At 40.0% G+C, this 115,343-nt stretch carries 99 protein-coding genes and 2 tRNA genes (2 of these 101 running past the window's edge); 54 read left to right on the top strand and 47 right to left on the bottom strand.

Going from position 1 to position 115,343, the window contains the following annotated elements; all coding sequences use genetic code 11:
* On the top strand, positions 1-584 hold the 3' portion of the coding sequence (locus tag GM920_RS18495) for a M48 family metallopeptidase (RefSeq protein WP_182960216.1). The gene continues 244 nt to the left of window position 1, outside the view; only the last 584 of its 828 coding nucleotides appear in the window; its start codon lies off the left edge, out of view; it ends in the stop codon at positions 582-584.
* Positions 585-655: 71 nt separating this feature from the next.
* On the opposite strand, the gene GM920_RS18490 is transcribed toward GM920_RS18495, so the two are convergent.
* From GM920_RS18490 to GM920_RS18475, 4 genes are all read right to left on the bottom strand, one after another.
* On the bottom strand, positions 656-1,909 hold the full coding sequence (locus tag GM920_RS18490; protein ID WP_182960215.1) for an anthranilate synthase component I family protein: 1,254 nt from the start codon (positions 1,907-1,909) through the stop codon (positions 656-658).
* Between the two features lie 78 nt (positions 1,910-1,987).
* Complete coding sequence (locus GM920_RS18485; protein ID WP_182960213.1) at positions 1,988-3,265, bottom strand: adenylosuccinate synthase; 1,278 nt, start codon at positions 3,263-3,265, stop codon at positions 1,988-1,990.
* Between the two features lie 32 nt (positions 3,266-3,297).
* Positions 3,298-3,789 carry a Fur family transcriptional regulator gene (locus GM920_RS18480; RefSeq protein ID WP_182960211.1) on the bottom strand — a complete coding sequence of 164 codons (492 nt, stop codon included), beginning with the start codon at positions 3,787-3,789 and terminating at the stop codon, positions 3,298-3,300.
* Between the two features lie 63 nt (positions 3,790-3,852).
* Positions 3,853-6,063 carry a RelA/SpoT family protein gene (locus GM920_RS18475; RefSeq protein ID WP_182960210.1) on the bottom strand — a complete coding sequence of 737 codons (2,211 nt, stop codon included), beginning with the start codon at positions 6,061-6,063 and terminating at the stop codon, positions 3,853-3,855.
* A gap of 344 nt (positions 6,064-6,407) precedes the next feature.
* On the opposite strand from GM920_RS18475, the gene GM920_RS18470 reads away from it, so the two are divergent.
* The 4 genes from GM920_RS18470 to GM920_RS18455 all read left to right on the top strand — a co-directional run bounded on the left by GM920_RS18470 (position 6,408) and on the right by GM920_RS18455 (position 9,817).
* A complete protein-coding gene (locus GM920_RS18470) occupies positions 6,408-7,025 on the top strand; it encodes a DUF4294 domain-containing protein (RefSeq protein WP_182960208.1) in 618 nt (205 codons plus the stop codon).
* A gap of 3 nt (positions 7,026-7,028) precedes the next feature.
* Entirely contained in the window at positions 7,029-7,526 is a 498-nt protein-coding gene (locus GM920_RS18465) for a glutathione peroxidase (protein ID WP_182960207.1), read from the top strand.
* Between the two features lie 22 nt (positions 7,527-7,548).
* Complete coding sequence (bshB1, locus tag GM920_RS18460; protein ID WP_182960205.1) at positions 7,549-8,265, top strand: bacillithiol biosynthesis deacetylase BshB1; 717 nt, start codon at positions 7,549-7,551, stop codon at positions 8,263-8,265.
* Positions 8,266-8,455: 190 nt separating this feature from the next.
* A complete protein-coding gene (locus tag GM920_RS18455) occupies positions 8,456-9,817 on the top strand; it encodes an acyl-CoA dehydrogenase family protein (RefSeq protein ID WP_182960203.1) in 1,362 nt (453 codons plus the stop codon).
* A gap of 22 nt (positions 9,818-9,839) precedes the next feature.
* Here GM920_RS18455 and GM920_RS18450 read toward each other — a convergent pair whose 3' ends face one another.
* The 7 genes from GM920_RS18450 to GM920_RS18420 form a co-directional block, all read right to left on the bottom strand.
* Positions 9,840-10,244, bottom strand: coding sequence for a hypothetical protein (locus GM920_RS18450; RefSeq protein ID WP_182960201.1), 405 nt, complete (start codon positions 10,242-10,244; stop codon positions 9,840-9,842).
* A complete protein-coding gene (lat, locus tag GM920_RS18445) occupies positions 10,244-11,575 on the bottom strand; it encodes an L-lysine 6-transaminase (RefSeq protein ID WP_182960199.1) in 1,332 nt (443 codons plus the stop codon). The genes GM920_RS18450 and lat overlap by 1 nt, the downstream gene beginning before the upstream one ends.
* 287 nt (positions 11,576-11,862) lie before the next feature.
* On the bottom strand, positions 11,863-12,153 hold the full coding sequence (locus GM920_RS18440; RefSeq protein ID WP_182960198.1) for a hypothetical protein: 291 nt from the start codon (positions 12,151-12,153) through the stop codon (positions 11,863-11,865).
* A 581-nt stretch (positions 12,154-12,734) separates the two neighbouring features.
* On the bottom strand, positions 12,735-13,349 hold the full coding sequence (locus GM920_RS18435) for a YdeI/OmpD-associated family protein (RefSeq protein ID WP_182960196.1): 615 nt from the start codon (positions 13,347-13,349) through the stop codon (positions 12,735-12,737).
* Between the two features lie 22 nt (positions 13,350-13,371).
* The gene (locus GM920_RS18430; protein ID WP_182960194.1) at positions 13,372-13,944 is read right to left on the bottom strand and encodes a DUF4256 domain-containing protein; all 573 of its coding nucleotides are present in this window, start codon (positions 13,942-13,944) and stop codon (positions 13,372-13,374) included.
* Positions 13,945-13,949: 5 nt separating this feature from the next.
* Complete coding sequence (locus tag GM920_RS18425; protein ID WP_182960192.1) at positions 13,950-14,417, bottom strand: SRPBCC family protein; 468 nt, start codon at positions 14,415-14,417, stop codon at positions 13,950-13,952.
* 1 nt (position 14,418) lies between these two features.
* Entirely contained in the window at positions 14,419-14,739 is a 321-nt protein-coding gene (locus GM920_RS18420) for an ArsR/SmtB family transcription factor (protein WP_182960190.1), read from the bottom strand.
* A 283-nt stretch (positions 14,740-15,022) separates the two neighbouring features.
* On the opposite strand from GM920_RS18420, the gene GM920_RS18415 reads away from it, so the two are divergent.
* The 5 genes from GM920_RS18415 (at position 15,023) to GM920_RS18395 (ending at position 20,107) form a co-directional block, all read left to right on the top strand.
* A complete protein-coding gene (locus GM920_RS18415; RefSeq protein WP_182960188.1) occupies positions 15,023-15,274 on the top strand; it encodes a hypothetical protein in 252 nt (83 codons plus the stop codon).
* Positions 15,275-15,293: 19 nt separating this feature from the next.
* On the top strand, positions 15,294-18,008 hold the full coding sequence (gene ligD, locus GM920_RS18410) for a DNA ligase D (RefSeq protein WP_182960187.1): 2,715 nt from the start codon (positions 15,294-15,296) through the stop codon (positions 18,006-18,008).
* Between the two features lie 23 nt (positions 18,009-18,031).
* Positions 18,032-18,289 carry a hypothetical protein gene (locus GM920_RS18405; protein ID WP_182960185.1) on the top strand — a complete coding sequence of 86 codons (258 nt, stop codon included), beginning with the start codon at positions 18,032-18,034 and terminating at the stop codon, positions 18,287-18,289.
* 21 nt (positions 18,290-18,310) lie between these two features.
* Complete coding sequence (gene ku, locus GM920_RS18400) at positions 18,311-19,072, top strand: non-homologous end joining protein Ku (protein ID WP_182960183.1); 762 nt, start codon at positions 18,311-18,313, stop codon at positions 19,070-19,072.
* Positions 19,073-19,420: 348 nt separating this feature from the next.
* Complete coding sequence (locus GM920_RS18395) at positions 19,421-20,107, top strand: DUF6266 family protein (RefSeq protein ID WP_182960181.1); 687 nt, start codon at positions 19,421-19,423, stop codon at positions 20,105-20,107.
* Here GM920_RS18395 and GM920_RS18390 read toward each other — a convergent pair.
* Positions 20,104-20,976 carry a 1-aminocyclopropane-1-carboxylate deaminase/D-cysteine desulfhydrase gene (locus GM920_RS18390; protein WP_182960179.1) on the bottom strand — a complete coding sequence of 291 codons (873 nt, stop codon included), beginning with the start codon at positions 20,974-20,976 and terminating at the stop codon, positions 20,104-20,106. The genes GM920_RS18395 and GM920_RS18390 overlap by 4 nt on opposite strands.
* A gap of 345 nt (positions 20,977-21,321) precedes the next feature.
* Here GM920_RS18390 and GM920_RS18385 point away from each other — a divergent pair, with 345 nt between their 5' ends.
* Together GM920_RS18385 and GM920_RS18380 are read left to right on the top strand one after the other, a co-directional pair.
* Entirely contained in the window at positions 21,322-22,353 is a 1,032-nt protein-coding gene (locus GM920_RS18385; RefSeq protein WP_182960177.1) for an RluA family pseudouridine synthase, read from the top strand.
* A complete protein-coding gene (locus tag GM920_RS18380; protein WP_182960176.1) occupies positions 22,354-23,193 on the top strand; it encodes an aminotransferase class IV in 840 nt (279 codons plus the stop codon). It begins immediately after the preceding gene.
* A gap of 19 nt (positions 23,194-23,212) precedes the next feature.
* On the opposite strand, the gene fmt is transcribed toward GM920_RS18380, so the two are convergent.
* Positions 23,213-24,121 carry a methionyl-tRNA formyltransferase gene (gene fmt, locus GM920_RS18375; protein ID WP_182960174.1) on the bottom strand — a complete coding sequence of 303 codons (909 nt, stop codon included), beginning with the start codon at positions 24,119-24,121 and terminating at the stop codon, positions 23,213-23,215.
* 93 nt (positions 24,122-24,214) lie between these two features.
* Positions 24,215-25,504: an exo-beta-N-acetylmuramidase NamZ family protein gene (locus GM920_RS18370; protein WP_182960173.1), complete on the bottom strand. Its 1,290-nt coding sequence runs from the start codon at positions 25,502-25,504 to the stop codon at positions 24,215-24,217.
* Between the two features lie 545 nt (positions 25,505-26,049).
* Between GM920_RS18370 and GM920_RS18365 the strand changes: the two genes are divergently transcribed.
* The 3 genes from GM920_RS18365 to GM920_RS18355 all read left to right on the top strand — a co-directional run bounded on the left by GM920_RS18365 (position 26,050) and on the right by GM920_RS18355 (position 30,857).
* Complete coding sequence (locus GM920_RS18365) at positions 26,050-27,270, top strand: ABC transporter permease (RefSeq protein ID WP_182960171.1); 1,221 nt, start codon at positions 26,050-26,052, stop codon at positions 27,268-27,270.
* Between the two features lie 109 nt (positions 27,271-27,379).
* Positions 27,380-29,116: an ABC transporter ATP-binding protein gene (locus tag GM920_RS18360; protein ID WP_182960169.1), complete on the top strand. Its 1,737-nt coding sequence runs from the start codon at positions 27,380-27,382 to the stop codon at positions 29,114-29,116.
* Positions 29,100-30,857, top strand: a complete 1,758-nt coding sequence (locus GM920_RS18355) for an ABC transporter ATP-binding protein (RefSeq protein ID WP_182960167.1) — start codon at positions 29,100-29,102, stop codon at positions 30,855-30,857. Before GM920_RS18360 ends, GM920_RS18355 begins: the two co-directional genes overlap by 17 nt.
* A gap of 70 nt (positions 30,858-30,927) precedes the next feature.
* On the opposite strand, the gene GM920_RS18350 is transcribed toward GM920_RS18355, so the two are convergent.
* Positions 30,928-31,395 (bottom strand): DUF2059 domain-containing protein, encoded by a 468-nt coding sequence (locus GM920_RS18350; protein ID WP_182960166.1) that lies wholly within the window; start codon positions 31,393-31,395, stop codon positions 30,928-30,930.
* A 121-nt stretch (positions 31,396-31,516) separates the two neighbouring features.
* Between GM920_RS18350 and GM920_RS18345 the strand changes: the two genes are divergently transcribed.
* Complete coding sequence (locus GM920_RS18345; RefSeq protein WP_317171566.1) at positions 31,517-32,815, top strand: DEAD/DEAH box helicase; 1,299 nt, start codon at positions 31,517-31,519, stop codon at positions 32,813-32,815.
* Positions 32,816-32,905: 90 nt separating this feature from the next.
* Here the strand turns inward: GM920_RS18345 and mazG are convergent, their stop codons facing one another.
* The 7 genes from mazG to GM920_RS18310 form a co-directional block, all read right to left on the bottom strand.
* Complete coding sequence (gene mazG, locus GM920_RS18340; protein WP_182960164.1) at positions 32,906-33,712, bottom strand: nucleoside triphosphate pyrophosphohydrolase; 807 nt, start codon at positions 33,710-33,712, stop codon at positions 32,906-32,908.
* 11 nt (positions 33,713-33,723) lie between these two features.
* Positions 33,724-34,020, bottom strand: coding sequence for a hypothetical protein (locus GM920_RS18335; RefSeq protein WP_182960162.1), 297 nt, complete (start codon positions 34,018-34,020; stop codon positions 33,724-33,726).
* A gap of 24 nt (positions 34,021-34,044) precedes the next feature.
* A complete protein-coding gene (locus GM920_RS18330) occupies positions 34,045-35,160 on the bottom strand; it encodes an AI-2E family transporter (RefSeq protein ID WP_182960160.1) in 1,116 nt (371 codons plus the stop codon).
* Positions 35,161-35,283: 123 nt separating this feature from the next.
* On the bottom strand, positions 35,284-36,234 hold the full coding sequence (locus tag GM920_RS18325; RefSeq protein WP_182960158.1) for an aldo/keto reductase: 951 nt from the start codon (positions 36,232-36,234) through the stop codon (positions 35,284-35,286).
* Positions 36,235-36,360: 126 nt separating this feature from the next.
* Complete coding sequence (gene mnmD, locus GM920_RS18320) at positions 36,361-37,023, bottom strand: tRNA (5-methylaminomethyl-2-thiouridine)(34)-methyltransferase MnmD (protein WP_182960156.1); 663 nt, start codon at positions 37,021-37,023, stop codon at positions 36,361-36,363.
* A gap of 102 nt (positions 37,024-37,125) precedes the next feature.
* Positions 37,126-39,159 (bottom strand): M13 family metallopeptidase, encoded by a 2,034-nt coding sequence (locus GM920_RS18315; RefSeq protein WP_182960154.1) that lies wholly within the window; start codon positions 39,157-39,159, stop codon positions 37,126-37,128.
* Positions 39,160-39,435: 276 nt separating this feature from the next.
* Entirely contained in the window at positions 39,436-40,329 is an 894-nt protein-coding gene (locus GM920_RS18310; RefSeq protein WP_202986145.1) for a DMT family transporter, read from the bottom strand.
* 207 nt (positions 40,330-40,536) lie between these two features.
* On the opposite strand from GM920_RS18310, the gene GM920_RS18305 reads away from it, so the two are divergent.
* The 9 genes from GM920_RS18305 (at position 40,537) to GM920_RS18265 (ending at position 56,788) form a co-directional block, all read left to right on the top strand.
* Positions 40,537-41,079 (top strand): RNA polymerase sigma factor, encoded by a 543-nt coding sequence (locus tag GM920_RS18305; protein ID WP_182960152.1) that lies wholly within the window; start codon positions 40,537-40,539, stop codon positions 41,077-41,079.
* Between the two features lie 198 nt (positions 41,080-41,277).
* The gene (locus GM920_RS18300) at positions 41,278-41,433 is read left to right on the top strand and encodes a hypothetical protein (RefSeq protein ID WP_182960150.1); all 156 of its coding nucleotides are present in this window, start codon (positions 41,278-41,280) and stop codon (positions 41,431-41,433) included.
* Between the two features lie 43 nt (positions 41,434-41,476).
* Positions 41,477-42,382 carry a glycoside hydrolase gene (locus GM920_RS24010; RefSeq protein WP_235964577.1) on the top strand — a complete coding sequence of 302 codons (906 nt, stop codon included), beginning with the start codon at positions 41,477-41,479 and terminating at the stop codon, positions 42,380-42,382.
* A 163-nt stretch (positions 42,383-42,545) separates the two neighbouring features.
* A complete protein-coding gene (locus tag GM920_RS18290; protein WP_182960148.1) occupies positions 42,546-43,463 on the top strand; it encodes a FecR family protein in 918 nt (305 codons plus the stop codon).
* A gap of 137 nt (positions 43,464-43,600) precedes the next feature.
* Positions 43,601-47,059: a TonB-dependent receptor gene (locus GM920_RS18285; RefSeq protein ID WP_202986144.1), complete on the top strand. Its 3,459-nt coding sequence runs from the start codon at positions 43,601-43,603 to the stop codon at positions 47,057-47,059.
* Between the two features lie 13 nt (positions 47,060-47,072).
* On the top strand, positions 47,073-48,875 hold the full coding sequence (locus tag GM920_RS18280) for a RagB/SusD family nutrient uptake outer membrane protein (RefSeq protein WP_182960146.1): 1,803 nt from the start codon (positions 47,073-47,075) through the stop codon (positions 48,873-48,875).
* A 131-nt stretch (positions 48,876-49,006) separates the two neighbouring features.
* Positions 49,007-51,457: an outer membrane protein assembly factor BamB family protein gene (locus tag GM920_RS18275; protein ID WP_182960144.1), complete on the top strand. Its 2,451-nt coding sequence runs from the start codon at positions 49,007-49,009 to the stop codon at positions 51,455-51,457.
* A 76-nt stretch (positions 51,458-51,533) separates the two neighbouring features.
* Complete coding sequence (locus tag GM920_RS18270; RefSeq protein ID WP_182960142.1) at positions 51,534-53,687, top strand: S9 family peptidase; 2,154 nt, start codon at positions 51,534-51,536, stop codon at positions 53,685-53,687.
* A gap of 431 nt (positions 53,688-54,118) precedes the next feature.
* Positions 54,119-56,788 (top strand): valine--tRNA ligase, encoded by a 2,670-nt coding sequence (locus tag GM920_RS18265; protein WP_182960140.1) that lies wholly within the window; start codon positions 54,119-54,121, stop codon positions 56,786-56,788.
* A gap of 146 nt (positions 56,789-56,934) precedes the next feature.
* On the opposite strand, the gene GM920_RS18260 is transcribed toward GM920_RS18265, so the two are convergent.
* Both GM920_RS18260 and GM920_RS18255 read right to left on the bottom strand, forming a co-directional pair.
* Entirely contained in the window at positions 56,935-57,156 is a 222-nt protein-coding gene (locus GM920_RS18260; protein WP_182960132.1) for a DUF6965 family protein, read from the bottom strand.
* Positions 57,157-57,248: 92 nt separating this feature from the next.
* A complete protein-coding gene (locus tag GM920_RS18255; RefSeq protein WP_182960131.1) occupies positions 57,249-57,710 on the bottom strand; it encodes a type I restriction enzyme HsdR N-terminal domain-containing protein in 462 nt (153 codons plus the stop codon).
* A gap of 56 nt (positions 57,711-57,766) precedes the next feature.
* On the opposite strand from GM920_RS18255, the gene holA reads away from it, so the two are divergent.
* Positions 57,767-58,792 carry a DNA polymerase III subunit delta gene (gene holA, locus GM920_RS18250; RefSeq protein ID WP_182960129.1) on the top strand — a complete coding sequence of 342 codons (1,026 nt, stop codon included), beginning with the start codon at positions 57,767-57,769 and terminating at the stop codon, positions 58,790-58,792.
* A 144-nt stretch (positions 58,793-58,936) separates the two neighbouring features.
* Here the strand turns inward: holA and GM920_RS18245 are convergent, their stop codons facing one another.
* Both GM920_RS18245 and GM920_RS18240 read right to left on the bottom strand, forming a co-directional pair.
* The gene (locus tag GM920_RS18245) at positions 58,937-59,266 is read right to left on the bottom strand and encodes a DMT family transporter (protein ID WP_182960127.1); all 330 of its coding nucleotides are present in this window, start codon (positions 59,264-59,266) and stop codon (positions 58,937-58,939) included.
* A gap of 123 nt (positions 59,267-59,389) precedes the next feature.
* A complete protein-coding gene (locus GM920_RS18240) occupies positions 59,390-59,956 on the bottom strand; it encodes a Crp/Fnr family transcriptional regulator (RefSeq protein WP_182960125.1) in 567 nt (188 codons plus the stop codon).
* A 194-nt stretch (positions 59,957-60,150) separates the two neighbouring features.
* Between GM920_RS18240 and GM920_RS18235 the strand changes: the two genes are divergently transcribed.
* Positions 60,151-60,663, top strand: a complete 513-nt coding sequence (locus GM920_RS18235; protein WP_182960123.1) for a hypothetical protein — start codon at positions 60,151-60,153, stop codon at positions 60,661-60,663.
* A gap of 48 nt (positions 60,664-60,711) precedes the next feature.
* Here the strand turns inward: GM920_RS18235 and GM920_RS18230 are convergent, their stop codons facing one another.
* Positions 60,712-61,032 (bottom strand): hypothetical protein, encoded by a 321-nt coding sequence (locus tag GM920_RS18230; protein WP_182960121.1) that lies wholly within the window; start codon positions 61,030-61,032, stop codon positions 60,712-60,714.
* Positions 61,033-61,200: 168 nt separating this feature from the next.
* On the opposite strand from GM920_RS18230, the gene GM920_RS18225 reads away from it, so the two are divergent.
* Positions 61,201-61,608 (top strand): EVE domain-containing protein, encoded by a 408-nt coding sequence (locus tag GM920_RS18225; protein WP_182960119.1) that lies wholly within the window; start codon positions 61,201-61,203, stop codon positions 61,606-61,608.
* On the opposite strand, the gene GM920_RS18220 is transcribed toward GM920_RS18225, so the two are convergent.
* Together GM920_RS18220 and GM920_RS18215 are read right to left on the bottom strand one after the other, a co-directional pair.
* Positions 61,605-62,801: a cation:proton antiporter domain-containing protein gene (locus GM920_RS18220; protein ID WP_182960117.1), complete on the bottom strand. Its 1,197-nt coding sequence runs from the start codon at positions 62,799-62,801 to the stop codon at positions 61,605-61,607. The two genes, GM920_RS18225 and GM920_RS18220, sit on opposite strands and share 4 nt — an antisense overlap.
* A gap of 42 nt (positions 62,802-62,843) precedes the next feature.
* The gene (locus GM920_RS18215; RefSeq protein ID WP_182960115.1) at positions 62,844-63,365 is read right to left on the bottom strand and encodes an acyl-CoA thioesterase; all 522 of its coding nucleotides are present in this window, start codon (positions 63,363-63,365) and stop codon (positions 62,844-62,846) included.
* A gap of 170 nt (positions 63,366-63,535) precedes the next feature.
* Here GM920_RS18215 and GM920_RS18210 point away from each other — a divergent pair, with 170 nt between their 5' ends.
* Complete coding sequence (locus tag GM920_RS18210; RefSeq protein WP_182960113.1) at positions 63,536-65,020, top strand: alpha-amylase; 1,485 nt, start codon at positions 63,536-63,538, stop codon at positions 65,018-65,020.
* On the opposite strand, the gene GM920_RS18205 is transcribed toward GM920_RS18210, so the two are convergent.
* Positions 65,010-66,278 carry a type IX secretion system plug protein gene (locus tag GM920_RS18205; RefSeq protein ID WP_182960112.1) on the bottom strand — a complete coding sequence of 423 codons (1,269 nt, stop codon included), beginning with the start codon at positions 66,276-66,278 and terminating at the stop codon, positions 65,010-65,012. The genes GM920_RS18210 and GM920_RS18205 overlap by 11 nt on opposite strands.
* Positions 66,278-68,194, bottom strand: coding sequence for an ABC-F family ATP-binding cassette domain-containing protein (locus GM920_RS18200; RefSeq protein ID WP_182960110.1), 1,917 nt, complete (start codon positions 68,192-68,194; stop codon positions 66,278-66,280). The genes GM920_RS18205 and GM920_RS18200 overlap by 1 nt, the downstream gene beginning before the upstream one ends.
* Positions 68,195-68,488: 294 nt before the next feature.
* On the opposite strand from GM920_RS18200, the gene GM920_RS18195 reads away from it, so the two are divergent.
* Positions 68,489-69,517 (top strand): quinone-dependent dihydroorotate dehydrogenase, encoded by a 1,029-nt coding sequence (locus GM920_RS18195; RefSeq protein ID WP_182960108.1) that lies wholly within the window; start codon positions 68,489-68,491, stop codon positions 69,515-69,517.
* A 354-nt stretch (positions 69,518-69,871) separates the two neighbouring features.
* On the opposite strand, the gene GM920_RS18190 is transcribed toward GM920_RS18195, so the two are convergent.
* The 3 genes from GM920_RS18190 to GM920_RS18180 form a co-directional block, all read right to left on the bottom strand.
* On the bottom strand, positions 69,872-70,045 hold the full coding sequence (locus GM920_RS18190) for a spore protein (RefSeq protein ID WP_182960106.1): 174 nt from the start codon (positions 70,043-70,045) through the stop codon (positions 69,872-69,874).
* A gap of 37 nt (positions 70,046-70,082) precedes the next feature.
* Positions 70,083-70,153, bottom strand: a tRNA-Cys gene (locus GM920_RS18185).
* Positions 70,154-70,203: 50 nt separating this feature from the next.
* Positions 70,204-70,953: a TrmH family RNA methyltransferase gene (locus GM920_RS18180; RefSeq protein WP_182960104.1), complete on the bottom strand. Its 750-nt coding sequence runs from the start codon at positions 70,951-70,953 to the stop codon at positions 70,204-70,206.
* Here GM920_RS18180 and tamL point away from each other — a divergent pair.
* Positions 70,944-73,352 (top strand): translocation and assembly module lipoprotein TamL, encoded by a 2,409-nt coding sequence (gene tamL / locus GM920_RS18175; protein WP_182960102.1) that lies wholly within the window; start codon positions 70,944-70,946, stop codon positions 73,350-73,352. The two genes, GM920_RS18180 and tamL, sit on opposite strands and share 10 nt — an antisense overlap.
* A 3-nt stretch (positions 73,353-73,355) precedes the next feature.
* Here tamL and GM920_RS18170 read toward each other — a convergent pair whose 3' ends face one another.
* Together GM920_RS18170 and GM920_RS18165 are read right to left on the bottom strand one after the other, a co-directional pair.
* Entirely contained in the window at positions 73,356-73,886 is a 531-nt protein-coding gene (locus GM920_RS18170) for a hypothetical protein (RefSeq protein WP_182960100.1), read from the bottom strand.
* A gap of 78 nt (positions 73,887-73,964) precedes the next feature.
* The gene (locus GM920_RS18165) at positions 73,965-74,441 is read right to left on the bottom strand and encodes a TspO/MBR family protein (protein WP_182960099.1); all 477 of its coding nucleotides are present in this window, start codon (positions 74,439-74,441) and stop codon (positions 73,965-73,967) included.
* Positions 74,442-74,667: 226 nt separating this feature from the next.
* On the opposite strand from GM920_RS18165, the gene GM920_RS18160 reads away from it, so the two are divergent.
* From GM920_RS18160 to GM920_RS18145, 4 genes are all read left to right on the top strand, one after another.
* Positions 74,668-75,348: an HAD-IA family hydrolase gene (locus tag GM920_RS18160; protein WP_182960097.1), complete on the top strand. Its 681-nt coding sequence runs from the start codon at positions 74,668-74,670 to the stop codon at positions 75,346-75,348.
* A 70-nt stretch (positions 75,349-75,418) separates the two neighbouring features.
* Positions 75,419-76,693 (top strand): DUF5690 family protein, encoded by a 1,275-nt coding sequence (locus GM920_RS18155; protein ID WP_235964576.1) that lies wholly within the window; start codon positions 75,419-75,421, stop codon positions 76,691-76,693.
* A gap of 27 nt (positions 76,694-76,720) precedes the next feature.
* Entirely contained in the window at positions 76,721-77,884 is a 1,164-nt protein-coding gene (locus GM920_RS18150; RefSeq protein ID WP_182960093.1) for a TIGR03364 family FAD-dependent oxidoreductase, read from the top strand.
* Positions 77,885-77,961: 77 nt separating this feature from the next.
* Positions 77,962-79,026: an META domain-containing protein gene (locus GM920_RS18145; protein WP_182960092.1), complete on the top strand. Its 1,065-nt coding sequence runs from the start codon at positions 77,962-77,964 to the stop codon at positions 79,024-79,026.
* 91 nt (positions 79,027-79,117) lie between these two features.
* On the opposite strand, the gene GM920_RS18140 is transcribed toward GM920_RS18145, so the two are convergent.
* Entirely contained in the window at positions 79,118-80,098 is a 981-nt protein-coding gene (locus GM920_RS18140; RefSeq protein WP_182960090.1) for a GlxA family transcriptional regulator, read from the bottom strand.
* Positions 80,099-80,259: 161 nt separating this feature from the next.
* Between GM920_RS18140 and GM920_RS18135 the strand changes: the two genes are divergently transcribed.
* Positions 80,260-80,673 (top strand): VOC family protein, encoded by a 414-nt coding sequence (locus tag GM920_RS18135; protein ID WP_182960088.1) that lies wholly within the window; start codon positions 80,260-80,262, stop codon positions 80,671-80,673.
* Positions 80,674-80,703: 30 nt separating this feature from the next.
* Here the strand turns inward: GM920_RS18135 and GM920_RS18130 are convergent, their stop codons facing one another.
* Positions 80,704-83,082: an ABC transporter permease gene (locus GM920_RS18130; protein WP_235964575.1), complete on the bottom strand. Its 2,379-nt coding sequence runs from the start codon at positions 83,080-83,082 to the stop codon at positions 80,704-80,706.
* Positions 83,083-83,853: 771 nt separating this feature from the next.
* Positions 83,854-83,925 (bottom strand) — tRNA-Arg (locus GM920_RS18125).
* A gap of 401 nt (positions 83,926-84,326) precedes the next feature.
* Here GM920_RS18125 and mgtE point away from each other — a divergent pair.
* The gene (gene mgtE / locus GM920_RS18120) at positions 84,327-85,700 is read left to right on the top strand and encodes a magnesium transporter (protein ID WP_182960086.1); all 1,374 of its coding nucleotides are present in this window, start codon (positions 84,327-84,329) and stop codon (positions 85,698-85,700) included.
* 121 nt (positions 85,701-85,821) lie between these two features.
* Here the strand turns inward: mgtE and ychF are convergent, their stop codons facing one another.
* Entirely contained in the window at positions 85,822-86,916 is a 1,095-nt protein-coding gene (gene ychF / locus GM920_RS18115) for a redox-regulated ATPase YchF (RefSeq protein ID WP_182960084.1), read from the bottom strand.
* Between the two features lie 100 nt (positions 86,917-87,016).
* Here ychF and GM920_RS18110 point away from each other — a divergent pair, with 100 nt between their 5' ends.
* Positions 87,017-87,487, top strand: a complete 471-nt coding sequence (locus GM920_RS18110; protein WP_182960082.1) for a DUF5362 family protein — start codon at positions 87,017-87,019, stop codon at positions 87,485-87,487.
* Between the two features lie 87 nt (positions 87,488-87,574).
* On the opposite strand, the gene GM920_RS18105 is transcribed toward GM920_RS18110, so the two are convergent.
* Together GM920_RS18105 and GM920_RS18100 are read right to left on the bottom strand one after the other, a co-directional pair.
* On the bottom strand, positions 87,575-88,264 hold the full coding sequence (locus GM920_RS18105) for a YgaP-like transmembrane domain (protein WP_182960080.1): 690 nt from the start codon (positions 88,262-88,264) through the stop codon (positions 87,575-87,577).
* Positions 88,261-88,512 (bottom strand): hypothetical protein, encoded by a 252-nt coding sequence (locus tag GM920_RS18100; protein WP_182960078.1) that lies wholly within the window; start codon positions 88,510-88,512, stop codon positions 88,261-88,263. Before GM920_RS18100 ends, GM920_RS18105 begins: the two co-directional genes overlap by 4 nt.
* 169 nt (positions 88,513-88,681) lie before the next feature.
* Between GM920_RS18100 and GM920_RS18095 the strand changes: the two genes are divergently transcribed.
* On the top strand, positions 88,682-90,109 hold the full coding sequence (locus tag GM920_RS18095) for an alpha-L-fucosidase (protein WP_182960076.1): 1,428 nt from the start codon (positions 88,682-88,684) through the stop codon (positions 90,107-90,109).
* Between the two features lie 32 nt (positions 90,110-90,141).
* Here GM920_RS18095 and GM920_RS18090 read toward each other — a convergent pair whose 3' ends face one another.
* The 5 genes from GM920_RS18090 to GM920_RS18070 form a co-directional block, all read right to left on the bottom strand.
* The gene (locus GM920_RS18090) at positions 90,142-93,258 is read right to left on the bottom strand and encodes an efflux RND transporter permease subunit (RefSeq protein WP_182960074.1); all 3,117 of its coding nucleotides are present in this window, start codon (positions 93,256-93,258) and stop codon (positions 90,142-90,144) included.
* A 29-nt stretch (positions 93,259-93,287) separates the two neighbouring features.
* The gene (locus GM920_RS18085; RefSeq protein ID WP_182960072.1) at positions 93,288-94,382 is read right to left on the bottom strand and encodes an efflux RND transporter periplasmic adaptor subunit; all 1,095 of its coding nucleotides are present in this window, start codon (positions 94,380-94,382) and stop codon (positions 93,288-93,290) included.
* Positions 94,383-94,411: 29 nt separating this feature from the next.
* Positions 94,412-95,680: a TolC family protein gene (locus GM920_RS18080; protein ID WP_182960070.1), complete on the bottom strand. Its 1,269-nt coding sequence runs from the start codon at positions 95,678-95,680 to the stop codon at positions 94,412-94,414.
* Between the two features lie 99 nt (positions 95,681-95,779).
* A complete protein-coding gene (locus GM920_RS18075; protein ID WP_182960068.1) occupies positions 95,780-97,138 on the bottom strand; it encodes a HAMP domain-containing sensor histidine kinase in 1,359 nt (452 codons plus the stop codon).
* A 10-nt stretch (positions 97,139-97,148) separates the two neighbouring features.
* Positions 97,149-97,832, bottom strand: coding sequence for a response regulator transcription factor (locus tag GM920_RS18070; RefSeq protein WP_182960067.1), 684 nt, complete (start codon positions 97,830-97,832; stop codon positions 97,149-97,151).
* Between the two features lie 221 nt (positions 97,833-98,053).
* On the opposite strand from GM920_RS18070, the gene GM920_RS18065 reads away from it, so the two are divergent.
* The 15 genes from GM920_RS18065 to GM920_RS17995 all read left to right on the top strand — a co-directional run.
* Positions 98,054-98,500: a KTSC domain-containing protein gene (locus GM920_RS18065; protein ID WP_182960065.1), complete on the top strand. Its 447-nt coding sequence runs from the start codon at positions 98,054-98,056 to the stop codon at positions 98,498-98,500.
* A 251-nt stretch (positions 98,501-98,751) separates the two neighbouring features.
* On the top strand, positions 98,752-99,708 hold the full coding sequence (locus tag GM920_RS18060) for a SphA family protein (protein WP_182960063.1): 957 nt from the start codon (positions 98,752-98,754) through the stop codon (positions 99,706-99,708).
* Positions 99,709-100,381: 673 nt separating this feature from the next.
* Entirely contained in the window at positions 100,382-100,858 is a 477-nt protein-coding gene (locus GM920_RS18055; protein ID WP_182960061.1) for a GNAT family N-acetyltransferase, read from the top strand.
* 6 nt (positions 100,859-100,864) lie between these two features.
* The gene (locus tag GM920_RS18050; RefSeq protein ID WP_182960059.1) at positions 100,865-101,332 is read left to right on the top strand and encodes a VOC family protein; all 468 of its coding nucleotides are present in this window, start codon (positions 100,865-100,867) and stop codon (positions 101,330-101,332) included.
* Positions 101,333-101,389: 57 nt separating this feature from the next.
* Positions 101,390-103,195 (top strand): alpha-L-fucosidase, encoded by a 1,806-nt coding sequence (locus GM920_RS18045; RefSeq protein ID WP_182960057.1) that lies wholly within the window; start codon positions 101,390-101,392, stop codon positions 103,193-103,195.
* Between the two features lie 312 nt (positions 103,196-103,507).
* Positions 103,508-104,665: a DNA polymerase IV gene (gene dinB, locus GM920_RS18040; protein WP_182960055.1), complete on the top strand. Its 1,158-nt coding sequence runs from the start codon at positions 103,508-103,510 to the stop codon at positions 104,663-104,665.
* Between the two features lie 3 nt (positions 104,666-104,668).
* Entirely contained in the window at positions 104,669-107,611 is a 2,943-nt protein-coding gene (gene dnaE / locus GM920_RS18035; RefSeq protein ID WP_182960053.1) for a DNA polymerase III subunit alpha, read from the top strand.
* A 38-nt stretch (positions 107,612-107,649) separates the two neighbouring features.
* A complete protein-coding gene (gene nudK, locus GM920_RS18030) occupies positions 107,650-108,228 on the top strand; it encodes a GDP-mannose pyrophosphatase NudK (RefSeq protein WP_182960051.1) in 579 nt (192 codons plus the stop codon).
* Positions 108,229-108,285: 57 nt separating this feature from the next.
* Entirely contained in the window at positions 108,286-109,725 is a 1,440-nt protein-coding gene (locus GM920_RS18025) for an alpha-L-fucosidase (RefSeq protein ID WP_182960049.1), read from the top strand.
* Positions 109,726-109,825: 100 nt separating this feature from the next.
* Complete coding sequence (locus tag GM920_RS18020; protein ID WP_182960047.1) at positions 109,826-110,602, top strand: DNA-formamidopyrimidine glycosylase family protein; 777 nt, start codon at positions 109,826-109,828, stop codon at positions 110,600-110,602.
* Positions 110,599-111,210, top strand: a complete 612-nt coding sequence (locus GM920_RS18015; protein ID WP_182960045.1) for an alpha-ketoglutarate-dependent dioxygenase AlkB family protein — start codon at positions 110,599-110,601, stop codon at positions 111,208-111,210. Before GM920_RS18020 ends, GM920_RS18015 begins: the two co-directional genes overlap by 4 nt.
* 105 nt (positions 111,211-111,315) lie before the next feature.
* The gene (locus GM920_RS18010) at positions 111,316-111,921 is read left to right on the top strand and encodes a TetR/AcrR family transcriptional regulator (RefSeq protein WP_182960043.1); all 606 of its coding nucleotides are present in this window, start codon (positions 111,316-111,318) and stop codon (positions 111,919-111,921) included.
* A 57-nt stretch (positions 111,922-111,978) separates the two neighbouring features.
* Positions 111,979-112,410: a DoxX family protein gene (locus GM920_RS18005; protein WP_182960041.1), complete on the top strand. Its 432-nt coding sequence runs from the start codon at positions 111,979-111,981 to the stop codon at positions 112,408-112,410.
* Positions 112,411-112,497: 87 nt separating this feature from the next.
* Positions 112,498-113,091: a hypothetical protein gene (locus GM920_RS18000; protein WP_182960039.1), complete on the top strand. Its 594-nt coding sequence runs from the start codon at positions 112,498-112,500 to the stop codon at positions 113,089-113,091.
* A gap of 95 nt (positions 113,092-113,186) precedes the next feature.
* On the top strand, positions 113,187-115,343 hold the 5' portion of the coding sequence (locus GM920_RS17995) for a PIG-L family deacetylase (protein WP_182960037.1). It continues 282 nt past the right edge of the window; only the first 2,157 of its 2,439 coding nucleotides appear in the window; it begins with the start codon at positions 113,187-113,189; the stop codon falls past the right edge of the window.

The following is a 115,343-nucleotide window of genomic DNA, read 5'->3' as shown; positions in this document are numbered from 1 at the left end:
ATGCCAATGGTTATGCCGAACAGATTCAAGGCTTTAACTGGGAATTTAACCTGATTGATAGTAAAGAAGTGAATGCCTGGTGTATGCCAGGAGGTAAAGTAGCTGTTTATAGCGGTATCTTGCCTATTGCTAAGGATGATGCAGGATTGGCCACCATTATGGGGCATGAAATTGCACATGCGATCGCACAACACTCTTCTGAAAGAGCTTCTCAGGCTGCTTTAGCGGAAATGGGAGGTAGTCTTTTAGGCGCAGCAACCTCTGGTAAATCTCAGATGGCGCAATCGATTCTTAATCAGGCTTATGGTATTGGTGCACAAGGTTTTGTTTTGTTGCCGAACTCTAGAAAGCAAGAGCTGGAAGCAGATAAATTAGGATTGATCTTTATGTCGATGGCCGGATATGATCCTTCCAGTGCGATTTCCTTCTGGCAACGCATGTCTGCAGCGAGTGCAGGTGCTCAAAAACCTTCTGAGTTTTTAAGTACTCACCCTTCTGATGCAACGCGTATCGCGCAAATTCAAAGACTCTTACCGGAAGCACAAAGATATTATAACTCTGCTACAGGAAAACCGATCAGGTAATTCTAAATTGAAAATATAATTGTCAGGCTGTTACCTTCCAGGTAATGGCCTTTTTTGTAAGCAAAAAATTATTAAAGGGATAAGGTTTGGATAATGGCGGATGCCTTTAACATACATTCTTCATATTCATCATTTGCGTTCGCCGCGTAAGTGATGGCGCCACCAACCTGGAAAGACAAGTGTTTATTGCTTTCCTGATAAAGGATGCTGCGGATGATCACATTGAAATCGAACTCCCCCTCCGGACTGATATAGCCGAAAGAGCCAGAATAAGCTCCTCTTTTACTTAATTCATACTTTTCTATCAGTTCCATTGCCCGGATCTTTGGCGCACCTGTCATAGAGCCCATCGGAAAGGTGTTCTTGATGGCGGCGATAAAATGTAAGTCCGGGTCGAGCTCACAGCTGATGGTAGAAATCATCTGATGTACCTGTGGAAAGCTATAAATGCCGAAAAGTTCCTCCACTTTTACACTTCCTTTCAAGGCGCTTTTTGTGAGGTCATTGCGAACCAGGTCCACAATCATTACATTCTCCGCTTGTTCTTTTATATTTTCACTGAGTGCCTGTTTGATCTGTTCATCGGCCAGAGCCTCTTTACTGCGTTTGGCAGTCCCTTTAATCGGCTGAGAGATCAACTTGTTGCTTCGTTTGCAAAGAAACCTTTCCGGACTGGCAGAAAGGATGTATTGATCGTTAATTTTGAAATATCCTGCAAATGGGGTAGGGGACAGCAAATTGAGCTGTTCAAATACATGTAAGGGGTCAATCTCTGCGTTTTCAGCAAAGAACTCCTGGCAATAAGTAACTTCGTAAATATCGCCCCTGCTGATGTGCTGATGCAGCTGTTTGATCTTTTCTAAATAGCTGTTTTTATCCATGGAAGCCTGGATATTCAAAGGAGCACAGGTTTTTGCCACTGGAACATCAAAATTCGCTATTTCTTCGAGGATTTCTGGATCTCCGAGGATGACTTGTGCCTGACCATCTTTCCAGGCGATCAAATATTGAGGGACAAAGAAAAATAAGGCAGGGAATTGATGGAAGTCCGCATGATTGGATTGCAGCTGCTCATGTTCGTTCTTCAGGTCATAGCTGAATAAACCGAACATCCAGGTTTTATGCGTTTCATAGAAAGCTTGCAAAGCCTCAAAAGCACCACCAATTTCCTTAGAAAGCACCTGTGTGGCACCTGCAGCAATGACAAAATCAAATTTCCCGTAAGGGTCTGTATAATTGTTGGAGTCTAAACAGCAGCAGATGTCAAAAGTATTGGCCCAGTGCAAGGCTTTACTTTTAAATAACGATAATTCCAGATGGCTCATTTCGTTGCAAAGGTAACGGAAAACAGCCTATAAAAAAAGGCGGCCAATGGCCGCCTTCCCTATAATAGAAAATAATTTCTAGATCAATTCTAACGTTTGAACTCTATCTGGTCCAACAGAAAGATATTTTACTGGTACTTCCAATTCTTTCTCCAGGAAAGTAATGTAAGCTGCAAGGTTTGCAGGAATTTCTTCTACTTTATTAATTTTGGTTACATCAGTTTTCCAACCTGCGATCGCTTTTAAAACTGGCGTAGGTTTTACAGAAATGATGTCGTATGGCATATAATCAATAGTTTCACCATTGTGCTCATAATGAGTACAAGCGTAAATGGTATCAAAACCATCCAATACGTCTGCTTTCATCATGATCAATTCAGTAACGCCATTTAGCATGATTGCATATTTTAATGCAGGGATATCAATCCATCCGCAACGACGGGCACGGCCTGTTGTTGCACCGAATTCATGACCCACCTGACGAAGGTTTTCACCAACTTCGTCATCCAGTTCTGTTGGGAATGGACCACCACCAACACGTGTACAGTAAGCTTTGAAGATACCGTATACATTGCCGATTTTGTTAGGTGCAATACCTAAACCAGTACAAGCACCAGCAGTAGTTGTGTTAGAAGAAGTTACAAATGGATAAGAACCGAAGTCGATGTCCAATAATGTACCTTGTGCACCTTCTGCCAATACTTTCTTTCCTGCTTTAAGGAAGCCATTTACATAATGCTCACTATCTACATGAGGAATGCTTTTGATAAACTCAATTGCTTCAAAGAATGCAGCTTCTTTTTCAGTTAGATCGTATTCGAATTCATAATGAGAAAGAATCTCTTTATGTTTCTCTACCAATTTGTTGTAACGTTCCTTGAAATCAGGAAGGGTAGTATCACCTACTCTTAATCCATTACGACCGGTTTTGTCCATATAAGTTGGACCAATACCTTTTAGTGTAGAACCGATTTTGTCCTTACCCATTCTTTGCTCATTTGCAGCATCCAATAATTGGTGCGTTGGCAAAATCAAATGCGCTTTACGGGCAATAACCAATTTCCCTGTTGCAATCGGATCATGTCCGGCAGCTCTAAGGTTGTCTAACTCTCTTTTTAGAATGATCGGGTCAATAACCACACCATTACCAATAAGATTCATTGTTTTTTCGTTGAAAATACCTGATGGAATGGTATTTAAAACGAACTTTTTGCCATCAAACTCTAAAGTATGTCCGGCATTCGGACCGCCTTGAAAACGAGCTATCAAATCATATTGAGGACTTAATACATCAACAATTTTTCCCTTGCCTTCATCGCCCCATTGCAGGCCCAGAAGCACGTCTACTTGCGTCATTATTTAAATTTGAATATTATAAATTGGATATGTTAACTTGCATGTTTTATTTCGCTATTCTGATTGTTCATCGCATTTTTTGCAGTGCAATCGAAACAAACGCCATAAAGATTCAGTGAGTGGTGTTTAATTTCAAACTTCAGCAGTTCACCAACCATACTTTGGATTTGATGAATGCGCGGATCGCAAAATTCTACTACTTTCCCGCAGTCAATACAAATGATATGGTCATGCTGATGGTAGCCGTAAGATTTCTCAAACTGCGCCATGTTTTTACCAAACTGATGTTTAGTCACCAAGTCACAGGAAACCAATAACTCTAAAGTGTTGTATACAGTAGCTCTGCTAACACGATATTTTTGGTTTTTCATGTGGATATAGAGGGTCTCTACATCGAAATGGTCATCTCTGGAATATATTTCTTCTAAGATGGCAAAACGTTCCGGTGTTTTTCTCAGACTCTTATTTTCGAGGTAAGCTTCGAATATTTTTCTTACTAACTCGCTGTTGTGGTTTGTAGACATAGTTTTTAAACTCCTTTCAAAGGTACCAATTTTTATATAAACCTGTATGTTTTATTCGTTTTTTTAGGCATCGAAACGGGTAACAGCTGTTACACCTTTTACTTCCAATAGATTTTTAATCAGGTTGTCTAAGTGTTCTTTATCATTTACATAGACCATAATTGAGCCATCAAAGATGCCATTATCTGTGTCGACAGTAATAGAACGCATGTTTACCTTGAAATCTCCGGAAATTACCTTGGTGATATTATTGATCAAACCTACGTCATCGATTCCAATAATATGTAATCCGGTTAAGAATGTGAGTTCCTGCTGACGGTTCCATTTGGCTTTGATGATTCGGTACCCATAATTGGCCATCAGCTGTGCAGCATTCGGGCAATTGGTCCGGTGGATTTTGATCCCCTCATTCACGGTTACAAAACCAAAAACGTCATCACCAGGAATCGGATTACAACAAGCAGCAAGCGTGTAGTCGATCTTTTGCAGGTCTTCACCAATTAAAAGAATATCAGACTCCGGTCCCTTTACTTTGTTGAGTAATGCTTCAATCTTTTGATTGTCGCTTTTCTCAGAAGAACCTCTGTTTTCAATCTCTTTTTCACTGGCCAGGTAATCTTTCAGGTCTTTCAACTCAATTTTCCCTTTGGCAACAGCAATGAAAAGCTCCTGTGTAGAAGGAAGTTTAAAGAAGTAAGTCAGCTTGTTCAGGTTGTCCGTATTGTAGGTGATTTTTAACGATTTCAACTTACGCTCCAAAGTTTCCTTACCCTGATCAGCAATTTTCCTTTTTTCCTCTTTTAGCGAAGACTTGATTTTAGATTTAGCCTTTGCCGTCACCACAATGTTCAGCCAATCTTCTTTTGGCGTCTGTTTGCTCGAGGTGATGATCTCTACCTGGTCTCCATTCTGTAATTTATAAGACAAAGGAACCAGTTTGTGGTTCACTTTTGCCCCAATACATTTGGCACCAACATCGGTATGGATTTCGAAGGCAAAGTCTAATGCAGTGGCACCTAATGGCAATTGAAGCAAAGCTCCTTTTGGCGTGAAAATGAAAATCTCATCCGAGAAGAGGTTCATTTTGAAATCATCCAGGAAGTCTAAAGCATTCGCTTCCGGGTTGTTCAACATTTCCCTTACCTTCATGATCCATTGGTCAAGCCCATTGTCATTGCTGGATTCTTTATACTTCCAGTGTGCTGCAAATCCTTTTTCCGCAATCTCATTCATCCGTTGTGTACGGATCTGAACTTCCACCCATTGGCCTTTAGGGCCCATTACGGTGGTATGCAGGGATTCATAACCGTTTCCTTTAGGGGAAGAAACCCAGTCGCGCAGACGGTCTGGATTTGGACGGTATAAATCGGTTACAATCGAATAAGCTTTCCAGCAATCTGCTTTTTCATTTTCCGGCGCACTGTCCAGAATGATCCTGATGGCGAAAAGGTCGTACACTTCCTCAAAAGGAATGTTTTTACTTTTCATCTTGTTCCAGATGGAATGGATGGATTTCGGGCGACCATAAATATCGGCCGTCAATCCTTGTTCCGCCAGAATTTCATTGATCGGCTCCACAAATCTTTTGATAAATAAAGTCCTTTCGGCCTTTTTCTCATTCAATTGGGTAGCTATGTATTTATAAGTGTCTGGCTCCAGATATTTCATGGAAAGATCTTCCAGCTCAGATTTTATGGCATATAATCCCAGACGGTGAGCCAGGGGGGCGTAAAGGTAAATGGTTTCTGAGGCGATTTTCAACTGCTTATGTCTGGGCATAAAGTCCATCGTACGCATGTTGTGTAAACGATCGGCCAATTTGATCAGAATTACCCGAACGTCATCCGCCAGTGTCAACAACATCTTGCGGAAATTCTCCGCCTGTAAAGAGCTGTTGTAATCAAAAACACCAGATATTTTGGTCAGACCATCAATGATTTTGGCGGTTTTTTTGCCAAATTCACGTTCAATATCTTCCAGTGTGATGTCTGTATCTTCTACTACATCATGCAATAATGCGCATACAATCGAAGTGGTTCCTAATCCGATCTCTTCTGCTGCAATCTGCGCAACAGCAATAGGGTGGTAAATATAAGGCTCACCAGATTTCCTACGCATGTTTTTATGACTTTCTAAGGCCATATCAAATGCTTTTCTGATTTCTTTTTTATCCCCCCTTTGAAGTGTTGGCTTACAGGCACGCAAAAGCGCACGGTATCGCTTCAATATCTCTTGCTTCTCTGCTTCTAAATCAATCACTAGTGTGTTCTTCATCAATCTCTCGTTTGTTTTTCGGTAATGTTATCGGTTATGGATCGCGCTTCTCATGGCAAATGAACCTAAAATTTTACTAAAATGCTAGTTTATTACCCCTATACTTTCGTTAATATAAGCTTTTTGTAAAGATCCTATTGACATACACAATAATTCATCCAATTTTAAGTTTCTCTTAGCGTTATTTCTTTTTCGTTCTTAACCGGTCATTTTTGTGGAATGATCCTTGGCATTTCATTTGCATAATTTACGTCAGGATGATAAGCTTTATTCTTGAAAACTTTATCTTAGATTGTAATCAAAGTAATATATTAAATTAGCCTTTACTGAAGAGGTATAAATTTATGAAATTTTATAGGTTGTTTTTTCTGTCAATTGTCATGATTACAGCTGGTTCTGCGAAAGCGCAGACGAGCGGTGGAGGCGTGATATATCCGGTATTGGGAAAAAATGACACCATCCGTGTAGCGGGTACAAATGATAACGGGGTCATGATTCCATGGATTTCACTTCAGGAAGTCGTGATTTCTGCGACGCGCCTGTTTAAGAGTCCTGAAGATCGTGCAGCCTATAACCGATTGCGTTATAATGTGATGAAGGTAATGCCTTATGCGCTTTTTGCAAAACGCAGATATGAGCAACTGGAAAAAGACCTGGCATTGGCAACCGATAAAAAATCACAAAAAATTCTCGTTAAACAGTGTGATCAAGAGATTAAAGACATGTTTAATCGCGAGATTAAAGAGTTGACAATTTCACAGGGACAGATTTTAACAAAGCTGATCGACCGTGAAGTAGGACGTACCACTTATGAAATTGTAAAAGAAACCAAAGGAGGTGTCACCGCCTTTTTATATCAATCAGTAGCCAGAGTAGTTGGCCATAACCTAAAAAGTAAATACAACCCATCGGAAGAACGGGACATTGAAGCCATCATTCTTTCTTCCGGGTTTTACCAATAAAATATGTCGGATCAACCAAAAAGTATACACCAGTTTAAGGTAAAATTGATCAATGGAACAGAAAAGAACCTTTCCGATTATAAAGATAAAAACTTATTAATTGTCAACATTGCTTCGGCTTGTGGTTTTGCACCTCAGCTCAAGGAATTACAGGAGTTAAGGGAAGAGCTGAAAGCGCAGGATTTTGAGGTGCTGGCCTTTCCTTCCAATGATTTCGGCAGACAAGAGCCTTTAGAAGGTGCCGGAATTCAGGAGTTCTGTGAGCTAAATTATGGGGTAGAATTTCCTGTTTTTGAGAAGACGATGGTCAGGGGGGAACATGCCCATCCACTGTTTAAATTTCTTGGGGATAAAAAACTCAATGGACAGGTGTCCTCTACGCCAAGATGGAACTTCCACAAATATTTAATCAATAAACAGGGAGAAGTGGTCGACTATTTCTATCCTTTTACCAAACCATTATCCAACAAAATAAAGAAGAAGATCCAGCGACTGGGATAATAGGCGCAACAATTTTAAACGTATGAAATTAGATATATTAGTCCTTGCCGTTCACCCGGACGATGCAGAATTAGGCTGTTCGGGAACAATTGCAAAACACATTGCCCTCGGTAAAAAAGTAGGAATTATTGATTTTACCCGAGGAGAGCTGGGCACCCGTGGCTCCGCAGAAATCAGAGATGAGGAAGCTGCAGATTCCGCTAAAATATTAGGAATCCATGCCCGCGAGAATCTTCGTTTCAGAGACGGTTTCTTTACCAATGATGAAGAACATCGCCTGGCTATCATCAAAATGATCCGTAAATATCAACCGGAAATTATTTTAACGAATGCCTTGCATGATAGACACCCTGATCATGGGCGTGCAGGAGATTTGAGTAATGACGCCTGCTTCTTATCTGGCCTACCTAAAATTCATACTGAAATCGATGGGGTAGCACAGGAAGCATGGAGACCAAGGTTGATCCTGCAGTATATTCAGGATCGATACATTGAACCTGATATCATTATTGACATTACCCCTTTCATTCAGACGAAAATAGACTCGATCAAAGCATTTAAAACACAGTTTTTTAATCCTGATCATGAGGAACAGGAAACTTATATCTCCTCACCGGAGTTCTTCGATAGCGTAATTGGTCGGGCTCGCGAGTTCGGTAAATCTATTGGAGCCACTTATGGGGAAGGCTTTACTTCCCGTAAATTGCTGGGCGTAAATGACCTTTTCAATTTAAGCTAATATTTTCAGGCAAGAGGTCTTTCCTTTCAATGTCAAAGGTCCTTTCCTTTTTATGGAAGGGACTTTTTTGCTTTCCGGTATCCAGTGATTTCCGCTTCAAAATGTCGTTTTCATCCGCTTCTAAAAGTTGGATCTTCCTCCATAACTAACAAAATCAACTTTTTGCTGTTTTTAAAAGAAAACGCAAAATATGTCGAATATATTTTCTTCCCTTAAAAATGCCTATACACTATTCAAAAGTGTAGACTTCCAAAAGCTGGAGTCCCTTTCTAAAAAGGTAGACCTGACTAAAATTGTAGATTCGGTATCCAATCTTGATGAAACGCAATTGCAAGGGCTCATGAAAATGATTGGAACACCACATAAACATCGGGAGCTTCCAGCTATTGAAGGTGATTTTTACCACCTTGGTGAGGAGGCGTTAAAAGAAGAAGACCGGGCTTTACAGCTTAAAGTCCGCGATTTCCTGGAAAGAGAAGTGAAGCCGGTAGTCAATAAATATTGGCTGAAAGCAGAGTTTCCTTTTGAGCTGATTCCAGGTATTGCAGCGCTCAATATCTGCGGCCTGACCTACAAGGGCTACGGCTGTCCCAATAAATCAAATTTAATGGAAGGGATACTGGCGATGGAAATGGCCAGAGTAGATACTTCTATGTCCACCTTTTTTGGGGTGCAAAGTGGCTTGGCCATGGGCTCTATCTATTTGCTCGGTTCTGAAGCACAGAAAGAAGAATGGTTGCCGGGAATGCAGCAGATGAAAACTATTGGCGCTTTCGGCTTAACGGAGCCGGAAGTTGGTTCTGGGGTTGCTGGAGGTTTAACCACTACCGCAAAACGTCAGGGTAACAAATGGATTTTAAATGGGCAGAAGAAATGGATCGGCAATGCGACTTTTTCTGATGTCACCATTATCTGGGCCAGAGACCTGGACGACCAGGAAGTAAAAGGCTTTTTGGTTAGGAAAGGGACGAAAGGTTTTGCGGTAGAGAAGATGATGGATAAAATGGCGCTTAGAATTGTGCAAAACGGATTGATCACCTTGACCAATTGTGAGGTAGCGGAAGAAGATCGCCTTCAAAATGCGAATTCCTTTAAAGACACAGCCAAGGTGCTGAAGATGACCAGGGCAGGAGTGGCCTGGCAGGCGGTAGGCTGTGCCAGGGGAGCTTATGAAAGTGCCTTACATTATACCCGCACCAGGAAACAGTTCGGTAAACCGATTGCTTCTTTTCAATTGATTCAGAACCACTTGGTGGAAATGCTGTCTAATCTGACGGCCATGCAGACACTTTGTTTCCGCTTGTCGCAGCTTCAGGATCAAAACCTGTTAACCGACGAGCATGCTTCTTTAGCGAAAGTGTTTTGTTCGATGCGAACCAGAGATGTGGTGAGCAGGGCAAGGGAAGTGATGGGCGGAAATGGGATTTTATTAGAGTATGATGTGGCGCGTTTCGTTGCAGATGCGGAAGCAATTTATTCTTATGAAGGGACCAAAGAGATCAACACTTTAATTGTAGGCAGAGCCATCACTGGTTTTTCTGCCTTTGTATAATAGGATAGGAAAGCCCTTTTTTCTATTTAAAAGGGTATTTGGTTAAGCTTGTATTGCCCATCGCAGTTTTTTCGTAAAGGGCAATACAAGCACCATTATAAGTAGGGTCAAAGTTTACTTTTCCCGGGCTCAGTTGATTTGGGACAGTTGAGCCTTTCATGAAGAAGTAAACCTTGGTATTTCCCCCTTTATGGTGGGGTTTGAAATTACCATAAGTCTCCATTTCAGACCATAACGTGTCTTTTACCGTCACCGTAAATACGTATTGTATCGGGCCGGTATTGTTTTCGTTCCGGTAATGTGCCACCTCGGTAAACTCTCCCTTCAGATCGTCAATCCCCGGTTGGGTAAAGGTGCCCTTCATCATCCATCCTACTAACACTAAAATCACTACACTCAGAAAAATATTAAACTTTTTATTACGCATTATAAAGTTGGTAAAATTTTATGCATCACCTCCATTCCTTCATCGATATGCTTTTTTTCTATGCAGAGTGATGGTCTGAAACGGATGGTTTGGTTTCCACAACCTAAAAACATCACATTGTTTTCCATTCCTTTTTGGATGAAAGCATTGCGCATCTCTTTGCTTGGGAAGTCAAAAGCACAAAGTAAGCCTTTTCCCCTTACATTGGTTACCTTATCATATTTTTGGGCAAATTGTGCCAGGTTTTCTTTCAGATATTGACCTACAACTGTGGCATTATTGCAAAGCTGATCTTCCTCAAGGATCTGTAAAATCTGTGTAGAACGCACCATGTCTACCAGGTTACCGCCCCAGGTGGAATTGATTCTTGAAGGAACATGGAACACATTAGATTCTATTTGATCCACTTTATCACCCACCAGAATTCCGCAAATCTGCATCTTTTTCCCGAAGGCAAGAATATCCGGACGTGCTTTTTCACTGTAATGCTGATGACACCAGAATTTACCCGTTAAGCCTACACCAGTTTGCACCTCATCATAAATCAAAAAAGCTTCGTTTTCATCGGCAAGGGTTTTCAACTGAATCAGAAACTCCTCCCGCAAATGATTATCACCGCCTTCTGATTGAATCGGCTCCACAATGATCGCACAGATCTCATCTTTATTTTCTGCAAAAGCCTGCTTAATCTGTACAATGGAAGCTTCTTCCGTCGAAATTGCATTTTTTAGGTTTTCGTCCTGCAGCGGGAATTTAACTGTTGGCACAGATACTCTTGGCCAGTCGAACTTAGCGAACCATTTGGTTTTATCTGGCAAGGTATTCGTTAAACTGAGTGTATAACCCGATCGGCCATGGAAGGCTTTCTCAAAATGAAGTACTTTAAAACCTTTCTCTTCCTTGTATCCCCTGGCAAAGTTCTTTTGAACTTTCCAGTCCATCGCTACTTTAATCGCATTTTCTACCGCTAAGGCTCCACCGGCAATGAAAAAGGCATGCGGAAGGTAGGAAGGAATCCCGACATTTGAAAATGTAGCTACAAATTGGGCATACTGCTGCGTGTATACATCAGAATTGGAAGGGTTGGACAATGCAGCCAACAATAAGTTCTTCTTGAATGCTTCATCATTGATCATTTTAGGATGGTTATATCCCAAGGGAACAGATGCAAAACAAGTGAAGAAATCCAGTAAATTTCGTTTGTATTTTGAATCGTAGATGTAAGCACCCTGGCTTTTTTCTATATCATAGGTGAGGTCGAAGCCATCCGCTAAAATATGTTTGCTTAAAGTCTCATTTACCTGATCCGGACCTACAGTTAGTTGATACATAGTGCTTTATTTTGGTTTAATCAAATGTAATGAAATGTGCCAAAGAAACAAATGCAGGCGGTTTTTGGAGAAAAAAGGTAAAATCATACTTTAAATCGTTTAAAGTATGATTTTGGTATAGATCGACTTTTGGTCTATTAGATTCTGTTGTTTTTTTTAAAAAGATTCCGTCTTTTTTTTATTGGTTTTGAATTCAGAAGCCTATTTAATAGTTTTTAGAATTTCATCTTTTAAGCCCTTTAGGTGGATGGTTCGCATGGCGCAGGGCGGGGAAGGAATAGAAAAAATTATATGTCCAACAAGTCTTGATAAGTAAGTGTGAACATATTAATCAGGTTTCTTTCTTTTTTATCAATATTACCGGAGTTTCTGTTGATCAATAAATAACCGCTAATGTCTGCATACTCTATGTGTTCAAAGGTTTTTGGACCTATTTTATAAGGTACTACTTCTTTATAAACCCGGAAACGTTGGGTGTTTTTATAATCCTCTACTGTTTTTGAGGCAAAATCAATGGTTCTGGCACCAATGAATCCAAATGAGGAATCCGGATAATCCTTAAGTATGATGGGGATCACATTCAGGCAACTAATAAGTATATTTCCTACATCACCTTTATTTGTTATTTTGGAATATTTATGCTCACTTTTTTTATGACAGGATGCATAGAATTTAATACCGAAAATATCGTGTTCATGATAATCCGCCCGTAATATATATTTGAGCTTTGTGATGGGAGAATAGAACTTATAAATGAGGGTAAATAAATGCGCTGAGGCATCTCTGCAAGGTTGTTTTTGAATAAAGACTAACGGATAACCAGGATATTGGAAGGTCAAGGGATAAGTAAATTTCCGTTAGAATTGTTATTTTGGATTCTCTCAGCTGTCTTTTCAATAAATTGACCTGACCCTGAATACCTTGTCACAAATTTACCATTCGAAGAAGACCGGGTCCCGCGGATAGCATCAGAAGATAGCTTAACAGATGTAGCTTCTTTTAATGAAGCCCATTTTAATCTCACTCCTTTAGGAACTTGTTTACTACTGTTTACCTTTGCCATGCTACAAAAATAACAAATATTATTCAATGAATGTATGAGTTAAGTCTCTTTATGCTTTACAGTTGTCTTTTTCTAATTGTTTTTAAATTCAGTAGCCTATTTAATAGTTTTTAGAATTTCATCTTTTAAACCCTTTCCATTAAGAATCTGTGGGATACATTTCTCCACCCTTGATTCCCTGGTTTTGGATTGTTTTGGGGCAGCAAAATGAAGTAAGTAAGCGCGTTGCCGTCCTGGTGTCAAGGCTTCGAATGCAATTTTTAGTGCTGGTATCTCTTTCAGTTTATGTTCAAACTCAGCGGCAATAGGGAATGCGGTGGTCTTTTTTAAATCCACTTTTAAGCCTGCTTTCTCTACTTCAATCGCTTCATAGATATAAGCTTTCAATATGGCTTTCTGTTCTAAGATTTCCATTACATTTCTGAAGCGAACCTGACGAGCAGCCTGTACATTTTCCGTTTGCTGGATTAAAATGCCATTGGCATCACTTAATAAGGCGCCTTTGAAAAATAGAAACGCACAATATTCCTTAAAATCATGGATTAAAACGATGTTTTTGCCATGTAAACTATAGCAAGGAACACCCCATTTCAATTCTTCATGAAGCCCGGAATCTAGCGCAATCCCCCTCAACTGTTCCAGTTCTTGCTGCCAATTTCTGGCTTCAGTAAAATAAAAATCTACTTTGGGATTTCTTTGGTCAGTTGTCATAAATTTTAGCTTTTTTGAAAATTTAAACCCTTAACGAACCACGGAATCCCCTGGCAGCATAGTAAGATTCCGCGCCATTGTGATATTTGAAAATATGATCGTAGCGGCGATCCCCAAATATGGCACCGCCTAGTGCCCTGATCTCTGCAGGTGTTTTCAGCCAGCTCGAGGTTTTCAAATCGAATTTACCCATTTTTTGTAAATCCCGGTAATCTGTTTCTGTTAAAATCTCGATCCCCATTGCAGTAGCCACATCTATTGCATTATTTTTCGGCTTATGTTCTTTCCTGGATGCTAAAGCTTCATAGTCATAGCAAAGACTCCGGCGACCTTTAGGACTTTCCGCTGCGCAATCATAGAAAATGTATTCAGCTGTATTATTGTCGTAACCAACCACATCCGGTTCACCACCAGAAAGCTCCATTTCATCGAGCGACCAGAGTTTTTCCGGATTAGTTTCCAACTTTGCTAGTACTTCAGCCCATGTTATACCTTTGTGACGATTCTTGTTTTTCTCAAACCGCTCTTTTAAGGTGTTCAGCAACTCTTCACGATTTGCGGCCGACAATTCTTTTTTATTGCTATTCTTTTCCATGCTATTTATTTTAATTTGCTGACGATGTCCTGCAAGCGGTTGTGTGCCATATTCAGGCCTGGCGCAAAGCCCATTTTCATCATTTGATTTCTTAGCTCAACCGTTTTGTAAAGGATTTGTATCCTAAGCTGGCTGCTGCTTTCTGTGAGTTTTTCAAAGGTTAAGAATTCGAGCTGAACTTCAAAAGGAGCGTTTTCCATTTCGAAAGTCCTGGTGATTTTTTGGTTCGGAATACAGCTATGAATTACCCCATTGGCTTGAAATACTACTTTACCTGTGGCATCGCTGGTCTCAAAACGGTAATTGCCGTGATTTTTACTTGCCAGTTCAACCACTTTCGTTCCCATCCATTGTGCGACTATTTCCGGATCTACATAAGCTTTGAAAAGTAATTCCAGTGGTAAATCAAATTCCCTGGTGATCACTAATTCTTGTTTGCCCTCTTCGGCATGAATTTTCGTTTTCTGTTCCATGTTATTCGCTTTTATAGGCTTTCATGATGTTTTCTAATTTGTTGAAACGTTCTTCCCACATTTTGCGGAAAGGCTCAATATAATCGGCCACCTCTTTCATCTTTTCTGGATTGATATGATAGTGAATTTCCCTTCCGGTTTGCTCTTGTTTCAGTAACTCACATTCCGTAAGTATTTGTAAATGTTTTGAAACCGTTGGTCTGGCAGAATCAAAATTGGCAGCTATGGCACCGGCACTCATCGACTGTGAAGCCAGTAAAACCAATATCGCTCTCCTTGTTGGGTCTGCTATGGCTTGAAATACATCTCGTCTTAAATTCATTATGTAGTTATTTGACTACTAATTTAAATGAAGTTATTCGACTACGCAAATATTTTTGTCTTTTTTTATTCTTTAATTTTATGTATTGGGTTGTAGGTCAGTAGGATGGTTGTTTTTGGAAATTTGAATTTTGGAGAAACTATTCTCTGTTATACTTGTTTTTAATGGCTAAGGAATAGCATAAACTCGAAGGGATTTGACGTTGAATCCCAGTAATTTGAATCAATTAATAATATTTAAAGATCCGATTAAAGAAAAATGTCTTTAACTCAACTCAATAATTATGCAAATTGAAGTAAAAGAACCTGGAACAGGTGTATTGTTACGCCTGCACGCCAAAGCTGAGCATTATCAGGGAAAGCATGGAATGCGGATTAAATATCCAAACGGTGCAAATTTTTTTATCATTGCTGAATCTGGGGCCTGGCGTTCTGCCGATCATCACCATGTGGCTCCAAGGTTTTTAATAAACATCGGTATGGCTTTAGAAGGAAGGAAACTGAGTGAGCAGGTGGTGGACCAATCGAATATTTAAATTTTAAAAGCAATCATGGATGGGGCTTAGGGAATATCAGCAGAAACGATCCTTTAAAGAGACGCCTGAACCTAAAGGAGGGAAAGGTAGCGGAAAGACCCTACGCTTTGTCGTTCAAAAACATGCTGCCTCCCACCTTCATTATGATTTTCGTTTAGAAATGGAGGGTGTCCTGAAAAGTTGGGCCGTTCCAAAAGGTCCGTCTACGGATCCTGAAATCAAGCGACTGGCGATGATGGTGGAAGATCATCCCTATGACTATCGGAATTTTGAAGGTGTAATCCCTAAAGGCCAGTATGGAGGGGGGACTGTAATCGTATGGGATGAAGGAACGTATACGCCCTTTGAGCCGGAATCTGCTGATTTTAAAGCGCAGGAAAAACAAATGCTACATCAATTACAAAATGGAAAGCTCCATTTTGTACTCAATGGAAAGAAATTGAAAGGTGCTTTTGCCTTAGTAAAAGCCTATGGCAAAGGAGATAATTCCTGGTTATTGATGAAGCTGGACGATAAGTATGCGAAAACAACAGATATCCTTTTAAAAGATAAATCGGTGATCTCCGGGAAAAGCATCCTGCAAATGGAAAAGCAGCCGGATCGGGTTTATGGAAAGACCAAAAGGCCAAAGGATAAAGCAGCGGAGCCTGATGTTGAGAAAATTGGTAAAGCCTTAAAAAATCAAAGTAGCAATATCGAACCGGCTGGGGAAAAGCTCCAGAGGTTACTTGAAAAAGCAATGAAAGCTCTTTTTTTTGAGCAGGTTGAGCCCATGTTGGCTACCTTGGTTGACGAACCTTTTGATCAAAGCGGATGGCTCTATGAAGTTAAATGGGACGGTTATCGTGCCCTGGCTTTTCTTGATCAATCTAAGGTTGAATTAAAATCCCGCAATGATAAATCCTATAATGAGAAATTTTATCCCATCTATCAGGCACTGAAAGCATGGAAGATAAGCGCCATTCTGGACGGTGAAGTGGTGGTTTTAAATGAAAAGGGCAGTGCTGATTTTGGGGCCTTACAGCATTGGCGTAGCGAAGCAGATGGTGATTTAAGCTATTATGTTTTTGACCTACTTTGGTATGATGGTTACGACCTCAGGGGATTATCGCTCCTGGATCGGAAAGCAATTCTTGCAGCAGTACTGCCTTCCAGTTCAGTCATTTTATTAAGTAAGGATTTCGAAACCTCAGGCATTGCTTTTTTGGATGCGGCGAAGCGAGCCGGTTTGGAGGGAATCATGGCCAAGCGAATGGACAGCAAGTATCATCCTGGAGATCGGACGCAGGATTGGTTGAAGATTAAGGCGAATCAGCGTCAGGAGGTAGTAATTGCTGGTTTTACGAAAAATGAAGGGAGCACCAGGCCATTTAGTTCCTTACTGGTAGGCGTATTTGAGAAAGGAAAATTAAAGTATACCGGAAAGATCGGAACGGGCTTTAGTCTTAAAACCCAAAAAGAACTGCTGCTGCAATTTCAGCCCTTGATCATCGCAGCGCCGATGTTTGCAGAGGAACCAGATGTGAATAAGCGGAGTCCTTTCCAGTATCAGCCTCCAAATGCTGTAGCCACCTGGTTAAAGCCGGAATTGGTTTGTGAGGTTAGTTTTACAGAAATGACAGCTGATGGGGTCATGAGGCATCCTTCTTTTGAAGGAATGAGAGGCGATAAGGGACCTGAAGAAGTACTCCTGGAAAATCCAGTAGCTATAAATCAAGTGATTCATCATCCTATTATGGAAGCAGAAAAAAAGAAATCCGGGAAAAAAGGACTTGCGGAAGATTTGCTGAACCCTGAGGAAGAAACACAGCTGAAGCAAATCAATGGACACTCCTTGAAGTTTAGTAATCTAAATAAAATATTCTGGCCGCTGGAGAAAGTCAGCAAGCGTGATGTGATCAATTATTACCATCAGATGGCTCCTTTTATATTGCCATACCTGAAAGATCGGCCACAGTCTTTAAATCGCTATCCCAATGGAATTACAGGCAAAAGTTTTTACCAGAAAGACGTAACAGATAAAGTGCCCGACTGGACCAAGACTTATCTGTACCATGCGGAAGGTGATGATACGGATAAACACTTTCTTTTGGGTAATGATGAAGCTACCTTGCTTTATATGGCTGGTCTGGGTTGTATTGAGTTGCATCCCTGGAGTAGCACCATTCAAAAACCCGATCACCCAACCTGGTGTATCATTGATCTTGATCCCGGTAAAAGTTCTTTTGAGCAAGTGATTGAGGCTGCAGTGGTGACTAAGGCCGTTTTGGAGGGGATGGGTGTGCCATCGTATTGCAAAACCAGCGGCTCCACAGGTTTACATATTTATATCCCCATGGGTAATAAATATACTTATGAGCAGAGCAGGGAGTTTGCCAGGATCATCGTAACGCTTGTCAATCGCGAAATACCAAAGTTTACCAGTCTGGAGCGGGTAGTGGCCAACCGGAAAGGTAAAATGTACCTCGATTTCCTGCAAAACAGATCGCATGCGACCATCGCGGCCCCTTATTCACTCCGTCCTAAACCCGGTGCTACCGTGTCTATGCCTTTACACTGGGAGGAAGTAAAGAAAGGTTTGCAAATGAAAGATTTTACAATTTTCAATGCGCTGGCCAGAGTAAATGAAATGGGGGATATTTTTAAACCGGTTCTGGGCAAAGGAATCGACCTGATGACCGTTATTAAAAACAATAAAAACGAGGAAGTGTTATTGAAACAGGATCATTCCTGATTTTTAAAATAAAAGATAATGCGATGGGAAAGATAGAAGAACCCTGGGAGCCATTCGATATTCAGGTGCTAATTGAAGGACAATGGGAAAGGTTATTAGTGATTCCCGATCGGGAAGAGCCAAAATACGCGTTGTTTGACCAGGAGAATTCGATTGGCCTGGTATGGACGGAGGAGGCTGCACAAGGTCGGGTTTGGTGTGCAGAAGGTTTAATCGCCAAAGAATTGGTTGATCAGGTTGGAGAACAGATTGACCAGTATTATTTAAATAAACCTGAATAAGAGGACCTTTAAATTTTATATATGAGATCGATCTGGAAAGGCGCTATTGGTTTTGGTTTAGTAAATATCCCCGTGAAACTGTTCTCAGGAGTGCAAAGTAGTGCGCTGGATTTGGATATGTTGGATGAAAGGGATCATGCCAATATCAAATTTAAAAGGGTAAACGAGAAAACACAACAAGAGGTGCCTTTTGACCATATTGTTAAAGGTTACTTATTGAATGATCAATATATTGTGTTGGATGATCATGATTTTGAGGAGGTTAAGCCTGAAAAGACAAAAGTCATAGAAATTGAGAATTTCGTTGATCTCGCGGAAATAAACCCCGTCTATTATGAAACTTCTTATTATGTCCAGCCTGAAATGCAAGGGAAAAAAGCATATGCCTTGCTATTAGAGGCTTTGGTTAAGTCGAAAAAGGCTGGCGTAGCACGTTTTGTATTGCGTAATCATGAAAATCTATGTGTCATTCATCCGATGAATGGAATTATTGTGGTGACCAAGATTCGGTTTCAGGAAGAAATACGTGATACTCAGGAGCTGAAACCGAAAGATGAGGTCAGTATTAAGCCAAAGGAATTGTCGGTAGGTATGGCCTTAATCAAGCAATATACGGCGCCATTTAACATCGAAAGTTTTAAAAATGACTATTCAAACGAATTGTTAAAGATCATTAAAGCGAAAGCCCAGGGGAAAAGGGCCACCGTTAAAAAGATCAAACCTAAAAAAGCAACCAGCGATGACTTGTACGAGCAATTGCTGGAAAGTTTGAAGCGGGCATAGTAAAACACGCTAATCATCTAAATCTAAAATCTGATCTTTTACCCTTCAAAATGACCTGCTGTTTAAGTTAAACGGATCGGGATGGGTTAACTTAATCTTAAATTTTATTTTCCCTGTTTTTTAACAGGTTTCCTCCCTTGTTCGGTGCTGGCAGCATCCTGATTTATTCGCTATTTGTTTTGCTATTGTTTTGCTACTGTTTTGCTTTTCTTTTGCTCTTATATTACCGGAGCAAAAGAAAAGCAAAACAATAGCAGTATAAATTCAATTTTATAATTGAATTATATATCAATTTGTAGTTAATTATGTTTAATTTTAAGTAGTTATTAATCATTTAATTTTATCGTTATGGGAAGTGTAACAGGGGGTGCCTTTGGCACCTTTGTAGGAAAAGTAGGAAATGTTGTCGGCTATATCAGGTTGGGTAAACCTTGTGTTCGTAATGCACCTAAAAAATCAACAAAACCAAGGTCATCCGGACAGTTGAGTGTCAATAAGAAATTTCAAATGGGCAGAAAATTGATTTCCCATACGAAAGAATTCATTAATGTAGGTTTTAGGACTGCGGCATTGGGAACAGGTCAGACCGCACAAAATGTGGCCAGTTCCTGGAATATTAAAGAGGCAATTACTGGAGTAAAACCGAATTTCCTGCTGGATTATAGTAAGGTGCTGCTGAGTAAAGGTGATTTGCCGGTCGCAAACCAGCCAGTAGTGGAATACGTTTACCCAAACTTGAAATTTCAATGGAGGGTAGCCTCAGATCTGGAAGCAAAATATGAAAGAGATCAGGTGATGCTGCTGGCTTACCATCCTAAATGGGAGCGGAGTTTTAGTGTTTTAAGTGGAAACAGAAGAAATGTTGGGGAAGAGGAACTCTACCTGATACCTATGGCTGAATCCCTGAATAGGAATATCAGTCCCGAAGATGATTTTGTAGAAACTTATATCTCCTTTATTTCTGACGATAGAAATGAAATTTCCGATAGCGTTTATCTGGGAAGGGTATACCTTAGCTCAGGTACTCAGGATTAAAAGAATTTGTCTTTCATACCAAGGATTCCCATCAGGCCACCGGTGTGAAGGGCAACTATTTTCTCCTCTTTTTTAAAATAATCTTTCTTAGAGAGGTCTTGGATGGCGTACATCATTTTTGCGGTGTATACCGGATCAATTAATATCCCCTGACTGCTGATGAAATTTTTCATGAAATCAATTAATTCAGGTTTGGTTTTCGCGTAACCACCAAAATGATAATCTGTATGTAAGCTCAATTGATGAGTATGGCCGAGGTATTTGAAAATTTCTTCAGCAATGAAATCACCGCCTTTTAATGCGGGTACCACGTGTAAGGTAGTTTTTAAGCCCAGGTCATGGATTCCTTTTAATAATCCTGCTGCGGTAGTCCCTGTCCCTGCAGCACAAAAAATATGGTCAATGTCGGTAGGTAATTCGTTAATGATCTCTGCACAGCCAGTAACAGCTTCCATGCTTGCACCACCTTCATCAATAAAGAAAGCATTTGGATCATCGCCAAAATGCAGTTGGAACAAGCTTGTTTTATCTTTATAGCTTTCTCTGTCGACAAAGATCAATGTCATTCCAAAAAGTTGGCAAAGCATTAACATTTCATTTTTCACAGTTTCTCCGCGGACAAATGCCGTAGATTTTAATCCTGCTCTGGAGGATGCCGCTGCGGTAGCCAATAAGTGGTTGGAATAAGCGCCACCAAAAGTAACCAGGTGCTGCTTATTTTCGGCTCCTGCTTTTGATAATAAATATTTTAGTTTACGCCATTTGTTCCCCGAAATATAGGGGTCAATCAAATCATCTCTTTTGATCCATAATTGGGAAAGATGCGGATGCTTTAATTGCTGAATGGGGCTGTAGATATCTGTAAACATGTTTGCAAATATATAAGCCTTTTTTTTAGCTAATGATTAAGGTTTAAAATAGATGATTTTTAATAAATAAGGAAAGAAGTTTAGAATGATCTTAATGTTTTGAGTAAAGTTTTTCATAATCCTGGAATTAATTTAACTAACCTGGTTCATAGCAAGTTTATAAGCGGTTTTCTGGGCTCAAGCACAAATAAAACGTTAAAAAGTTGCGGTTGGTAATTGCTATGCCTGTTATCAAAAAGCAGACCAAATTATTTTTTTTCAATTATGTAATTGTTAAAGATTAGTTTTGCAGAATGGAACCATTGTTATAGATGGCTTTCCTAATCACATACAGACATAGATTTCATGGAAAATAGCAGCGAGGTGCAGGAGTTAGAAGAGCAGGATTTATACGAACATTTTAATATTGTTGTTGATAAAGGACAGTCTTTATTAAGGGTAGATAAATTTTTAATGGGGCGTCTGGAAAATGCTTCCCGTAACCGCATTCAGAACGCTATTGAGGCTGGAAATGTGTTGGTTAACAAGGCCACGATTAAAGCCAGTTACAAAGTGAAACCAGATGATGAGATCTCTATTGTGTTCCCACATCCTCCAAGAGATACGGAAGTTTATCCGGAAAATATCCCATTGGATATTGTTTATGAAGACAACGATTTGTTAGTCGTAAATAAGCCTGCAGGAATGGTCGTACATCCAGGATTTAACAATTACACCGGAACATTGGTGAATGCCTTAGCCTACCATTTTGAAAATTTACCACAATTACCGGGAAATGAGGGAAGACCAGGCTTGGTTCACCGCATCGATAAGGATACTTCAGGCTTGTTGTTGATCAGTAAAAACGAAATCACCATGACTAAATTGGCGAAACAGTTTTTTGACCACAGCATTACGCGTAAATACATCGCTTTGGCTTGGGGTGATATTGAGGAAAATGGTACCGTTACGGGATATATTGGTCGCAGTTTGAAGAATAGAATTGTGATGGATGTGTATGATGAGGAAGAAAAAGGTAAGTGGTCAGTAACACATTATTCTGTTTTGGAGCGTTTAGGTTATGTAACCCTAATCAGTTGTCAGCTGGAAACGGGTCGTACACACCAAATCAGAGCACATATGCAACACATCGGACATCCCTTGTTTAATGACGCCAATTATGGTGGTGATAAAATTATCAAAGGAACAACTTTTAATAAATACAAACAGTTTGTACAGAATTGCTTTAACATGATTCCTCGTCAGGCTTTACACGCGCAAACTTTAGGTTTCATCCACCCTACAACGAAGGAATATATGGAATTTGAGGCGCCTCTGCCAGCTGATTTTGATTCAGCATTGAACAAATGGAGAAACTATATTGTGGAGCCTTCGTAAATGCAACAAGAATATATTTTACATAATGACGAGTTCGTAGCGGCAAACCACCCTGTTTTTGGGGTGGAAAACCGGGCGTTTAGATATGGTGATGGCCTGTTTGAATCTATGCGTATGAACAACGGGACACTCAAATTTGCAGAACTTCATGCGGATCGCCTAAAGGCAGGCATGAAGGCTTTGAAGATGGATGGTGCGGAGTTGATGGACGAGTATTTCTTAAAACAGAAAACAGCTGAACTCTGTAAAAGAAATAAACTGAAAGATAATGTGCGCTTCCGCTTGTCCGTTTATAGAGCTGGTGCAGGTTTATATACGCCAGATACCAACAAGTCCGGTTATGTGTTGGAAGCAACTGCGCTTCCTCAAAGCAGCTATGATCTGAACAAAAAAGGACTAATCATTGATGTCTATGATGACATCACTAAACCTATCAATAAGCTTTCTAATTATAAAACCACCAATTCCTTGCTGTTTGTAATGGCTGGTTTGTATAAGAAGCAATATAACCTGGATGAGGCTTTTATTTTAAATCAACAAGGTTTTCTGTGTGAAAGTATCAGCTCCAACATTTTTGTGGTCTATGATAAGCAGATTTATACGCCTGCATTGTCGGAAGGTTGTATTGCCGGGGTGATGAGAAATGTGGTGATGGGGATGGCTAAAAGCCATAATATCCCATTAACCGAAGCTCAGATTAACCCGGAAGTGTTGAATGCGGCTGAAGAGGTCTTCATCACGAACGCAACCGGAGGGATCAGGTGGGTAATGGGATATGGCAGGAAACGCTATTTCAATGAAATCTCAAAATACCTGAGTGCAAGATTAAATGAAATGTAAGAAAAGAGTATAAAGGGGTTTACAAACGCATTCCCCTTAAAAATTCTGCTACAGTCATTCGTTTTTTACCTTCATACTGAAGATCCGTTAATTTGATATAGCCGTCTTTGGCAGCGAATTTCAGATAAGTCTTTCCGTCTGATAAGAATTTCCCTGCTTCAATGTCTGGTATTTCATTTTCCAGTTCCGCTTTGAATACTTTCAATGTTTTTTCAGCAAGTTTGGTATAGGCGGTCGGATATGGGCTTAATCCGCGGATTAAATTATAAACTGTCTTCGCTGGTTGATCCCAGTTAATCAGGCAATGTTCTTTAAAAATTTTGGGCGCATGCTTCAGTGAATCACTTTGAATTTGTGCCTGTTCAGTGTAATTACCTTCTTCAATTGCTTTTACAGTCTTCACCAATAGGCCTGCGCCTACGTTCATGAGCTGATCGTGTAGTTCTCCTGCAGTTTCATCGTCACCGATCGCAACGCGCTCAGAGAAGATGACATCTCCTGTGTCGATTTCATGCTTCAGGAAAAAGGTAGTCACGCCACTCTCTTTTTCACCATTGATGATGGCATGATTGATCGGTGCAGCTCCACGATATTGTGGCAATAGAGAAGCATGAAGGTTGATCGTTCCTTTGGCAGGCATATTCCATACCATTTCTGGTAACATGCGAAAAGCAACCACCACTTGTAAATCTGCTTTTAAATCTTTCAATTCCTGAATAAATTCAGGGTCTTTCAATTTTAAAGGTTGTAATACTTTTAATCCTTTGGCTACAGCATATTGTTTTACGGCACTTTCCTGAAGTTTCTGTCCCCTTCCGGCAGGTTTGTCGGCGGCAGTAACCACCCCGACTACATTAAATCCTGCTTCTACTAAAGCATTTAAAGAAGCTACGGCAAAATCGGGCGTACCCATAAAAACTACTCTCATTGTCCATTGTTTTAGCCGACAAAAATAACAATTATTATTGCGCTTATTTTATCCAATTGCAGGGTAGAGACCCTGGGAACAAATAAATCTTTGTTATGGATATAATAAATATTTCTTGCGCATTGTTTTATAGCGTGTTAAACCTGGTTCCCAGCTCGCACGAATTTCCTTTTCTGATTTTCCGGCAATGATTTGTAGTCTCAAGCTGGAATCGCCAGCCAGTTTATCAAAATTATTCATCTGATTGCTGAGTTTGTAGTTGAAGAAATCAGCTTTGTTAGGGGAGGCCTGATACAATTCGATCAGCCAGTTTAAGTTCAAGGCTTTGCTGCTGCGGATTTTTTCGGTATCGTAGTCTCTTAAGTCTATTCCGTAGCAAACTTTATTGACGAATATTGGCGTTTCCGCCATTCCTTTGATGCTTTTTGGTGTAAAACTGAAGCTGTATTTCCCTTTCAGTGCAGGTGCCCCAATTACGGTGAATGGGTACATGGTACCACGGCCATGGTTTAAATAAGTACCCTCAAACAAGCAAGTGGTTGGGTATACCAAAATCGATTGTGCCGTATTTAGGTTCGGTGATGGTTTTACCGGGAGCTCATAAGGGAGGTCGTGGTTGTAATTGGCCACTTTAATGATCTTGATTTTGCACTTCAGCTTATTTTTTAGCCATCCTTCTCCATTTAACATTTGTGCATATTCGCCAACGGTAAGTCCGTGGACAATAGGGATGGGCTGTAAGCCAATTCCGGAAACTAATTTCGGGTCAAGGATAGGGCCGTCAATATAGAAACCATTTGGGTTTGGACGATCCAGAATGAGCACTTCTTTATTTTGAGCAGCACAGGCTTCCATGACGTGTTGTAGTGTATTGATGTACGTGTAAAAACGCACGCCCACATCTTGAATGTCAAAAATCATGACATCTACGTCTGCAAGATCTTCTTTGCTTGGTGTAGCATGTTTGCCATATAAAGAGACCGCTTTGATTCCTGTTTTGGTATCTACCGCGTCGTTTACATGGATTCCTGCGCTTGCATCACCTCTAAACCCGTGTTCCGGTCCAAATATTTTCACAATGTTTACGCCTAGTTTCAATAAACTATCAACGGTTGTTTCTTTACCAATGATTGAGGTAGGATTGACCACCATTCCAACACGTTTTCCTTGCAGATAGGGCAGGTATTTTTCCGTTTGTTCCGCTCCGGTACGAATGTCATGCTCTTGAACCTTAGCTTTAGCCAGCGGTTTTTCTTGGGCTTTCTTTTCTATTGCTTTCGTTGTCGCCGTACTTGTTGGGCTGGTACGGTGGCCCGCCGCACAGGCTGCTAAATTCAAACTCAGGCCGGCAAGTAAAAGTATGGAGGAACGGGATGTTTTCATGGAGGAAATTGTTTATTGATCGCTTGTTATAGAATGATAAAGATAAGAAAATTGAGATATGATCTAAAAGGAGTAGATGTAAAGAGGTGTAGATGTCTTAAGGATCTAGATATTTAGATATCCTTTTTATAAAGATAGGAAGATATCATAACCATAAAGACGTAAAGATGTTTAGATGTGAAGATGTTTTTATATATAGATATCTTTTTGTCTTGTATGTGCCTTGGCTTGCTTGAAATTGGATATGTTGATTTGTTTATATCAAGATATCTGTCTTGTTGAGGTTTCCATTACCATGGTTTTTAGGTCTGATTTTGGAGTATAGATATCAAGATGTCAGCCGATTTATGGCTTTGAAACTTATTGGTGAATTCGTCTGTTGGGCATGGTTGGAGCGCATAGACAAGGATAGAAAAAGCAGTATCGTATTTATAGCTAGAGCGACCTGATATTTAAAGTAGTGAAATTCACATAATATTCGCAACTTTATCGCTGTAAAAATGCAGTAGGCGTATTTTTGCTAAGTCACTATTTATAGCAAAAGTTTGAACATAGAATATTTCATAGCAAGGCGTATAGCCATCAAATCTGAGCGTACTTTTTCTAAACTGATCGTTCGCATTGCGATTGCAGGCGTAATGCTCAGTTTGGCGGTCATGATGCTTTCTGTAGCCATTATTAAAGGGTTTAAAACGGAGATTCAGGAAAAGGTGAGGGGCTACATCGGGGATGTACGCATTTTCAAATTCGACCTGAACAATTCCTTTGAACAGACACCATTTGTTCCTGGAGGGGAAACGTTACAACATTTAAAGACAAACCCTAATGTGGCCTATTATCAGCCATATGCTACAAAACCGGCCATCATAGCGGTCAACGATGAGGTGGAAGGGATAAATTTCAAAGGCATCGATAAAAGTTTCAACTGGGATTATATTAAAAACCATTTGGTCGATGGTAGGGTGATCAATTTCGCCGATAGTGCACAGGCGATGAAAGAGATCATGATTTCTCAGTTTACGGCAAACCGGTTGAAGCTGAAAACCGGCGATGATTTTATCATGTACTTTGTTCAGGACCCACCAAGGAAGCGGCCGTTTAAGATTGTAGGAATTTATGCAGTTGGTGTAGAAGAAATTGATAAGGGATTTGTGTTGGGCGATATGAATGTGATTCGCCGACTGAACAATTGGGGCCCCAATGAGATTGGTGGGTTAGAGATCCGCATCAAAGACTTTTCGAAATTAAAGGAAGTCTCCACCGGGATTTATGAAAATCTGGAGGTAAACCTCAGGTCCGAATCGGTAGCCGAATTTTTTCCAGCCATTTTTACCTGGCTTTCCTTACTGGATGTCAATACCCGTGTTTTACTGATTCTGATGATGATTGTAGGCGTGATAAATATGATTACCGCATTGCTGATCATGATTTTGGAACGCACCAATATGATTGGAATGCTGAAAGCTTTTGGGATGACAGATTATAGTGTCATCAAAATCTTCTTGTACAATGCGGTGTACCTGGTAGGGATCGGCTTGTTATTGGGGAATATCCTCGGACTAGGACTGGGTTTTATACAAAAATACACCCATGTTTTTAAATTGGATCAAGGTTCATATTACTTGTCTTATGTGCCGGTAGAACTCCATTTTGTAGATGTTTTGGTCTTGAATATAGGAATCGTAGTGATTTGTTTCGTGGTGCTGATCCTTCCTTCTTTACTAGTGAGTAAAATTTCGCCACTAAAAGCGATCAGATTTAAGTAAGTAGTTTGAACAGGTTTGTTAACTTGTTTTAATGTACAGTACATTTGTATACTGTAAAAATATAGCGTTATGAGGTTATCTAAACCTTGTAAATAGAGAAAATTGAAATATGAAAGCAACAGTAAAAGAGAAAAAATCTAGTGTTTTTAGTCTGCTGAAGCCTTATCGTGGAATGATCTATTTATTGATCTTCCTGGCATTGCTGAGTAATGGGGTCAACTTACTGTTGCCTAAATTGATTGCCAATGGCATAGATGCTTATACCGCCGGTCATTTCCTGATTAAGCCAGTATTGATTGAGTTTTCTGGGGCGATTTTGCTGATCTTCATCTTTACTTATTTGCAGAGTGTGGTGCAGACCTATGCTTCGGAACGGGTGGCCAGAGATCTTAGAAGGCAGCTTTCCGATCAGATTTCTCGTCAGAGCCATGCTTATATAGAACAGGCAAATCCTTCAAAATTATTAACCAATTTAACGGCCGACGTAGATGCGATCAAGTCTTTTGTATCGCAGGCGATCGTTTCTATAGCCTCTTCAATATTCCTGATTGTCGGTGCAAGTATTTTGTTGCTGGGCTTAAACTGGCGACTGGCTTTAGCCGTAATTTCTATTGTGCCGATCATTGGAACAGCTTTTTACCTGGTGCTCAGTAAGGTAAAGCCTTTGTTCAAAAAGAGTAGAGAGGTGATTGATTGGCTCAATAAAGTGATCAATGAAAGTATTTTGGGCGCCGCATTGATTCGCGTAATCAATTCCCAACAATTGGAATACAGTAAATTTTTATCTGCCAATGCACAGGCAAGAGACCTTGGATTGGCGATTTTGAAATTGTTTGCGGGCTTAATCCCGCTGATTATTTTTGTGGCCAATCTGGCGGGTCTAACTATTCTTGCTCTCGGTGGTCATTTTGTAATCCAGGGCACGATGTCTCTGGGAGAGTTTGCCGCCTTTAACAGCTACCTGAGTTTACTGATTTTTCCAATTTTGGTGATCGGTTTCATGAGTAACGTGATTGCTCAGGCCACAACTTCGTATAAACGGATTGAGGGCGTATTGAATATCAAAGAAAGTCCGGCAGAAGGGAAAATTACCCAACTGTTACAAGGCGCGATTGAATTAAAAGACGTTTCTGTCTCTTATGGGCAGAAACCAGCATTAAAAAATGTCTCTTTCAGCCTGGAAGCTGGCTCTAAGACCGCCATTATCGGTCCCACAGCAGCAGGGAAGTCTCAATTACTATATATCCTTACCGGATTGATTCCCCCAGACACAGGGGAAGTGCGTTTCGATGGTCATGATATTAAGGAGTATAATCCTGAAGCTTTTCATCAGCAGGTCGGTTTTGTATTCCAGGACAGCATCATCTTTAACATGAGTATCCGTGAAAATATTGCGTTTAGTGATACGGTAACGGATCAATCTTTAGAAAAAGCGATTGCAACTGCTGAATTGCAGGATTTTATAACGGGATTACCAGAGCAGCTGAATACGATCGTTTCTGAAAGAGGTTCTAACCTTTCCGGCGGACAAAAGCAGCGCATCATGTTGGCAAGGGCATTGGCCGTAAATCCTAAGGTCTTGTTATTAGATGATTTTACCTCTCGCGTAGATCACCATACCGAAAAGAGAATATTAGAAAACGTGCAACAGAATTATCCTGGCATCACTTTATTATCTGTGACGCAGAAGATTGCCGCAGTAGCACATTATGATAAAGTGATTGTATTGATGCAAGGCGAGATCGTAGCACAAGGTAAACATGAGGATCTGCTGAAAACCAGTCCGGAATACGTTCAAATTTTTAACTCACAACAGAGTACAAGCAATTATGAATTACAATCTTAACCAGAATAGTGGCCAGGAAGAAAAACAGTCGACTTTTCAGGCTTTAAAAAAACTAATTCAATTAATTTCTGAAGAAAAGAGAAACCTGTGGATTGCCTCGGGAATTATTCTCTTGAATTCTTGTTTGCTGTTGACGGGGCCATTATTGATCGGACATACCATTGATGCTTATATCCGGACCAAAGATTATCATGGCGTTCTGGTTTTTAGCGGGATTATACTGTCGATGTATTTGCTGGCTTTCTTTACGGGGTATTTTCAGACAAAATTGATGGGTGGCGTGGGGCAACGCATGTTGTACACGCTTAGGAATGCGGTTTTCAATAAGCTTCAGGAGCTTCCTGTAGCCTTTTTTAATGAGAATAAAGCAGGAGATCTGATTTCCAGAGTGAACAACGACACCGATAAGATTAACCAGTTTTTCTCCCAGTCGCTGATGCAGTTTATTGGCAGTATTGTGACGATGACAGGTGCCGGTATTTTCTTATTGATGATCAATTTTGAGCTGGGGGCTGCGGCATTGGTTCCTGCAGTGTTGATTTTGATTTTCACTGCGCTGGTTTCCCCTTGGGTGAAAAGGAGAAATGCTTCCAACCTGAAAAGTGTTGGTGGGATGAGTGCAGAGATTCAGGAAAGTCTGAATAACTTCAAGGTGATCATCGCCTTTAATAGAAGAGATTATTTCCGAAAGAGATTTGATGAAGCGAACCGCCATAATTATAAAACTGCGATTGGTGCCGGCTTAGCAAATAATATTTTAATGCCAGTCTATGGTTTATTCTCGAGTATGGCGCAGTTGATCGTCCTGCTGTTTGGTATTTACCTGATTTCTCAAGGGCAGTTTAGTATCGGACTCCTGGTGAGTTATTTTTCTTATGCCACTAATTTCTACAATCCTTTAAGACAGCTGGCCGCCTTGTGGGCAAATTTCCAGGTAGCGATGGCGGGATGGGATAGGATCTCACAGATTTTATCCATGAAAAACGACCTGCAACAGCTGGAAGGAAATACTTTAACCTCTACTGCTTTGCTGGAGTTTAAACATGTCCATTTTTCTTATACCGCAGGAAAGGAGATTTTGCATGACATCAGCTTTAGCCTGGAAAAAGGGAAAACTTATGCACTGATTGGTCCTACAGGAGGTGGTAAAACAACTACAGCATCCCTGATCGCACGTTTATACGATGCTACAGAAGGGACTGTTTTACTGAGTGGAAAGGATATACGCGCTTATAGTCATGAGGAACGTGCAGCTAAGATTGGTTTTATTCTACAAGAACCGTTTTTGTTTACCGGGACAGTGAGGGATAATATTTTATATGGCAATAGTAAGTATAAAGATTATACCAACGCACAGTTAGAAGAGGTGATCAGGGAGGCTAATCTGGATGCTTTACTGGCCATTTTTGAAGATGGACTGGATACAGCCGTTACCTCTGGCTCTGATAACATTAGTTTGGGGCAAAAACAGCTGATTGCTTTTATGAGGGCGGTATTAAGGAATCCAGAATTACTGATTCTGGATGAGGCGACTGCTAATATTGATACCATTACTGAACAGTTACTGAGTGCTATTCTTAAAAAATTACCTAAAGAAACCACCCTGGTGATTATTGCACACCGTTTAAATACGATTGAGAATGCCGATGAGATTTTCTTTGTGAACTCTGGTGAGGTGACTCGTGCAGGTACACTTGATCATGCGATGGATCTTTTACTGAAAGGTAAGCGTAAAAGCTAAACGGGCATTTCTGCCCGTTTTTTCTGTTAAACGATCAAGATTGATCAGCCGCTCAATTGGGAATTTAGTACTAATACCCTTTTTCCTGCATTTTTTTTGCCAGTTGTTCGCCTAATTTCATTCCCCATTGTTGTCCTGCCTCCATGGAATCACGCAAGATAAAAGGAGTTTTCTCTGCAAACTTTTTTCCGGTTGGTGTGCTGTAGAATTTGGTAATATCTTTCAATTCCTTTTCAGTAATGTGTTTTTCATAGATTGGAAGCAATAGGTCAAATAGGTCTTCCTGTGCAGATTTGCTAAAAGTTTCTTCAAATTCTAGCCAAAAAGATTCAGGAACGTTGCTCTTTTGAGTTTTCAGCATTTTTATGGTTTGCGCAATCGCTACTTTGTAGGATTCCGTGGATCCCGAAACATTCATCATTTCTTTTAAACTTGCTTTATAGGAATTGTTATCCTGTCCAAAAGAAAACATCGTAGTACTGATTAGTAGTGCAAGTACAAGGAGTGGTTTTTTTATCGTATTTATGTTGTTTTTCATCCTTCAAATTAAAGGCTATTATCTGATATTTCTACTATTATGTTTCCTGAATTATAAAAGGCTACAGACCTCAATTAAATATTACGTAAATTTGCAGAATAATAATATTAATAGAGAAACTGTGTCATTAGAGAAATTAAAACTAAGCAAGCAACTGGTAACGTCAATGACTGATGCCGGATATATATCTGCGAAAGAGATTCAGGCAAAAACAATGTCAAGAATTCTTGGCGGACAGGATATCATCGCTGTTGGTCCTGAAGGTTCAGGTAAAACTACGAACTATGTGCTTGGGGTTCTAATGCGCCTGAAATACAGCACAGATGAAGCGCCAAAAGTGCTGATCCTTGTTCCTTCTAAGGAAAAGGTATTAGAGGTGATTGAAGAATTTGAGAAGCTAAATAAAAATAAAAACCTCCGTATTATGGGTTTATACGGAAACGGAGGAACTGAGCAGGATGTACTGGATCTGGTAGATGGTGTGGATATCGTGGTGGCTTTGCCAACAAGAGCACGTGCGATTTATCTGAAACTAGGTTTAAATCTGAGCAAGCTGCAAATGTTCATCGTAGATGATGCAGAAGTGATTGTGAAACAAGGGATGCAACTTCCGGTATGTGAGTTGGCAAGAAGCGCTGGTAAATGTCAACACCTGATCTTTACCACTGTTGTTCATGAAAAATTGAACAATATGATCGATCAGTTCCTACATTTCCCAACTACTTTGGAAGTGGAAGACCTTGGTGAGAGCGAGGCAAATACGCATGAATTGATTTTATATCCAGTTCCTAATCATAAAACCAAAGTGAATTTACTCAATATGTTGTTGAGAGATGATGAGGTGTTTGATAAGGTAGTCGTTTTTGTAAATACACGTTTAACTGCACAAAAACTAGGTAAAACTCTGCATTCTGCAAAACCAGGAGAGGTTTCTGTCTTGAATCCTTTGTTTTTTGATGAGGATGGATTCGATCATATCGAAGATTTTAAGGAAATTCCTGAAGCCAGAATATTAATCGTTGCCAATGAAGGTTCAGGTAGCCTTGACCTTTCTGGTATCCCTTTTATCTTCCATTTTGAAGTTCCTGAGCAAAAGGAAACTTTCTTAAGCAGAGTGCTTAAAACTGGAGACGAAGATGTAGTCGCCATTACTTTTGCTACAGATATGGAATTGGTAGAAGTGAAAAAGATAGAGCAATCTGTCGGTAAAAAGCTAACAGTTATGGATTTACCAGAAGGATTGGTGATTGATAAAGTAGCAAAAACCGGTGGTATCGATAAAAGTAGAATTGTTAAAGAGAAGAATGTGAGCCCGGCTGGTGGTGGCGCTTTCCATGACAAGAAAGAGAGTAATACAAAAGATTATAATTATGGTATCGGCCAGAAGGCTAAGATGACCATGAAAAAGAAACACGGCTAATCCGATTGCCTGTTACCATGAAAAAAGCCCTGAGCTCAAATTTGATTTGAACTCAGGGCTTTTTCATTTATGGAAAAGATAAAAATAGCGTTAAACCTTTTTGGCTTCATTCCAATAGACATCCATTTCAGCAAGGGTCATATCTTGTAAAGCTTTGCCGTTTTCTTTCGCTTTACTTTCCAAATATTGGAACCTCTTGATGAATTTTTTATTGGTCTTTTCCAGTGCATTTTCTGGATTGATATTGATGAAACGGGCATAATTGATCAGTGAGAATAGCAGATCTCCAAATTCTTCTTCCGCCTTTTCTACATCTATCGCCTCATGGTCTTTGGTATTGTATTCGTCTTTAAACTCCTGAAGTTCTTCTTCTACTTTCTCCCAAACCTGAGTTTTATCGTCCCAGTCGAAACCTACACCTCTGGCTTTTTCCTGAATTCTACTGGCTTTAACCAGGGAAGGCAAGCCTGCTGGAACACCTGCCAACACAGATTTATTGCCTTCTTTTAGTTTGATTTGTTCCCAATTGCGTTTCACATCGTGTTCATCTTTGACCTCCACATCACCATAAATGTGTGGGTGACGGTTGATGAGTTTATCACAAACGCTATTCAAGACATCAACAATGGTAAAATCGTTGGTTTCAGAAGCAATTCTAGCATAAAATACCAGGTGCATCATCACATCACCAAGTTCTTTTTTCACTTCTTCCAGATCTCCTTCAAGTATGGCGTCCGACAATTCGTAGGTTTCCTCTATGGTTAAATGGCGAAGGGTTTCCATGGTTTGTTTTTTATCCCATGGGCAGTCGGTACGAAGCGTATCTAATACAGTTAATAATCTCTGAAATGCGGTTGCTGGATCTGCAGCGGTTAATGGGGCGATATGATTGGGCATTGTGTTGTGTTTTATTGAATGACGTTAAAGGTAATCATCATTGTGGTTAAAAAAAGAACCAGCAAGCCAGATAAGAAGATAATGTCCGCCACTTTTTCCAGGCGCTGACTGTTACCCAATGGTTTTCCCATAGAGATAAAAGAAAGGATACAGCTGGTCATAAACAGGAGAATGGCCAATGCGGTGGTCTCGTCAATCAAGGTAACGTCCTGCATTTTGGATACCTTAATGGAGGTCAGTACAATAAAGCAAAGTCCTAAAAGATTGGCAGAGGTATTTAAAATATGCGGTGAACGGTTCTCTTTCATAAGCTCGGATCCTACACTATAGATTTATTCTTGTTCTTCTAATTTGATGTTCTTGCTGAGGCGGTAAACCTTTCTTTTCTTTTCCGGTTTCTCATCGCCACCAAGTAGAATTCCCCATGGTTTTAGCGAGTCTATACGATCAAATATGATCTTCAACATCGCCAGGTAGGGGATACATAAAAACATACCCGAAATACCCCAGACCATTTCTCCGATTACGATGCCAATAAAAGCGAACAAGGCATTGATTTTCACTTTAGAGCCAACCACTAATGGCATCAAGATATTCCCGTCTAAAGTATGAACTGCAATAAAGGCGATGATGACCAGCAGTACTTTCGCTGCACCAGCAGTGGCAAAGGTGATCAGGATACTGATTACTAATGCTGTAAATATTCCAATGTAGGGGATGATGTTAAAAATCCCGGTAATTAAGCCCAGTAGAACCGCATATTTTACGCCCAACACCCAAAGGACCAACATCATTAAGCTGGTTACAATGAACATTTGAAGGAATAATCCAGTGATGTATTTCTTGATGATGTATTGAATTTGTCTTACAATCTCACTCACTTTTTCCGTGTGTTGTTCTTCAAATACAGAGGTCAAAAAGCTGAACAAGACCTTTCTGTAATTGAGTAGGAAAAAAGTAAACAGCAGCAGGAAAAATAAGAACAATAAAGAGGTGGAGAGGGTGAGCAAGGTTGTGCCAACCACTACAGCGCTGGTAGATAATGCTTTCGAAGCACCCTCTTTTACAAATTCTATTTGTTTTTGGGCATTCACGCCAAAGTTAGCGGAAATCCAGTGTTGGAGCTCATGGAAAGAGGTTTCCCCTTGTTGTTTCAATAAAGGCCAGTCTTGCCAAAGATCCGTCAGTTGGTTGATCAGAAAAAACAGAATACTGCTGATCACGGCAATCATCAGGACAACCGAAATGATGGAAGCCATACTCCTTTTCAGTCGGCATTTCTGCTCTAGAAAATTAGCCATAGGTAAGAGTAAAATGGCTAATAAAAATGACGTAAGTAAGGGTGCAAGTAAGGTTTGTCCTAAAATGGCCAAATATCCTAAAGAAATAATAGAGAACAAGACTATCGCTAATTTTGCATTAAATGGTTGAGTGCTGGTGTTCTTCATGTTCTATAGCTGTTCTTTAGATGCGTAATTTAGTAATTTACACATAAAGACAAACGCCTTGCCAAATTTTCTTTAGCAAGGCGTTTACAGTGATGTCTTATTATTTTTACAAGTATCCAGGCGTTATTTCCAGCTACTTGCTTCGTCCAGAATTGCGATATCTTCTGTGTTTAATTTTAACAGCGCAGCTTTTTTAAGGTCTTCTAATTGCGAAAGGTTCGTCACACTGGCAATTGGTGCCGTTATAGAGGGACGGGAAATCAACCAGGCCAAAGATACACTTGCCGGCGTAGCATTGTATTGCTCGGATACTTCATCTAATGCTTTCAGTATTTTAAAACCACGGTCGTTCATGTATTTTTGAATGCCGCCACCACGCTGACTTTTATTTAAGTCGGCCGCTGAGCGATATTTACCAGTTAAAAAACCACTAGCTAGCGCATAGTAATTGATTACACCAAGTTTATAATCTATCGCTACCTGCTCCAGCTCTTTTTCATATGCTTCCCTGGCATACAAATTATATTCCGGTTGGAAAGTCTGGTATTTAGGGAGACTTAATTTCTGAGCAGTTTCCATAGCTTCTTTTAAGCGTGCTGCGGAGTAGTTTGAAGCCCCAATCCAACGGATTTTTCCTGCCTTGATCAGCTCATCATAAGCTTCCAGGGTTTCAGCGATAGGTGTATTTGGATCGTCGTAATGACTCTGGTAAAGGTCTATGTAATCTGTTTTTAGCCTTTTCAGGGAAGCATCTACGCCTTCCAGGATGGTCTTTTTAGATAAAGATTTCCCGGCGCCCATATCTGCACCTACTTTAGTGGCAATGATGACTTCATTACGGTTTTTTCGCTGCTCCATCCAGTTACCGATAATGGTTTCAGATTCTCCACCAGCGTTCCCTGGATTCCATCTGGAATACACATCTGCAGTATCTATGAAGTTGAAACCGGCTTCGGTAAAGCCATCTAATATCTCAAATGATTTAGCTTCGTCAATGGTCCAGCCAAAAACATTCCCACCAAAAGTGACGGGGTATACAAATAAATCGGAGTTGCCTAATTTTCTTTTTTCCATTACCAGCTATCTGTTGTTATCATTGTTCGTTGAATGCCCTTAAGTATTTTAAGGGTGTATCTATTTAACAATAAAAAAGAATGAATTGTTGTATTCTCTACCATTAGCAATGGAAAATGACATGATTTACAACTTCGTTCCTCGTAGCATTTCCCTTTTTCCAGGTGCACCAGGCAGCTTTTCAATGGTAAAACCATTACTTTTTAAGGCACGTTTTAATTTTCCGGTGATGGCATAGGTAACGAATGTTCCACCGGGTTTTAGGAAACTACAGGTATGGGCAATGATTTCATCTGACCACATTTCCGGTTGATGTTGTACGGAAAAGGCATCATAGTAAACCAAGTCGAACGTAGCCGGGCTTTGATATTGATCTAGTGTAATGTGCGGGATAGATAACTCCTGACCAGGTAAAAGGGTTACCGGTGCTTTTAATGCATTTAAATAATTGTTTTCTAAACTGTTCCAAATGTTTTCTGGAACATATTGCTGATAACCAGTAGATTTTAAGGCTTCCATTTCTAATGGAAAGGCTTCTAATCCGGTGTATTTAACCTCCAGATTTTGTGCTACGGCATATTCCAATGTCATTAAGAAGTTGAGACCTGTACCAAATCCGATTTCCAGAATGGAGATTTCGCGTTGGTTTGCAGCTACATGTTTTAATCCAGCTTCAATAAAAACATGTTTACTTTCTTGTAAAGCACCATGTTTAGAATGGTAATGTTCGCCAATCGTTTCGTTAAATAAGGTGTTGGAGCCGTCGGCAGTTAGCGTGATGATGTTCATTTTTTATAGTAAGCCATAAGTTTACAGCTGAGCCGCAAGATAACAAAAAAGCGCGGCCTTCCTTAAATAGGAGACCGCGCTTTACTTTAAATGCAGTTTGGATTACCACATCCTGATTCTGTCTTCTGGTTTTTTGTATAATTTATCACCAGGTTTCACATCAAAAGCTTTATACCAGGCATCCATATTTACCGGAGCGCCGATTGTTCTAAATGGACCAGGAGCGTGTGGGTCTGTTTTGATCAGCTGTGCTGCGGTTTCATCCAGGATATTTCCTCTCCACACCTGAGCCCAGGATAAGAAGAAGCGTTGATCAGGCGTAAAACCATCAATTTTATCTTCCGACTGCCCTTGTTTTGTCATTTTGAACGCAGTATATGCCGCATTTAAACCACCAAGGTCACCGATGTTTTCTCCCATAGTTAGTTTCCCGATCACGTGAATGGTATCAAGAACGGTGTATGCGTCAAACTGCTCGCCCAGGGCTTTCGTTTTTGCTTCAAATTTAGCCTTGTCTTCCGGACTCCACCAGTTGCGTAAGTTTCCGTCTTTGTCATACTGACTTCCGGAATCATCAAATCCATGGGACATTTCGTGACCGATAACGGCACCGATACCACCATAATTTACTGCATCATCAGCATTAGGATCGAAGAAAGGAAACTGAAGAATCCCGGCAGGGAACACAATCTCGTTCATTGTTGGACTGTAATACGCGTTTACAGTAGGAGGAGTCATGCCGAAACGGGTACGATCTACTGGTTTACCCAACTGGGTAACCATTTCATTGTATCCCCATGCACCAGCATTGCGTAAGTTTTGGAAATAAGTAGTCCGGGTAATGGTTAGGCCTTCATAGTTTTTCCATTTGTCTGGGTAGCCGATTTTAGGAACAAAAGCATTTAATTTTTCCAGTGCTTTTCCTTTAGTATCATTGCTCATCCAGTCCAGATTATTAATTCTGATCTCAAATGCTTTTCTAAGGTTTGAAATTAGTTCTGTCATGCGGACTTTAGCATCTGGCTTGAAATATTTTGCCACATACAATTGTCCCAGCAATTCACCAATGGTACCATCGGTAAGTTGCGACATGCGTTGCCATCTTGGGGTCTGTATTTTCTGGCCAGTCTGTGCTTGTGTAAAGGCAAAGGAGGCATTTACAAAAGGACTGCTCAGGTTAGAAGCGGATGATTTTAGTACATTCCACTCCAGGTAAGTTTTCCAATCGGCCACAGGAACAGTTTTTAATAAACCATCCAGGCTGACAAAGAATTTTGGAGAAGAAACCAAAATGGTATCCTGACCTGTCACCTTAAATTTAGGAAGCATCGTTGCCCAGTTCAGTTGAGGTGTGGTTTTACTAAAGGCGGCAACTGTAAATTTATTATAAGTTTTATGTGGGTCACGCATTTCCACTCTTGCCATTTGCGCTTCTGCCAGTTGTTTTTCAATGGCCATTACGGTAGCAGCTTTTTTCTTTGCTTCCGCAGGACTGTTACCGGTTAGGGTAAACAAAGTGGTCATGTACTTATCGTAAGCTTCTCTGATTTTTACACTTCTGCTGTCGTCTTTCAAATAATAATCACGGTCAGGTAAGGAAGTTCCTCCCTGCCCAAGTTGCGCCATATATTTGTTGACGTTCTTTCTGTCTTGTCCAACATAAAAACTGAACATTGGTGAAGCCAGACCAGTGGTTCTCAGGTAAGCAGCATGGTCAAGAATTCCTTGAAGGTCTTTGATTTGCTTGATCTTTTCCAGGTCAGCTTTAATCGGTGTATAGCCTAATTTTTCAATCGTCACACTGTCCATCGCTGCAGCATAAAAATCGCCAACGCGTCTTTTTACAGAACCAGCAGGAGCGGATTTATCAGCCGCTGCGTTTTGCACCAATCCTTTTACAGCATTGATGTTGAAGTCGCGGAGCGCATTGAAGCTTCCCCATCGGGTTTCTTTAGCAGGAACAGGATTGTTTTTGATCCAGGTGCCGCTGGCATATTGATAGAAGTCATCACCTGGTTTAACGGTAAGATCCATATTTGCAGGATCAATAAATTTCATCTGCGATTGTGCATTTGCAGTGTAGCTGGCTGCCAGCATCCCCAATGCAGCAAAATAGCTTTTCAGTTTAGTAGTCATAAATTTAAGTTAGTAGAGAGCCAGATTTATCCCCTTATCCCTCAAAAGATGAATGTAGGAAATCGTTGGAAACAAACCATATATCTATTAAAAATATTACTTGTTGAACCAGTAATAGAGTTTGGTTAATCCTAGCCTTCTGAATATGACACCCGTAAATAGAACTATCTTTATCGCTTTCATTGCCTTGGGTTTTATATCTATTTAACATATTTTAACACAATTTATTGTGTGATACTATGAAAATTATGATATGAGAACCAGGGAGTTGTTTCTTTATTTGGCTTTTTTCATACGTTGTCGCTGGCCGATATACAGACCTAAGACCACGAGAAAGGTGCCACAAATGGTATACCAGGTGATGGGTTCATTCATTAGCCACCAGGCATAAGAAAAACCGAATAAAGGGCATAGAAACAGCCATAACGAGGCTTTTACGGTGTCAAGTTTCAATAGATAGAACCAGCAGATCAGCCCGATTACGGAAACAGCAAGACTCAGCCACAATACCGAATACCAAAAGGTGGCGTCGGGCCGGAAAGCGGGGATATCGCCAAAAATGGCGGTCACCGGGAGTAAGAAAAGCCCACCGAGGCTAACTTGCCATCCATTGATCAGCAGGTTTGGTAAAGTCCAGGTTACCCTGGCATAGTACACGCTGGCAAAAGAAACCACCACCATACTGAGCATGAGTAGTCCTATTCCCATTAAACTGGTACTTTGATTTCCTAATAATGGATAGGTGGCGAAAGCGATGCCGGCCATCCCAAGAATGATACTTAATATTTCTGCTGCGGAAGGTTTTCTACCCATCAGCCAGGATGAAAAAAGCACGATGAGTAGGGGATTGGTGGACACCGCCAGACTGCCGATCCCTGCTGCAGTGAATTTCATCGCATAGACATACAGTCCGAGGTACACGGCGGTATTGAGGAAGCCGAAAATGGCCAGCTGTTTCCATTCTGTAGCAGTAGGAAGGCGGTAAATTTTATCTTTACTGATGCCGTAACAATAGCCGAGCAGGACAATCCCTGCCAGGAAAAAACGAAGATTGGCCAGGATCAGTGGTGGTGCCGATCGTACGCCGAATTTAGTAGCTACAGAGGCAGATGCCCAAAGCATTGAAAATAATACTCCAATCCCAACCGTCTTTATTGTCCCTTTTGTCATTTGGTCTTAAACCTAAGAAATTTGCTGATTTTTTGGAAGCTTTAAATCTTAATAAAGCGATAAAAGGGGCTATTAACTGTTTTCCTGCACAAGAACTTAATGAAAACTTAACGGTTATGGTGCCTGCTCTCTTTTTCTATTCCTTTACTTTTGTAATTAAATTTATATATTGGATCACCAAATAAATCAACCTAAGAACCCTTTTTATTGAAACAGCTTACAGACTTGGCTTTGCTGGCCTTACTAAGAGAAGACAACGATGACGCGTTTAATGAGATTTATTCGCGTTATTGGGATGTTGTGTATGCGATTGCCTGTAAAAAACTGAATAATAGGGAAGAAGCAAAGGATGTCGTTCATGATTTATTTATGGTGATCTGGCTGAAACGCCACTCTTTAAAAATTACCACCACTTTTATTGGATTCATCTATACCATTTTAAAGAATAAGCTGACGGACCTCAATCGTAGGCAGACCTTACGCGTTAAGCACGATGTAGAATTTCTAAAGGTTACCGATGAGCTGGACCATTCTCTTTTTGAGCAATACACGACTAAGGAAATGGCTGGTCATTTGAGATTAGAAATCCAGAATATGCCCGCAGGAATGAGAAAGGTATTTCAAATGAGCAGAGAAGAAGAACTTTCTGTGAATGAGATTGCCGGAAGGCTTTCCATTTCTTCTCAAACGGTAAAAAATCAAATTACCAGCGCGCTGAAAAGATTGCGCATAAAATGCCAATTGTATTAAAATTGGATAAAATAGTATTTATTTCCAGTACTCCTTTTGTTTAAGTTAGTTATGTACTTAGTATACGACAAGACAACAAATAAAGCGCTTTAAAGGAGAGCTGTTTTCGGATGGTTTCCCAATTGATGTCAAATTAATTATTTAATTCAATGCAAGTCAATAATGACTTGTAATAACTGAACTCAAATTAAATGAATTATGAGGTGCAACAACCTACAATTGACTTTTCTGGCCATACTAACGCTCGCCATTGCCGGAGGCTGTAAAAAGAAACCGATTGATGATCTGGTTTCAGTATCTCAAAAACTAAAAGCGAATACTTTAGCAAAGCCAGGAAAGTGCCAAATGGTTTAATGGATGGAATTACAATACCAGCTCCAATGACTTCGCCAGGTATATGGCCGGATTCGCGAAATCTTATCAGAATGAAGGGGTGAATTTTTATGCAATATCTCCTTCCAATGAGCCAGAGAACGTGTTTTCTGACTGTGATGCTTCTTATTGGACTTCAGCACATCTGGGGCAATTTGTAACCAATAATTTAAGGCCTGCCTTAAACCAGCAAGGTTTAAATACCATGAAAATCCTTTCCTCAGAGAATGCGGCATGGGGTACTGCCAATACTTTTTTGGCTGGGATGGATAGAAGTAATGTGGATATTCTTGCCGGCCATGGTTATGTCGAAGTTGGAGAGTTGATCGGAGGAAAACGGGGTTTAAACCAGAATCCGGTAACCTGGAATTATGCCACAGGGAATAAGCCAGTTTGGATGACAGAGACTTCTGATGATAGTGGAAGTTATGACAATACCATGGTAGGCGGATTAAAATTGGCCACTAGTATGCATAAGTTTCTGGCAGAATGTAATGTCAATGCTTTTGTTTACTGGCTTGGTATGTTAGCCATTCGTAATAATGAATCGCTGATCTGTACCAATAGTGATGGCACCTTGGATTTTCCAAAAACTTACGATGTGATGGGGCAGTTTTCGCGGTATATCCAGGCTGGCTATTATAGGTTTGGTGCTAGCGTACAAAACAATTCCGTTCTAAAAGTTTCTGCTTATAAAGATCCGAATACTGGTAAATTCACATTGGTAGCCATTAATCCTGGCACAGATGCCATTAGCTGTACACTTCGTTTACAAGGCTTTTCTGCAGGAACATTGATGAATTATCAGACATCTGGAGGTAATAGTGCACATTGGCAACAAGGGAGTGCTTTAAGCCCGGGTACAGATGGTAGTTTTATTGTAACGGTACCAGGTCAGAGTGTAACCACATTTACCGGGCTTAAAAATTAAGTCCAGATTCCATTTGTTTTAACTTTTCTTTCTCCTGTTGATGATTTTGACATCAAACAGCGGAGGAATTTAACCTCCTGAAGTATGAATCTTCAGGAGGTTTTTTAAAAATATAAATTTCCCATAGTACCTCTGCTTACCTCGTTCGTTATGTATTTAGTATATGAACGAAAAAGAAAAAAACGAGCTGTATAAAAAATTCGGGATTCATGACCCTGCCGGTTTTTTTGTGGACGAACAAGAGAAAGAAAGCTTGAGTCAGGAAATTCTGGAACGCATCCATGCGACCAAACAAATCCAGCAAGGACAAGCTCAACGGAAAAGTCTCAAACTAAAAAGAAAAAAACAGCTGCTGACGATGGCCGCGGCTATTGGTTTCTTGTTGCTTTCAACAGGTATGTTGTTTTACCATTCCATGAGCGGCGACTACATCACCATTACGGTTGCAAAAGGCGAAACGAAGCAATTGGTGTTGCCAGATGGTTCTACAGTATGGCTAAATTCTGCCAGTACCTTTAAATATCCAAAGAAATTCGGGAAGAAAAGAATGGTCTATTTATTGGATGGTGAGGGCTTTTTTGATATTGTTCATGATGAGAAAGTTCCTTTTGTAGTAGAAGCTTCAGGAATTAAGACCAATGTATTGGGAACGTCTTTCGTAGTGAAGTCTTATCAGGCATTGTCTACCATGAGCGTCGCCGTAGTATCAGGGAAAGTTGCGGTAAGCGATGACCATCAGCAGACCAGTGTACTGTTGAAAAATGAAGAAGTGGTATACAATAAAGATCACCGGAAGCCGAAAGTCTTAAAAATTAAAGCCGCAGAGCGCAAGGCTTGGAATGATGGCAATGTGATCATGAATGCGGCCTATTTTGAAGATCTCGTCCTCGCTGTAGAAAATGCCTATCAGGTGAAAATCAAATATGATCATCAGAAATTTAAAAATTGTCAGAATAGCATTCACTTCAATACCAAGCAAAGCTTAACCGAGGTTTTAAACCTCATCAGAGAAATACAAGGAATTACTTACCAGATTAACGAAGAAAAGGAGGTGCTTATAACAGGGAGCGGATGTAATTAATCGTCATTAATATTAAAAAAGAAGATCAGTATCTGCGCGAACAGATACTGATCAGAATGTACAGCATTGGGAAACTCTTCGAAAAATTCTCCAGATGGCTGTGCTATGTTTCAACGAATTTTAAAACGAATAAAAATATGAAAAAAAACATTACTACACTAATTCTTAAGATGATGAGAGTAGGATTAATAGTGTTTGCCACATTGCTGACCTCCGCCGGAACCTTATTTGCGGAAACGGCCTTTAGTCAGCGGCTTAAAAATGTTAGGGTGAGTATTCACCTGAAGGGCGAATCTTTAGAAAAAGCAATAGAAAAAATCAGCAAGACCAGTAAGCTTGATTTTTCTTACAACAACAATGAACTGAGAAAGGTAAAAGGGATTGAAATGGAGGTTTCCGGCAAACCTCTAAATGAAGTGCTGTATCAACTGTTGAATGGCACTCCTTTCTCTTACCGGGAATCCGATAATAATGTCGTAATCTTTAGGAAACGTGATCAGGATGCCCTGCCTACTTTGTCCTGGATCAATGAAGCGATTTTAATCAAGGGGATGGTGACAGACGAAAAAGGAGCACCTATTCCAGGTGTTTCGGTTCGTGTGATGGGAACGCCGAAAGCTGCTACTACCGATGGAAATGGTAATTACCAGATTGAAGCAGGTTCGCCAGCAGATGTATTGGTATTTAGCTATGTTGGATTGAGCGAGCAAAAGGTGGTCATTGGTACCCGCAAACAGATCAATGTGGTTCTAAAAGATGACGACAAGTTCCTGAATGAAGTGGTGGTGGTAGGCTACGGTACGCAGAAAAAAGTAAACCTGAGTGGTGCTGTGGACGGTGTTTCCGGTAAGGAAATCGAAAACAGACCGATTACCAGTGTTGGTGCAGGTTTGCAAGGATTGATTCCCAACCTCAATATTACCATTTCCAGCGGACAAGTGAACAAAGCACCTAAGTTTAATATCCGTGGGTTTACCTCTTTAAATGGTGGTTCTCCCTATATTTTAGTGGATAATGTGCCTTTTACCAGTGAGGAATTACTGGCCTTAAATCCAGCAGATATCGAAAATGTAACGGTGTTGAAAGATGCCGCTTCGGCAGCGATTTATGGTGCAAGAGGTGCTTTTGGTGTGGTGCTCATTACCACGAAATCAGCCACAAGTTCAGATTTGAAGATTAATGCGAATACCTATTATGCAATCAGACAATTGGGAAAGGTACCAGATATCGTAACTGATCCTTTAACTGTAATGGAATATAAACATGACGCCGCTTATCCTTTGTATGACTTGTATCCGGAAAATATTCGGGACTATGCCAGAAAGCGTTCTGCGGATCCTAGTTTACCAGCAGTGATTGTTTCTCCATCTGATCCAAATGCATGGATGTATTATGGGACTACCAATTGGATGGACGAAGTCTATAAATCTTCTGCGCCAACTTATAATGCCAATTTGAACATCTCCAAAAAAGATGATAAACTGAGTTATTATTTGTCGACCGAGTATTTTAGAAACGAGGGGATGTTTAATTACGGTAATGATAAGTATGATCGTTACAACCTTCGCGCTAAAGCCGATTACAATTTGTCAAAATGGTTGACTGTAGGAACCAACACTTTCTTTATGACGAGTACTTATGATGAGCCTTCCTATAACGGAGAGGGGTTCTTTCATAATGTAAACAGACAGAGTTCTCTGGATGTGCCTACCAACCCAGATGGAAGCTGGACTTCTACCGGAGCCGCTTTACTGGGGAAAATGCAAAGTGGTGGCCGCAGATTAACCAGAACGAATAACTTCCAGACCACTTTTACCGCAAAAGCTTCCCTGGTTAAAGACATCTGGGATTTAAAAGCAGATGCAACGGTGCGGAAAATTGATACTACAGGAAGGTCTTTTGATATTGCAATTCCTTATAGAACAGGACCAAATTCCGCCATTAGTTATAGCGGTGATGTAGCCGGTTCTGCAACGAACTCGGAACGTCACCTCAGACAGAATATCTACAACATCTACACTGATTTCCATAAAACTTTCAACGAGAAACACTACCTGCAAGTGCTTGCCGGTTTTAACCAGGAAACGAGGAACTGGAGTTATGGTTATGTAAGTCGTGCAAATTTAATCAGTACGACCTTGCCTTCTCTAAACCTGGCTACCGGTGCAATTACTGCTGGAGAGCGGATGGAAGATTGGGCAGTTAGAGGTTGGTTCTATCGTTTCAACTATATTTTCGACAATAAATATATCTTGGAACTGAATGGTCGTTATGACGGTACTTCCCGCTTCCCTTCTGATGACAGATGGGGCTTCTTCCCTTCAGCTTCCGTAGCATGGGTGATTAGCAATGAAAATTTCTTTAAGCCAGTAGCAGAAAAACTGAAAATTAACCTGTTGAAATTCCGTGCCTCTTATGGTGCATTGGGTAACCAGGATGTAGGCGCTTATTATTATATCCCAACCATGAATGCCGGACAAATCGGACAGATTCTAGAAGGTAATAAGCCTACAGCCGTGTATCCTCCGGGAGCAGTGGCCAATAGTTTAACCTGGGAGCGGATTTCTACTTTGAACTTTGGTGGTGACATCAGCATGTTGAAAAACAGATTAGACTTAAGTTTTGATGCCTATACCAGGTATACGAAAGGAATGTTGACCCGAGGAAAGACACTTCCTGGACCTTTTGGTGTGTTAGAACCGAAGGTAAATGCCGCCGATTTGAAAACTAAAGGATGGGAATTGAGAATCGGGTGGAAAGATGGTTTTATGGTTAACAACAGTCAGTTGTACTATAATGTTGGTTTTAATATGGGAGATAGCCGTAGCTTTATCACCAAATTCGATAACCCAAATGGTTTAATCAATGACTATTATGTAGGAAAGGAAATTGGTGAAATCTGGGGCTTGGAAACAGAAGGTTTCTTCCAGTCGAAAGAAGAATTGGCCAGTCATGCCAACCAAACAGCTGTAGGTTCTGATGATGCCGGATACAAGTTTGACGTTGGTGATTTAAAGTTTAAAGACCTGAATAACGATGGAAAAATCGATAAAGGAAAAAACACTTTAGCTGACCATGGAGATCAGAAAATCATCGGAAATAGTGCTGCGAGATACCAGTATGGAATCGATCTTGGTGCTGGATGGAAAGGTTTTGATATTCGTGTTTTCTTCCAGGGAGTTGGTAAAAGAGATTGGTATCCAGGACCTAGTAACCATTATTTCTGGGGTGTTTATGCACAACCATGGACCAATGTTCAGGCACATAACCTGGATCGTTGGACGCCGGAAACGCCAAATGCTTATTTCCCACGTGTGAAAGCCTATATCGCTGAGGATGCAACAGAATTGGGAAATCCACAAACGAGATACCTTCAAGATGCTTCTTACCTGAGGTTGAAAAATCTTACCCTGGGTTATACACTTCCAAAATCTTTAACCAGCAAGATGAAGATGGATAAACTTAGAATTTACTTCAGTGCAGAAAACATTCTTGACGTGTCACACATTAAAGCCAGGTTGGACCCTGAAGGATTGGATGGAACAATCTATCCTTTCCAAAAGACCTATTCTGTTGGTTTAAACCTTAATTTTTAACGCAAGAAGCATCATGAAACTAAAAACAACATATATCCTTACATTAGGATTGATGACCATAGGGATGACGGCCTGCAAGAAAGATTTCCTGCAGAGGAACCCAAAAACTGAAATTACTGAAGGTGCATTTTTTCAATCACCAGCAGATCTGGAAACTTATAGCAATGGCTTTTATGGGCAGATTGGTCCCAGTTATTCTGATCTAAATTCGGACAATATCTCCAATTATAACGGAGATGGAGAGGTAGATGTATTGCTGAGAGGCGGGGTGTCAGCTTCCAATGCAAGTGGTTGGGGGAAATCTGATTGGGAAGCTTTAAGAAGAGTAAACTTTATGCTGGATCACATCGGACAGGTGAAAGGTGATCCAACTCAGATCAAACACTATGTAGGGATCGCTAAATTTTTCCGCGCTAATTTTTACTTTGAGAAAATCAAGAAATACAGTAATGTACCCTGGTATGGCCATGTCATGTCAGATAATGATCCGGATTTGTATAAAGGGCAGGATCCGAGAGCTTTGGTGGTAGATTCTGTATTGAGTGATCTGAATTATGCAGTAGCAAACATTAAAGATGATGCAAAGACAAATGCGGGTAGAACGAGAGTCACCAAATGGGCAGCCTTAGCCTTATTATCGCGCTTTGCTTTACATGAAGGTACTTTCAGAAAATATCATGATGAACTCGGATTGACCGCTGATTACCAGCGTTTCCTGAATGCAGCAGTTACAGCTTCAGATAAGATCATGAAAGATGGTGGTTTTGCTTTAGTGAATACTGGAAATGGTGCATTAGATTATAGATCCTTATTTTCAAGTCCTAGTCTGGCGAATAATAAGGAAATGATCATGTGGGCAGATTATAATAAAGAACTGGCGGTAGGAAATAATACCCATACGGTGCTGGATTATACCTGGTCATTGAGTAGAAGTTTGGCGGATACTTATCTGAAAAAAGATGGTACGCCTTTTACATCTACTCCGGGGTATAATACCAAAGTGTATACAGAGGTTTTCACAGATCGTGATCCAAGAATGACGGAAACCATTATTAATCCGGCTTTTAGAGGAGCGAGTACCATTGATGAGCCTTATAGAATCAAAGCTACCTTAGGTGGATACAATCAAATTAAGTTTTATCCTCGTGATCCTGCATTAAGACAAGGTTGGATGTTGAATTATACCGGCCTGCCAATTTTCAGATACGCGGAGATTTTGTTGATCAATGCGGAAGCTAAAGCGGAATTGGGGAATATCAATCAGGGAGATCTTGATCAGTCGATTAACTTATTACGGAACAGGGTACAGATGCCTGCGTTGCAGATGGGGGTCGTTTTAGATCCTGTTTTGGCCGCTACTTATCCAAATGCGAGTGGTGCGGTGTTGCTGGAAATACGTCGCGAAAGAAGGGTAGAAACCGCTTGTGAAGGTTTCCGTTTTAATGATTTAATGCGTTGGAAATCGGGTAATTTATTTCAGGATAGTCAGCAAGGGATGTATGTTCCTGCTTTGGGTGGTCTGGATGTGACCGGCGATGGTAAACCTGATATTGCGATTCTACCTTCTCCTGATGATGAATCTTCTATTGCCAATATTCCAGCTGCAGAAAGAGATAAGTTGTCTAAGTTTTACCTGAAAGATAAAACAGGAAAAGATCAGAATTTCTACTTAACCAATGGTACTTCAGGCTTTATCGCCTTTACCAGAGATAGAGATCAGCCAAGGAATTTTATTACACCTAAATATTATTACCGACCGATTCCTATTGGAGAAACTGTAGTTAATCCTCAGTTGAAACAGGTTTTTGGCTGGTAAGCTAACAAAGAAAAAATCAATTTGCCTTAATTTAATGCCCTCTTCAGCAGCAGGTTTAATTACCTGCTGCTTTTTGATAGGATCAAATGATTTACAGGAATGACACCCCCATTAACATAAATGAAACCTTAATGAGACTAATATTTACAGTAGTTTTTGCTTTTCTGGCTTCGGCTGCGGGAGCGCAATATAAAGGAAAAGTTTTCCTCGATGTGAACAAGAATAAAACCTGGGATGCAGGTGAAAAAGGAATGAAAGGCGTTTTGGTATCCGACGGACTAAATGTACTAAAAACGGATGCGAATGGTAATTTCACTTTACCTGGGCATGCAAAAAACCGATTTGTATTTGTGACTGTTCCGGCGGGCTATAAGTTGGCTGCAAAGCATTACCTCAAAATTGAAGATCAGGTACAGGCTTATAACTTCGGGCTGCTTCCTGATCCTACCAGTGCAGGATCTTCAGTGAAGATGTTGCAGATTACCGATACCGAAACCGACAAATACAAGGATTGGATTACCAATCTGAAGAACTTTTCTAAAAACCAAGAGGTCAGCTTTATCGTGCATACCGGAGATATTTGCTATGAAAAAGGGCTTAATTTTCATGCGAATCAAGTGACTTCAGAGGCATTGGGAAAACAGGTGTTTTATTGCATTGGAAATCATGACCTGGTAAAAGGCGCTTATGGAGAGGAACTTTTTGAAAACCTTTTTGGCCCGGTATACTATTCATTTGATGCCGGACCTGCGCATTTTATTGTAACACCAATGCGTTCTGGTGATGTACAGCCTTCCTATACGGTGGATGAGGTGATTCGATGGATGAAAAATGACCTTGCTGCCACCGATAAAAATAAACCGGTGATCATTTTTAACCACGACCTGTTGACTTATAGCGATCAGTTTGTGTTGAAAGGAAAAAATGATTCCATCAATCTCAATGAAAACAATTTGAAAGCCTGGGTTTATGGTCATTGGCACAACAACTTTGTCAGGAAAAGTGATAAAACAGGGATTCAGTATATTTCTTCTGCTTCACCAAGTATGGGAGGAATCGACAATTCTGCCGGACAATTTTTGTCTATAGAGATCGATCAGAATGGCGTAAAAGAGATCAAACCTCATTATACTTATTTACATGATCATTTGGTGGTCAACAGCCCAAGTGGTTCCGATATGGTACTGGTAAAAGATGGAAGTCTGATGATTAGTGCTAACATTTACGATACGGAAAACGCACCAAAATCAGCAAAGAGTATCATCTATGATGAAAAAGGAAACCAGATTGCTATAGCTGCTCTAGCTGCCAATACAGATTGGAGCTGGTACGGAAAAGTGCCGGTCAATAAAATGAGTAAAGGGAAAGCCTATACTATTCAGACAGAAGTAATTTACCAGGATGGGAGGGAGTATATTCAAAAACAAGCCTTTACTTTACCTTTAAATACTCAAAACGTGGCTAATCCAGGTGTAGGCTCCGTTAATAAATCTAGCAAATCTAAAAATGCAAACGATGAGCAGGTAGGTTCTCTAAGCTTAAAATGGATAAATAACGTTAAAGGAAGCGTATGGAAAGGGAGTCCGATCCTCGCTGAAGGTAAATTATTTGTCGCCACCATTGATGATGCCAATAATCTGCAGTGTGGAATTAGTGCCTTAGACCCTTCAACTGGTAAAATTCTTTGGCATTATAAAACACGTAACTCCATCAAACATGCACTTTCTTATGATGGCGGGACTATTTTAGGTACAGATATGGAAGGTTTTACCTATGCCTTAAAGGCCAGCAATGGGACTTTGATCTGGAAAAAAGACCTGGGAATGAAAAGTCTTCCGGGATATGTTTCCGGTGGCATTGTCGAAAAAGGCATCTATTATACCGGTTACGGATCTTATTTACAAGCGCTAGAAGTGGCCACAGGAAAGACGATATGGATCAATAAAGATTGGAATGGCGGAGAGGGAACACCTGAGAAAATGACGATTGCCGGAGAGGTTTTGATCACCGGGAGTAACTGGCAGAGCTTATTTGGTCATGACCGTAAAACAGGGAAATTACTCTGGAAAAGAAGTGATGAAGGGTTGCGTTTTAGAAGCAGTACCGGAATTTATGCTGCTGGTAAATTGTATATCACGGGGTTAAATTCCATATTTATCCTGGATCCTTTAACCGGAAAGAACATCGATAAAATTGATGGTACTTACGATTTTAAAGTAATGGCAAGCCCATTAATTACGGATAAATATCTGATTATGCCGACTTCCACTGATGGGGTAGTGGCCTACGATTTGAAAACATTAAAAGAAGTTTGGAACAGACCTACGGGCGATGCTTTGGTGTATTCAGCTCCTTATACAGGTCCAGGGGCGGGCACAGTTGAAAGTACTGTTGTTAAGTATGCTAATCAGTTGTTATTTGCTGCTTCTGATGGTCATTTGTATGTGATCCATGAAGATTCAGGAGAAGTATTGCAAAAACTAAACCTTGGAGCACCTGTTTTTGCAGATCCTACAATCCATGGAAAGCAGTTCTTCCTGGCAGATTTTGCCGGTAATGTGTATGGCTTTGATATAAAATAGGTTATGTTGCAATGTTGTTGCAGTCTACCATGGATCCCTGGTTAATTGCTACATTTGGGCCATCAATTATAAAACAATGAAGAAATTTATCTTACTATGTCAGTTGGTGGCCCTCTCATTTTATGGGATTGCCCAGAATAAAATGCTGACGATGCAGGATGCAATGAGTAATGCACGTACTACTCTTGCCCCTGAAAACTTGTCACAATTACAATTCCTTTACGGAACGGAAAACTATGTATATGCTAAACGTCAGGCCAATGGCCCGGTATGGATGTCAGGAAGTTTCAAAGGAAAAGAAGAACATGCACTTCTTTCTTTAGCACAGTTAAACCAAAAGCTTAAAGCAGCTCAGCAAGATACTTTAAAATCTATGCCGATGATTCAGTTTAACCAAGGCGCAGATTGGATTATGAATGTAAAAGGGGCTAAAATGGCTTTTAATCCAGCTAACAACACTTTCAAAACGTTATTAAGCGCAGAACTTGCAGCTAAAACAAATGTGGAAGAGAGTAAATCTGGTTATGTAGCTTACCTGGATAAGTTCAATCTTTTTGTTTCCACTGGAAAGACTGCAGAACAGGTAACTACTGACGGTAGCGCAAATATCGTGTATGCTTCTTCTGTTCACAGAGAGGAATTTGGGATTTCAAAAGGGATTTTCTGGAGCAATAACGGAAAATTGTTGGCCTTCTACAGAATGGATCAAAGTATGGTTAGCGATTATCCAATCTCAGATTGGACTACCCGCCCTGTAAAGAATGTGAATATCAAGTATCCGATGGCTGGAGATAAAAGCCATCAGGTAACAGTAGGCGTATATAATCCTGCAACAAAAGCTTTGGTATACCTGAAAACTGGCGTGCCAGCAGAACAATACCTGACTAATATCGCGTGGAGTCCCGATGATAAATATGTGTTTATCGCGGTATTGAATCGTGAGCAAAATCACATGAAACTAAATCAATATGACGCAGTAACAGGTGATTTCGTTAAAACCATTTTCGAAGAAAAAGATGAAAAGTATGTAGAGCCATTGGTGCCTATGTTATTCCTTAAAACTGATCCTTCGAAATTTATCTGGCAAAGTAACCGTGATGGCTGGAATCATTTATACCTATATGATATAAAAGGAAAAGTTCTGAAGCAATTGACGAAAGGCAATTGGGAAGTGACAGAAGTAAAAGGTTTCAATCCTAAGGGTGATCAGCTGTTTTATGTGTCTACCGCAGAATCTCCGATCACAAGAAACCTATATTTATTGGATATAAAATCTGCCAAATCTAAACGTATTACTGCAGGTTTTGCTGTACATAACACACAAATCAGCAGCAGTGGAAATACAGTGATTGATAACTACAGCAGTCCAGAGTTACCTAAAGTAATTCAGTTGGTAGAAGTGTCGACAGCAAAAACCAAGGTATTATTGAAATCAGCAAATCCACTTGCCGATTATGCAACTGTAAATTCTTCCATCTTCACCATCAAAAGTGATACTGGTGATGACCTTTATTGCAGCCTTTATAAACCTGTAAATTTCGACAGCACAAAGAAATATCCGGTAATTGTTTACTGGTACGGTGGTCCGCATGCACAATTAATTAACAATAGCTGGAATGCTGGCGCCGGTGATTACTGGTTCAGATACATGGCGCAACAAGGATTTGTGGTCCTAACCATGGATACCCGTGGTAGCGACAACAGAGGTAAAGCTTTTGAGCAATCTATGTTTAGACATGCTGGCGCTGTTCAGTTGGAAGACATGAAGAAAGCTGTAGGCTACCTGAAATCACTACCTTATGTGGATTCAAATAATATGGGCTTATTTGGCTGGAGCTTCGGCGGTTTTAGTACCGTAAATGTGATGTTGAAAGCACCAGGTATGTTTAAAGCTGCGGTTGCAGGTGGTCCGGTTATCAACTGGAACTTCTACGAGGTGATGTACACAGAGCGTTATATGGATACGCCTCAGGAGAATCCTGAAGGTTATGCAGAAACGAACTTGTCTGATCATGTGGGCAGCCTGAAAGGTAAATTGTTATTGATTCATGGGGTTCAAGATCCTGTAGTTTTACAACAACATACTGTCGACTTCATTAAACATGCAGTAGATAAAAATATTCAGTTAGATTATATGATTTACCCAGGACATGAGCACAATGTAATTGGCAAGGATCGTGTTCACCTTTATCAGAAGGTTACAGATTATTTTATGCAGAACTTGAAATAAGAAGTAGTAGGGAAATAAATACTGCAAAAAAGCGGGTGTACTTTTCGGTCTCAAAATCTTTTGAAAGAAAGATTTTATAGGCCCTTAAAGCACAACCCGCTTTTTTTTGTAACTAAGGTTCCTGGAGGAGGAGTAAATTGCAGGATGTCCAGAAATAAACGAATGCAATGAAAATCTATTCCTTTTGAAGGAGAGGGTTTTGAATTATAGCATTTGAATGATTGTCTTTAAATGAGGTGTTAAGGCTTTATTGTTTCTCCCTTTTAACGCCATGAGGGGCCGCTTAACTAAAAATGAGGGAATGCTATGAGGCGACCTATAAAGATTTTGCCCTTCAGCAAAAGATTTGAGGCGACGAGTAGTAACCCGAATTTTTCTCTTTCTGAATTAAAAAGCTATTTTTGCATCTCAACAGATACTTTTTCGTAATAATGAGCATTTCCACAAAATACGACCCAGCAGCGACCGAAGATAAATGGTACAGCTACTGGATGTCAAAGAACTTTTTCCATTCTGAACCGGATGAGCGCGAGCCCTATACAATTGTAATTCCTCCACCTAATGTCACCGGTGTCTTACACATGGGACATATGTTGAACAATACGATTCAGGATGTCTTGATTCGTAAGGCGAGGATGCAGGGTAAGAATGCATGTTGGGTACCTGGTACTGACCATGCTTCTATTGCAACAGAAGCTAAGGTTGTGGCGATGTTAAAAGAGCGCGGTATTGACAAGAAGGACCTGACAAGGGAAGAATTCTTAAAATATGCCTGGGAATGGAAAGAAAAATACGGCGGTATTATTCTGGATCAATTGAAGAAATTGGGGGCTAGTTGCGACTGGGAGCGTACCCGTTTCACGATGGAAGACGACATGTCTGAAGCGGTAATTGACAGTTTCATTCATTTATATAAAAAAGGCCGAATTTACCGTGGGGTAAGAATGGTAAACTGGGATCCGGCAGGAAAAACTTCTGTTTCTGATGAGGAAGTGATCCGTAAAGAAGTAAATCAAAAACTATATTATATCAAATATACGGTTTCGGGAAGTAACGATCAGGAGTTCCTGACTATCGCAACTACCCGTCCGGAAACCATCATGGCTGATGCAGCAATCTGTGTTAATCCAAATGATGAGCGCTATGCGCACCTGAAAGGGAAGAAAGTATTTGTTCCATTAATCAACCGTGAGATTCCTGTTATTCAGGATGATTATGTGACGATGGATTTTGGAACAGGTTGTTTAAAAGTTACTCCAGCGCATGATTTGAACGATTATGAGTTGGGATTGAGACATAAATTGCCAGTAATCGACATCTTGAATGATGATGGTACATTAAATGAGTTGGCACAGATTCTTGTTGGTGAAGACCGTTTTATCGCCAGAAAGAAGATTGCTAAATTACTGGATGAAGCCGGACACCTGGATAAAGTAGAAGACTACAAATCACAAGTGGGTTTCTCTGAGCGTACAGATGCAGCGATTGAGCCAAAACTATCTATGCAATGGTTTTGTAAAATGGACGAAATGGCTAAGCCAGCATTGGATGATGTGTTGAATGGTGATGTGAAGCTGATTCCGGAGAAATTCCAGAATACTTACCGCCATTGGATGGAAAATATCCGTGACTGGAACATCAGTCGCCAGTTATGGTGGGGACAACAAATCCCTGCATGGTACGATAACCAAGGTAACTGGGTAGTTGCAAAAACTAAAGAGGAAGCTTTAACAGAGTTTTTGAAGTTAAAAGATGCCGATGGTGAGTTTACTGCCGAAGAAGCGAATGGTTTCAAAAATCAGTTGGCACCGTTTGTAAATCAGGATCCTGATGTAATGGATACTTGGTTCTCTTCTTGGTTATGGCCTATTTCTGTATTTGACGGATTTAAAGACCCTGACAATAAAGAGATCAATTATTATTATCCGACCAATGATTTGGTAACGGCTCCGGAGATTTTATTCTTCTGGGTAGCGAGAATGATCATGGCTGGACATGAGTTCCGTGGCCAGAAGCCATTTACAAATGTCTATTTAACGGGTATCGTTAGAGATAAATTAGGACGTAAAATGTCTAAATCATTGGGGAATTCTCCTGACCCAATTGGCCTGATTGAAAAATATGGTGCTGATGGGGTTCGTGTAGGTATGCTATTGTGCTCTCCTGCAGGTAATGACCTGATGTTTGATGAAAGTTACTGCGAACAAGGAAGGAATTTTGCCAATAAAATTTGGAATGCTTTCCGTTTGGTAAAAGGATGGGAAATTGATTATTCACTACCAAACCCGAATCAACAAGCGATTTCATGGTTTGAAAGTCGTTTCAATGAAGCATTGGTAGAGATCGAAGATAATTTTAAACAATACCGCTTATCGGAAGCCTTAATGACTTCCTATAAATTGGTATGGGATGATTTCTGTGCATGGTACCTGGAAATGGTGAAGCCAGCTTATCAGCATCCAATCGATGCAGAAACGCTGAAGTTTACCATCGGTTTCTTTGAGAAGATTTTGACACTTTTACACCCATATATGCCTTTCTTAACGGAGGAGCTATGGCATGATGAATTGTTCGGTGCGAAAGAAGAAATGGACTGCTGTATTGTGGCTTCATATCCTGTTGCAGGTTCAATTGATTCCGTATTATTGAAAGATGTAGAAAGCGTTAAAGGACTGATTGCAGAGGTAAGAAATGTACGTAATACCAAGCAAATTTCTCCTAAAGACGCCTTGCCATTGAGCATTAAAGTGAATACCGGAATAGATTATGAAAAATGGTTGAACGTTATTGCTAAGGTGGTAAATATCTCTGAAGTGACGTTTGTATCTGATAAAATTGCTGGTGCGCTGAGCTTCATGGTCGGAAAGGATGAGTTCTTTATGACGCTGAATGAAACCATTGATGTGGAAGCAGAGAAGGTACGCTTAAATGCAGAATTGGTTTATTTGCAAGGCTTCTTAAAGTCAGTAGATGCGAAGTTGAGCAATGAGCGTTTTGTTCAAAATGCGAAACCAGAGATCATTCAGAATGAACGTAGTAAGAAAGCAGATGCGGAAGCTAAAATCAGTACAATTTTAGGACAGATTGAATCTTTAAGGTAATTCTTATTTAGAATTACCGCTTTAAAATATGATCAAATAAAAAAGACAACCTGATGAGGGTTGTCTTTTTTATTTTCAGCTATAGGATACAAAAATCATATAGCTTTCCACTTTGAACCTTAATTCAAGAATCTTTATAATTTTTATTATTCTTCTGCGTGCTCTTGTTCCTGTTCTACCATTTCTTTGATTTTCATCAGGCGGTCGTAAAAACATTCGTAGGGTCTTACATTGCCATATATCTTTAACACATTGAGATGTGTTTCTACGCAATGAGGGACATCATTCAATACTGTTCCTGGATAGAGTTCCAGGGTTTGCGGTAAATTGATACCAGAAAAGTAGTCTTCTAAATCGGAAACGGTCATGAGACAAAGGTAATACTAATATGATTTACTCCCCGGATTTTTCGAGGGAATTGGTTTTAAAAAAAATCAATTTTTTTCAGGAAGGTATTCTTTTATAGCTGTGGGTATTCCGGTAATTCCTCGATAAATTGGAATCTTTCTGCCAGATGGTCAATCATTGCATAACAATGTTTAAGCCCATTGGTCACCACGAGCCACTTGGCCTTGTGAACAGAATTGTAGCGCGAGGCTTGATCAAAAACTGCCTGTGTAATCTTAATCGCTGGGGCTTTACATTCAATCACCATAATCCGCTCTCCCGAAGTGTTAAATATGACAATGTCACTTCTTTTCCGGAGTTGGTTCAGGCTTAATCCTCCTTCAATCTGAATCAGTGTTTTTGGGAATTTTTTGATTAGAATAAGATACTGAATGAAGTGTTGTCTTACCCATTCCTCTGGCGTTAGAACCAGGTGTTTCTTACGGACTTCGTCGAAAATAAAGTGCTTGTTATCCTTCAGTGTAATCTTAAAAGGATACTGCGGAAGGTTCAGCGCTGTAGGGTTAAATGCCATTTGTGCAAAAATAACCTTTAATAATTAGTTTTTAGCCGTTACATTTGGATAAATATATGAGTGTTGCCAATATAATCAAAGACATTAAAGCCAGAAAGTTTAAGCCTGTTTACCTTTTGCATGGTGAAGAGCCTTATTATATCGATCAGATTATCCACTATATGGAGGAAAATGTGCTGAGTGATATGGAAAAAGGCTTCAACCAAACCGTTTTATACGGAAAGGATACAGACATGGCTACGATCATGAATGCGGCCAAACGTTATCCGATGATGTCAGACTATCAATTGATCGTTGTGAAGGAAGCACAGGACCTTAAATGGGCTAAGGAAGCGGAAGGAAGTAGCAAAGAGGCAGAGTTTGTGCAAAGCTATTTTGAGAAACCACTGGCAAGTACCATTCTTGTGCTGGGATACAAATACGCCAATTTTGATAAACGAAAGAAAATTTATAAGTCGATCGATAAAAACGGGGTTATCTTTCAATCGGATCCGGTGCGTGATTATAAATTAGCGGCCTGGATTGAGGATTTCGTAAAGGAGAAAGGATATAAAATAGCGCCACAGGCTTCTGCACTGATGGCAGAGTATTTGGGTGCTGATCTTTCCAAAATTGCCAATGAAGTAGAAAAATTAATGTTGAATATTGGCAAGGAAGTGACCATAGACACGGACTTGATTCAACGAAATATAGGGATCAGTAAAGAATATAATGTATTTGAGTTACAAAAGGCACTGGCAGTAAGAAATGCGCTGAAATGTAATCAGATCATTAATTATTTCGCAGATAATCCTAAAGCAAACCCAATGGTGATGGTGATGGCCAACCTCAATGCTTATTTTTCGAAAATTCTCAAGTATCACTACTTACCAAATAAAGCGGAAGCGGCAAAAGAGCTGGGGGTAAATCCTTACTTTATTAAGGATTATGAAACCGCAGCAAGGAGTTATAGCCTCAATAAAACCTTCGATATCATTAGCTTGCTGAGAGAATATGACCTTAAAAGTAAAGGTGTGGATAGTACTGGTAATATCAGCGATGGTGAATTACTAAAGGAACTACTGTTTAAAATGCTGCATTAAGTAAATAATCAAAGAAAAAAGATGGCCAATCAGCCATCTTTTTTTCCTTGATTATCATTTCCTGATCTTTGATCAGATAGGTTTTATTCCAATCGGATATTGATATGCTGATCAATTATTTTCAGATCAACTGCTTTTTAATGATTAGTGAGAAGAAACGGCTTTTAATCCGATGATAGAGCAGATCAATGTTGTGATGAACACAATGCGCCAAAAGGTAGCAGGTTCATTGAACACAAAAATCCCTACCAATACAGTTCCAACAGCTCCAATACCAGTCCATACGGCATAAGCCGTCCCAATCGGAAGCGTCTGGGTTGCTTTTAACAATAAGCCCATACTGATGGTCAGACAGACTAAGAAACCTACACCCCACATGATGGTGGCGTTTCCGGTAGTTTCTTTCATTTTTCCAAGGCAGGAAGCGAAGGCGATTTCAAAAAGACCGCCAAGAATTAAAAATATCCAGTTCATTTTTTTGTTATTTTATTGCCGGCTACTGTAATTTCAGGCTTCGGTAAATGTGAAGGCAAATTTCCACATTTGGAGGTGAAAACCGACTAAACAAATGATAAGAAATTAGCTGTGGTCAAGAAATTATTTAATTTCTGCTCTGATTCTACTCAAAGAAACGGGGGTAATACCCAAGTAAGAAGCAATATAATTTAATTGTACACGCTGGAGGAGTTCCGGGTTGTGGTTCATCAGGTTTTTATAACGTTCGCTGGCATTAAGCAGAAGCCTGGAAATCAAGCGTTCTTCTACCAGAATGATTTCCTTTTCTATGAGTTTCCTTCCCCAATTCGCGATAATGATATCTGTTGCGTACAGTGTCTCCAGCTGATGATAATCTATACGGTAAAGTGTGCTGTCTTCCAGTAGTGCGACACTTTCATATCCTGGAGTTTGATTGATATAGCTGTTATAGGAGAATACGGAGTTTCCCTCCTTACCAAACCAAAAAGTTACATCAGATTCTTCGGTGCGATAATAGGCCCTGGCTATACCTGATTTTATAAAATAGACGGTACAGTCTACCTCATGCTGGCGAAACAATAAATGACCTTTAGGGTAATTAATTTCCTCAAAAAGGCTGGCTAGCTTTTCTAAAGACGGTTCAGCAATAGGGCTAATACTGTTGATGATCTGTTTTATGGTTTCCATTTTTAGCGGATGTGGTTTCCCGGAAGGTATTTTATTTTGTACAAATATAGAATTTGAAATGCTCGTGCTTTTGTTTTTTTAATACTTATTGTGGAGGATTATCGCTAAATTGTTCATTATAAAGCTGTTTTATATCCTAATTGGGTTTAAAGCACCTTTAAAAGACAATACTCACAAAATAATAAACGAAATAAATGGAGGAAGGTATTATTTTCTCGGAGAAACAAAGGTTTAGGCAGTGGTGGTTGTGGTTGATATTGTTTGTGCTGAATGGCGTATTCCTGAACGGTGCTTTTAAGCAAATTTTTGAAGGTAAACAGTTTGGTGATCAGCCAATGAGTAACACAGCGCTACTCATTTCTGTATTTGTTCTATTGTTGATTACGTTTTTGTTTGTTATACTCCGACTAGAAACCCGGATCAACAATAATGGGGTTTATGTTCGGTTTTATCCTTTTCACCTGTCTTTTAGATATTTTCCTTGGGAAAGTATTAATCTAGCTAAGGTCAGGAAATACAGTCCGATTATGGAGTTTGGTGGTTGGGGAATCCGTTTTGGACTGATCACTAAGGGGCGTGCCCTGAATGTTTCTGGAAACCAGGGTTTACAACTCGAGTTTAATAATTATCAAAAATTATTAATTGGTACCCATAAACCTGAGGAATTAAAGCAGGCACTTCATATTTTGGGAAAGGATCAAGAGTAAAAAATGGAGGTACTGTTCGATCTTTGGTCTAAAACAGTACCCAGGTAATTATTTCAAGCTATCTAATTGAGTTTTTATTTGAGTTTCCAGGTTTTTAAGATCTCCGGTTACCGATTGCATACTATCTTGTACTGCTTTCAGATCTATTATTACTTTTGAAACTGTATCATTAACCATGATAATCATTTTGTTATCCTTAGGGTAAACCCACCATTCTGCAATCAGGATTGGCATTTTTTGTTCTGGTTCGCCAACGAGTTCAGCTACTTTAGTGGTACTCATACCTGATTTAATAGATTCAAAAGGCTTTTTTTTTGCGCAGGCTACTAAGCCTAATAATGCGAGAGAGATTAAGAGCGTTTTTTTCATAACGTAAATATATTATATTTCATGAAAATCAGTTAGTGTTGAATCAGCTGAATATGTTTAATGAGTCCTGATGAAGCGACTATATTTCCTAATTCATTCCTATTTGTTAGTTTTGGCATTAGAATAAGACAAAACAGACAGGAAGACTGTCATTAAAATAATTATACCATGAATCATTGGCTAGTAAAAAGTGAACCGTTTAAATACAGTTGGGATCAGTTTAATAAAGACGGACGTACCTTTTGGGATGGCGTAAGAAACTACCAGGCGCGTAACAATCTAAAAGCCATGAAAGAAGGCGATTTAGTGTTGTTTTACCATAGTAATGAAGGTAAAAATGTAGTTGGGATTGCCAAAGTGGTTAAAGAATTTTACCAGGATCCGACTACTGACGACATCAAATGGGTGGTTGTAGACTTAGCACCGGTAGAAGCTTTAAAATCACCAGTATCCTTAGAGCAAATCAAAGCTGAAGAAAGTTTACAAGACATTTCTTTAGTCAGACAAGGACGTTTATCGGTGATGCCATTGAAAGCGGAAGAGTTTGATAAGATCCTGGAAATGGGCTCCGTTTAGTGCGCTGATTCTTCAGGAAGATGGATCACTTTCTTCGCGGATAGTAATCCAATACTCATAATCAGGCTGGATCCAAGGACTACCAGGAACAGAAAAGCCGTGCCTACCTCTGGTATTTTTAATGCAGGAGGTAGGTTAAAATACAGTAAAATACTGATCAAGCCTCTTGGGGCAATAAAACTTTCTGAGCCACTGTTTTCCTTTCTAAAAATCTTCAGATAAACGAAACGAATGATAAAGATCGTAGCTAAAATGATCAATCCATTGGCGATCACGGGGCCATCATTTAAGGCATAGATATTCATCGTAAAGCCAAAAATCACAAAGAAGAATGTACGAATGATAAAAGCACTTTCAGCAGAAAGCTGATATAGCTGCGTTAAATCATTTGATAAGTTCTTATAAATAAAAATACTTCTGAAGTAGGCATGTTTGATCGTATCTGCATTGTTGAGGAATAAGCCAAAAGCAAGAATCAGCACTAATGAAGATAAATGATAAGATTGTCCGATGGCATACACCAGGATCAAGATAGAAATAATCAGGAAGAACTTGATGTGGTGTGATATCCTACCCATCAAATACAACAAGGTGATGCAAGAAATCGCCGATAGGATAATAATCAATAAGGTATTCAGTCCCAACCCTGCAAAGGAAGACATGGAGATATGAGGGTTAGTAATCGCAAAATTGAAAAGAATGATGCTTAAGATATCCGAAAAAGAAGATTCATAAATGATGAACTCTTTGCTTTTCTTACTTAGTGCTGCGGCAGAAGGTATAGCTATCGCTGAACTGATGACACTAAAAGGGATGGCATTCGTAAAACAGACGTACAACTCTTTTCCTGTAATCTGATAAATGATAAAGGTGATGACTGATACGGTGGCTAGCAGTACAAAAAAGGCAGACATAAATGCTCCTTTGATGATCTTATTCTTTCCTTTTTCATATTTAAGTTCGAGGGAGCCTTCAAATACGATTAGAATTAAACCTACAGTACCTAGAGTAGGTAAGACGGTAAGGAAATTGAAGGTATGTAATTGAAGATTGTCTACCAATACACGTAAGCCAATGCCGAGTAGTAGGAGCAGTAGAACGGAAGGAAGTTTGGTTTTACTGGCAACAAGATCAAATAGATACGAAAATATGACGAGTCCGCTTAGAATAATTAATGTGGTGTATGTCGTCATATTTTCTGTTTAGTATCTATCTTATTCTATTTATAAACGGCTTTACTCTTCGAAGAACAAGGCTCTAAGTTCTTTCGCATCATTGGCTTTCATCTTACCGCTAAGGATTAAGCGAAGTTGTCTTCTTCTTAATGCGCCTGCAAATAATTCAGTCTCATCTTCCGTTTCAGGTAATATTTCAGGAACAGGAATCGTTCTGCCACTTTGATCGATGGCTACAAAAGTATAATAAGCTTCATTTGATTTTACGCGGGCTCCGGAAGGAATATTTTCTGCCCATACATCGAGTCTGACTTCTACTGAAGTATTGAATGCACGTGTTACTTTTGCCTCGATGGTAATTACATCACCCAATTTGATCGGTTGTTTGAAGGAAACATTGTCTACCGATGCGGTAACAACGATTCTATTGCAGTGTTTTTGCGCAGAAATAGCAGCAGCGATGTCCATCCAGTGGAGCAATCGGCCTCCCATTAAATTGTTCAATGTATTGGTATCATTGGGTAATACCAACTCATTCATAATGGTAAATGACTCTTTCGGGCTTTTTATCTTTGTACTCATAATCTCTGCAAAAGTAAGTAAAAATGAACATAAATCGTGAGAATTGAATGGAAATGGCACTAGTATCGCGATTTTGTAGGAGAAGAACTAGGGGAGGCCACCATCTTTTTTAGTGGATTGATCACCCCGTTTTCTTAAACAAATGACTGGGAACGATGTTATCCTAACACATGGATAATCAAACCTTAGTACAGTACTTCCACTGGTATTATAATGAAGCCGACAAGTTATGGATAAAAGCAGGGAAGGAGGCAGAAAAGCTTGCTCAAATGGGCATCACAGGAATCTGGTTACCGCCGGCTTATAAAGCCAATTCTGGCGCTTCTTCTGTAGGCTATGATCCTTATGACCTCTATGACCTTGGCGAGTTTGATCATAAGAATACGGTAGCCACCAAATATGGGACAAAGGAAGAATACCGAAATGCTATTGAAATCCTACAGAAAAACGGCATTGAGGTGATTGCAGATATTGTTTTTAACCATAAAGCAGGAGGTGATGAGCTGGAAAAGGTAACCGTAAGAACTGTAAATCCGGAAGATAGAGAGGAGGTTACCTCCGAACCTTTCGAAATTGAAGCCTGGACAAAGTTCAATTTTAAAGGTAGAAATGGTCAATATTCTCAGTTTATCTGGGATAAAGACTGTTTTAGTGGAATAGATTGGGCAGAAGATTTAAAGGAAACAGGGATTTATTCCATCCAGAACATATATGGGGAAGGTTGGGAAGACGTTCCCTCTAAAGAACTTGGTAATTACGATTACCTGATGTATAACGACATTGAGTTTAGAAATCCTGCTGTGCGGGAGGAATTGAAAAGATGGGGTGAATGGTATGTTAACAGCTGCGGAATGAAGGGATTTCGCCTGGATGCGGTCAAACACATTGCGACGGATTTTCTGATTGAATGGCTGGATTATATGAATGAAACGTTCAATACACAGTTTTTTGTAGTCGCAGAAAATTGGAATATTGACAAGGTCGCCGATCTAGAGCAATATATTGAGATCACCAATGGAAGAATGCAATTGTTCGACTCCATACTTCACCAACATCTTTTCCTGGCGGGGGAAGAAAAAGAGCAGTATGATTTGTCCAAAATCTTTGATGGTACCTTGGTACAGTTGCAGCCCATGTACACGGTTACTTTTGTAGATAATCACGATTCTCAACCTTTGCAAGCACTGGAATCTTATGTGGATTTTTGGTTTCGACCATTAGCCTATGCTTTGATTTTATTAAGAGAAGCTGGAATTCCATGTATATTCTACGCTGATTTGTATGGGGCCAGCTACAAAGATGAAGACAAAGAAGAAGATTTAGTGGACGTAAACTTGGTTGCATTAGCCGAATTGTCGGAAATGACTAGGATCCGAACAGATCTTTCTTATGGTCTACAGCGTGATTATCTGGATTTCCCAAATTGTATCGGCTGGACCAGAGCTGGTATCCCTGAAAAAATAAACTCGGGGATAGCGGTGGTCATGAGTAATGGAGCTGAAGGTTATAAAGAAATGGAGATGGGCCTTGAAAACGTTGGGAAAACAATGACTGATGCCCTTGGTCATAGAAAAGAAAGGGTCACAGTAGATGAAAAAGGTTGGGCAGAGTTTTTTTGTAATGCCGAAAGTGTGTCGGTATGGACTATCGTTTAGTCGTGTTTACATTTACAAAACCGATCAGCTCTTCCCAGCGGGAACCTGGCTTGCGGTAATAAACATATACCTGATAGGTGTTTTCCGTTTCAAAGAAAGAACCTTCAAAAACGGTTAGGTCTGTTTTATCGGCTTGCTTGTCCAGCCAAACATATTTATAATCATAAAGCCCCTGCTTTAATTGGATGCTGGTATGAAAGCGTTTAGTTGCAGCATCATAAACAAGCTTGCTCGCTTCATTAGGGATATAATTGTTGAAACGCCCCAATACATAAGCATCACCTGCTGTGTTCGGGACTGCAGAATTTAGCGTAAAGTAAACACGAGCATAGTCACTGTCTGTGTTTGGATCACGGCCTTCTGAATTTCTAATGAAAAAGCTGCCATTTTCATCAAATTGATTCGTAAACTTAGCTGCGTTTCCATTCAGATCAGTAAATAAAATTACTTTATTGATGGTGTCTCTGATGATTTCTTTCACATTTTCCGCTTTATAACGGAAGCTACGCATGTCAAACTTCCTAAACTCATTGCCACCAGGAAAATCATTATTATTTACATCATTATAAACCAATGAACCAGGTCTGATAAATGTTGGTGTCTTATTCCAGGAAGCGGTTTGAGGAATACCATTCTGCATCACCACTGCCTTTAAATCTAAGGTAGGATTCTGAATAGGGTTGCTGTGAGAGATGGTGAAATCAACTTTTTGATGTGTTCTACGTAAGTTTACTTGTGGGCTTGCAGTAATATTTACGCCAATAGTTACCTGTTTATCTACCACATAAAACCGTTGAGAAACTACAGGCTTCTGAGGATTCCCATTTTCATATACTTTCAATAAGTAATTGCCGGAAATCTTAGGTTTAATCTGTTGATTGGGTAAAGTAAGGGAGTAATTGGTATATTGTTGCAAGGTGCCAAAAGAATATTTATACGCCGTAATACGGTCTTCGGACATCCCTTGCAGGTAATCTAAAGGAGAAAGACGGGAAGGTTTCCAGTCGGACGTGCATTGTTCTATGGTGTAAGAATAGATTTTGCTACCCCCATTAAGATTGTCAAAAGAAAAGTATAAAAGTTCATTGGAATTCAGTGCAATGACTGGGAGCGATTGTTCTTTTTGTGTGTTATAACATTGTACCGTCCGGATTTCCGGTAAGTACACTTTGTTATCGTATACAAATTGCTGGTCCTGAGCCACAGCAATTTGTACACTAAATAACAGCACGAAAAAAAATCCGCTTAGTTTTATCATTATCCTTCTAATTCCATAATATCGGAAGCCAGTTCTTCCCATTTATTTTGGGCATTATCCAGCTTATGCTTTGCATCAGTATAGCTCTTATTGACCTCAGCTAGTTTTACTGCATTCGAATATACAGTTTCGTCAGCAATTTGTGCTTCAATAGCTTTCACACTTTCTTCAAATTCAGCGATTTCTGCTTCAATCTTTTTCAATTGCTCGTTCAGCTTTTTAAGTTGCTGTTGCGTATTTGGAGCAGATTTCTCTACTACTGCAGCTTTAGGTTTCACCTCTTTATCAGGTCTAACTGGAATGCTTGATGGCGGAGAAGGAACTCTTTTTGAATTCCACTCTTCGTATTCTGCATAAGTACCTGGGTATTCTTTAATATCTTGATCTTCGATAAACCAGATCTTATTCGCTACGTTATCTAAGAAATACCTATCGTGAGATACCGCAATAAAAGTACCTTCATATTGTGTTAAAGCTTGAATCAGAATATTCACTGATTGAATGTCCAAGTGATTCGTAGGCTCATCCAGAATCAGGAAGTTAGAATCTGTAGTTAAAGATTTAGCCAATGCTACCCTGGATTTTTCTCCTCCGGATAACACACGGATTTTCTTGAATACATCATCACCAGTGAAAAGGAAACAGCCTAAAATTCCACGTAGTTCTGTATCAGTATGCTTAGGAGCGAATGCCTGAAGCTCTTCCAGGATTGTATTGTCCAGGTGTAAAGATTCTAACTGATGCTGCGCAAAGAAAGTAGTCGTTACATTATGACCAATTTCACACTTACCATCAAATTCTTCTGCACCAGCAATGATACGTAGCAAGGTAGATTTACCTTTACCATTGGCACCGATTAATGCGATTTTATCACCTTTCTCAATCAAGCCATCCGCATTGTTTAAGATATCGATGTTTGGATAGCTTTTGTAAGCTTCCTCAATACGGATTACGTGACGGCCAGAAGGTTTAGAGAACTTGAACTGGAAGTTTACGGTTGGATTGTCATCATCAACATCTTCCACACGCTCCATTTTATCCAGGGCTTTCATCCTCGACTGTGCCATTTTCGCTTTAGAAGCTTTGGCACGGAAACGCTCGATTAAACGCTCTTCCTGCTTGATTTTTGCCTGTTGATTTTTAAATTCTCCCTTTTGGATCTCTCCGCGAAGGGATTTTTCTTCCAAATAGAAAGTATAGTTACCAGCATAAGGAGTTAATTTTCCTTTGCGGGATTCCACAATACGGTTTACTACTTTATCTAAGAAATACCTATCGTGAGAAACGATCACAATGGCACCTTCAAAGCTCAATAAATAAGTCTCTAACCATTTGATGGACGGTAAATCCATGTGGTTGGTAGGCTCATCCAGTAAAAGGATGTCTGGAGTTTGCAAAAGAATCTTTGCCAGCATCACCCTCATTCTCCATCCTCCGGAGAAGGTATTCAATGGTCTGTGTTGATCTTCAGTGCTGAAACCAAGACCTGCAAGGATCTCATTTGCTCTGTATTCTATGCTATAACCATCTAAAGCTTCAAACTCCTGTTGCTTATCGCTCAGTTTGTTCAATACTTCTTCAGAGTAGTCTGTTTCTATCTTTTTTAAGAGTTCTTCGATTTCGTCATGTAATTGATTTTGGCGCTCAAAGGCCTCCATCGCTACGTGTAAAATGCTATGGTGTGAATCGTAAGAAAGTAAATCCTGGTTCAGGTAGCCTATTTTCAGGTCTTTCGACATGGAAATACTGCCTGAAGAAGGGCCATACTCACCAACTATTATTTTTAGAAGTGTAGATTTACCGGTTCCGTTGGCTCCGATTAATCCAATTCTTTCGCCTGGTTTAATGTGCCAGTTTGCCTCGTCGTATAAAGCTCTGGAGCCTATCAGGAATGTTAAGTCGTTTATTGAAATCATTTGCCTGCAAAAATACGATTTTGTTTGCTTTCAATTTGCATATAATGTGCGGGTATTGTAATTTATTTTTGGTAGATACCAGAGGGTAAATGCGTGTTCTGAGGGTATTTACGCGTTTTTGGGAATGGGATTGTAAAATGGTCAGTTTTGAGTGTAATGAATTTTATAGGTATTGTTACTGCATTGTTAACATTACTATGTATTTTTGCGTTTTTGGGAGGGAAGATATTGTATCTCAGGATACCATAGTCTGAAGCCCTTTGTCCTATATCAAAACGTTTCTATATTCGTTACATGTACCGTCTAATTAAGCCTTTATTCTTCCAGTTTGAACCAGAAAAAGTACACCATTTCGTGGTGAAACAATTAAAATGGTTCAATGATCACTTCCCAATGGGGAAAACAATTTTACGCAGCAGCTTTGATGTCAATATCAAAGGACTGGAACGCGAAGTCTTTGGAATTAAGTTTAGAAATCCTGTTGGACTTGCTGCCGGCTTTGATAAGAACGGAGAATATGTAGAAGCATTGAGTAATCTCGGTTTCGGTTTCATAGAAGTGGGTACTGTAACTCCCTTGCCTCAGCCTGGAAATGAAGAGCCTCGTATGTTCCGTTTACAGGAAGATTCTGCGATCATCAACCGCATGGGCTTCAATAATAAAGGGGTGGATACGCTAGCAGAGCGTTTAAGACTATTGAAAGCTAAAGATAAGAGCATCGTGATTGGCGGTAATATTGGCAAGAATAAGAATACACCAAATGAAGATGCGGTAAGTGATTATATCAAATGTTTCGATCGTCTATTTGATGTGGTGGATTACTTTGTCGTCAATGTAAGTTCTCCAAATACTCCTGGATTAAGAGAGCTGCAGGAGAAAGCACCACTTATGAATTTGTTAAACACATTACAACAAAGAAACCTAACGCATCAGGTAAGTAGGCCAATCTTGTTAAAGATTGCTCCTGATCTTACCAATGAGCAATTGGATGATATTGTGGAGATCGTTTTAGAAACGGGTATCGCTGGTGTTATTGCAACCAATACGACCATAGACAAAAGCGGATTGAATAGTCCGGCAACATTGACTGGCGAAGCAGGAGGATTGAGCGGAAAACCATTGACCACACGTTCAACAGAAGTAATTAGGTATATCTCTACGAAATCAAATAAAGCATTCCCTATTATTGGTGTCGGAGGAATTCACTCTCCTCAGGATGCTAAAGATAAGTTAGCAGCTGGTGCTTCATTAGTACAGCTTTATACCGGCTTCATTTATGAAGGTCCGGGCATAGTGAAAAGAATATGTAAAGAACTCGTTTAAACGCGTTATCCAGGCTTTAAAAGAAGTCTGTAAAATAAAAAACCAGCAATGAGCTTTTCATTGCTGGTTTTTTTATGCCTATACCTTATAAACCCTGTATTTTATAAGCCCGATATTAAAGGAATGTCGTTATTAAGGCGGGTTGTATTTAAGGAATCTGCAAGGTAAGGCCTTTAGGAAGTAATTCTTGAATCTGTGAGAAGGCCTAAGGAAGCTTTGCCTTCTTCCGGGCAAAGTATTCCAGCCTTCGATAGATTTAAGGATTGTGGACAACAGCGGGGCTAAAAAATCAAAGCACAAAAAAAAGACCTTAGGAATATCCTAAAGTCTTTTTTTATTTCTTGGAAGAGTAAATTATGCTCTTGTAAGTGCGTCTAGAACAGCATTGTTTTTAGCCAATTGATCTGTAGTAGACTGTTTAGAACGGCTACCTAATTCAATGTTAGTAGCTAATTTTAAGTTTTTCACATCTAATTTAGCGAAAGTCTTATTTCTTCTGTCTTTTCTTTTTAATCTAGTAACTGCCATGGTGTAACCCTTTATTTTTTTATTTATTGTAAATCTGAGGTCGAGAGCGGATTCGAACCGCTGTAGGAGGTTTTGCAGACCTCTGCCTAGCCACTCGGCCACTCGACCTTTCTAAAAATTTAGAATGCAAAAGTAGCAATTAAATATTAGTATGCAATTTATTTTTGAAAATTTCTGCTGATATCTGCGCATAGTATTGCAGCACAAACAGCTACGTTTAAAGATTCTGCTCCGCCAATCCTGGGAATGGTGACAGGTACGGTGATTAAATCCATGATTTCTGGTGAAATTCCTTGTCCTTCGTTTCCTAAAATGACCAATCCTTCGGTTCCCCAATCTACATCATACATGCTTTTCCCATTTAATACTGCTCCAAATACCGGAACAGGAGGGACTGAAAGTAATGGCGCCAGGTCTTGATAGTAAATTTCCATCCTACTTAAAGAGCCCATTGTGGCTTGTACAGTCTTCGGGTTATAAACTTCTACTGTATTTAGTGAGCAAATGATCTGCTTAAAGCCAAACCAATCTGCCGTGCGGATGATTGTTCCCAGATTTCCCGGATCTTGTATCCCATCAAGAACTAAAGAAAAGTTGTTTTTGAGCTGTTTTGTATCCAGTATTGGGTTTTTAGGCAAATGAACCAAGGCTAAGATCCCTTGTGGCGTTTGTAAAGTACTAATCTTATCCAGTTCCGTGCTGTTTACTTCAAATAACTTTATATTTGCGGGTAATTCAGGGAGTAGAGACTGATATTGAGCCAGATAATAGATGCTGTGAACCTGGTAAGAAGATTGAATAAATTCTGCAATAGATTTTATACCTTCAATAATAAATATCCCATTTTCTTTACGGTACTTTTTTTGATGTAACGATTTTATAAAACCTATTTGAGATTTTGAAAGCATACTATAATTATAAGAAGAATGTCGAGTTTCTTGCAATATTACTACTTATTATTGTTTTTGTGGCAGGATGTTCTTCAACAAAATACATCGAACCCTACCAATCTATTGTTAAGAAAGTAAAAATCGACAGCATAAATAAAGCTTTTGAAGAGGAGGCTTATAACTATATACAAAAGGATATTCGCCCTACTTCTAAGTTAGGAATCAATGTGTTGCTTTATAATATGTTCAATACCAAGGATGGCCGATATAAGACAAGTAATATCAAACCTTTGGGAAGCCCGCCGCCAATTCTGGATAGTGCAATAGTAGATATTTCCCGAAATCAAATTGAAAAATACCTGATCAGTAAAGGTTTTTTCAATGCCAAGGTAAAGTCGGATATCAAGGTAAAGGACCAGAAAGCGGAGGTTACTTTTGTGGCAAATGCAGGGCCTGAGTTTAAAATTTCAAAATTTACTTATCAGATTCCAGACTCGGCTGTGAAGCAACTTTACCTTTCCCGGAGGGATATGTTTACCCACATTAAAGATGGAATGCGCTTTGATGATGATTCATTGTCTTTTGAAAGAGATAAGATTTATCAGCTCATGAAAGAGAATGGTTATTTTGATTTTGCCAAGCCTTATGTACGGTTTGTTGTCGATTCAAACAGCCATGATAGCAAGGCAAAAGTGACGCTATTGATCGATAATCCACTGGATAAAGCTAAACATGAAAAGTATAAGATAGGGGAGATAAATATTGTGATTGCCCCAAATTCTGATGGTTATCCAGATTCTGTAGTCCTAAATAAACGGATATTTAACGGCATTAGATATACCGATCTTTCCAAGAAGTTCAGAAGAAACCCGATTGTGCGGTACAATTTTCTCCGCGAAGGGGAAAAGTATGATGTCAGAAATGAGAATGTTACTTTCGATAGGTTGTATGAGCTGAATACTTTTAAAAATGTTAAAATAGACTATCAAAAAGCCAAAGACAGCTCATTGAGGGTAAACCCATTTGTTCAGCTGATCCCTCAGAAGATCATGAGTAATAGGGTGGAAGGAGAGGTGCCTTTTAATGGAGGAACCGTTGGTTTTAACTTGAGTAATACCTATACTAATAACAATTTGTTTAGAGGTACAGAGCGTTTCGAATTTCAAATTAAAGGTGGATTGCAATCCAGAGTGGGGCAGGGAGGCTCTATTTTTAGTGACATTTACCAGCGTGATTTTTCGGTAAGTTCGAGTCTTACTGTTCCGCGTTTGATGATGCCTTTCTTCTCCAAATACGTTACAGGGAAGGGTGGAATGCCACATACCATCTTTTCTACCAGTTATGTATTTGCTTTACAAAAGGATTTCTTCACGAGAAGGGTGTTCTTAAATTCCCTGACGTATGAATTTATAGAGACAAAATCTAAAGTTCATTCGGTTACCCCATTAAACTTTGAGTATAGATATGGTGATATACTTTTCAATGAGAATGATACTGCACAATACATTAAGGATCTGGTTACTAATAATGCGTATACCCTCACATTACTGAAGAGAAAGAGCATAACTTTAGGTATTAAATATGCTTACTCGCTGAATGCAGATAAATTGCTGACGGGTAATGATTTTATTTATTTCCGTGGCAATATTGACCTCGCAGGAAATATGCTTCAGGCCATAACCAGTATTACAGGGTCCAAAACTAATCCCGCTAAAGGAGATTTTGGCAAGATTTTGAATGTTCCCTTTAACCAATATGTACGTCCTGAGGTTGATGTCAGGTGGTACAAAGGGCTTGGACTTGATAAGCAATTCGTAGCCAGGTTAAACCTTGGCGTTGGTTATGCCTATGGCAATTCAAGAGATATGCCATTTGAGAAATTATTCTTTGCCGGGGGTTCTTCAGGAATTAGAGCATGGCAGGCAAGAACCCTTGGACCTGGTGGCTATAATCGGGGCGATGCCATTACAACGGAAGAAGCACGTAGAACACTCTATGGTTTGGATCAACTTGGTGACATGCACATGGAAGCAAACCTAGAGTATCGTTTCAAATTGGTCAACAAGTTCTTCGGTGGTAAATTAAAGGGAGCTATGTTTGTCGATATGGGGAATGTATGGAACATTTCTAACAATGCAGCAGATAGCACCCAGCTGACTGTTTTTAAGCTAAAAAATCTAGCTAAACAGATTGCAATAGGTACAGGTATGGGATTCCGTTACGATGTACAGTATTTTGTGTTCCGTTTTGACGTAGGTCTTAAGCTTAAAGATCCGCAATTTACAGGCTCAGATCAATGGGTAATCAGTAAGTTTTTAAGCGGCGGTAAGGCTTTTAGGGAAGCCTATGACGCGCGTAATAAACCAGACCGATACCGTTTCGTACAGTACAATTTTGGTATCGGAATGCCTTTCTAAAGGCTAAAACATTTTCTTTAACCCGTCAAAAATAGTCTCAAAGAAAGTCGCGGCACTAAGGCCATTGCTATGGTTGAAATAAAAGAAAACCAGCAATAGAATCACCGCTATGATGATGAATTTCCGGAAAGCAAAGGCAAGAAATACCAGGATTAAGGGGAATAAAACCAACCATAAACTGCTGATTGTATAAGGATTTAAAGTGCCGTCTTTTTTATATACGTACAGTAATTTACTGTGTGTACCTTTATCATTTTGATGTTTTAGGTACACAAAAGCAGACCTTTCCAATTGCAAGGGCAACACAGCGACACCATCATTAAAGGTAATCGGTTGTGTAAAACCACTCACTGTAAAAGTATATACCCCATTGATTTTCTCTATTGGATTATCCAGAGAATCTGCCGCAATAATGGCCAGTTTGCTGTTTTTCAATAAGCTTTCTTTTACGATAAAATTATTGATGTCTGCATGTTGTGCGAAGACAGCAGTACAGGCCATAAGTAGCAAGAGCACTAAGGATATTCTTTTCATTACGCTAAAAATCATTGATGATATTAATTCTTTCAAATGTAGTAAAAGCGGATATGTTTTTATAGCTCCGCTCATAATTTAACCATTCAGTGAGAAAATGCTGTAAGTAAGTACGGTTGCAAAACATACCCATAGAAAATAAGGAATGAATAGTAAGCCCGCAGTCTTGTCAACTTTGTAAAACATGGTGGCATTAATGACAATAACAATCAGTAGGAAGACAATTTCAAATAAAGCAGCACCTAAAGATTTCGCGTAAAAAAACAGAAATGACCACATCAGGTTTAAGACCAATTGAATCGCATACACGGCTACCGTACGTGGAAAATGCGCAATCTGTGCTCTCTTTTGCCATACTAAATAGGCAGAAATTCCCATTAGAATGAAGATACAGGTCCATACCGGTGGGAAAATTGAATCTGGTGGGTTGAAAGCAGGTTTAGCCAGGGTAGGGTACCATGTTTTTACGGAAGTTAGGGTAAGCACACTTCCCAAGGCACCGACTGCCAAAGGAATCGCCAGGTTAATCACAAAGGCAATAGGATTAAATTTCATCGTTTTATGTTTTGAATATTAATGGCCATAATCAGGGCTTTTTACCCTAAATATGATGGTTTTTATCAGTGTGAACAAGCACAAGCATAAAAGCTTAGGATATTGTTGTTTAAATGACCTGAGTTCTGTTGACGAAGATAAATGAAATATAACAATTACTTAACCTAAACTTTGTTTAGTATTAATGAACAAAGTTTAGTATTGCAGAACATATAAATGTACAAAGATGTCTGTAAAATTAGTAGTATTCGACATGGCAGGGACCACCGTAAGCGACAAGAATTACGTCGGACTAGCCTTTCAACAAGCTATGAAAGCTCATGGTTATGAGGTTAGCATAGAAGAGATCAACCCAATGATGGGCTATGAAAAGCCTTTAGCAATCAAAATGATGCTGGAAAAACAGGGTAATGGACTCGAAGAAATCACGGAAACGTTGATATCCACTATTCACGATGATTTCGTCGCCGCTATGGTTCATTTTTACCAAACTTCCTCCGCAGTAGTTCCGCTTCCAAATGTGGAAGCTACTTTTTTGCAATTGAAAGAAAAAGGAATTAAGATTGGTTTAGATACTGGTTTTTCAAGAAAGATCGCTGAAATTATTGTTGATAGATTGAACTGGTCTGGACTGATTGATATTCTGGTTGCAAGTGACGATGTGCCACGTGGCAGACCTTTTCCTGATATGATCCGTAAGATGATGGAAGAATTGGGTATCCACGATGCTCAGGAAGTTGTCAAAGTTGGAGATACCGAAGTAGATATAAACGAAGGCTTGAATACCGGCTGTTTATACAGTATCGGCATTACCACCGGTGCATTTACGCGTGAAGAACTGTTGAAGTATCAGCCGAGCCATGTGATCGATGATATCTCTGAAGTATTGACGATCATCAACCAGTAAAGTCCCGATGAACCTGTTCATATACTGCCGCAACAAGGTTGCCGGTTGGTCATACCTGTATATTTCGATAATGGCAGGTTTAGCGGCTTTTGGCTGTTACACGAGTATGTATGCTTTTAGAAAAGCATTTACAGCAGGTACTTTTGATGGGCATGAATATTTGGGGGTTGATTATAAAGTATGGCTGGTAATTGCCCAGGTGATGGGCTATACATTTAGTAAGTTTTATGGCATTCGGTTCATCTCGGAGTCTTCCGGAAAAAACAGAGGAAAGAGCATCATCAAGCTGATTGGTATTTCCTGGGCTGCATTATTGGGCTTCGCAGTAGTTCCTGCACCATGGAATATTGCCTTTCTTTTTATCAATGGCTTTCCTCTAGGAATGATCTGGGGCTTGGTTTTTAGCTATCTGGAAGGACGGAGAAATACCGAATTTATGGGCGCAGTGATGTCGGTCAGTCTCATTTTTGCCTCTGGGTTTATTAAAACGGTGGCCAGGACAGTCATGGATTTGCTACCGGTTAATGAATATTGGATGCCTTTTTGCACGGGCTTATTGTTTGTGATTCCCATGCTTTTGTTTGTCGCATTGCTGGAAATGGTGCCCCCGCCAACAGCAGAAGACCAGCGGCTAAGGACCAAACGTTTGCCAATGAACGGCAGTCAAAGGAAGAAATTCCTGTTGAATTTTCTTCCAGGGGTAATTCTAACCATTGTCATTTATGTGGTGCTTACGGTGATCCGTGATCTTAGAGATAATTTTGAAGTAGAGATCTGGCATGACCTCGGTGTTACCGATAACCATATCTATGCGAAAATTGATGGCTTTATCGCATTGGTTGTCTTAACCATGGTTGGCTTCCTGATCCTGGTCAGGAATAACCTAAAAGCCTTTGTGATTATTCACTGGATGATTATCGGTGGATGTGCCTTAACAGGAATGGCAACTTTATTGTTTGATGCACATTATATCAGTCCGATTACCTGGATGTGTATGGTAGGAATGGGGCTTTACATGGCTTATATCCCCTACAATGCCATCTTTTTTGAGCGAATGATTGCCACTTTTCATTACAAGAGCAATATTGGCTTTATCATGTATGTTTCCGATGCAATCGGATATCTGGGAAGTGTGAGCATTTTACTCTTCAAGGAATTTGGGTTTGCAGACATCAGTTGGGGCAACTTCTTCCGACAAAGTGCTGTTGTTGCGGCAGTTGTAGGGGTAAGTTGTAGCATGGTTTCTCTGCTCTATTTCCATCAGAAAAGTTTAAAGAATAAGAAAAAAGAAAGTAATATTACGCTCCCTGCATTGGCATTAGATGTAGAGGGAGGTACAAAATAGAATTTTTGACCCATAAAAATATTTGAAATGAATACAAAGCATTATGACCTGATTGTAATTGGTGGTGGGATTTTAGGAACCTTCCACGCCTACCATGCTTTAAAGCTGGGTAAAAAGGTTTTGCAATTGGAAAAGGATAATTATCCGGTAGGTGCAACGGTACGTAACTTCGGGCAGGTGGTCCCTTCAGGAATGTCCGGTGTCTGGTTTGACTATGGGGTTCGCGGATTAGAAATTTATCAGGAAATTCAACAGCAGTTTGACATTTCGGTACGTAATAATGGAAGTGTTTACATTGCTTCTGATGCGGAAGAACAAAATTTGATTCATGAACTGAAAGCACATTACGATACTTTAGGTTATGGCCAGGAGCTTTTAGGAAAAGAAGCGATTTTAGCTAAATATCCTGCAATCAGGGAGAGCTATGCTAAAGAAGCACTGTTTTTTAAACAGGAGATTAGCGTCGAGCCTGCCTTGATGATTTACCGCCTACAGGAGTTTATGCAGTCGAAATTTGAAGGGTATACCTTGCTAAGTAACTCCCCTGTCATAGATTGCAGTCCAACTGGAACCGGTGTGGAGGTTCGGGTAACCGGCAACCGTACTTATCAGGCAGATAAAGCGATACTTTGTAATGGCTATGAGTTTAAACTATTGTTTCCTGAATTGTTCGCGCAAAGCGGACAGGTGATCAGTAAACTTCAAATGATGCGTACAGTACCTATGCCGAAAGTACCATTAGCCGGAAATATATTAACTGGATTGACCATCAGAAGATATGAAAGTTTTGAAGAATATTGTCCTTCATTTAAAAACCTGAGTAGTCCTGATCATTATAAAGAATTGCAGGAATGGGGAATTCATTTGCTGTTTAAGAAGGCGGTAGATGGTAGTTTTATCATCGGTGATTCTCATGAATATGCGGATGTTGCTCATTTTGATGACCTTGGATTCCAAGTGAAACAACATATCAATGAGTTGATGTTGAAAGAAGGAGAGCGTATTGTGAATTTCAACCTTCGTGATATGGGAACTACCTGGGCAGGATTTTATCCGCAACATCCTACAGAACGTATTTTGGAATATAATATTGAAGATTGTATTCATATTCGTACCTGTATCGGTGGTAAAGGGATGACCGCCAGCGCTGGGTATACCGAAGCGAGTTTGAAAGGGATCTTGGGAGTTTAATTTTGGTGTGAGAATTGTAGTTACCCGAGGGTGTCGAAATTAGACACAGGTAAAATATCAATTTTAATACACGCAAAATGCTAAGAAGTATCATTACAAAAAAAGGAATTCTGTCACTACTCATCGTTTTTGGTAGTGTGGCCAGCGCAATGGCTGCGGATGTGATCAGGTTGATGGTGAAGGAAGACCGTGCCTCCTGTACAGGAGTTGCGCCAATGAATTGTTTACAGGTAAAATACGAAAACAGTAAGAACTGGGAACTTTTCTATAGCGAAATTGAAGGGTTTAAACACCAGGAAGGTTATCGTTATACGCTTTCAGTAATCAGGACAAAAAGAAAAAATGTCCCTGCTGATGCGTCTGCTTATACCTACAAATTGAAAAAAGTAATCAAGAAAGAAAAGATTTCGACGAAGCCAACCAATACTAAAGATCTATTAGCTGCAATTGCGCAGCAGAAATGGACGCTGACCAGAATCAATGGCCAGACAGTAAATAGCGATCGGGTTTTTATTACGCTGGATGAAAAAGGGAATAAGTTTAATGGATCCGGAGGCTGTAACAGCATTTTTGGAAGCTTTACTTTCAATGCAAAAAGCCAAAGTCTGACCATTGGAAATGTTGCTTCAACAATGATGGCTTGCGCAGATGAAAAAGTGAATAAACTAGAGTCTGAGTTTACAAAGGAGATCGGGAATCAGACGTTTAGAGTGGAAACAAGCGGAACTACATTGACTTTTTATAAAGGAAAGAATAAAGCTTTAGAATTTAGAACAGCAGCGAATAATACCAATGACATCTGGAATTATATTGGTAAAAACCGATGGAAATTGATTCAGATGGAAGGCGTAACGCAACAGAATTCACCAATAACGATTTCTTTTAATCTTAAAGATCACCGTTTTAGTGGTAACTCTGGTTGCAATAATTACTTCGGTACCTATGATGCAGGAAGTACGACCATTGCTTTTGGAGCAGCAGCAAGTACCCGTCGTGCTTGTATGGATAAGACCTTGAATGAATTGGAACGTAAATTCCTGAACATTTTAGGTAGCAAAAACTTTAAGTTTGATGTGGCCGACCAGACTTTGAATCTATATCAGAATGACCGTTTGGTGCTGATGTTTGGAGTCACTAAATAATGCATTTTTATAATCCGATGAGGTAATTAAATCATTTTCGGAAACAAAAAACGGGATAGCTTAAGCTATCCCGTTTTTTGTTTCCGCTGTTTTATGCTGTAACCGATTGTTTGTTGTATTTATTTCGGTACTCTATGGGTGTTAAGCCTGTAATCTTCTTAAAAACATCCCGAAAGGCTTTCGTATCCGTATAACCAACATCGTACATCACCTCGGTGATATTCTTCCTGCTGCTCTCAAAACTTCTTTTAGCAGCTTCAATTTTCACTCTTTGAATGTATTCTACCACGGTATTGTTCGTAGCCTTTCTAAATCTTCTTTCAAAACTTCTTCTGCCAAGCGCTGACAATTGAGCGAGCCCGTCCACAGTGATTTTATCCTGGTAATTACTTTCAATAAAATCCTGAGCTTTCTTGATCTCCAGATCCTGATGGTCCTTTTGTCCCTGGAACATCATAAATGCCGCCTGACTTTCTCTGTCGATATCTATGGCAAAAAATTTAGAGGCAAGGATGGCGGTATCCCTATCGGTGTATTTCTCCACCAGATATAAAAGCAGGTTCCAGTAAGAATTTGCGCCGCCACTAGAGTATAACCGCTGCTCTTCAGTAATGATGCTGCCGTCTACCAATTCTACATCTGGAAACATTTCACGAAAGGCTGTGGCATGTAACCAATGCGTAGAACATTGTTTTCCTTTGAGGAGCCCTGTGGAAGCCAGTAAAAACGCGCCAATACATAAAGAAGCAACTTCCGCTCCTTTGTGATAATGATCCACAATCCATGGTAAAAAGTCTTTGTTTAAAGCCAATGAAGACTTTAATGAACCACTCAATGCAGGAATAAAAATGAGATCTGTCTGTTTTACTTCTGCCAAAATCCGATCAGGATGCACAGAAAATAAACTATTGTTCAGCTTGACTTCTTTCGTTAAACCGACCAGTTGAATCTGAAATAAAGCTGGCTTTCCTGATGATTCAAGGAATTCATTGACCATTCTGAACAAGTAACCAGGATCAGCAATGGATTCTATAACTGCAGTTTCAGGAACTAAAATTGAAATGTGTTTCATCGATCGATTTGGTTGATATCAAGGTAAGGATTCCTAATCAAATATATTAGGTTTTGTTGTCGCATACAACCCCTGTAATTGTCGTTTTTACACAAGATAAATATAGCAGATGCTCCCTAAATTTGAGGGTAATCTCTATAATTAGGACCAATTAAATAATCATGATCACAATTAGCCCTTACTTCACATTCAGTGGGAATTGTCGCGAAGCAATGACCTTTTATCAAGATTGTTTCGGCGGAGTGCTTAATTTTCAGTGTGTCGCTGATGCTCCATTGTCTGATGAGCTTCCTCAACCTATGAAAGATTGTATTTTACAAGCGAGCTTAGTAAAGGATAACCTGGTCTTAATGGCGACTGATATGGTGGCTGAAGAAGGTTTAACCCATGGGAATTCGATCTCCATGATGGTCAGTTTTAGTAACGAGGATGCCATTAGGCAATGTTACCAGAAACTTTCCGCGGGAGGGCAGCGTAGCCGTCCTTTGGAATTGAGTTTCTGGGGTGGTTTATTTGGTTGTGTAAAAGATAAATATGGAAACGACTGGTTGTTGAGTCTTCCACAAGCTCAGTAAGCTCAGTTTTTTTAGTTCATTTTACTCAGGTTATTCATACTTTAAAGCATCAACAGCATTTGCTTTCGCTACTTTGAAGGTCTGCATACTTACGGTTAATATGGATATGATTAACGAAATGATCGCTGCAATGAAGAAAGGCCAGATCGAGATCTCAATTTTATAATCATATTTAGTCAGCCAGTTTTTAGCAATAATATAGGCGAGCGGAAAAGCAATCATATTTGAAATGATCACCAGTTTCATGAAATCCTTGTTTAAAAGGAATAGGATATTCCGGAGGTCAGCACCCAATACTTTTCTGATGCTGATTTCTTTACTCCTTTGCTCAGCCATGTATAAGGCTAAACCTAAGAGCCCCAGACAGGAGATGAAAATGGCAAAACCACCAAATATATTAGACAATACGCTTAGCAGCTGTTCACTTTTCAATTGGTTTTCCATTCCTTGACTAGAGAATTTTAGATGCATAGGAAATGCAGGATTCATTTGATTACCGAGCTTATTGATTAATCCTACAGATTCATTCAGCGGTAATGCTGGATTCAAATGAAGCAACAATACTTTGCTCTTTGCTACATTATAATAGAACATCGTTGGTCTTGCTTTAGAGCCAATAGATTCATTATAGTAATCTTTCACCACGCCAACAATGGTAAGCGGAGGGTTGTCACCCCAGGTAATTTGCGTTCCAACTGGATTTTTAAGTCCCATCGTTTGAACTGCAGTTTCATTGAGGAGTACTGAAGTAGCTGTATCCGACACGAACTTCGGACTGAAATCTCTGCCGGCAATTAGCTTGGCGCCTACAGTGTTCGTAAAATCGTATCCTGTACTTCTATAATCAATGACCGAATTGTCGTTTGCAGCTTTCCCTGGCCAGCCGATATTGCCTGTGATCGTGCCGTTTTCTGTAAAGGTATTGGCAAATTCGGTTGCAGAAACAATTGCGCCGGATTTTTTAAGTTCGTCTTTAAAACGCTGTAAAACCTCGGGTTTTGTCCATTCTCCTTCAAGATCCAGTTGCGTAAGGTTATTGCTGTCAAATCCCAATGGCTTATTTTTCATGAATTGAATTTGAGTATAGATCACAATAGCGCAAATGATCATGCAAACAGATAAGCTAAATTGTACAATCACCAGAATTTTGCGAATGGACAAGGAGTTTGCGCCATTTCCTTTAAAGCCCTTTAGTACTTTGATCGGATTGAAGGAAGATAAATAGAAAGCAGGGTAGCTGCCAGCCAATAAGCCGGTAAATAAGGCCAAGGCAATTAATGTAGTCCAGAATAGGTAAGAATAGTAATCAATTTGAACCTGAATGTCCAGTAAGTTGTTAAAATAAGGTAAGCTCAGCTCCAGCAAGACAAAAGCAAGTAACAGGGCTAGAAAGGACAATAATAGGGATTCTAAGATAAATTGGCCCATGATGTTGAATCGGCTGGAACCCATAGCCTTTCTGATCCCAACTTCCCTTGCGCGTTTCTCAGAACGTGCAGTGGAAAGGTTCATATAATTGATGCTCGCAATGAGTAATACACAAAAAGCGAGGAACAGAAAGAGCTTCACCTGGTCAATTTTGCCACCTACAGATTTTCCATTTTCAAAGTCATTGTAAAGATGGGACTTCGCATAAGGGAATAGAAAAGCTTCCAGGTCTGTATCTTTGTCATGGTTCGCAATCAGCTTTCTCATGGCAGCATCTGCTGCTGCAAAATTTTGAGGGTCCTTAAGTTTGATGAATGAGATACAAGTAATGGCGCCCCAATGGCCTTCTTTTTCCTCAGGATTCTCCTGCTCAAATAGTGCCCAGCTTTGAAGTGCATCAAATTGAAAACTTTGGTTCTTTGGAAGGTCCTCAATAACTGCAGCAACCTTTAAAAATTTACGGTTATCCCATTTTACCGGTTGTCCTAGAGGATTCTCATTTCCAAATAAGCGTTTAGCAGTGCTTGCGGTGATTAAGATAGAATTGGGGTCGCTGAGTGCCTGATTCACATCTCCATAAATGTATTTATAATCGAAGATCTTCAATAAAGATGGGTCAACAAAGAGACTGTTGAGCTTAAATTTATTTTCCTTGTTACTGAACAATTTATCCCGTGTGCCCATGGCAACTCTGGCTGCTTGTTCTACTCCTGGTACGGTTTGTATCGATGTTTCGGCCAGTTTGTTTGGGCTGGCATTGGTTGTAATCAGCTTTTCGTTGATTTTTAAATTTATCTTCGTGATGTAAATCCGATCAATATCTTTCAGCTGCTTGTCATAACTCCATTCGTAGTTTACATAAAGCAATAGCATCAGGCAGCAAGACAAACCAATTGCTAATCCACCTACATTGATCAGGGTAAAACCTTTGTTTTTCCAGAGATTTCTTAATGCGATTTTTAAGTTTGTCTTGAACATCATGCAATTTTATTTTTCTGGGATAGACCAATAGCATGCCATTTTTATTTATGGGTTAAAAACCTTGTTTTTGGTCGTTTTGACGGTTTTTGTGTTCGTTAACGAACAGTGTGGTTGTGCGTAATCGCACAGCGCTTTAGCAATAGATTGCTAAAAACAGAAGCTGAATTTTTGGTTTATTTGGAATCAAAGGGCTACGAATCCAAAACATATCTTAAAATTTAAAAGAAATTTATGCTCAATATGACGTAAAATCTAGCCTAAAGACTTTAGTAGCTATATGGTGCTACTATTAAATAAAAATACAGTACTTTAGGTGGAAACTCATCGGAAGGTGGGGTGCTTTAGCTTCCACCTATGGGTGCTATTTGTCTATATGGAGCTCAAGTAGCTCTTGATAGGCAGCAGCTTATAATCAATTCCAAGATTGCATGGGTAATCCACCAACAGCAAGTTAAAAATCTAAAATAAACAGCATGGCAGATAAATATTTTTTATTAGTGGCATTTTTAATTGGGTTTTCTTTTTTTTTCTTTAGGTATTCATTTTATCTAACGAAGGGAAAACAAGCAATTAAAAAGTATGTAATTGCATTAAGTATTGTAGTGATTGGCTTGTTAGGGTACTCTTGCTACCTTTATTTCTATTTACCATAGAAAACGGGACCATATCAAGGTTATTTCAACTGATGATCTGTGTTTTGAATCTCATGAGTTGAATAAATTTCATTTTAATAAAAAACCCTGTTTAAAATTAATTAAACAGGGTTTTCTGTGTTCCCGAAGGGATTCGAACCCATATCTGTTGAACCGGAATCAACAATTCTATCCATTGAACTACGGAAACATTTTGGCAAATATATCAATTAGATTGGTTATTCCTTAATACTCTTTAAATTTCCAACTTTTCCAGATTCTGTAAGTAGAAAATCCCACCTGTAGGTGAAAAAAGACCCTTTCAGCAGAAAAATCACCCTTTACCCTCAAATAAATAAATCAAATCCACCATCAAGTCTGTTCTCTTAAAACCTGATAATGAATGGGATAGTGTCTTGTCTGATTTTAAAAATAACAGGTTCATTTAAAAGACAATAATAATCCGGTATAAAGGCTATTTTTCGAAAATAAAAAGGCACTTTTGCAAAAATGATAAATGTCATAATTAAGGGATTGCTGAGTTATAAACGCATCCTAAGGACTTAGGCATTAAAAGAATACATTAATGAAAATCATGTAAAGAAGGGGCGTATGGAAGAAATGATTGTTGAAGAGATCGAAAAGCTCTTAGAGCAGGAAGACAATACACAATTAAAGGAATATTTAGACAATCTGAATATTTCGGATGTTGAACACTTAATTGACGAACTTCCCCAGCACGCAGTCACATTTATAGATACCCTGTCCATCAAAAGGGCGGTTAACGTTTTCAGAATCCTCGACTTTCCGACTCAGGAAAGGATCATTAAAAAACTTCCCGGTAATAAACTCGCAGAGTTAATCAACCTGTTGCCTCCCGACGACCGTACTTCTTTATTTTCTGAGCTCAGTGGTGAAGCCGTAAAAAAGCTGATCATACTTTTACCAGCAAAAGATAGGGTAGAAGCACTTTCTCTTTTAGGCTATGAAGAAGACAGTGTAGGAAGGTTGATGACGCCAGATTATGTGGCGGTAAAAAAGGACTGGACGGTAACCAGGGTGTTGGAACACATCAGACGCTACGGAAAAAACTCGGAAACTATTGATGTCATTTATGTCATCGATAGCGATGGAACCTTACTGGATGACATCAGGATCAGGGAAATTCTCCTGGCAGATCCAGAGGCTAGAATTGGAAATTTAACCGATCACCGCCTGATCGCTTTAAAAGCAAACGACCATCAGGAAGAGGCCATTAATATATTTAGAATGAATAACCGCGTCGCTTTACCTGTGGTAGACGACCATAATGTGCTACTAGGCATCGTAACTGTTGATGATATTCTTTGGATTGCAAATGAAGAATATACCGAAGATATGCAGAAAATAGGGGGTACCCAGGCCCTGGATGAACCCTATTTAGACATGCCGATTCTGGGTTTATTTAAACGAAGAATTGGTTGGTTGGTCGTGCTTTTCCTTGGAGAAATGCTAACCGCCAGTGCAATGGGGCATTTTGAAGCAGACATTGCCAAAGCAGTGATTTTAGCCATGTTTGTTCCCCTGATCATTTCCAGTGGTGGAAATAGTGGGTCTCAAGCCTCTACGTTGATTATTCAGGCGATGGCATTGGGAGAAATTACTGTGGGAGATTGGTGGAGAGTCATGCGACGAGAAATCATTTCCGGATTGATGCTCGGTGTGGTATTGGGTTGCATTGGCTTCTTAAGAATATTTGCTTGGACGTTCTTTACAGATATGTATGGCCCGCATTGGATGTTAATTGGCGTTACCGTTGGTGTTTCCTTGGTCGGTGTCGTTTTATGGGGCTCATTGGCAGGCTCTATGCTGCCTTTAATCCTGAAAAAGCTGGGTGCAGACCCTGCAACCTCTTCCGCGCCCTTTGTAGCGACTTTGGTGGATGTAACTGGTCTGATCATTTACTTCTCAGTAGCGGTGATGTTCCTGACAGGGGTACTCCTCTAAATAACTCCTAAACATAAACCGGAAAGTATACCGGCATAAAAAAACCGGATGCTTCGTTAAAACGAGCCATCCGGTTTTTTCTTTTAACCTTCTTTACGCGTCAACAAACGCTTGAGAATATTTATACGTTAAAACGGAAGTGCATGATGTCTCCATCTTCCACAACATACGTTTTTCCTTCTACGGCTAATTTACCAGCTTCTTTACAAGCAGCTTCAGAACCTAAAGTAACGAAGTCATTATATTTGATCACCTCTGCACGAATGAAACCTTTTTCAAAGTCAGTGTGGATGACACCAGCAGCTTGAGGCGCAGTAAATCCTTTAGTAATTGTCCATGCACGTACTTCCTGAACACCAGCGGTGAAGTAAGTATATAAATCTAATAGACGGTAAGCAGCAACAATCAGCTTGTTTACACCAGATTCTGTTAAGCCAAGATCAGCTAAAAACTCCTGACGCTCTTCATAACTTTCCAATTCTGCAATTTCTGATTCGATTTTAGCAGAGATCACCAATACTTCAGCTTTCTCATCTTTTACCGCTTCCTTAACGCGATCTACATACGCATTGCCATTGATCACAGAGTTCTCATCAACATTACAAACGTACATCACTGGTTTCTGAGTTAATAAACCCATGTCCAGAATAAATTCAAAATCTTCTGGAGCTACTGCTGCAGAACGTACAGATTGTCCGGATTCTACATGAGTCTTGATCACGCTTAAAATATCGAAAGTTCTTTTGGCATCCTTATCGGTTTTAGCCATTTTTTCTACTTTCTGAATGCGTTTTGTAATGGTATCAAGATCTTTAAGTTGTAACTCTGTATCTATAATTTCTTTATCGCGAATCGGATCAACTGAACCGTCAACGTGAATCACGTTTCCGTCGTCAAAGCAACGCAAAACATGGATAATGGCACTTGTAGCCCTGATGTTACCCAAAAATTGATTGCCTAGTCCTTCACCTTTGGAAGCACCTTTCACTAAACCTGCGATATCAACAATCTCAATTGTATTGGGAACAATACGGTTTGGCTGTACCAATTCGGCCAATTTAGTTAACCTTTCATCTGGAACGGTGATTACACCGATGTTAGGTTCAATTGTACAGAAAGGGAAATTAGCCGCTTGAGCTTTTGCGTTAGATAAACAGTTAAATAAGGTAGATTTTCCAACATTTGGTAAACCAACTATACCACATTGTAATGCCATGAATGATTTTTTCTAGTTTTGCCGCAAAGCTACCAAATTTTTAAAAATATTCTTTATGTTTAGGGTATCTAATCACTAATTAACGTTTAAGTACAGCTACATGGAAGAATTCGAAGAAACAAAACCAGATCACGCAGAGGTTGAAACACTTATTATTACGGAAGACATCCGTAGCCACATCTATGAAACGGCCAAATGGGCGAAATTTCTATCCATTGTAGGATTTGTATTTAGTGTTTTGATCGTTATAGCCGCTTTATGTCTACCAGCAATCCTGGCTGCGATGAGCGCAATGGGCACAAATCCAGTTGTAGGTGTAGCTACCGGCGCACTTTCAGCAGTGTATATCTTTTTTGCACTTCTTTATTTTTATCCTAGTTTCATGCTGTTTAAATACGCAAATACCGCCAAAAAAGCAGTCTTATTTATGGATCAGGAGAGTTTAGGAGAAGCGATGAGCAAGATGAAATCTTTCTTCAAATTCTGGGGTATATTAACCATTACCATTATTGCCCTATATGCTGTTGTGTTTTTAATCACCATTGTGGCAACAATCGGCGCTGCAACCTAGTCTTCAGCCGATTATATATCGCAAAGGCCTGTATCATCTAAATGGTACAGGCCTTTGTTTTATCATTAGAAAGCTAAGTCATAGAGCTCAGGTGTAAACCGGAGTTTTGTTCTCGATAGTATGCTTAAAACTTTTCATTTCCTTTTTCAGTAAAATTTCCAAATAGGGGTTTACCAGTTTCGAAAGACCAATTCCTACACCTCCGCCAACCGGACGATAAGACAATACCACTTTCAAAAATGTCTCTTTTCCATCTTCAGAAGGCGTAAATTCTACCCTGCCCACATGCTGAAGCAATGAACCCCTGGCAGATTTCCAACCGATTAAGCGACCCGGTTCCTCTTTTACAATTTCTGCCTCCCAGTTTATGGAAAATAAATTCCCGATTACATTGGATTTCCAGGTCGACAAATGCTCGTCAATGACCTTCACATCCAAAAGATGTTGAATACTGCCCGGAAGATTATTCAGGTTACGCCAATATAAAAATACCTCATGTACAGGTTTCTCAATCACAAACTCTCCACGAATATTAACGGATCTCGGTTTTCTGGCATCAATTCCCAATTGCTCATAAAATAAACAACGGCCAGTTGCCGCACGGTAAGCCATGTAGGCACCATAAAGAAATTTATTCGTGGACGGTCTTCGCAAACCCCAACTAATCAATGCTCCACCAAGAAACATCGATACCATGCGTTCAGTCCATCCAATATTCTCGTACTGGTGTTTCTCAATATAAAATCTACCGGATCTTAACTTTAAAGGTGTACTCATGATTTCTGACGCTGATTAATTTCTCTGCCAATGGCATCTATCATCCAATGGTCTAGTACTCCCCATATTTGTTCCCACTCGCCATCCAGTTCTTCCCGCAATTGCGTGATCCGATCTGGACCGATATAACAGACATAATAAAGGCCACCATCGCTGGTTTCCTCTGGTTTTACGGTAATGATGGTATCTGCGCCATCTATATCGAGATGAATGTCAAACTCGTCAGGACGTGATTCATAGTCTTTCATGTCTAAGTGTTTAATTTGCTTTTGTATAACACCTAAACGCGATTAGTGTTTGCAGAACTCTGTGAATCAGGCCAAAATCATTTAATTTAATGGCAAAAAAAATGAACTTACAGCCGCTTATATATTGCAATTTACGGGTCAGTTACTAACCATAAATGAATTTTACCGTATGAATAAGTCTTCTTTTTTTTTCTTATGCTCTTTTTTACTGAGCAGCAGTGCTGCTTTTGCACAAAAAGCACCGGCTCCTTATGGCGCTGTCCCAAATAAAAACCAACTGGCATGGCAGGATATGGAATATTATATGTTCATCCATTTCGGGCCAAATACCTTTACAGATAAGGAATGGGGACATGGTGATGAAGACCCTAAGGTTTTCAATCCAACCAAGCTGGATGCCCGTCAATGGGCGCGTACCGCGAAAGCTGCAGGTATGAAAGCGATCATCATCACCGCAAAACACCACGATGGTTTTTGCCTGTTTCCAAGTAAATACAGCACACATACCGTAAGAGAAAGTGCCTGGAAGAATGGTAAAGGTGATGTGCTGAAAGAACTTTCTGAGGCTTGTAAAGAATACGGATTGAAATTCGGCGTGTACTTATCACCATGGGATCGTAACCACCCTAAGTATGGAACTCCAGAATACAACGATATCTTTGCCAAGACCTTAAATGAGGTACATACCCAATATGGACCTGTTTTTGAACAATGGTTTGACGGTGCAAAAGGAGAAAAAGAGAAAAATCAAGAGTACGATTTTAAGCTGTTCAACAGCATTGTTAGAAAGCACAATCCACAAGCAGCGATTTTTAGTGACATCGGTCCTGATGCACGCTGGATGGGCAATGAAAGAGGCGTTGCCGGTACCACCAACTGGTCTACTTTAAATACTGATGGTTTTGGAGTAGGAGCGGCAGCACCTGCAGCAACGGTCTTGAATACAGGAAATGAAAATGGTAAATACTGGATTCCTGCAGAAGTAGATGTTTCCATCAGACCAGGATGGTTCTACAGTCCTAAAACTGATGATAAAGTGAAAACTTTAAAAGAACTGGTTTCTATTTATGAAACCTCAATAGGACGTAATGGTAACCTTTTATTGAATGTTCCGGTAAACCGGGAAGGGCTAATTCACCCTAATGATTCTACCCGTTTGATGGAGTTTAGAAGAAATATTGATGCGAGTTATAAAACAAACCTGGCCAAGGGAAAGAAAGTAACCGCAAGCAATACCAGAAAAGGTGCGCAATTTACAGCGTCAAACCTTACTGATGGAAATCCAGCTACGTATTGGGCTACAGAGGACCAGCTGAAAACCGCCAGCATCACCATAGATTTAGGGAAAGCAACGGAACTTAACCGGGTGGTTTTACAAGAATATATTGCCCTCGGACAACGTGTCAAATCATTTTCTGTAGCGTATCTGACGCCAGACAATACCTATAAAACCATTGACCTGGAGACTACGATTGGTCATAAACGAATTCTTTCCTTTCCGACTGTAAAAACGAGTAAAATCCGTATTGATATTTTGGAATCAAATGCCTGCCCGGTGCTCTCAGAGATAGCAGTATATAAAGCACCGGACTTATAGGCATTAAGATTGGAACAGGGCCTTGAATATTATTAATGTAAATGATTCACCTTTTTCTGGTATGCCCAATAGAACACTATTGGGTATACAAAAAGGTTAAATAGGGTATTGGTAATTAAACCGCCAATCACTACGATTGCCAAAGGTTTTGAAGCTTCAGAACCTATTCCCGTAGACAATGCTGCGGGCATCAGGCCGATTGCCGCCATCATGGCGGTCATGATCACCGGACGCATTCTACTCGCTACCCCATCTTTAATCGCATCCGCGAAAGTCCAGTCTGGACGGTGCTTTAACTCTATGATATTTTGCTTAAATCGGGTGATCAGGATTACCCCATTCTGCACACATATGCCAAATAAGGCAATAAAACCAATCCCCGCAGAGATGTTGAAATTGATTCCGGTAGCCAGAATGGCCAGAATACCACCAACCATTGCAAAAGGTACATTGTTCAAGACCAATAGCGAGTCTTTGATATTGCCAAACAGCACGAATAAAATGAAAAAGATAAGCAATAAACTAATCGGAACGGCTTGCGATAACCTGCTCGTTGCCCTTTGTTGGTTCTCAAAATCTCCAGCCCATTCCAGCTTATACTCTTTAGGAAGCTTGATTTTTTCATTTACCTTGGCTTGCGCCTCCGCAATGACACTCCCCATATCCCTTCCTCTGATGGAAAACTTAATGGCGCCATAGCGTTGGTGTTTGTCGCGGTAAATAATGCTTGGACCCGTGATTTTTCTAATGCTGGCAATCTCTCCTAAAGGTACTTTTGCCCCTGAAATGGTAGGAATCCGCAATTTTGCAATGTCGCTTTCGTCTTTTCTAAAATCTTCCGGATAACGGATGATCAGGTCAAATTTTCTTTCCCCTTCATAAATCTGTGTTGCCGCTTTTCCGCCGATAGCCATCTCAATGACCGCATTGGCATCTGCAGTACTCACCCCATATAAGGCCATCTTCTTTTGATCCAGATTGATCTGTAATTCCGGCTGTCCAAGGTTTCTTAAAATACCTAAATCTTCAATTCCCTCCACCGTTTTCAAAATGTTTTCAATCTTCTCTTCTTCTTTCTCCATAAACTGGAAATCATTGCCAAATAGCTTGACTACAATAGAGCCTTTTACTCCTGAAACGGCTTCTTCTACGTTGTCAGAGATCGGTTGAGAGAAATTGAGGCTAATCCCAGGGAAACTCTTCAGCTTCTCCTGCATCCGCTCAATCAGCTGTTCTTTCGTCTGCTTTCGCTTCCATTCTTTCTTCGGAAAAATGTCTACATGGAACTCCATGTTGTAAAAACCGGTTGCATCAGTTCCATCATTCGGTCTGCCGGTTTGAGACATCACCTGCTTTACTTCCTCAAAGCTTAAAAAGATTTTTCTAAGCTCATTAGAGAGCTTTTTTGTTTCATCCAGCGAGATGCTGAGCGGCCCCGTGGCTCGCACATAAATAGAACCCTCATCCAAGGTAGGCAAGAATTCTGTGCCCATAAACCGGTAACTGAATATGCCCATAACCAGGATCGCCATAGCTATTCCGAAAGCTAGCTTTCTGAATTTAAAGCACTTGTCAAAGAAAATGATTACATATTTAGTAAGAAACTCTAAAAATATGTTGTGTTTCTCCCGTACGTTTTTCTTCAATAAAACACTGGCCAGCGCCGGAACCAAGGTGAAAGTAAGCAGGAGTGCACCTAGTAAAGCAAAACTTAAGGTCCAGGCCAATGGAGAGAACATTTTTCCTTCTACCTTTTCAAAAGTAAAGATGGGTAGTAAACCAGTAATGATGATCAGCTTAGCAAAGAAAATTCCTTTTCCGTTCTCCAAGCAAGCTTTTTTTATCAATCCCAACTTACTGAGTCCATTGAATTTAGCCATACCTACTTTTTTAGCTTTATGGTCGAGGGCCACAAAGATACCCTCAACCATGACCACAGCACCATCAATGATGATTCCGAAGTCGATTGCCCCCATAGATAATAAATTGGCCGACATGCCCTTCATTTTTAAGCAAATGAAGGCAAATAGCAAGGCCAAAGGAATAATGATAGACACAATTAATGTGGTCCGCCAATCTGCCATAAACAGGAATACAATCAGGGTTACAAAAATAATCCCTTCCATCATATTACCCATTACCGTATGCGTGGCATAGTTTACCAGGTCTTCCCGGTCGTAGAAAGGACTGATCTTTACATCTCCCGGCAAAAGGTTTTCATTGATGTCTTTAATCTTTTCTTTCAGTTTGCTGATGACCTCGCTTGGATTCTCTCCTTTGCGCATAACCACGATCCCTTCAACCACGTCGGGATCCTGGTCCCGGCCTACCTGCCCTAAGCGTGGTAATGCCGATTCTGCGACTTCTGCGATTGTCTTAACGTAGACCGGAGTCCCGTTAAAGTTATCAACCACCACATTTTTTATCTCTTCAATATTGTTCAGTATCCCAATTCCACGAACTACATAAGCTTGTCCAGCCTGAACGATGACATCTCCACCAACATTGACGTTGCTTTTGGAAACCGCATCGAATAATTCCGTTGCACTTACGCCATATTGTATCGCTTTTTGGGGATCTACGGTAATCTGGTAGGTCTTTACTTCTCCACCAAAACTCACCACATCGGCGATGCCTGGAACGGATAGTAATTCCCGTTGAATGACCCAATCCTGTAAGGTTTTCAATTCCCTGACTGACTTTTTATCACTCGTCAATGTATAGCGAAAAATCTCTCCGGTAGGCCCATATGGAGGTTGTACCTCGGGTTTCAATCCCTCCGGTAAATCGGCCTCTTCAATATGGTTGTTCACCTGAACTCTTGCTGCGGCATAATCTACATCGTCTTCAAAAGTGATTTTAACGATGGATAGTCCAAAAAGAGAGGAGGACCTGATGCTTGTCCTTTTTTCGGTGGGGTTCATGGCGATTTCCAGTGGTCTGCTCACAAACTTCTCTACCTCTTCCGCACTTCGCCCAGGCCACTGCGTAATGATGGTAATATTGGTATTGGTGACATCGGGGAAAGCTTCAATCGTCGTGTGTTTGAAACTAAGGTATCCTGCCAGAATCAAAATGAATGTGGCAAAGAATATAAAGTATTTGTTTTTTAACGAAAAGCCAATGACGGTCTTAATGAATTTATTCATTACAGCTGTTTTTTGTGGTGATGAATAGATTAGTTTTTCAGGCTCTCAAATAAGAAGACCTGTTTGGACGCTACCACACGGTCGCCTGCCTTCAAACCTTTACTGATATAGGCTTTGTCTGCTGTTTTACGGCCAATTTCTATTTCCTGAATGCGGATCTTATTTCCAGGGTCCACCACCAATGCATAATTTTTGTTCTCATCGAAGATGATACCTCTGGTATTAACAACAGGTAAATCGATTCCGGATTTCGCGGAAATCAGCACCGTAGCCATCATGCCTGGTTTTAATAGATATCCTGGATTGGGAATGGTCACCCTGGCATTCATCACTTTACTTTCATTATCAATCATGTTGTAGATCTTATCAATCTTCCCTTTGAAAGTTTTTTCCGGATAGGAGAGGATAGAAAGGTTTACCTCATCGCCTTCTTTGATTCTGGAGATGTCCGATTCATAAATATTGACCATCGCCCATACCGTAGAAAGATCGGCTACTGTAAACAGGTTTTTATCGTTATCCGGACGTAACTGCATATTTGCATTCACATTTTTCTCAATGATAAATCCCGATAATGGGGATTTAATGGTGTAATTACCACTGCTATTCCCTCCATTTAATTTAAGTGTGGAAACCGCACGCTTATTTTCTGCCTGTTTAATTAGGAAGTCATTCTTGGCCTCTTCAAATTCTCTGGCAGAGGATAAGCCACTTTTATATAATTCTTCTGCCTGTTTTACCTGTCTTTCGGCATTCCTTAATTCTGCAGCAGCACTGATCACCTCTTTATCAAATCCGGCCATTTCCGAACTGCCCATGGTAGCCAATACTTGTCCAGCGCTTACTTTATCACCCAGTCTTACAGGGACACTACGCACTACGCCACTCACCATAGGGAAGATTTCTGCTTTACGCTCCTCATCTGCAGTGATTTTTGCGGAGAAACTCAGGTCAGTTTTACTATTGGCTTGTTGTACTGTATCAATTAATAACTTGTTGATGAGCGAGTCGGTCACCGCAAATTTCTCCGATACCGGGGCTTCTTTGGAGCTGGTACAGCCCTGATTGGCGATAACCAATACAATCAAAGAGAGTTTGCTGATGTTTTTTATAAAGATTTGCATGAGGGGTAAAAATTTAAAATGGGTATAGCTTATTTGAAAATGGTAGATCCGGTAACGTAATTGATTTCTTCTTTGGCATTCATCCGCTCATATTTCAGCTGATTCAAGTGCAGTGTATTTTCTTTATAGGAGTCATAGAAGTCGAGAAATTCGATCAGGCTGATGTTCCTGCTGCGGTAGTTTTTAGTGACTTCCTGAATGAGCTTCGTGAAATCAGTACTGAAGTTATGATCCAGACTCTGATACAGACTTTCTGTTCTTAAAGCCGATTTATAGCTGTTGTAAACTTCGTTTTCCAGGGCATTCTCCTTTTGTTTGACATTCAAATTCCCGGCTTCAATCGCAATTTTTGCTTTTTTGATCTCTCCCTGATTTCTATTGAAAAGTGGTAAAGGAATTTTAACCCCTAATCCGGTGTATTTCTCCGGATAATTACCCTTCAGGTCGTAGCTTAAAGAAAGCTCTACATCGGGAACGGCATTGGCTTTTTGTAGCTTAAGGTTGTTTTCTGCGTAGTTGACTGTTGTTTTTGCCAATTGTAAGTCTGCACGATTGGCTTTAGCACTTTCCAGTAGTTCCAGATAAGGTTGTTTTTCTAAGGAATAGTCCTGTTCATCTGCTACAGGTACTGTAAGTTGTAAGGCAACATCGGCTTTGATGTTGGTCATCTGTTTGATGGAAGTCTCCATATCTTCAATATCATTCAGCAAATTCGTGTGCTCCGCTTTTAGGGTGTAAACCAAGGATTTAATTCTGATGAGGTCTTTTAATGCAATGTTCCCGAGTTTCAGCTGTTGCTCGGAAGCTTGTAATAATTGTGCTAAGGAATTCAGTTGCTGCTGATAAATTGCTGCGGATTGTTGCGCGTAATAGGCTTTGTAAAAGTCGCTGCGCAGTTGATAACGAAGACTGCGCATCAGGTCGAAATATTCATATTCAGCCATTTTTACCCCGCTATTGGCGACTTGGATATTCTTATTTCTTTTTCCGGCCAGCTTGATCAGTTGGGAGATTTGTGCGCTATATTGCCCGGTAGCCATAGAGGTTTCCAGAAATCTTTTGGTTTCATGGTTGTAAAAAAGATTCTCATAGCTCAGCTCTGGATTGTCGAAAAGTTTAGCAGTAATGATTTCTGCTTTTGCTTGTTCCGTTTGGTAATTTTGAGCAATTAACTGATAGTTGTTTTTGATAAATAGTTGCTCGGCTTCCCGAAGACTAAGTTTTAGGCTGTCTTGAGCCATTCCTACTGCGCTAAATGCCAGAAAGAGCAGGCTGCTTAGAATTAGTTTTCTTTTCATCTCCAACAAAGCTATCTGGAGGGAATTAAACTCTAATTAAATAGAAATTAAAAGGAGATTAAAAATTTCGAAAAGAATAAACTGGTTTTCAGCTGTAGATTAGTATTTGGGAAATTGCAGGATGAAAGTTGCCCCATCGCCCATTTTAGAGCTAAGGGTTAATGTTCCATTAAACAGGTTGATGATTTTATGTGCCATATATAAACCCATTCCATTGCCTTCATGTCCGGTTTCCGCACTAAAGCTGTAAAATGGTTTAAAAATCTCCGCTTGGATGTTTTCCGGAATTCCTGGTCCTTTATCTTTAATGGAAATGACTGTTTTATGCTCTTGAATGTCCAGCAAGCAATGTACATCCTGGTTATCGGAGAACTTAAAAGCGTTGGCAATGATGTTACTCAAAGCAATGGTCAATAGGGTAGGGTTTGCCTTGACCAGCAATTTAGCAGGATCTTCTGGCATGTTTTTAATGTCTACGATGAGCTTACCTGTGCCTTTGTTGTTCCATTCTGCAGACAATTCCCATAAGCATTCATCAATTCTGATGTCCTGTAATTCTGGTGCGCCAAATTCCAGATCGGCCTGTGCAAGATTAAGTAAGCCCGTAATGATGTTGTCCATCTTTTCGGAATCTTCCATCACCGATAGCAAGGCTTTTTTATAATCTTCGATTTGCCTTTCTTGTGATAATGTGATTTCTGCAGCAATCATCATTCTGGTAATTGGTGTTCTCAGCTCATGAGATGCATTGGCGATAAAAGTTTTTTGCAAGACAAAAGCTTGTTCCAAATGCTCCATCAGGTTGTTGAAATTTTGAGCAAGCAGGTTGATTTCATCTTTATTATTGCCTTCCTGAACCCTAAAATGAAGGTTGTTAGATTTGATTTGCTTGACATCCTCTATAAAACGATCCAGGGGTCTTAATATTTTCTTGGCAATCCACCTTCCCGAAAGCAGGAGCCCAATGAAGATGAAGACAAAAATCATGACCATGATCTTTTGTAATTTCTCTATTCTAAGGTGTGTGCTTTGGTCTATTCCGGAGGCAAGGATGACGAAATCGCCCTGATTGTCTTTGTAGAAAATGCCGACAACTTGTCTGTCGCCATCAATAAATTGAATTTTCTTGTTTTTTCTAACTTTCTCTATCGTTTCATGACTCCAGTATTGCTGATCATCACCAATAAAAGTAGCACTGTTTTTCGCATTATAGATCCGGATCACCTCGCCGTTTAAGGTCTTTAGATACTGATTTCTAACGGTATTTAAGGAGTCCGCAGAAATTTCATCGGCTTCCAGGTAAAGCTTGGCGGTTACCATGGTCCGATCCGTCAGGCGGTCAAAGAAATCCGCTTCCAAAAATTTGATGAAGGTGAAATATACCGCACACAACACCGCCAGCATGGTTAAAGTGCTGATCAGGGTGAAATATAAAGAAAGGCGGTTTTTCAGTTTCATGAACAAATGCTTATTTCAGGATGTAGCCCATGCCGATTTTAGTGTGAATCAGCTTTCTGGCGAAACCTTTTTCGATTTTTTTACGGAGGAAATTGATGTATACGTCAATTACATTTGTCCCGGTATCAAAACTAATGTCCCAGGCATTTTCTGCAATGTATTGTCGGGAAAGGAGGCGATTTGGATTGCGCAAGAACAATTCAAGCAGTGTATATTCTTTAGCAGTCAATTCAATCAATGTTCCTGCTCTTTTTACTTCTTTGCTGTAAGTATTCAAACTGATGTCGTCGAAACTTAAAAGATGCTCTTCAGGATGTGGGAGTGATGCCCCATGTTGCCTGCGCAATAAGGCCTCGATTCTAGCAAGTAACTCCTTGAAATGGAATGGTTTGACTAGATAATCATCAGCGCCTGAATTTAATCCTGTCACCTTATCGTCAATTGTTCCCAAAGCAGTGAGCATGAGAATCGGGAGATTTTTGTCGGTATGCCGCAATGCTTTACACACGGCAATGCCATTTAATCCAGGCATCATAATGTCAAGAATTACCAGGTGAAAGTCTTGATCCTTAAATGTTTTAAGGGCCTGTTCTCCATTAGATTCAATGGTAACCAGGTATCCTTGCTCTTCTAATCCGGTTTTTATCAATCCGGCTATTTTGAGGTCATCTTCTGCTAATCCGATTTTAAACATACCTGAAAAATGGTTTTTGTTGAAGGTACAAATGTATATTAAAAATAGTCATCCTGATTATTTCTTGCTATCTCTCAGGGTATCAATTGATTTGTTAATGTGATCTTACTCTTTATTTAACATAAAAAAGCATATCTTTGCAAAATATTGTTTAAACGGAGCAGGTTAACCTTAAAAAACAGGTTACTTTTCAAAGACAATAATTGCCATTAAAAATATTTATGAAGAAGATTGTTGACTACAGAAAACTATTAGGTGTACAAAAGGATGCCGAATTAAAAGAATTGAAGACCATTTACAGGAATTTGATGAAAGATTGGCACCCGGATAAATTCCAGGATAGTGAAGAAGCTAAAGTGGAAGCGGAATCTAAAAGCAAGGAAATCATTGAAGCATATCATTTCTTAGTAAGTATTGCTCCGGAAACATTAGAGCTTTCTATTGAAGAATATACGCAAACTACTGCAAATTGCGGTATTGCTGATTATACTTGGGCAGGTTTAGTATTAACGGTTCATTTCCTGGATGGTAGCGCTTATGAGTACTTCGGTGTTCCTAAAGCTATCTACGTGAAATTGGTTAATGCAGATTCTCCAGGTAGATTCGCACGTCGTCATATCTTCAATTCATTCCCATACAGAAATATAGCTAAACTTCAAACTGCATAAGCGCAGTTTTTAGTGACATTATATATTTAATTTCCTTAAAAGGGGTTACAGGCAGGGTGCTTTGTAACCCCTTTTTTTATGCGTAATAACGACCCGTATTTTTCAGCTGAAAATACTATAAAAACGCAAAACAAAGTTAGCCAACTTATGTTTATTGAATATTGTTGTCATATAGATCGATACCTTTTTTTTTATAAAATCATCGTTGTATGCAAGAATTTCTACTGAATTTTTTACCAAAAATTACAACTATGAAAAAACTATTTACTTTAATTTTAGTCGTGTTCAGCTATTGTTCCGCGTTCTCTCAAGGGCATTATAACGGCTCTTCCTTTAACCCGGGAGATTATTTTGCACCACATGCCGGATTCATCATCCCCGTTTGGTATGGTTTTGCTGACATGAATTATTACAACGCTGAGGGGAAACAATCTGATCGCCTGATCAACCCGGCACCCGGAAATCCAACTACACTCGATATCAAACAAAATGTAAAAACGCATTCCTTTATCCTGATGGCTATTTATGGTGGTAAAGGAAAAATATTAGGTGCGAACTGGGGAATTATGGCAATTCCAATGGTAAATAGCCCGACAGCAAACATTGCCCTTGATTATTATTCAAGTCAGACCGGATCAGGATCTTATACTTTTAAGAATAAAACCATGGGTTTTGGAGATATGTATGTACAGCCGGTATGGCTTTCCTGGACAAAAGAGAAGTTCAGCTATGCCTTTAATTATGGTTTCTGGGCGCCTACAGGTAAATTCAAACCACATGGTTTAGATAATCAAGGTTTAGGATATTGGTCACACAATATCAGAGGTGCAGTGCGGTATAAGCCAACTAAAAAAGTTGGGGTAACGGTAGCGACTACTTTTGAAATTAACCAATGGCAAAAGGACATTGATTTTAAAGAAGGTAGTCACCTGACCATCGATATGGGTGGTACTTATTTATTAGATAATAGAGGGGATGAAGTGGGATTATTTGCAAATCATCAGACTCAGATCAGCGACGATAAAGGTACGAACGGTGGTTTTGCATCTGATCGTATCTATGGTATCGGAGGTTTTGGCTCTTACTGGATCACCCCGAAAAAAATTGGTGTGATGGCAAGGATAACTCAAAACTTTGCTGCTAAAAACAGATTCTCAGGGACTGCGGTTCAGGTGGGTGTAAATATCCTGATTCCAACAGATCACTAGCCTATTTTATCCGGGCCTTGGTTGAGGCCAGGGTGTCTACTTACCGTTTTGTAAAAAATGGCTTTCACATTTGACCTGCTTTCCAGATCAAATGTGAAAGCCATTTTTTTTTGCCTGCAAAAGGAAAAGCGATTGTTATTGCTTGGTTTTAATTAGGAGTTAATTTCTTGCCTGCGATATATTGGGGTCGTTTATTTACCGGTTACGCTTTTGCTATTGTTTTGCTTTCCTTTTGCTCAGGCAAAACAGGAGCAAAAGAAAAGCAAAAGAAGAGCAAAACAATAGCAAAACAAATAGCGGTTTTAACCAGGAAAATAAGCAGCGAAATCAGGGGGGATGAAGCAGCTTGAGCGGGCCCAATTCTTTTTATCAGGCTAACTTCCTTGATTTTTTTTAGGTTTTTTACGTGATTTTCGTTGGAAATATTTATTTCTTATTGGTTTTATTATTATCTTTATTAAATCGAATTTCGATAGCTCATTTTTTTGCATTGTTGAAAAAGACCGGAGAAAACCAATGAGAAATTATCAGAATATAATTTTTGAAGGGCTTGATGGATGGGAATATTCCAGTATTTTTATTTTTCTGGAAGGATTGAATCTTTGCAGAAAATGACGAGTTTTCCTTTTTGAAAGCGCTTTTTATTTTTTTGAATAAAAAACAAGCGCAATAAATGAGTAACATGAACCAAATTAGCATTAGAGAACATCAGGCCACAGATAGAGAACGCATCATCACTTTGCTAAGATTAAATACACCAGCCTATTTTTCTCCGGCAGAAGAGGAAGACCTGATCGATTATTTGGATCATTTTGCAGACAATTATTATGTGCTGGAAGTAAATGGAGAGGTTCTCGGTTGCGGAGGTTTTAATTTATCTCAAGATGGAGAAATTGGCAAAATATCCTGGGATATATTCCATCCCGATAGTCAGGGGAAAGGCCTGGGCACTGCATTAACCAGGTTTAGAATCGAGAAAATTAAAGAAATAGCCGGAGTAAAAACCATTTCCGTTCGAACTTCCCAACTGGTTTATAAATTCTATGAGAAATTTGGACTGGAACTCAGGGAAGTAGTGAAGGATTATTGGGACATCGGCTTTGATTTATATAGACTGGACAGAGATATTGATTTTTTTAATTTAAAATAACCAACCATGAAGCTTTTCACCCTGATACTTGTATTTACCCTAGCTTGCCATCCTTTCCAGGATAGCATTGCCCAAACCTCACAAAAGATGACTCCTGCACTATTAAATCATATCGCTGTATACGTAACCGATCTGGAAAAGTCTACCGATTTCTATAAAAATACATTTGGGTTTAACCAAATTCCTGAACCTTTTCATGATGGTAAACATACTTGGTTTAGTCTGGGAGCTGCCGGACAACTGCATTTAATCAAAGGTGCAAAAGGGAAGGGGAGCTTCGATAAAAATGAACACCTCTGTTTTAGTGTGGCTTCCATAGATCCCTTTATTGAAAGGCTAAAAAAACAAAATATCGCTTATGAAAACTGGGCAGGCATGGCTCAAAGTGTCACCCTAAGGGTAGATGGAATCAAACAGATTTATTTTCAGGACCCAGATGGGCATTGGCTGGAAGTAAATGATGATCAAAAATAAAATCCTTAGGCAAATAATGGGTTGCTAAGGAACCTACAACCAAACACAACACACAAAATGAAAAAAGTAACTGTAATGCTCGCCCTGCTTTTAACCGCAGGGAGGGTGTCTGCTCAGGTAGAATCTAAACCCTATGAAGGGGTGCCAGGTTGGGCAGAAACAAAAGATCAACGCATGAAGTGGTTCAATGACGCCCGCTTCGGGATGTTTATTCACTGGGGATTATATAGCGCCGCAGGAGGTTCCTGGAAGGGTAAGCAGTATCCTCAACATTATGCGGAATGGATTCAAACCTGGGCTCAGGCTCCGAGCAAGGAATATGCAGAAGAATTGAAACCGAAGTTTACCGCCTCCAAATTTAATGCATCCGATTGGGCTAATTTGGCCAAAGAAGCTGGGATGAAGTATATGGTGATCACTTCCAGACACCATGAAGGCTTTAGCATCTTTAACAGTAAACAGCCTTATTCCTTAAACAATAACATTACCGGTGGCACCAATATCTCCCCAAAAGGAAGAGATTTATATGGTGAAACGGTGGCTGCTTTTAAAAAAGCAGGGCTAAAAACCGGCGCTTATTATTCCTTGTTAGACTGGCAACACCCGGATTCATACGACAAGTTTGCGACCAACCCTCCTAAGGAAAATCCCAATCATGAGGCCTATAAAGATTACCTGTACGGACAGATTAAAGAGCTGGCCAATAACTACGGTAAAATGGACATCCTGTGGTTAGATTATAGTTCTAAAGATAGACAGGGAGAAACCTGGGGTACCAAACGCATCCTGACCGACCTGATCAAATGGCAACCAGGCATCCTGGTGAATAACCGTTTTTGGGATGGATTGGAGAATAAGAATGGGGATATGGGAACACCTGAAAAATATGTTCCACCAACAGGATTGCCAGGAATGAATTGGGAGGTGAGTCATACCACAAATGAGAGTTATGGCTACAGTGCGCATGATAAAAACTGGAAATCTTATGATAAGATGATGCGCTTGTTTATCGAAACAGTGAGTAAAGGCGGTAACTTCTTGCTAAATGTAGGTCCAGATGCAGAAGGGGTGATTCCTGAGCCTGCAGTAGCTATTTTAAAGCAAATCGGAACCTGGATGAAAGTCAATAATGAAGCGATTTATGGAACTACTGCAAGCCCCTTCCAACCTTTAGATTGGGGCTATGCCACACAAAAACCAGGAAAACTTTATCTGGAAGTATTTGATGCGCCAAAAGACGGTGCTTTGGAAGTACCATTGTCTAACGCGGTTTCTAAAGCTTATGTTCTGGGCGCTAAAGGGAAATCTTTAGTGGTAAAAACAACGGCCAAAGGGAAAGTGGTTCAATTGCCAACTGATTTCTCCGGACCTCAGCCAATGGTGGTTGTTTTAGCGATCAATGGAACGCCAAAAGTATTAAATAACCGCGTGAGCTCGCTTGCCGATGGTCGGATGGTATTGACGGCAAACCAAGCAAAACTGATTGGAAATGCTGGAATAAAACTGAAAGGGGCATCAACTCATGATCCGAACAGACCAAATACGATCGCCTTCTGGAACAATAAATCCGATGCCGCCTATTGGGATATGAAAGTTCAACGTCCTGGTAAGTATAAAGTGATGATCAATTATTTCGCAAATGCGAATACTGGTGGAGAATTGAGCATTTCTCTGGAAAAGAATACCTTAAATTGTGTGATTCCTGCAGCAGAAAGCCCAGGTTTTAAAACGGTAGAAGCCGGTGTAATGGATATTTCGCAACAGGCAATAGGTGCTGAATCTTTAAGGTTACAGCTAAAGTTATTGAATGTAAAGGGCCAATCAATGGCGGAAATTAGCAGCATTACGCTAATCCCAGGCTAAGCTACTTTCTTTATATAGAAATTGCGAAGAAGGCTGGAAATCTAATGATTTCCGGCCTTTTTATGTTTGCTGTCATTGCTAAAATAAGTTAACACCTAAATCAATTGATTTTAGGAATGACAGGGACTTTGTTCAACCCATAGAAAAGTAATTGACCAGCAGCGACTGGCTGTCCACCAATGGCCATTTTAAGTAGCTGAATTTTCTGGATGGAATGGGATTTTACTGGCTTTTAATTACTAATATAATTAGTAAAATTATGAAATTGTCAAATATTTTAGCATAACTTTGTGCTTATCTAAAAAATATTTCATGACTTCAAATAAACACATCATCCACATGGATCAGGATGCCTTTTTCGTGTCTGTGGAAGTTCGAAAAGACTCCAGTTTAATTGGAAAACCGGTTATTATTGGCGGGATTTCCGATCGTGGAGTGGTGGCGTCCTGTAGTTACGAAGCCAGAAAGTTTGGGGTACATGCCGCGATGAGTTCCAGAATGGCAAAAATGCTTTGCCCTCATGCGATATTTGTGAAAGGGAATATGGATGCTTATTCTGAAGCCTCTTTTGAAATTACGGAAATATTAAAGAGTCGCGTTCCTTTAATAGAAAAAGCAAGTATAGATGAGCATTATATTGACATGACGGGAATGGACCGCTTTCATGGAACCCTTCAATATGCCCATGAGCTGCGTCAAACGGTGATTAAAGAAACCGGATTACCCATTTCTTTTGGATTGTCAGTCAATAAAACGGTCTCTAAAATGGCCACCAATGAGTGTAAGCCAAATGGAGAATTGAATGTGGAACAGTTTGAAGTGCAGGATTTCTTAAACCCTTTATCTATTCGGAAGATTCCCGGACTCGGAGAAAAAACTTTTGTGAAACTCAGCGATATGGGGATTAAGAAGATTCATACGCTGACCCAGATCCACCCGGATCAAATGAATAGTATTTTAGGAAAAAATGGATTGTCGCTTTTGCAAAAAGCAAAAGGAATCGATAATTCGCCGGTAATCCCTTATCAGGAGCAAAAAAGTATTGGCACACAGTGTACGTTTAAAGCGGATACTATTGATGTGGATACGATCAATAACCTGATCACCTCCATGGTGATGGACCTGGCTTTCGACCTGCGTCAAAAGAAAAAACTAACCGCCTGTATTACAGTCACCATTCGCTATGCAAATTTCGAAGATGTAACCAAACAAGCGACCATTTCTTATACTTCCCTGGATAGCGTACTGATCCTTAAAGCAAAGGAATTGTTTCGTCAGGTCTATCAGAAACGGATGTTGCTTCGCTTAGTAGGCGTGCGGCTTTCTAATTTGGTGACTGGCCATGAACAGATCGATTTATATAGCGAATCTCAGGAACAATATAGCTTGTATCAGGCATTAGATAAGATTCGGAACCGATTTGGAGATAAAGCCATTAAATTGGCTTCTACCCTGAACATAGATTTATAGGCCATGTATTTGAATGTCCATTCTCAATATAGCCTGCGCTACGGGACGATGTCTATTCCTAAATTAATAGAGGAGGCGCTGTCATTGGGTATCACACAACTGGTCCTTACAGACATTAATAATTCTACCGGCATCATGGAATTCATGCGTGCCTGCCATGATAAAGGCATTAAGCCCATTGGAGGAATAGAATTCCGAAGGAATAAAAAACTGCTTTATATCGGTATTGCCAAAAATAAAGAAGGGATGAAGGAGCTGAATGATTTTCTGACGGAGCATAACCTGGAGCAAAAAGTGCTACCGGATACAGCTCCGGATATGGAACATGCCTATGTCATTTATCCTTTTGGTTATGCCGAACCGCTAAAAATCAGGGAATATCTGGGCATTCATTTTGAAGAACTTTCGCTGCTGTACCAGAAAGATTTGTCGGCGATAAAAGATAAACTATTGGCCCTACAGCCCGTATTTGTAGCTGATAAGTTAGGCTACCGTTTACATGAATATCTCCGCGGAATAGACTTGAATGCATTATTGACGATGGTGGAGCCGGATGATAAATGTAGAAATACGGATATGTTCCTCCCTCCGGGAGAACTGGAAAGCCGCTTTAATAAATATGCTTTTATCCTGGATAATACCCGGAACCTGATGAATACCTGTGTTATGGATTACCCAAAAGGGCGTGTTAACCTGAACAGGAGAACTTTTACCGGAAAGAAAGAAGACGATAAAGCCTTGCTTTATAAGTTGGCCATGGAAGGACTGGTATTCCGCTATGGTAAAAATAACCGCGCAGCACTAAATAAAGTGAAAGAAGAACTCAAAGTAATTGATGACCTGGATTTTTGCGCTTATTTTTTAATCACCTGGGACATCATCCGCTATTCCATGACGAAGGGCTATTACCATGTAGGGCGCGGTTCTGGTGCCAATAGTACGGTGGCTTACTGTCTGCAAATTACAGATGTAGACCCCATTGAACTGGATCTTTATTTTGAACGCTTTCTCAATGCGCAACGGACTTCCCCTCCGGATTTTGATATTGATTATTCCTGGGATGAAAGGGAAGATGTGCAGGATTACATCTTTAAACGGTATGGGAAGGCACATACGGCACTTCTAGGTACGATGTCTACTTTCAAAGATCGAAGTGTGATCAGGGAGATCGGAAAGGTGATGGGCTTGCCAAAGGCGGAAATCGATAGTTTTACCGATCGCACACTGCTAACCGCGAATCAGGATCACCCAACTTTTAAAAAGATCATGGCCGCTTATGCGATGATGGCAGATATGCCAAATCAGCGTTCTATTCATGCGGGAGGGGTATTGATTTCAGAGGAGGCAATTACTTATTATACTGCCCTGGATTTACCGCCAAAAGGGATGCCTACCGTACAATGGGATATGTATGAAGCAGAGAAAATCGGCTTTGATAAATATGATATTCTGAGTCAGCGTGGAATTGGACACATTAAGGAAGCTGTTCGTTTGGTGGAGGAGAATTTGCAACACAAAATAAATATACACGATGTGAAGACCTTTATGAAAGATCCAAAATTGAATGCCCGTTTGCAGACCGGCAATACCATTGGTTGTTTTTATATTGAGTCGCCGGCAATGCGGCAACTGCTGAGCAAATTGCGCTGTGAAAACTACCTGACACTGGTGGCGGCAAGCTCAATCATCCGTCCCGGTGTGGCACAATCCGGAATGATGAAAACGTATATCCAAAGTTATCATGATCCTAAAAATGTGAAATACCTGCATCCGGTTATGGAGAAGACCCTTGGTGATACTTTCGGTGTAATGGTATATCAGGAAGATGTGATTAAGATCTGTATTCATTATGCCGGAATGGATGGTACTGATGCCGATATTCTGAGAAGAGGAATGAGTGGGAAGTATCGATCCAGAACGGAATTTGATAAGTTGATTGAGAAGTTTTTTGAAGGTTCAAAGGCTTTGGGAAGACCAGAAGAGGTCACAAAAGAGGTCTGGCGACAAGTATCGTCTTTTGCCGGCTATAGTTTTTCTAAAGCGCATTCTGCAAGCTTTGCCGTAGAAAGTTACCAGAGTCTATTCCTGAAAACATATTTCCCCAGAGAGTTTATGGTTGGTGTGCTCAACAATTATGGTGGATTTTATTCCAGGTGGCTGTATGTGCATGAACTGAAGAAAGCTGGTGCAGAAATTCATTTGCCCTGTGTGAATCATAGTCTGGAAGTGGTTTCTATTAAAGGGATGGAAAGCTACCTTGGCTTTATTGGTATTCAAGGCCTGGAAACGAAATTCATCGCCCTGATTCCTGAAGAAAGAAAACGGAATGGGGATTACCTCGGATTGGAGGATTTTGTGAAACGTACAGGGATAGGATTGGAACAGGTCATTATTCTGATTCGGGTGGGGGCCTTGCGCTTTACCCATAAGAGTAAGAAAGTATTGCTTTGGGAGGTGCATTCTTTGCTGGGCGCAAAGACCAGACCGGTTCAGGGCGCAGAATTATTTGAGGTCCAGGCGAAACATTATGAGCTTCCCGAATTGCTCAATACACAATTGGAAGATGCTTATCATGAACTGGAATTGTTGGGCTTTCCGCTGAGCCTGTCTATGTTTGATTTATTGCAGACCAGTTATCGTGGGGATCTTTGTGCCGCAGACCTGAATCGTCAGCTCGGGAAAACAGTGAAAATGCTGGGGCAATATGTCTGTGAGAAAACAGTACACATGAAAAATAATAAGAAGATGTGGTTCGGGACTTTTCTGGATTCCGCAGGAAATTTCTTTGATACGACGCATTTTCCAACAACAACTCCTGTTTATCCTTTCAGAGGGACAGGTTGTTATCTGATTCTTGGAAAGGTGGTTTCAGATTTTGGTTTTCCAAGTGTGGAAGTGATCAGATTTGCAAAATTACCTATTGTTGGGAATCCCGTAATGACCTAAAAAATGTAGATTTGGGCTTACCCTAATTAAAACTACCTATGATTAATGATGTGAAGATCCTGGAAACAGAAGTGCTTTCCGATAACTGGTACACCCTGCGAAAAATAACTTATGAATACCTGAAAAAAGATGGTAGCAAGCAGGTGCAAAGCAGAGAAGCCTATGATAGGGGAAATGGTGCCGTGATCTTGCTTTACAATACCGAGCTCCGCAAGGTGATCCTCACCAGACAATTTCGCCTGCCTACTTTTTTAAATGGCAATGCATCGGGATTGTTAATCGAAGCCTGTGCAGGATTGCTGGATACCGATAATCCAGAAGATTGTATCAAAAGAGAAACAGAAGAAGAAACCGGTTACCAGATTACGGAAGTAAAAAAGGTTTTTGAAGCGTATATGTCGCCAGGCTCTGTGACAGAAATTCTATACTTTTTCGTGGCAGAATATAATCAGTCGATGAAAGTAAATGAAGGCGGCGGACTGGAGCATGAAGAGGAAAATATTGAAGTGTTGGAATTGGATATAGAAGAAGCCATGCAAATGATGGAAAGTGGAGAGATTAAAGACGCGAAAACCATTATGCTATTGCAATATGTGAGGTTACATCAATTGCTGTAAGCACGTTAGAATTGAATTGAGGTTTTTAAATTTTAGCCCACACACAGAACTGGAAGAATGAAGAAACTAATTATTGCAGGATTAGCCCTTGCAAGCATGCTGAGTTTAGAGCCAGTCAGGGCACAGCAATCAATGCCAAAAGAGAAAATTTTGCTGGCACATGGTGCGCATAGGGAAGGAAAACGTACCGATGCAGTCATGGAGAAATGGCGTGGTTATGGCTTGGGACAGTTTATTCACTGGGGGCTTTATGCCATCCCAGGGGGAGAATGGAATGGAAAACAGTACAATGGTGCTGCGGAATGGATTCGTTCCTGGAATGGGATTCCAAATGCTACCTATGATTCCCTGATTTATAAATTTAATCCGACCGCATTTGATGCCACAGCATGGGCGAAATCAGCGAAACAAATGGGCGCGCGATATGTCACCTTTACCACCAAACATCATGATGGTTTTTGTATGTGGCCAAGCAAGTATAGTAAATATACAGTAGCAGCCTCTCCCTATAAAAAGGACATCGTTAAGGCTGTGGTAGATGCCTATGATAAAGAAGGAATAGATGTGATTTTGTACTTTTCAGTTATGGATTGGAGTCATCCGGATTGGCGATATGAGATCAAAACAAAGGAAGACAGTGTCGCTTTTGAACGTTTTAAAAAGTTTACCAGAAATCAATTGATCGAGTTGCTGACCAATTATCCAAAAGCAAAAGGATTGTGGTTTGATGGTACCTGGGATAAATCCTGGGTTAAACAAGCTGCTTTTGCAGATGACCTGGAAACAGAAATGCGTAAACTTCGTCCGGGATTGATTATAGGCAGCCGTTTCAGAGCAGATGAAAATGGAAAACGTCATTTTGATTCCAATGGCGTGTTAATGGGAGATTATGAACAAGGATGGGAACGCAAAATCCCCAATAAAATTGAAGAGGTACACGGAAATGACTGGGATTGTGTGATGACCGTTCCTGAAAACCAATGGGGTTATAATAAAGCCTGGAATGGCCATATCAAATCAGCGAATGAACTTTTAGAGATGACCGCCAAATGTGTTTCTTTAGGTGGGAACTTTGTGCTCAATTTTGGTCCGCAAGGGGATGGTGCTATTCGTCAGGAAGAATTAAACCTGGCTACAAAAATCGGTGACTGGATGAAACTAAACCAGGAAGCGATTTATAACTGCGGTTATGCGGGTTATGAAAAGCAAGATTGGGGCTATTTTACAAAAAAAACAGGTTCAGATCAGGTGTATATGGTGGTTTTTAATGTACCTGTTTCCGGTGCTTTAAGGCTGAAAATGCCCGCAAAAACGAAGATCAGCAAGGCTTATATGTTGGCAGATCGGGAAGAGAAAATCCTTCCAGAGGAGATCAATAGCAATGAATATTTCTTAAAGTTGAAAAAGAAAGACCATCAGGAACCATTTGTCATCGTATTGGAAACTGGTAAGAACGCAGAAAATAAGGAGAGTATTTATGAGAAAGCTAAAACTTAAAAGTCAGGAGAAAAGCTTTGACAAGTATATTGGCAAACTATCAGCAGTTTTGATTGTTTTAATCCCAATACCTATATTTTCATAATTTGAACTCTTTATTATGCCAGAATTACCAGACTTAGAAGTATTCAGTGCCAATCTTAACGAAACCTTTGCAGGTAAAAAGTTAAGTACGGTGCAGGTACCAAATGATAAAAAGCTGAATGTAACTGCAGAAGAGCTGCGGGAGGTGCTGACTGGGCAGGTGTTAAAGTCGGTAAGCCGTTCCGGGAAGGAACTTCATTTCAATTTTGAAAAAGATGTGTTGGCCTTACACCTGATGTTACGTGGACAATTGCATTTCTTTGAAGAAATTCATGCCATTAAATATCCCGTAATAGAGTTGTACTTTGAAGGTGACGTCGGACTGGTGATGTCTGATCCGCAAAAGATCGCGACGCCAACTCTGAATCCAGGGGAGGCAGAAGCGCCGGATGCTTTGGATAAAAAAGTGACTGTGGCATTTTTAGCGGATCTTTTAAGAGGTAAAAAGTCTGCAATTAAAGGGATTCTCTTAGACCAGCATAAAATTCGTGGAATAGGAAATGCGTATGCCGATGAGATTCTATGGAAAGCCAGGATCTCTCCTTATGCTATCGCAGGAAAGATTCCCGAGAAAAAGGTAAAAGATTTACATGATGCCATAAATGGGGTATTGATCAATGCTGTAGAAGAGATTAGAAAAGTACATCCGGGGAGCATCACCGGAGAGTTTCGTGATTTTTTTAAAATACATACACAGCAACAGGAGAAAAGCCCAACCGGAGGGAAAATCCTCATTAAAAAAAGCGGCGCAAGAAAAACTTATTATACAGAAGAGCAGGAGCTTTTTAAATGATGTACGGAGATCACGTTAACCTGCTTCCCATTCCGGGAGAAGCATTATTCCTTCCCGGTTTTTTTACTGAAGAAGAAAGTAAGACCTTTTTTGAAGAACTGACCACTGGGGTGGCTTGGAAACAAGAACCCATTCAGATTTTTGGCAGAACGGTTCTGCAACCCAGGTTTACTGCTTTTTATGGAGATCCCGGCCTGAGCTATAGCTATTCTGGAATCACCATGAACGCCTTAGCCTGGACGGATGCGCTACTCGCCATTAAAAATAAGATCGAAACGCATTATCAAGTGAAATTCAATGTGTGTTTACTCAATCATTATCGGGATGGGAATGACAGCATGGGTTGGCATAGAGACAATGAAAAGAGCCTGGGTAAATACCCTTTCATCGCTTCAGTAAGTTTTGGTGCCCACCGGATTTTTCAATTCAGAAGGTATAAAGAAAAACTGCCGATCATTTCTATAGACCTGAGCCAGGGTAGTGTGTTGATTATGAAAGGGGAAACACAACATTATTGGGAACATCGATTGCCAAAAACAGTTAAGGTGACGGAACCCAGGATTAATTTGACTTTCAGGCTGATATTGGATCATGTTACTAAACCTTAAGTGGATTTCTTAATTGTTGTTATTAAGTCAGAATAGCGGAAAGAGTTTTTTAAATATAATTTACCCATTACTTTTGTTAACGGTGTTAATAAAAGTATATATGATATGGGAATTGCAGAGCGTAAGATAAGACAGAGGGAAGAATTCAGAACGAGTATTTTGGAAGCAGCATGGCAACAAGTGATTTCTGATGGCTGGCAGTCCTTATCGATCCGAAAAATTGCGGATGCGATAGAATATAGCATCCCTGTAATTTATAATCACTTTGAAAATAAAGAAGCCATTCTCTTAGAGTTTACGAAAGAAGGTTTTCAGAAATTGGCGGATACCCTTCAATCTGTTAAAGCTCAATATACCGTGCCCTCAGAGCAGCTGGAGGCAATGGCGCATGCTTACTGGGACTTCGCATTTGATCATAAAGAATATTACCAACTGATGTTTGGTTTGGGAATTCCTGCTTGCGATCGTGTGAATGAAATTGAAGAGCTGAAATGTGCCACCAGCATCATGATTTCTACCATTAAAGCAGCAATTGAAGGAAGTAGCCATCCCGAAACAGATTATTTCTTAAAATACCATACCTATTTGTCTATTCTTCATGGTTTGGTTTCCATTCAAATGATTCAGAAGGAAGGAAAACCTGATGCAGCAAAAAAAATGATCCTCCAGGATGCAATTTCTGGCTTTATCATCTCCATAAATAGGAAGTAATTCCTAATTTTAACGTACATCAAAATTTAAACCTATAAAAAAACAAGACCTGCGCTAATGAAAAAACTCTTCAACACGAATTTTAATCTGGAAGGAATGCACTTTATGTTGCTGGTACTTCGTGTGGCCATTGCTGCCTTTATGCTGGTTCATGGTTATCCAAAACTTCAAAATTTAATTTCAGGAGAACCGATACAATTTGTCGATTTTTTCGGAATAGGTGCAACTGCTTCATTGGCACTGGCCGTTTTTGCTGAATTCTTCTGTTCTTTATTGCTCCTGTTCGGATTGGGAACCAGGCTTGCTGTGCTTCCTTTAATCGTGACGATGTTGGTTGCCATATTTATGGTGCATGCGGCGGATGCTTTCGATAAGAAAGAATTGGCTTGTCATTATTTACTGGTTTATGTATTCTTACTGGTTTCCGGAAGTGGAAAGTATAGTGTAGATCATCTGATTAGTCGTAACCAGATCAGAAGAAGACGTTAAGGGCATTGTTTTTGTATCCGATGCTTTATATCAATCGGCAGAATAATCCGTTATAGTCAGATCACACAGAAAGAAAAACAGTATATCATGAAAAAGATCATTATCCTTTGCCTAACGGCGATTATTATCCAAAGCTGTAGTGTCAGCAAACAACAAATAAAGGCATTGGAGAAATGCACTTATAAAGTAGTTTCTGCTGATCAGATCTCGTTTGGGGGGACGGATGTGAAGCGCCTGATGAGCGGTCAGGACCTTAATTTAGCCAGCCTTCCAGGTTTAGCACTGGGATTACTAAGAAAGGATGTTCCTCTAAAAGCACGTTTGAATCTTGAAATCACCAATCCTACGTCCAATACTGCCGCCATTAATGAATTTGAATACAAAATCCTCATCAATAAAGCGGAAATAGCTTCTGGTTTTGTAAATCAGGAAGTTAGGGTAGAAGGTGGTAAATCGACTATTGTGCCAGTAGATATGGTTGCGAATATTTATCCTTTTGTAACAAATGGCAAAGTGATGAATGAGATTACAGAATTTATCAAAGGAAATAAAGGTGGTGGAGAGAAAAAGGGAATTCTTACTTTAAAGATCAGACCGAGCATTAAAGTGGGCGGTGCACTGGTAAAGTACCCTGGATTTATCACAATTAATAAAGAGGTGAGTAGCAAAATTTTGCTTTAAGATCCTCCTTCTTTTACAAGGGTATTACAAATATTGACGAAATTAAGTTTCAGATTGAGGATGTTTTATTTACATTCGGATATTAAGATCTGTTTATGAACCTTCGTCAATATTTGTTTTTAATACCATTTGTTCTTCCATTTTATTTAAAAGCACAACCTGCTTCACAGCTTAACGCTGCTGAAATCAAGCAAGGTCTGGAAGGATTAAATGTGACTGGCAGTGTTTTATACATTGCAGCGCATCCTGATGATGAAAATACCCGCTTACTGGCTTATCTGGCAAAAGAAAAGAAAGTAAGAACGGGCTATCTTTCCTTAACCAGGGGAGACGGCGGACAAAACCTGATTGGTAATGAGCAGGGCGAGCTTCTTGGCCTGATCCGTACGCAGGAATTACTGGCCGCCAGAAGAACGGACGGCGCGGAACAGTTCTTTACCAGAGCCAATGATTTTGGTTTCTCTAAAACCCCGGAAGAAAGTTTCAAGATCTGGGATAAAGCAAAAATTCTTGCCGATGTGGTATGGGTGATTCGAAAGTTTCAACCTGACGTGATCATTACCCGTTTTCCGGAGGATGGACGCGCCGGCCATGGGCATCATTCTGGTTCTGCAATTCTGGCACGTGAGGCTTTTGTTGCTGCGGCAGATCCAAAACAATTCCCGGAGCAATTGGCTTTTGTAAAGCCATGGCAGGCCAAAAGAATCGTTTGGAACACTTTTAACTTTGGTGGATTGAACACCACAGCTGATGATCAACTGAAGATTGATGTCGGTTTATACAACGCCTTATTGGGAAAAAGTTACGGGGAAATCGCAGCAGATAGCAGGTCTAACCACAAAAGTCAAGGCTTCGGCTCTGCAAAACAACGGGGTTCCTCTATAGAATATTTTACCGCTATTGCCGGAGATCCGGCAAAGAAAGACTTGTTCGAAGGTCTGGATTTTACGCTCAACAGATATCCTGGAACCAAAGAAATTCAACAATTGGTTGCTGCAATTAATAGAGAATATCAAGTCTCCAATCCCGGAGCCTCTGTGCCAAAATTGTTAAAATTAAGGCAAATGGTGAAGGATAAGTACTTTAAACACGATTTGCTGGATCAGCTGATCCTCGCTTGTTCTGGAATATGGTTGGAGGCCGCAGCATTAAGTCCTGCTTATGCACTTAATGATTCCATTCCAGTGAAAATACAGGCAATTGCCAGAGCTGGAAATGATTTTCCTTATCCTGTTTTAGTGGAAGAAGAAAGAACCGGAGCCAGCATGGCATTGGTGCCAAATCAACTGGTGGTATTAGATCGTAAAGTATTTGGGAGTGCATCCCAGATAACCCAACCTTATTGGCTGGAAAAGAAACATGACCAGGGAAGCTATAACGTAGATGATTTATCCTTAATCGGACTTCCAGAAAATCCAGCGATCGTAAATGCTGTATTTCGTGTTAAAATTGGCGATCAGGTGATCGCGAGAAAAACACCTGTCATTTATAAATTTACAGATCCGGTAAGAGGAGAGATATATCAGCCATTAGTCATTGCACCGCCAGTGACGGCTAACTTCCAGGAAAATGCCTTCCTTTTTAATGGGAAAGAAAGTAAAACGATTACGGTAGCACTGAAAAGTTTTCAAGATGGGGTTTCAGGTACGTTGACCGCTGATTTACCATCAGGCTGGGTAATGAGCCCAGAACAATTGGACTTTAAATTCAGTAAAAAAGGAGCACAAGAAATGCTGACTTTTAAATTGAGCCCCGGCGCTCATGCCAAGCCAGGAGATATCGTTTTAAATGTGAATGTCAACGGTAAAACTTTTCATCAGGGTTTACGGGTGTTGAGCTATGACCATATTCCTTTGCAGACCTTATTTCCATTGGCTTCTGCAAAAATTGACGAAACAGATTTAAAGTTTGCCGGTAAAAAGATCGGTTATATTGCGGGTGCTGGTGATCTGATTCCAGAGTCATTGAAACAAATTGGTTTTGAGGTTACCCAACTTTCAGCACAAGAGGTCTTAAATTCAAACCTTTCCGGTTTTGACGCCATTGTAACTGGTGTTCGTTTGTACAACATCAGTAATCAGATCAATGAAATGCAGCCAAAACTGCTGAAATATGTAGAAAATGGTGGTGTTTTATTGCTGCAGTATAATGTTAACTCGCCATTAAAGCTGAGTAATATCGGCCCTTACCCTTTCCGTTTAGCAAATGAGCGGGTAACAGAGGAAGATGCTGATGTTGACCTGTTGGCACCT

It is taken from the genome of Pedobacter gandavensis, from assembly GCF_014172405.1.
Taxonomy (GTDB): domain Bacteria; phylum Bacteroidota; class Bacteroidia; order Sphingobacteriales; family Sphingobacteriaceae; genus Pedobacter; species Pedobacter gandavensis.
Note: the sequence above shows the minus strand (reverse complement) of the source record. Positions and strands in the feature narration are given on the sequence as shown.

Excerpts from the sequence above, each read along its gene's own strand:
- GM920_RS18380 (WP_182960176.1), top strand. The coding sequence starts at position 22,354 with ATGCAACAAGAATATATTTTACATAATGACGAGTTCGTAGCGGCAAAC.
- GM920_RS18075 (WP_182960068.1), bottom strand. The coding sequence starts at position 97,138 with ATGAAACTGAAAAACCGCCTTTCTTTATATTTCACCCTGATCAGCACT.
- GM920_RS18210 (WP_182960113.1), top strand. The coding sequence starts at position 63,536 with ATGGATAATCAAACCTTAGTACAGTACTTCCACTGGTATTATAATGAA.
- lat (WP_182960199.1), bottom strand. The coding sequence starts at position 11,575 with ATGTATCAACTAACTGTAGGTCCGGATCAGGTAAATGAGACTTTAAGC.
- GM920_RS18095 (WP_182960076.1), top strand. The coding sequence starts at position 88,682 with ATGAATAAGTCTTCTTTTTTTTTCTTATGCTCTTTTTTACTGAGCAGC.
- GM920_RS18470 (WP_182960208.1), top strand. The coding sequence starts at position 6,408 with ATGAAATTTTATAGGTTGTTTTTTCTGTCAATTGTCATGATTACAGCT.
- GM920_RS18465 (WP_182960207.1), top strand. The coding sequence starts at position 7,029 with ATGTCGGATCAACCAAAAAGTATACACCAGTTTAAGGTAAAATTGATC.
- ku (WP_182960183.1), top strand. The coding sequence starts at position 18,311 with ATGAGATCGATCTGGAAAGGCGCTATTGGTTTTGGTTTAGTAAATATC.
- GM920_RS18395 (WP_182960181.1), top strand. The coding sequence starts at position 19,421 with ATGGGAAGTGTAACAGGGGGTGCCTTTGGCACCTTTGTAGGAAAAGTA.
- GM920_RS18070 (WP_182960067.1), bottom strand. The coding sequence starts at position 97,832 with ATGTTTAAAATCGGATTAGCAGAAGATGACCTCAAAATAGCCGGATTG.
- mazG (WP_182960164.1), bottom strand. The coding sequence starts at position 33,712 with ATGCCCAATCATATCGCCCCATTAACCGCTGCAGATCCAGCAACCGCA.
- GM920_RS18425 (WP_182960192.1), bottom strand. The coding sequence starts at position 14,417 with ATGGAACAGAAAACGAAAATTCATGCCGAAGAGGGCAAACAAGAATTA.
- GM920_RS18245 (WP_182960127.1), bottom strand. The coding sequence starts at position 59,266 with ATGAACTGGATATTTTTAATTCTTGGCGGTCTTTTTGAAATCGCCTTC.
- GM920_RS24010 (WP_235964577.1), top strand. The coding sequence starts at position 41,477 with ATGGCCGGATTCGCGAAATCTTATCAGAATGAAGGGGTGAATTTTTAT.
- GM920_RS18255 (WP_182960131.1), bottom strand. The coding sequence starts at position 57,710 with ATGGCATTTAACCCTACAGCGCTGAACCTTCCGCAGTATCCTTTTAAG.
- GM920_RS18180 (WP_182960104.1), bottom strand. The coding sequence starts at position 70,953 with ATGCTTTCAAAATCTCAAATAGGTTTTATAAAATCGTTACATCAAAAA.
- GM920_RS18330 (WP_182960160.1), bottom strand. The coding sequence starts at position 35,160 with ATGAAGAACACCAGCACTCAACCATTTAATGCAAAATTAGCGATAGTC.
- GM920_RS18310 (WP_202986145.1), bottom strand. The coding sequence starts at position 40,329 with ATGACAAAAGGGACAATAAAGACGGTTGGGATTGGAGTATTATTTTCA.
- GM920_RS18020 (WP_182960047.1), top strand. The coding sequence starts at position 109,826 with ATGCCAGAATTACCAGACTTAGAAGTATTCAGTGCCAATCTTAACGAA.
- mnmD (WP_182960156.1), bottom strand. The coding sequence starts at position 37,023 with ATGAACATCATCACGCTAACTGCCGACGGCTCCAACACCTTATTTAAC.
- GM920_RS18005 (WP_182960041.1), top strand. The coding sequence starts at position 111,979 with ATGAAAAAACTCTTCAACACGAATTTTAATCTGGAAGGAATGCACTTT.
- GM920_RS18435 (WP_182960196.1), bottom strand. The coding sequence starts at position 13,349 with ATGACAACTGACCAAAGAAATCCCAAAGTAGATTTTTATTTTACTGAA.
- GM920_RS18285 (WP_202986144.1), top strand. The coding sequence starts at position 43,601 with ATGAAAAAAAACATTACTACACTAATTCTTAAGATGATGAGAGTAGGA.
- GM920_RS18060 (WP_182960063.1), top strand. The coding sequence starts at position 98,752 with ATGAAAAAACTATTTACTTTAATTTTAGTCGTGTTCAGCTATTGTTCC.
- mgtE (WP_182960086.1), top strand. The coding sequence starts at position 84,327 with ATGGAAGAAATGATTGTTGAAGAGATCGAAAAGCTCTTAGAGCAGGAA.
- GM920_RS18055 (WP_182960061.1), top strand. The coding sequence starts at position 100,382 with ATGAGTAACATGAACCAAATTAGCATTAGAGAACATCAGGCCACAGAT.
- fmt (WP_182960174.1), bottom strand. The coding sequence starts at position 24,121 with ATGAGAGTAGTTTTTATGGGTACGCCCGATTTTGCCGTAGCTTCTTTA.
- GM920_RS18480 (WP_182960211.1), bottom strand. The coding sequence starts at position 3,789 with ATGTCTACAAACCACAACAGCGAGTTAGTAAGAAAAATATTCGAAGCT.
- GM920_RS18205 (WP_182960112.1), bottom strand. The coding sequence starts at position 66,278 with ATGATAAAACTAAGCGGATTTTTTTTCGTGCTGTTATTTAGTGTACAA.
- GM920_RS18370 (WP_182960173.1), bottom strand. The coding sequence starts at position 25,504 with ATGAAAACATCCCGTTCCTCCATACTTTTACTTGCCGGCCTGAGTTTG.
- GM920_RS18220 (WP_182960117.1), bottom strand. The coding sequence starts at position 62,801 with ATGACGACATACACCACATTAATTATTCTAAGCGGACTCGTCATATTT.
- GM920_RS18080 (WP_182960070.1), bottom strand. The coding sequence starts at position 95,680 with ATGAAAAGAAAACTAATTCTAAGCAGCCTGCTCTTTCTGGCATTTAGC.
- GM920_RS18140 (WP_182960090.1), bottom strand. The coding sequence starts at position 80,098 with ATGAAACACATTTCAATTTTAGTTCCTGAAACTGCAGTTATAGAATCC.
- GM920_RS18275 (WP_182960144.1), top strand. The coding sequence starts at position 49,007 with ATGAGACTAATATTTACAGTAGTTTTTGCTTTTCTGGCTTCGGCTGCG.
- GM920_RS18225 (WP_182960119.1), top strand. The coding sequence starts at position 61,201 with ATGAATCATTGGCTAGTAAAAAGTGAACCGTTTAAATACAGTTGGGAT.
- GM920_RS18280 (WP_182960146.1), top strand. The coding sequence starts at position 47,073 with ATGAAACTAAAAACAACATATATCCTTACATTAGGATTGATGACCATA.
- GM920_RS18090 (WP_182960074.1), bottom strand. The coding sequence starts at position 93,258 with ATGAATAAATTCATTAAGACCGTCATTGGCTTTTCGTTAAAAAACAAA.
- GM920_RS18235 (WP_182960123.1), top strand. The coding sequence starts at position 60,151 with ATGGAGGAAGGTATTATTTTCTCGGAGAAACAAAGGTTTAGGCAGTGG.
- GM920_RS18015 (WP_182960045.1), top strand. The coding sequence starts at position 110,599 with ATGATGTACGGAGATCACGTTAACCTGCTTCCCATTCCGGGAGAAGCA.
- GM920_RS18110 (WP_182960082.1), top strand. The coding sequence starts at position 87,017 with ATGGAAGAATTCGAAGAAACAAAACCAGATCACGCAGAGGTTGAAACA.
- GM920_RS18130 (WP_235964575.1), bottom strand. The coding sequence starts at position 83,082 with ATGATGTTCAAGACAAACTTAAAAATCGCATTAAGAAATCTCTGGAAA.
- GM920_RS18150 (WP_182960093.1), top strand. The coding sequence starts at position 76,721 with ATGAATACAAAGCATTATGACCTGATTGTAATTGGTGGTGGGATTTTA.
- GM920_RS18455 (WP_182960203.1), top strand. The coding sequence starts at position 8,456 with ATGTCGAATATATTTTCTTCCCTTAAAAATGCCTATACACTATTCAAA.
- GM920_RS18300 (WP_182960150.1), top strand. The coding sequence starts at position 41,278 with ATGAGGTGCAACAACCTACAATTGACTTTTCTGGCCATACTAACGCTC.
- dnaE (WP_182960053.1), top strand. The coding sequence starts at position 104,669 with ATGTATTTGAATGTCCATTCTCAATATAGCCTGCGCTACGGGACGATG.
- GM920_RS18085 (WP_182960072.1), bottom strand. The coding sequence starts at position 94,382 with ATGCAAATCTTTATAAAAAACATCAGCAAACTCTCTTTGATTGTATTG.
- ligD (WP_182960187.1), top strand. The coding sequence starts at position 15,294 with ATGGGGCTTAGGGAATATCAGCAGAAACGATCCTTTAAAGAGACGCCT.
- dinB (WP_182960055.1), top strand. The coding sequence starts at position 103,508 with ATGACTTCAAATAAACACATCATCCACATGGATCAGGATGCCTTTTTC.
- GM920_RS18230 (WP_182960121.1), bottom strand. The coding sequence starts at position 61,032 with ATGAAAAAAACGCTCTTAATCTCTCTCGCATTATTAGGCTTAGTAGCC.
- GM920_RS18475 (WP_182960210.1), bottom strand. The coding sequence starts at position 6,063 with ATGAAGAACACACTAGTGATTGATTTAGAAGCAGAGAAGCAAGAGATA.
- GM920_RS18350 (WP_182960166.1), bottom strand. The coding sequence starts at position 31,395 with ATGAAAAACAACATAAATACGATAAAAAAACCACTCCTTGTACTTGCA.
- GM920_RS18145 (WP_182960092.1), top strand. The coding sequence starts at position 77,962 with ATGCTAAGAAGTATCATTACAAAAAAAGGAATTCTGTCACTACTCATC.
- GM920_RS18390 (WP_182960179.1), bottom strand. The coding sequence starts at position 20,976 with ATGTTTACAGATATCTACAGCCCCATTCAGCAATTAAAGCATCCGCAT.
- nudK (WP_182960051.1), top strand. The coding sequence starts at position 107,650 with ATGATTAATGATGTGAAGATCCTGGAAACAGAAGTGCTTTCCGATAAC.
- GM920_RS18360 (WP_182960169.1), top strand. The coding sequence starts at position 27,380 with ATGAAAGCAACAGTAAAAGAGAAAAAATCTAGTGTTTTTAGTCTGCTG.
- GM920_RS18485 (WP_182960213.1), bottom strand. The coding sequence starts at position 3,265 with ATGACGCAAGTAGACGTGCTTCTGGGCCTGCAATGGGGCGATGAAGGC.
- holA (WP_182960129.1), top strand. The coding sequence starts at position 57,767 with ATGAGTGTTGCCAATATAATCAAAGACATTAAAGCCAGAAAGTTTAAG.
- GM920_RS18430 (WP_182960194.1), bottom strand. The coding sequence starts at position 13,944 with ATGGAAAAGAATAGCAATAAAAAAGAATTGTCGGCCGCAAATCGTGAA.
- GM920_RS18265 (WP_182960140.1), top strand. The coding sequence starts at position 54,119 with ATGAGCATTTCCACAAAATACGACCCAGCAGCGACCGAAGATAAATGG.
- GM920_RS18325 (WP_182960158.1), bottom strand. The coding sequence starts at position 36,234 with ATGGAAAAAAGAAAATTAGGCAACTCCGATTTATTTGTATACCCCGTC.
- GM920_RS18195 (WP_182960108.1), top strand. The coding sequence starts at position 68,489 with ATGTACCGTCTAATTAAGCCTTTATTCTTCCAGTTTGAACCAGAAAAA.
- GM920_RS18190 (WP_182960106.1), bottom strand. The coding sequence starts at position 70,045 with ATGGCAGTTACTAGATTAAAAAGAAAAGACAGAAGAAATAAGACTTTC.
- GM920_RS18450 (WP_182960201.1), bottom strand. The coding sequence starts at position 10,244 with ATGCGTAATAAAAAGTTTAATATTTTTCTGAGTGTAGTGATTTTAGTG.
- GM920_RS18025 (WP_182960049.1), top strand. The coding sequence starts at position 108,286 with ATGAAGAAACTAATTATTGCAGGATTAGCCCTTGCAAGCATGCTGAGT.
- GM920_RS18050 (WP_182960059.1), top strand. The coding sequence starts at position 100,865 with ATGAAGCTTTTCACCCTGATACTTGTATTTACCCTAGCTTGCCATCCT.
- GM920_RS18135 (WP_182960088.1), top strand. The coding sequence starts at position 80,260 with ATGATCACAATTAGCCCTTACTTCACATTCAGTGGGAATTGTCGCGAA.
- GM920_RS18100 (WP_182960078.1), bottom strand. The coding sequence starts at position 88,512 with ATGAAAGACTATGAATCACGTCCTGACGAGTTTGACATTCATCTCGAT.
- GM920_RS18000 (WP_182960039.1), top strand. The coding sequence starts at position 112,498 with ATGAAAAAGATCATTATCCTTTGCCTAACGGCGATTATTATCCAAAGC.
- GM920_RS18160 (WP_182960097.1), top strand. The coding sequence starts at position 74,668 with ATGTCTGTAAAATTAGTAGTATTCGACATGGCAGGGACCACCGTAAGC.
- GM920_RS18385 (WP_182960177.1), top strand. The coding sequence starts at position 21,322 with ATGGAAAATAGCAGCGAGGTGCAGGAGTTAGAAGAGCAGGATTTATAC.
- GM920_RS18045 (WP_182960057.1), top strand. The coding sequence starts at position 101,390 with ATGAAAAAAGTAACTGTAATGCTCGCCCTGCTTTTAACCGCAGGGAGG.
- GM920_RS18405 (WP_182960185.1), top strand. The coding sequence starts at position 18,032 with ATGGGAAAGATAGAAGAACCCTGGGAGCCATTCGATATTCAGGTGCTA.
- GM920_RS18260 (WP_182960132.1), bottom strand. The coding sequence starts at position 57,156 with ATGACCGTTTCCGATTTAGAAGACTACTTTTCTGGTATCAATTTACCG.
- GM920_RS18270 (WP_182960142.1), top strand. The coding sequence starts at position 51,534 with ATGAAGAAATTTATCTTACTATGTCAGTTGGTGGCCCTCTCATTTTAT.
- GM920_RS18420 (WP_182960190.1), bottom strand. The coding sequence starts at position 14,739 with ATGAATTTAAGACGAGATGTATTTCAAGCCATAGCAGACCCAACAAGG.
- ychF (WP_182960084.1), bottom strand. The coding sequence starts at position 86,916 with ATGGCATTACAATGTGGTATAGTTGGTTTACCAAATGTTGGAAAATCT.
- bshB1 (WP_182960205.1), top strand. The coding sequence starts at position 7,549 with ATGAAATTAGATATATTAGTCCTTGCCGTTCACCCGGACGATGCAGAA.
- GM920_RS18490 (WP_182960215.1), bottom strand. The coding sequence starts at position 1,909 with ATGAGCCATCTGGAATTATCGTTATTTAAAAGTAAAGCCTTGCACTGG.
- GM920_RS18315 (WP_182960154.1), bottom strand. The coding sequence starts at position 39,159 with ATGACTACTAAACTGAAAAGCTATTTTGCTGCATTGGGGATGCTGGCA.
- GM920_RS18200 (WP_182960110.1), bottom strand. The coding sequence starts at position 68,194 with ATGATTTCAATAAACGACTTAACATTCCTGATAGGCTCCAGAGCTTTA.
- GM920_RS18065 (WP_182960065.1), top strand. The coding sequence starts at position 98,054 with ATGAAGAAGATTGTTGACTACAGAAAACTATTAGGTGTACAAAAGGAT.
- GM920_RS18335 (WP_182960162.1), bottom strand. The coding sequence starts at position 34,020 with ATGAAAGAGAACCGTTCACCGCATATTTTAAATACCTCTGCCAATCTT.
- GM920_RS18355 (WP_182960167.1), top strand. The coding sequence starts at position 29,100 with ATGAATTACAATCTTAACCAGAATAGTGGCCAGGAAGAAAAACAGTCG.
- GM920_RS18290 (WP_182960148.1), top strand. The coding sequence starts at position 42,546 with ATGAACGAAAAAGAAAAAAACGAGCTGTATAAAAAATTCGGGATTCAT.
- GM920_RS18155 (WP_235964576.1), top strand. The coding sequence starts at position 75,419 with ATGGCAGGTTTAGCGGCTTTTGGCTGTTACACGAGTATGTATGCTTTT.
- GM920_RS18165 (WP_182960099.1), bottom strand. The coding sequence starts at position 74,441 with ATGAAATTTAATCCTATTGCCTTTGTGATTAACCTGGCGATTCCTTTG.
- GM920_RS18215 (WP_182960115.1), bottom strand. The coding sequence starts at position 63,365 with ATGAGTACAAAGATAAAAAGCCCGAAAGAGTCATTTACCATTATGAAT.
- GM920_RS18170 (WP_182960100.1), bottom strand. The coding sequence starts at position 73,886 with ATGAAAAGAATATCCTTAGTGCTCTTGCTACTTATGGCCTGTACTGCT.
- GM920_RS18240 (WP_182960125.1), bottom strand. The coding sequence starts at position 59,956 with ATGGAAACCATAAAACAGATCATCAACAGTATTAGCCCTATTGCTGAA.
- GM920_RS18415 (WP_182960188.1), top strand. The coding sequence starts at position 15,023 with ATGCAAATTGAAGTAAAAGAACCTGGAACAGGTGTATTGTTACGCCTG.
- GM920_RS18105 (WP_182960080.1), bottom strand. The coding sequence starts at position 88,264 with ATGAGTACACCTTTAAAGTTAAGATCCGGTAGATTTTATATTGAGAAA.
- GM920_RS18010 (WP_182960043.1), top strand. The coding sequence starts at position 111,316 with ATGGGAATTGCAGAGCGTAAGATAAGACAGAGGGAAGAATTCAGAACG.